The 115,343-nt window shown below is 35.3% G+C and carries 111 protein-coding genes and 3 riboswitches (2 of these 114 cut by a window edge); of the genes, 73 read left to right on the forward strand and 38 right to left on the reverse strand.

The genetic code is table 11. From position 1 onward, the window contains the following. The 3 genes in view from SM124_RS01775 to SM124_RS01785 are tightly spaced (at most 22 nt apart) and all read right to left on the reverse strand, a layout consistent with a single transcriptional unit that may run on beyond the window. Positions 1–946: the 5' portion of a DUF4179 domain-containing protein gene (locus tag SM124_RS01775; protein WP_322444768.1), read on the reverse strand. It extends 212 nt beyond the left edge of the window; 946 of the gene's 1,158 nt are visible here — the first part of the coding sequence; its start codon is at positions 944–946; its stop codon lies off the left edge, out of view. Then, a complete protein-coding gene (locus tag SM124_RS01780; protein WP_322444769.1) occupies positions 940–1,518 on the reverse strand; it encodes an RNA polymerase sigma factor in 579 nt (192 codons plus the stop codon). The genes SM124_RS01775 and SM124_RS01780 overlap by 7 nt, the downstream gene beginning before the upstream one ends. A gap of 22 nt (positions 1,519–1,540) precedes the next feature. Beyond that, the gene (locus SM124_RS01785; protein WP_322444770.1) at positions 1,541–2,455 is read right to left on the reverse strand and encodes a D-alanyl-D-alanine carboxypeptidase family protein; all 915 of its coding nucleotides are present in this window, start codon (positions 2,453–2,455) and stop codon (positions 1,541–1,543) included. Positions 2,456–2,680: 225 nt separating this feature from the next. On the opposite strand from SM124_RS01785, the gene SM124_RS01790 reads away from it, so the two are divergent. Beyond that, positions 2,681–3,292 (forward strand): YitT family protein, encoded by a 612-nt coding sequence (locus tag SM124_RS01790; protein ID WP_322444771.1) that lies wholly within the window; start codon positions 2,681–2,683, stop codon positions 3,290–3,292. 26 nt (positions 3,293–3,318) lie between these two features. Here SM124_RS01790 and SM124_RS01795 read toward each other — a convergent pair whose 3' ends face one another. The 3 genes from SM124_RS01795 to SM124_RS01805 form a co-directional block, all read right to left on the reverse strand. Continuing rightward, positions 3,319–4,536, reverse strand: coding sequence for an MFS transporter (locus SM124_RS01795; RefSeq protein WP_322445037.1), 1,218 nt, complete (start codon positions 4,534–4,536; stop codon positions 3,319–3,321). Between the two features lie 48 nt (positions 4,537–4,584). Next, positions 4,585–5,085, reverse strand: coding sequence for a DUF3231 family protein (locus tag SM124_RS01800; RefSeq protein WP_322445038.1), 501 nt, complete (start codon positions 5,083–5,085; stop codon positions 4,585–4,587). Positions 5,086–5,223: 138 nt separating this feature from the next. Continuing rightward, a complete protein-coding gene (locus SM124_RS01805) occupies positions 5,224–5,499 on the reverse strand; it encodes a YqhV family protein (protein ID WP_322444772.1) in 276 nt (91 codons plus the stop codon). Positions 5,500–5,832: 333 nt separating this feature from the next. Between SM124_RS01805 and SM124_RS01810 the strand changes: the two genes are divergently transcribed. After that, a complete protein-coding gene (locus SM124_RS01810) occupies positions 5,833–6,666 on the forward strand; it encodes a manganese catalase (RefSeq protein WP_322444773.1) in 834 nt (277 codons plus the stop codon). Positions 6,667–6,724: 58 nt separating this feature from the next. Here the strand turns inward: SM124_RS01810 and SM124_RS01815 are convergent, their stop codons facing one another. Next, positions 6,725–6,994, reverse strand: coding sequence for a DUF2619 domain-containing protein (locus SM124_RS01815; protein WP_322444774.1), 270 nt, complete (start codon positions 6,992–6,994; stop codon positions 6,725–6,727). Positions 6,995–7,241: 247 nt separating this feature from the next. Between SM124_RS01815 and SM124_RS01820 the strand changes: the two genes are divergently transcribed. The 10 genes from SM124_RS01820 to SM124_RS01865 all read left to right on the forward strand — a co-directional run bounded on the left by SM124_RS01820 (position 7,242) and on the right by SM124_RS01865 (position 18,415). Continuing rightward, the gene (locus SM124_RS01820) at positions 7,242–8,912 is read left to right on the forward strand and encodes a methyl-accepting chemotaxis protein (RefSeq protein WP_322444775.1); all 1,671 of its coding nucleotides are present in this window, start codon (positions 7,242–7,244) and stop codon (positions 8,910–8,912) included. Between the two features lie 162 nt (positions 8,913–9,074). Then, positions 9,075–9,641 (forward strand): HAD-IA family hydrolase, encoded by a 567-nt coding sequence (locus SM124_RS01825; RefSeq protein ID WP_322444776.1) that lies wholly within the window; start codon positions 9,075–9,077, stop codon positions 9,639–9,641. A gap of 36 nt (positions 9,642–9,677) precedes the next feature. Next, on the forward strand, positions 9,678–10,409 hold the full coding sequence (locus SM124_RS01830) for a polyphosphate kinase 2 family protein (RefSeq protein WP_322444777.1): 732 nt from the start codon (positions 9,678–9,680) through the stop codon (positions 10,407–10,409). A gap of 229 nt (positions 10,410–10,638) precedes the next feature. Next, complete coding sequence (locus SM124_RS01835; protein ID WP_322444778.1) at positions 10,639–11,976, forward strand: spore germination protein; 1,338 nt, start codon at positions 10,639–10,641, stop codon at positions 11,974–11,976. Positions 11,977–11,997: 21 nt separating this feature from the next. After that, positions 11,998–13,098 carry an SLC5/6 family protein gene (locus SM124_RS01840; RefSeq protein WP_322444779.1) on the forward strand — a complete coding sequence of 367 codons (1,101 nt, stop codon included), beginning with the start codon at positions 11,998–12,000 and terminating at the stop codon, positions 13,096–13,098. After that, a complete protein-coding gene (locus tag SM124_RS01845; RefSeq protein WP_322444780.1) occupies positions 13,095–14,195 on the forward strand; it encodes a Ger(x)C family spore germination protein in 1,101 nt (366 codons plus the stop codon). Before SM124_RS01840 ends, SM124_RS01845 begins: the two co-directional genes overlap by 4 nt. Positions 14,196–14,252: 57 nt before the next feature. Beyond that, positions 14,253–16,115 carry an electron transport protein gene (locus SM124_RS01850; protein WP_322444781.1) on the forward strand — a complete coding sequence of 621 codons (1,863 nt, stop codon included), beginning with the start codon at positions 14,253–14,255 and terminating at the stop codon, positions 16,113–16,115. Positions 16,116–16,132: 17 nt separating this feature from the next. Then, positions 16,133–17,275 (forward strand): zinc-dependent alcohol dehydrogenase, encoded by a 1,143-nt coding sequence (locus SM124_RS01855; RefSeq protein ID WP_322444782.1) that lies wholly within the window; start codon positions 16,133–16,135, stop codon positions 17,273–17,275. 135 nt (positions 17,276–17,410) lie between these two features. Then, a complete protein-coding gene (gene tgl, locus SM124_RS01860) occupies positions 17,411–18,133 on the forward strand; it encodes a spore coat transglutaminase TGL (protein ID WP_322444783.1) in 723 nt (240 codons plus the stop codon). A 102-nt stretch (positions 18,134–18,235) separates the two neighbouring features. Further along, a complete protein-coding gene (locus SM124_RS01865) occupies positions 18,236–18,415 on the forward strand; it encodes a hypothetical protein (protein WP_322444784.1) in 180 nt (59 codons plus the stop codon). A gap of 66 nt (positions 18,416–18,481) precedes the next feature. Here the strand turns inward: SM124_RS01865 and SM124_RS01870 are convergent, their stop codons facing one another. Beyond that, positions 18,482–18,784 carry a hypothetical protein gene (locus SM124_RS01870; RefSeq protein WP_322444785.1) on the reverse strand — a complete coding sequence of 101 codons (303 nt, stop codon included), beginning with the start codon at positions 18,782–18,784 and terminating at the stop codon, positions 18,482–18,484. Between the two features lie 408 nt (positions 18,785–19,192). Here SM124_RS01870 and SM124_RS01875 point away from each other — a divergent pair, with 408 nt between their 5' ends. The 4 genes from SM124_RS01875 to abc-f all read left to right on the forward strand — a co-directional run bounded on the left by SM124_RS01875 (position 19,193) and on the right by abc-f (position 22,436). Continuing rightward, positions 19,193–19,570, forward strand: a complete 378-nt coding sequence (locus SM124_RS01875) for a hypothetical protein (protein ID WP_322444786.1) — start codon at positions 19,193–19,195, stop codon at positions 19,568–19,570. A 421-nt stretch (positions 19,571–19,991) separates the two neighbouring features. Beyond that, a complete protein-coding gene (locus SM124_RS01880) occupies positions 19,992–20,105 on the forward strand; it encodes a YjcZ family sporulation protein (RefSeq protein WP_322444787.1) in 114 nt (37 codons plus the stop codon). A 41-nt stretch (positions 20,106–20,146) separates the two neighbouring features. Next, positions 20,147–20,281 carry a YjcZ family sporulation protein gene (locus tag SM124_RS01885; RefSeq protein WP_322444788.1) on the forward strand — a complete coding sequence of 45 codons (135 nt, stop codon included), beginning with the start codon at positions 20,147–20,149 and terminating at the stop codon, positions 20,279–20,281. A 424-nt stretch (positions 20,282–20,705) separates the two neighbouring features. Further along, positions 20,706–22,436 (forward strand): ribosomal protection-like ABC-F family protein, encoded by a 1,731-nt coding sequence (gene abc-f / locus SM124_RS01890; RefSeq protein WP_322444789.1) that lies wholly within the window; start codon positions 20,706–20,708, stop codon positions 22,434–22,436. A gap of 171 nt (positions 22,437–22,607) precedes the next feature. Here the strand turns inward: abc-f and SM124_RS01895 are convergent, their stop codons facing one another. The 6 genes from SM124_RS01895 to SM124_RS01920 form a co-directional block, all read right to left on the reverse strand. After that, positions 22,608–23,618 (reverse strand): DUF3231 family protein, encoded by a 1,011-nt coding sequence (locus tag SM124_RS01895; protein ID WP_322444790.1) that lies wholly within the window; start codon positions 23,616–23,618, stop codon positions 22,608–22,610. Positions 23,619–23,761: 143 nt separating this feature from the next. Continuing rightward, the gene (locus tag SM124_RS01900; protein ID WP_322444791.1) at positions 23,762–24,529 is read right to left on the reverse strand and encodes a TatD family hydrolase; all 768 of its coding nucleotides are present in this window, start codon (positions 24,527–24,529) and stop codon (positions 23,762–23,764) included. Continuing rightward, positions 24,513–25,274, reverse strand: coding sequence for an ABC transporter ATP-binding protein (locus SM124_RS01905; protein ID WP_322444792.1), 762 nt, complete (start codon positions 25,272–25,274; stop codon positions 24,513–24,515). Before SM124_RS01905 ends, SM124_RS01900 begins: the two co-directional genes overlap by 17 nt. Further along, a complete protein-coding gene (locus tag SM124_RS01910; protein ID WP_322444793.1) occupies positions 25,271–26,041 on the reverse strand; it encodes an ABC transporter permease in 771 nt (256 codons plus the stop codon). Before SM124_RS01910 ends, SM124_RS01905 begins: the two co-directional genes overlap by 4 nt. Next, a complete protein-coding gene (locus tag SM124_RS01915; protein ID WP_322444794.1) occupies positions 26,041–26,331 on the reverse strand; it encodes an MTH1187 family thiamine-binding protein in 291 nt (96 codons plus the stop codon). The genes SM124_RS01910 and SM124_RS01915 overlap by 1 nt, the downstream gene beginning before the upstream one ends. 12 nt (positions 26,332–26,343) lie before the next feature. Then, a complete protein-coding gene (locus SM124_RS01920) occupies positions 26,344–27,348 on the reverse strand; it encodes an ABC transporter substrate-binding protein (RefSeq protein WP_322444795.1) in 1,005 nt (334 codons plus the stop codon). Between the two features lie 121 nt (positions 27,349–27,469). After that, positions 27,470–27,579, reverse strand: a riboswitch (TPP riboswitch). Between the two features lie 251 nt (positions 27,580–27,830). Between SM124_RS01920 and SM124_RS01925 the strand changes: the two genes are divergently transcribed. Further along, complete coding sequence (locus tag SM124_RS01925) at positions 27,831–28,454, forward strand: TetR/AcrR family transcriptional regulator (protein WP_322444796.1); 624 nt, start codon at positions 27,831–27,833, stop codon at positions 28,452–28,454. Between the two features lie 60 nt (positions 28,455–28,514). Continuing rightward, on the forward strand, positions 28,515–29,231 hold the full coding sequence (locus SM124_RS01930; RefSeq protein ID WP_322444797.1) for an NAD-dependent protein deacylase: 717 nt from the start codon (positions 28,515–28,517) through the stop codon (positions 29,229–29,231). 88 nt (positions 29,232–29,319) lie between these two features. Here SM124_RS01930 and SM124_RS01935 read toward each other — a convergent pair whose 3' ends face one another. Together SM124_RS01935 and SM124_RS01940 are read right to left on the reverse strand one after the other, a co-directional pair. Continuing rightward, positions 29,320–30,537: a NupC/NupG family nucleoside CNT transporter gene (locus SM124_RS01935; RefSeq protein WP_322444798.1), complete on the reverse strand. Its 1,218-nt coding sequence runs from the start codon at positions 30,535–30,537 to the stop codon at positions 29,320–29,322. Positions 30,538–30,664: 127 nt separating this feature from the next. Beyond that, positions 30,665–31,537: a metal-dependent hydrolase gene (locus tag SM124_RS01940; protein ID WP_322444799.1), complete on the reverse strand. Its 873-nt coding sequence runs from the start codon at positions 31,535–31,537 to the stop codon at positions 30,665–30,667. A gap of 285 nt (positions 31,538–31,822) precedes the next feature. Here SM124_RS01940 and SM124_RS01945 point away from each other — a divergent pair, with 285 nt between their 5' ends. From SM124_RS01945 to SM124_RS01990, 10 genes are all read left to right on the forward strand, one after another. Next, positions 31,823–33,406: a peptide chain release factor 3 gene (locus SM124_RS01945; protein WP_322444800.1), complete on the forward strand. Its 1,584-nt coding sequence runs from the start codon at positions 31,823–31,825 to the stop codon at positions 33,404–33,406. Positions 33,407–33,554: 148 nt separating this feature from the next. After that, positions 33,555–34,577 carry an EAL domain-containing protein gene (locus SM124_RS01950; RefSeq protein WP_322444801.1) on the forward strand — a complete coding sequence of 341 codons (1,023 nt, stop codon included), beginning with the start codon at positions 33,555–33,557 and terminating at the stop codon, positions 34,575–34,577. A 1-nt stretch (position 34,578) separates the two neighbouring features. After that, positions 34,579–35,055, forward strand: coding sequence for a GNAT family N-acetyltransferase (locus tag SM124_RS01955; RefSeq protein ID WP_322444802.1), 477 nt, complete (start codon positions 34,579–34,581; stop codon positions 35,053–35,055). Between the two features lie 171 nt (positions 35,056–35,226). Further along, positions 35,227–36,618: a Na+/H+ antiporter NhaC gene (gene nhaC, locus SM124_RS01960; RefSeq protein WP_322444803.1), complete on the forward strand. Its 1,392-nt coding sequence runs from the start codon at positions 35,227–35,229 to the stop codon at positions 36,616–36,618. Positions 36,619–36,879: 261 nt separating this feature from the next. Further along, on the forward strand, positions 36,880–40,170 hold the full coding sequence (locus SM124_RS01965; protein WP_322444804.1) for an efflux RND transporter permease subunit: 3,291 nt from the start codon (positions 36,880–36,882) through the stop codon (positions 40,168–40,170). A gap of 276 nt (positions 40,171–40,446) precedes the next feature. Continuing rightward, positions 40,447–40,923: a hypothetical protein gene (locus SM124_RS01970; protein ID WP_322444805.1), complete on the forward strand. Its 477-nt coding sequence runs from the start codon at positions 40,447–40,449 to the stop codon at positions 40,921–40,923. 125 nt (positions 40,924–41,048) lie between these two features. Beyond that, entirely contained in the window at positions 41,049–41,825 is a 777-nt protein-coding gene (locus SM124_RS01975; protein ID WP_322444806.1) for a TerC family protein, read from the forward strand. Between the two features lie 246 nt (positions 41,826–42,071). Further along, entirely contained in the window at positions 42,072–43,373 is a 1,302-nt protein-coding gene (locus tag SM124_RS01980) for a DUF5667 domain-containing protein (RefSeq protein WP_322444807.1), read from the forward strand. 86 nt (positions 43,374–43,459) lie between these two features. Continuing rightward, on the forward strand, positions 43,460–44,206 hold the full coding sequence (gene sigI / locus SM124_RS01985; RefSeq protein WP_322444808.1) for an RNA polymerase sigma factor SigI: 747 nt from the start codon (positions 43,460–43,462) through the stop codon (positions 44,204–44,206). Further along, positions 44,203–45,420 (forward strand): anti-sigma factor domain-containing protein, encoded by a 1,218-nt coding sequence (locus tag SM124_RS01990; RefSeq protein ID WP_322444809.1) that lies wholly within the window; start codon positions 44,203–44,205, stop codon positions 45,418–45,420. The genes sigI and SM124_RS01990 overlap by 4 nt, the downstream gene beginning before the upstream one ends. Before the next feature lie 31 nt (positions 45,421–45,451). Here SM124_RS01990 and SM124_RS01995 read toward each other — a convergent pair whose 3' ends face one another. The 4 genes from SM124_RS01995 to SM124_RS02010 all read right to left on the reverse strand — a co-directional run bounded on the left by SM124_RS01995 (position 45,452) and on the right by SM124_RS02010 (position 49,786). Then, a complete protein-coding gene (locus SM124_RS01995; RefSeq protein WP_322444810.1) occupies positions 45,452–45,649 on the reverse strand; it encodes an alpha/beta-type small acid-soluble spore protein in 198 nt (65 codons plus the stop codon). Positions 45,650–45,798: 149 nt separating this feature from the next. Next, the gene (locus tag SM124_RS02000; RefSeq protein ID WP_322444811.1) at positions 45,799–47,139 is read right to left on the reverse strand and encodes a (Fe-S)-binding protein; all 1,341 of its coding nucleotides are present in this window, start codon (positions 47,137–47,139) and stop codon (positions 45,799–45,801) included. Next, positions 47,136–48,548 carry a glycolate oxidase subunit GlcD gene (gene glcD / locus SM124_RS02005; RefSeq protein WP_322444812.1) on the reverse strand — a complete coding sequence of 471 codons (1,413 nt, stop codon included), beginning with the start codon at positions 48,546–48,548 and terminating at the stop codon, positions 47,136–47,138. The genes SM124_RS02000 and glcD overlap by 4 nt, the downstream gene beginning before the upstream one ends. 128 nt (positions 48,549–48,676) lie before the next feature. Continuing rightward, positions 48,677–49,786, reverse strand: coding sequence for a CdaR family transcriptional regulator (locus SM124_RS02010; protein WP_322444813.1), 1,110 nt, complete (start codon positions 49,784–49,786; stop codon positions 48,677–48,679). 126 nt (positions 49,787–49,912) lie between these two features. Between SM124_RS02010 and SM124_RS02015 the strand changes: the two genes are divergently transcribed. After that, positions 49,913–51,268, forward strand: coding sequence for a TrkH family potassium uptake protein (locus SM124_RS02015; RefSeq protein WP_322444814.1), 1,356 nt, complete (start codon positions 49,913–49,915; stop codon positions 51,266–51,268). Positions 51,269–51,302: 34 nt separating this feature from the next. On the opposite strand, the gene SM124_RS02020 is transcribed toward SM124_RS02015, so the two are convergent. Then, positions 51,303–51,653 carry a DUF3905 domain-containing protein gene (locus SM124_RS02020; RefSeq protein WP_322444815.1) on the reverse strand — a complete coding sequence of 117 codons (351 nt, stop codon included), beginning with the start codon at positions 51,651–51,653 and terminating at the stop codon, positions 51,303–51,305. Between the two features lie 149 nt (positions 51,654–51,802). Between SM124_RS02020 and ykzP the strand changes: the two genes are divergently transcribed. Next, positions 51,803–51,964, forward strand: a complete 162-nt coding sequence (ykzP, locus tag SM124_RS02025; RefSeq protein WP_322444816.1) for a protein YkzP — start codon at positions 51,803–51,805, stop codon at positions 51,962–51,964. Beyond that, complete coding sequence (locus SM124_RS02030) at positions 51,964–52,101, forward strand: hypothetical protein (RefSeq protein ID WP_322444817.1); 138 nt, start codon at positions 51,964–51,966, stop codon at positions 52,099–52,101. The genes ykzP and SM124_RS02030 overlap by 1 nt, the downstream gene beginning before the upstream one ends. Positions 52,102–52,132: 31 nt before the next feature. Here the strand turns inward: SM124_RS02030 and SM124_RS02035 are convergent, their stop codons facing one another. Both SM124_RS02035 and SM124_RS02040 read right to left on the reverse strand, forming a co-directional pair. Continuing rightward, on the reverse strand, positions 52,133–53,890 hold the full coding sequence (locus SM124_RS02035; protein ID WP_322444818.1) for a B12-binding domain-containing radical SAM protein: 1,758 nt from the start codon (positions 53,888–53,890) through the stop codon (positions 52,133–52,135). 196 nt (positions 53,891–54,086) lie between these two features. Next, complete coding sequence (locus tag SM124_RS02040; protein WP_322444819.1) at positions 54,087–55,910, reverse strand: L-lactate permease; 1,824 nt, start codon at positions 55,908–55,910, stop codon at positions 54,087–54,089. A 433-nt stretch (positions 55,911–56,343) separates the two neighbouring features. Between SM124_RS02040 and SM124_RS02045 the strand changes: the two genes are divergently transcribed. The 4 genes from SM124_RS02045 (at position 56,344) to SM124_RS02060 (ending at position 60,216) form a co-directional block, all read left to right on the forward strand. Further along, positions 56,344–57,072, forward strand: coding sequence for a FadR/GntR family transcriptional regulator (locus SM124_RS02045; RefSeq protein WP_322444820.1), 729 nt, complete (start codon positions 56,344–56,346; stop codon positions 57,070–57,072). 255 nt (positions 57,073–57,327) lie between these two features. Next, the gene (gene lutA, locus SM124_RS02050; protein WP_322444821.1) at positions 57,328–58,044 is read left to right on the forward strand and encodes a lactate utilization iron-sulfur protein LutA; all 717 of its coding nucleotides are present in this window, start codon (positions 57,328–57,330) and stop codon (positions 58,042–58,044) included. A gap of 28 nt (positions 58,045–58,072) precedes the next feature. Beyond that, positions 58,073–59,500, forward strand: a complete 1,428-nt coding sequence (locus SM124_RS02055) for a LutB/LldF family L-lactate oxidation iron-sulfur protein (protein ID WP_322444822.1) — start codon at positions 58,073–58,075, stop codon at positions 59,498–59,500. Next, on the forward strand, positions 59,500–60,216 hold the full coding sequence (locus SM124_RS02060) for a LutC/YkgG family protein (RefSeq protein WP_322444823.1): 717 nt from the start codon (positions 59,500–59,502) through the stop codon (positions 60,214–60,216). The genes SM124_RS02055 and SM124_RS02060 overlap by 1 nt, the downstream gene beginning before the upstream one ends. Positions 60,217–60,333: 117 nt before the next feature. Here SM124_RS02060 and SM124_RS02065 read toward each other — a convergent pair whose 3' ends face one another. Beyond that, the gene (locus tag SM124_RS02065) at positions 60,334–61,371 is read right to left on the reverse strand and encodes an acyltransferase family protein (protein ID WP_322444824.1); all 1,038 of its coding nucleotides are present in this window, start codon (positions 61,369–61,371) and stop codon (positions 60,334–60,336) included. Positions 61,372–61,682: 311 nt separating this feature from the next. On the opposite strand from SM124_RS02065, the gene SM124_RS02070 reads away from it, so the two are divergent. The 6 genes from SM124_RS02070 to SM124_RS02095 all read left to right on the forward strand — a co-directional run bounded on the left by SM124_RS02070 (position 61,683) and on the right by SM124_RS02095 (position 70,650). Beyond that, a complete protein-coding gene (locus SM124_RS02070) occupies positions 61,683–62,696 on the forward strand; it encodes a 2-oxoacid:acceptor oxidoreductase family protein (protein ID WP_322444825.1) in 1,014 nt (337 codons plus the stop codon). Further along, positions 62,696–64,990, forward strand: a complete 2,295-nt coding sequence (locus SM124_RS02075) for a thiamine pyrophosphate-dependent enzyme (protein WP_322444826.1) — start codon at positions 62,696–62,698, stop codon at positions 64,988–64,990. Before SM124_RS02070 ends, SM124_RS02075 begins: the two co-directional genes overlap by 1 nt. A gap of 318 nt (positions 64,991–65,308) precedes the next feature. Beyond that, positions 65,309–67,129, forward strand: a complete 1,821-nt coding sequence (locus tag SM124_RS02080) for a methyl-accepting chemotaxis protein (protein WP_322444827.1) — start codon at positions 65,309–65,311, stop codon at positions 67,127–67,129. A 434-nt stretch (positions 67,130–67,563) separates the two neighbouring features. Continuing rightward, complete coding sequence (locus tag SM124_RS02085) at positions 67,564–69,363, forward strand: PAS domain S-box protein (protein ID WP_407691368.1); 1,800 nt, start codon at positions 67,564–67,566, stop codon at positions 69,361–69,363. Between the two features lie 37 nt (positions 69,364–69,400). Next, positions 69,401–69,895, forward strand: coding sequence for a methylated-DNA--[protein]-cysteine S-methyltransferase (locus tag SM124_RS02090; protein WP_322444829.1), 495 nt, complete (start codon positions 69,401–69,403; stop codon positions 69,893–69,895). Between the two features lie 173 nt (positions 69,896–70,068). After that, complete coding sequence (locus SM124_RS02095) at positions 70,069–70,650, forward strand: DUF2087 domain-containing protein (protein WP_322444830.1); 582 nt, start codon at positions 70,069–70,071, stop codon at positions 70,648–70,650. 61 nt (positions 70,651–70,711) lie between these two features. Here SM124_RS02095 and mtnK read toward each other — a convergent pair whose 3' ends face one another. Continuing rightward, positions 70,712–71,890: an S-methyl-5-thioribose kinase gene (mtnK, locus tag SM124_RS02100; protein ID WP_322444831.1), complete on the reverse strand. Its 1,179-nt coding sequence runs from the start codon at positions 71,888–71,890 to the stop codon at positions 70,712–70,714. Between the two features lie 85 nt (positions 71,891–71,975). Next, positions 71,976–72,131, reverse strand: a riboswitch (SAM riboswitch). Positions 72,132–72,223: 92 nt separating this feature from the next. Continuing rightward, a complete protein-coding gene (locus SM124_RS02105) occupies positions 72,224–73,006 on the reverse strand; it encodes a carbon-nitrogen family hydrolase (protein ID WP_322444832.1) in 783 nt (260 codons plus the stop codon). Between the two features lie 184 nt (positions 73,007–73,190). On the opposite strand from SM124_RS02105, the gene SM124_RS02110 reads away from it, so the two are divergent. From SM124_RS02110 to mtnD, 5 genes are all read left to right on the forward strand, one after another. Then, positions 73,191–74,363, forward strand: a complete 1,173-nt coding sequence (locus SM124_RS02110; RefSeq protein ID WP_322444833.1) for a pyridoxal phosphate-dependent aminotransferase — start codon at positions 73,191–73,193, stop codon at positions 74,361–74,363. A gap of 87 nt (positions 74,364–74,450) precedes the next feature. Continuing rightward, a riboswitch (SAM riboswitch) is annotated at positions 74,451–74,566 on the forward strand. A gap of 169 nt (positions 74,567–74,735) precedes the next feature. Then, the gene (gene mtnW, locus SM124_RS02115) at positions 74,736–75,959 is read left to right on the forward strand and encodes a 2,3-diketo-5-methylthiopentyl-1-phosphate enolase (protein WP_322444834.1); all 1,224 of its coding nucleotides are present in this window, start codon (positions 74,736–74,738) and stop codon (positions 75,957–75,959) included. Continuing rightward, a complete protein-coding gene (locus SM124_RS02120; RefSeq protein ID WP_322444835.1) occupies positions 75,959–76,621 on the forward strand; it encodes a 2-hydroxy-3-keto-5-methylthiopentenyl-1-phosphate phosphatase in 663 nt (220 codons plus the stop codon). The genes mtnW and SM124_RS02120 overlap by 1 nt, the downstream gene beginning before the upstream one ends. Continuing rightward, on the forward strand, positions 76,618–77,253 hold the full coding sequence (locus tag SM124_RS02125) for a methylthioribulose 1-phosphate dehydratase (RefSeq protein WP_322444836.1): 636 nt from the start codon (positions 76,618–76,620) through the stop codon (positions 77,251–77,253). The genes SM124_RS02120 and SM124_RS02125 overlap by 4 nt, the downstream gene beginning before the upstream one ends. Before the next feature lie 17 nt (positions 77,254–77,270). Then, on the forward strand, positions 77,271–77,804 hold the full coding sequence (gene mtnD / locus SM124_RS02130) for an acireductone dioxygenase (RefSeq protein ID WP_322444837.1): 534 nt from the start codon (positions 77,271–77,273) through the stop codon (positions 77,802–77,804). A gap of 154 nt (positions 77,805–77,958) precedes the next feature. Here mtnD and SM124_RS02135 read toward each other — a convergent pair whose 3' ends face one another. Continuing rightward, positions 77,959–78,873: a DMT family transporter gene (locus SM124_RS02135; RefSeq protein WP_322444838.1), complete on the reverse strand. Its 915-nt coding sequence runs from the start codon at positions 78,871–78,873 to the stop codon at positions 77,959–77,961. A 307-nt stretch (positions 78,874–79,180) separates the two neighbouring features. Here SM124_RS02135 and SM124_RS02140 point away from each other — a divergent pair, with 307 nt between their 5' ends. Together SM124_RS02140 and SM124_RS02145 are read left to right on the forward strand one after the other, a co-directional pair. Then, positions 79,181–79,429: a Spo0E family sporulation regulatory protein-aspartic acid phosphatase gene (locus SM124_RS02140; protein WP_322444839.1), complete on the forward strand. Its 249-nt coding sequence runs from the start codon at positions 79,181–79,183 to the stop codon at positions 79,427–79,429. A 140-nt stretch (positions 79,430–79,569) separates the two neighbouring features. Next, positions 79,570–80,121: a PilZ domain-containing protein gene (locus SM124_RS02145; RefSeq protein ID WP_322444840.1), complete on the forward strand. Its 552-nt coding sequence runs from the start codon at positions 79,570–79,572 to the stop codon at positions 80,119–80,121. 61 nt (positions 80,122–80,182) lie between these two features. On the opposite strand, the gene SM124_RS02150 is transcribed toward SM124_RS02145, so the two are convergent. Together SM124_RS02150 and SM124_RS02155 are read right to left on the reverse strand one after the other, a co-directional pair. Then, positions 80,183–81,094 carry a YitT family protein gene (locus SM124_RS02150; protein ID WP_322444841.1) on the reverse strand — a complete coding sequence of 304 codons (912 nt, stop codon included), beginning with the start codon at positions 81,092–81,094 and terminating at the stop codon, positions 80,183–80,185. Between the two features lie 180 nt (positions 81,095–81,274). Beyond that, a complete protein-coding gene (locus tag SM124_RS02155; protein ID WP_322444842.1) occupies positions 81,275–82,015 on the reverse strand; it encodes a ZIP family metal transporter in 741 nt (246 codons plus the stop codon). 625 nt (positions 82,016–82,640) lie between these two features. Here SM124_RS02155 and SM124_RS02160 point away from each other — a divergent pair. From SM124_RS02160 to SM124_RS02175, 4 genes are all read left to right on the forward strand, one after another. Further along, entirely contained in the window at positions 82,641–83,459 is an 819-nt protein-coding gene (locus SM124_RS02160; protein WP_322444843.1) for an electron transfer flavoprotein subunit beta/FixA family protein, read from the forward strand. Positions 83,460–83,530: 71 nt separating this feature from the next. Next, positions 83,531–84,556 (forward strand): electron transfer flavoprotein subunit alpha/FixB family protein, encoded by a 1,026-nt coding sequence (locus tag SM124_RS02165; protein ID WP_322444844.1) that lies wholly within the window; start codon positions 83,531–83,533, stop codon positions 84,554–84,556. Beyond that, positions 84,549–85,844: an FAD-dependent oxidoreductase gene (locus SM124_RS02170; protein WP_322444845.1), complete on the forward strand. Its 1,296-nt coding sequence runs from the start codon at positions 84,549–84,551 to the stop codon at positions 85,842–85,844. The genes SM124_RS02165 and SM124_RS02170 overlap by 8 nt, the downstream gene beginning before the upstream one ends. Beyond that, entirely contained in the window at positions 85,844–86,128 is a 285-nt protein-coding gene (locus SM124_RS02175; RefSeq protein WP_322444846.1) for a ferredoxin family protein, read from the forward strand. Before SM124_RS02170 ends, SM124_RS02175 begins: the two co-directional genes overlap by 1 nt. A 217-nt stretch (positions 86,129–86,345) precedes the next feature. On the opposite strand, the gene SM124_RS02180 is transcribed toward SM124_RS02175, so the two are convergent. Further along, the gene (locus tag SM124_RS02180) at positions 86,346–86,666 is read right to left on the reverse strand and encodes a hypothetical protein (protein ID WP_322444847.1); all 321 of its coding nucleotides are present in this window, start codon (positions 86,664–86,666) and stop codon (positions 86,346–86,348) included. A 243-nt stretch (positions 86,667–86,909) separates the two neighbouring features. Here SM124_RS02180 and SM124_RS02185 point away from each other — a divergent pair, with 243 nt between their 5' ends. Beyond that, positions 86,910–87,437 (forward strand): hemerythrin domain-containing protein, encoded by a 528-nt coding sequence (locus tag SM124_RS02185; RefSeq protein WP_322444848.1) that lies wholly within the window; start codon positions 86,910–86,912, stop codon positions 87,435–87,437. A gap of 54 nt (positions 87,438–87,491) precedes the next feature. On the opposite strand, the gene SM124_RS02190 is transcribed toward SM124_RS02185, so the two are convergent. Beyond that, entirely contained in the window at positions 87,492–88,730 is a 1,239-nt protein-coding gene (locus SM124_RS02190; RefSeq protein WP_322444849.1) for an MFS transporter, read from the reverse strand. A 166-nt stretch (positions 88,731–88,896) separates the two neighbouring features. Here SM124_RS02190 and SM124_RS02195 point away from each other — a divergent pair, with 166 nt between their 5' ends. Beyond that, positions 88,897–89,895 carry a phosphotransferase enzyme family protein gene (locus tag SM124_RS02195; RefSeq protein ID WP_322444850.1) on the forward strand — a complete coding sequence of 333 codons (999 nt, stop codon included), beginning with the start codon at positions 88,897–88,899 and terminating at the stop codon, positions 89,893–89,895. 33 nt (positions 89,896–89,928) lie between these two features. Here the strand turns inward: SM124_RS02195 and SM124_RS02200 are convergent, their stop codons facing one another. Then, positions 89,929–91,434, reverse strand: coding sequence for an ATP-binding protein (locus SM124_RS02200; protein WP_322444851.1), 1,506 nt, complete (start codon positions 91,432–91,434; stop codon positions 89,929–89,931). Between the two features lie 273 nt (positions 91,435–91,707). Between SM124_RS02200 and SM124_RS02205 the strand changes: the two genes are divergently transcribed. Then, the gene (locus tag SM124_RS02205) at positions 91,708–92,148 is read left to right on the forward strand and encodes a MarR family winged helix-turn-helix transcriptional regulator (RefSeq protein WP_322444852.1); all 441 of its coding nucleotides are present in this window, start codon (positions 91,708–91,710) and stop codon (positions 92,146–92,148) included. Positions 92,149–92,330: 182 nt separating this feature from the next. Next, positions 92,331–94,025, forward strand: a complete 1,695-nt coding sequence (locus SM124_RS02210; RefSeq protein WP_322444853.1) for a M3 family oligoendopeptidase — start codon at positions 92,331–92,333, stop codon at positions 94,023–94,025. A 259-nt stretch (positions 94,026–94,284) separates the two neighbouring features. On the opposite strand, the gene SM124_RS02215 is transcribed toward SM124_RS02210, so the two are convergent. Beyond that, the gene (locus tag SM124_RS02215; protein ID WP_322445039.1) at positions 94,285–95,853 is read right to left on the reverse strand and encodes an ATP-binding protein; all 1,569 of its coding nucleotides are present in this window, start codon (positions 95,851–95,853) and stop codon (positions 94,285–94,287) included. A gap of 208 nt (positions 95,854–96,061) precedes the next feature. On the opposite strand from SM124_RS02215, the gene speD reads away from it, so the two are divergent. Continuing rightward, positions 96,062–96,868 (forward strand): adenosylmethionine decarboxylase, encoded by an 807-nt coding sequence (speD, locus tag SM124_RS02220; protein ID WP_322444854.1) that lies wholly within the window; start codon positions 96,062–96,064, stop codon positions 96,866–96,868. A 51-nt stretch (positions 96,869–96,919) separates the two neighbouring features. On the opposite strand, the gene SM124_RS02225 is transcribed toward speD, so the two are convergent. Then, positions 96,920–99,052 (reverse strand): ATP-dependent Clp protease ATP-binding subunit, encoded by a 2,133-nt coding sequence (locus tag SM124_RS02225; protein WP_322444855.1) that lies wholly within the window; start codon positions 99,050–99,052, stop codon positions 96,920–96,922. A gap of 217 nt (positions 99,053–99,269) precedes the next feature. Here SM124_RS02225 and SM124_RS02230 point away from each other — a divergent pair, with 217 nt between their 5' ends. Next, positions 99,270–100,325 carry a YkvI family membrane protein gene (locus SM124_RS02230; RefSeq protein ID WP_322444856.1) on the forward strand — a complete coding sequence of 352 codons (1,056 nt, stop codon included), beginning with the start codon at positions 99,270–99,272 and terminating at the stop codon, positions 100,323–100,325. Positions 100,326–100,369: 44 nt separating this feature from the next. On the opposite strand, the gene SM124_RS02235 is transcribed toward SM124_RS02230, so the two are convergent. After that, positions 100,370–100,981 (reverse strand): CPBP family intramembrane glutamic endopeptidase, encoded by a 612-nt coding sequence (locus SM124_RS02235; RefSeq protein ID WP_322444857.1) that lies wholly within the window; start codon positions 100,979–100,981, stop codon positions 100,370–100,372. A gap of 204 nt (positions 100,982–101,185) precedes the next feature. Between SM124_RS02235 and SM124_RS02240 the strand changes: the two genes are divergently transcribed. After that, positions 101,186–101,296, forward strand: coding sequence for a DUF6254 family protein (locus SM124_RS02240; RefSeq protein WP_322444858.1), 111 nt, complete (start codon positions 101,186–101,188; stop codon positions 101,294–101,296). A gap of 79 nt (positions 101,297–101,375) precedes the next feature. Here SM124_RS02240 and SM124_RS02245 read toward each other — a convergent pair whose 3' ends face one another. Further along, positions 101,376–101,564 carry a YkvS family protein gene (locus tag SM124_RS02245; protein WP_322444859.1) on the reverse strand — a complete coding sequence of 63 codons (189 nt, stop codon included), beginning with the start codon at positions 101,562–101,564 and terminating at the stop codon, positions 101,376–101,378. Between the two features lie 213 nt (positions 101,565–101,777). On the opposite strand from SM124_RS02245, the gene SM124_RS02250 reads away from it, so the two are divergent. The 5 genes from SM124_RS02250 (at position 101,778) to SM124_RS02270 (ending at position 105,955) form a co-directional block, all read left to right on the forward strand. Continuing rightward, the gene (locus tag SM124_RS02250; RefSeq protein WP_322444860.1) at positions 101,778–102,329 is read left to right on the forward strand and encodes a cache domain-containing protein; all 552 of its coding nucleotides are present in this window, start codon (positions 101,778–101,780) and stop codon (positions 102,327–102,329) included. Then, positions 102,308–103,507, forward strand: coding sequence for a methyl-accepting chemotaxis protein (locus SM124_RS02255; protein ID WP_322444861.1), 1,200 nt, complete (start codon positions 102,308–102,310; stop codon positions 103,505–103,507). The genes SM124_RS02250 and SM124_RS02255 overlap by 22 nt, the downstream gene beginning before the upstream one ends. A 143-nt stretch (positions 103,508–103,650) precedes the next feature. Next, positions 103,651–103,845 carry a protein YkzS gene (ykzS, locus tag SM124_RS02260; RefSeq protein ID WP_322444862.1) on the forward strand — a complete coding sequence of 65 codons (195 nt, stop codon included), beginning with the start codon at positions 103,651–103,653 and terminating at the stop codon, positions 103,843–103,845. A gap of 99 nt (positions 103,846–103,944) precedes the next feature. Then, the gene (locus SM124_RS02265; protein ID WP_322444863.1) at positions 103,945–104,688 is read left to right on the forward strand and encodes an SDR family NAD(P)-dependent oxidoreductase; all 744 of its coding nucleotides are present in this window, start codon (positions 103,945–103,947) and stop codon (positions 104,686–104,688) included. A 274-nt stretch (positions 104,689–104,962) separates the two neighbouring features. Beyond that, positions 104,963–105,955, forward strand: coding sequence for a LysM peptidoglycan-binding domain-containing protein (locus tag SM124_RS02270; RefSeq protein WP_322444864.1), 993 nt, complete (start codon positions 104,963–104,965; stop codon positions 105,953–105,955). Positions 105,956–106,023: 68 nt separating this feature from the next. Here the strand turns inward: SM124_RS02270 and SM124_RS02275 are convergent, their stop codons facing one another. Continuing rightward, positions 106,024–106,401 carry a PilZ domain-containing protein gene (locus SM124_RS02275; RefSeq protein WP_322444865.1) on the reverse strand — a complete coding sequence of 126 codons (378 nt, stop codon included), beginning with the start codon at positions 106,399–106,401 and terminating at the stop codon, positions 106,024–106,026. Positions 106,402–106,836: 435 nt separating this feature from the next. Here SM124_RS02275 and SM124_RS02280 point away from each other — a divergent pair, with 435 nt between their 5' ends. The 9 genes from SM124_RS02280 (at position 106,837) to SM124_RS02320 (ending at position 115,189) form a co-directional block, all read left to right on the forward strand. Further along, positions 106,837–107,781, forward strand: a complete 945-nt coding sequence (locus tag SM124_RS02280) for an AAA family ATPase (protein ID WP_322444866.1) — start codon at positions 106,837–106,839, stop codon at positions 107,779–107,781. A 1-nt stretch (position 107,782) separates the two neighbouring features. Beyond that, a complete protein-coding gene (locus SM124_RS02285; RefSeq protein ID WP_322444867.1) occupies positions 107,783–108,976 on the forward strand; it encodes a DUF58 domain-containing protein in 1,194 nt (397 codons plus the stop codon). Further along, entirely contained in the window at positions 108,977–110,221 is a 1,245-nt protein-coding gene (locus SM124_RS02290) for a hypothetical protein (protein ID WP_322444868.1), read from the forward strand. A gap of 118 nt (positions 110,222–110,339) precedes the next feature. Next, on the forward strand, positions 110,340–110,615 hold the full coding sequence (locus SM124_RS02295) for a hypothetical protein (RefSeq protein WP_322444869.1): 276 nt from the start codon (positions 110,340–110,342) through the stop codon (positions 110,613–110,615). Between the two features lie 272 nt (positions 110,616–110,887). Next, positions 110,888–111,154, forward strand: coding sequence for a phosphocarrier protein HPr (locus SM124_RS02300; RefSeq protein ID WP_322444870.1), 267 nt, complete (start codon positions 110,888–110,890; stop codon positions 111,152–111,154). Further along, positions 111,154–112,866 carry a phosphoenolpyruvate--protein phosphotransferase gene (gene ptsP / locus SM124_RS02305; protein WP_322444871.1) on the forward strand — a complete coding sequence of 571 codons (1,713 nt, stop codon included), beginning with the start codon at positions 111,154–111,156 and terminating at the stop codon, positions 112,864–112,866. The genes SM124_RS02300 and ptsP overlap by 1 nt, the downstream gene beginning before the upstream one ends. Before the next feature lie 258 nt (positions 112,867–113,124). After that, complete coding sequence (locus SM124_RS02310) at positions 113,125–113,838, forward strand: ABC transporter ATP-binding protein (protein ID WP_322444872.1); 714 nt, start codon at positions 113,125–113,127, stop codon at positions 113,836–113,838. Then, complete coding sequence (locus SM124_RS02315; protein WP_322444873.1) at positions 113,832–114,587, forward strand: ABC transporter permease; 756 nt, start codon at positions 113,832–113,834, stop codon at positions 114,585–114,587. Before SM124_RS02310 ends, SM124_RS02315 begins: the two co-directional genes overlap by 7 nt. Positions 114,588–114,658: 71 nt before the next feature. Next, a complete protein-coding gene (locus SM124_RS02320) occupies positions 114,659–115,189 on the forward strand; it encodes a PadR family transcriptional regulator (RefSeq protein WP_322444874.1) in 531 nt (176 codons plus the stop codon). Between the two features lie 35 nt (positions 115,190–115,224). Here SM124_RS02320 and SM124_RS02325 read toward each other — a convergent pair whose 3' ends face one another. Beyond that, on the reverse strand, positions 115,225–115,343 hold the 3' end of the coding sequence (locus SM124_RS02325) for a GNAT family N-acetyltransferase (protein WP_322444875.1). The gene runs 553 nt beyond the window's last position; 119 of the gene's 672 nt are visible here — the last part of the coding sequence; its start codon lies beyond the right edge, outside the window — the gene reads right to left on this strand; its stop codon occupies positions 115,225–115,227.

Genomic DNA, 115,343 nt, shown 5'->3' on the forward strand with positions numbered 1-115,343 from the left:
AGATTCCTTTTCCTTCATCGAGTTTTGACAACAAGTCAATTTTCATGGATGTCATAGTAGGATACACTTTCACATAATCTACTGAAAGATCAAGGTTCTTTCCACCTGCTTCAATCGAGAACTTTTTCCCAGCATGAGTTTTTGGTTCTTTTGCTACAATTGTGTTATCTAGCTTAACACCTAAGTTCCAATTTCCATCAAAGTTAATGTATTCACGATTTGGTTTTTCCGTACGGTTGGTTGCTTCGTACAGATTTTTTATGGATATTCTCAATTCCTCAGGAGTGTAGTTTGTCTCACCATTGTTAACGAATTCCATAAAACCGTAGAAGTCTTTTTGGTCTTCTGTTTTAGTAGGTGTTTGTATATAACGTGGTAGGAAGTGTGCCCCGTTCGTTTCCTCTCCATATTCTGTTAAAGAATCTTTTTTCTGCTTAACAATTAATCTTCCTTTTTCATCTGTCACCTTCAACTCTTCAAACCATAAATCTTGTAGATCTTCTATGTTTCCGGATTTCTCCTTATCTAGTGCTACATGATAGACAATGAAAACGCGCTTTTTATCAGCAATTACTTCATCAACAGTGAAAGAAACCCCGTTGTTTTCTGTAGTTACCCCACCAGCAAAGCCACTGTGTTTACTAGCTTCTGTTAACCCATTATCATCTTGATAAGGACTTATACTCCAAATCACTCCTAGACTCTCCATGATTTTACCAAAGGCAGGTGTCATAGAAACATTCCATGCTAACAATAATCCTGCCGCAGTTGCACCAATAGTTGTGAACGTTTTTTTCCATTTGAATTTCTTTTTTATCGGACTAGAAAGTTCTTTCTCAACCAAACTTGGTACATTTTCAGCAAATCTAATTAATGATTCTGGAACTTCTATTGAATCGAGATTCGTTTTGATTTCATTTTTTAATTGTTCATCATTTTTTACCATGCGGAATCACCGACTTTCTTAAATTCGTTTTGAAAAGGAATGACCTTGCCTAAACTTACTCGCGCCCTAAATAATCTAGTTTTAATGGTGGAAGTAGGAACGTTAATCAATTGTGAGATTTCTTTTAAGCTTAAATCTTGATAGTAATAGAGAATAGTAACAATTCTTAACTCATCGGGTAAGGCCATAATCATTTGTAAAAGTAAATTGTTTCTTTCTTTTTTTAACAAATGTTCTTCTGGTTCTGTGGTAGCACCATTTAACTCTAATTGACTTTGGTCTAGACTAGTTTCCGTTGTTGTTATTTTTCCTGTTTTTCTAATGGTATCTAGTGATCTACTAGACACTAGTGTAAGAAACCAACCAGAAAAGGAGCGTATGTCTTTCTTTTCCATAATCCCTATGTAGGCTTCTATTAAAGCGTTTTGTACGGTATCTTCAGCTAGTTCTTTTGATCTTAAAAAGGAGAGGGATATCGCGTATGCTTTTTGTAAATAAGGCTTAACGAGTTCTCCGAATGCAGACTTCTCTCCATGTTGACACCGAAGAATCAATGCTTCATCTATGTTCATTTTCAACATCCTGTTCAATTGTTTAATTTAAGACATTAAATCCATAATCCAGTAATTTTCTAGTTTCAATAAATCTTTCATCTCTAGATGAGGTTTTCATCACAACCGTGATCAGTCTTTCTCCATTCTTAACGGCTGTACTAGCAAAAGAGTATCCACCATCTTCTGTTGACCCTGTTTTTAAGCCATCCATACCTGGATATTCGTATTTTTGCCCCGTTAACATCCAATTCCAATTTTCCATTTCAATTGAATGGTTTGTACCGGCTTGAAAAATCAGCCTAGGTATTTGAGTTACTTCTAGAATCTCAGGATAATCTTTCACTAAATGTAAAGCTAGTAGCCCTGTGGACTTGGCAGACATCACATTTTCGTCATCTTTGTCTGTTCCCTTAGGATGCATTCCTTTGAGATCTCGATTGTTTAGCCCTGTGCAGTTAATAAATTTATAGGTTTCTAACTCTAGTTCATTAGCTTTTTTATTCATATGATTGATAAATTCTTCTTCTGTACCTGTTAGTTTTTCAGCTAATGCAATGGTTGCTCCATTAGCTGAATAAATCAACATGGCTTCAAACAACTCTCTAACGGTGTAAGGATTTCCTTTTTTTAATGGAACGTTTGATAAGCTTAAATCTTGCGATATCATCTCAGCATAGGAGCTTATTGGGACAAGGTCGTTCCAATCTAATTGTTGATCTTTTATCGCTTCTAGAATTAAATAGGAACTCATCATTTTTGTCATGCTTGATGGAGATAGTGCTTGATCTGCATTTTTTTCATAGATCAACTCACCATTGTCGGCGTTCAGAACAACTGCAGCTTCTCCATTGATGTGTAATTGAGTTTTTAGGTTAACAACGGAAAGTAGCTTATCTGAAACATTATTCATGCCTAGTAAAACAAGAATGGTTGCTGCAACAAAAATCTTTTTCATATCATCTCACCACTTAGTCACTCTTTCTCGCATTCATCCCGGGATATAAATGTGGAAAGGCTTGGAAAAGTTTGTTTCGTAAATATGACGAAGGAAAAGAGAGAGAGGTTCTCATTTTTTAGAAAAAATTTAATTAGTTCAAGAAAGCATGTACAAAAAACACATAAAGGAACTCGGACAAGAATAAAAATAGGAGAGACTAGCTTTCGAGTTGGGATGGATGATATGTATAATTTTTTTAGGAAAAATGGTTTCGTCATAGCAGGTGGAGCAATTCAAGGATTTGGAATGGGGTTATTCCTCTTTCCGCATGCCATCCCTTCCGGAGGTGCAGGGGGATTAGCCGTATTATTAAACTACTTTCTTCATTTAGATATGGGTTTTTCGTTATGGATTGTTAATTTTTCTATGCTCGTATTAGCAATAAAATTTTTAGGAAATCGGTGTGCCATTTGGACAATGGTCGCTATATCGGTAACATCGCTTTCTATTTATTTTTTTCAAAATACGATTTCGAAACCGCTGGGGAATGTTTGGGTTGATCTCGTGATAGGATCCCTATTTCTTGGGACTGGTGTTGGGTTGCTTTTAAGAGAAGGGGTATCTAATGGAGGGGTTGGTGTAATTGCATTAATTATTTCAACGGAAAGAAATATCCTTCCCGGGAGACCTTTATTTTGGATCAACGTTAGTATTTTCTTTATTACAGCATTAATTATCAGCTGGGATATCATTATTCAGGCGCTTATTAGCCAATGGATATCTACAAAAGTGGTGGACTATGTGTGTGGAATTCGTTTTCACCAAGTATATACATTAGGATGGAGGAAGAAATAAAGAATACTTCCTCCATTTTTTATTTTTTAAACGTAGTTATAACGGAAGCCATTCGTGTTATCTTTATGACCATCTTTTCCTTTTACATGAATAAGAGCTAGACAGAGGAGCCCCACTGTAAGTGTCAGACCCGCAATAGTAAAGAACATCCCAGGTCTAGACCATTCCATTAAACGTGTGAAGACGGGTGGACCGACAGCAACTCCTAAGAATCGAACAGATCCATATAGGGAAGTGACAAACCCTCTTCGCTCTTTTCCAACAGAACCAGTTATCAGACTGTTAATACAAGGTAAAACGAGACCTGTACCAACGCTACTGATGGATAGAACAAGAAGGAACATGACTATGCCTTTAAAGAGGACAAGCAATGAATAGGAAAGAGTCATTAGTAAAAAGCCTAATACAATTAACCTTTTCATCACCACTAGGTTTTTCCCGATTTTGCTACCAGTAATATAAGAAGTGGTTACCATGACGAGAAGGGGTACCGCTAAAATTAAACCTTTAATGATTCCGTCAATTTTATACGTTTTCTCAAGAACGTCAGAAAGATAAAATAAGATACCGAATAATGTAAATAGACAGGTTGCTCCGGCTAAGTATGTGGTAAATAACCAGCGTCCTTCATATTTAAAAACACTTAGCAGACCCCTAACATATTTTCCAAATGGAGGGGGAGCTTGGCGATTTCGTTTTTCTTTAATGAAAATCCAAGTAAGAAGAATTGAAATCGTACAAATCGCAGGGAAGGCGAAAAAGACAGCATACCAGGCGATCAAACCAAACAATGATCCTAGGATTGGTGAGAGTACCTTTCCTAATCCATTTGAGGCCTCCACTATCCCGAGTACCCTACTTTGTTCCCCACCCTTAAATAAATCTCCTGTAAGAGCCATAGCAATCGGAGCTGTACCTGCAGCACCAATACCTTGAAGGGTTCTCCCCACTAAAATCCATATGTATGGGTTGTCTATCCCCGCAGCACTTAACCCAGCGAGTAACCCTCCTAATCCATATAAAACTAGAGCCGGTAGGATGATGATTTTTCTGGAAAATCGATCGGATAAATACCCGAGTATTGGGATAAAAATGGCTGCTGAAATCGAAAAGACTGTAATTGTCATACTCACTTGTAATTGAGATAACTTCAATGCTGACTTCATCTGTGGCAAGATGGGGATAAGCATTGAATTTCCTAATGTCATAATTAAAGGAATTGACCCAATGGCTGTGATTAGCATGTTTTTATTCTTTGAGGCCAATTAATTACACATCCTTCTGAATAGCTCTTATTTAAGATTTAATGGTGGTAGTACTAGCCAGCCTTTTTCTTTGCTGATTTTTAATAGCTTCTCTTCATATTCCGCCTTTTGTACATGAAATTCTCCGTACATTTGAGCAATATCTTCACGAGTCGCAATACTGCTTATATAACTGCATGCAATTTTTCCTGCTAAAAGTTCCTTTTGTACAAGCAAGGCTATTTCCGGATCATTAAAGCGTGCTCCTGCAGGGATATCCTCCACTTGAACATCAGGTCGTGCAGGAGGCGCTGGAGGTAATCGGATACCATTTGTTTTTAAGATGGCTTCTGATTGCTGCTCTTCTTGTTTAATACAGTTTTCAAGTAGATCCTCTAGTAACACTTTTAAATCATGGTCACCAGTATGGTTAATCAAAACTTGTAAAGTTACTAGATAGGCTTTCGTTGCATGTAAATGAGTCCAAAGGTTAAATACTTCCCCAGAATGTAATGGTTGATCTTGCGGTTTACCACTGAAAATTCCCATCATATTTCCTCCCTAAACTAAACAGACATAACAAGGAATATTGTTTGTAATTCATTTGCTTTTTATGATTATAATTAAATTTTTACTGTCTCTAAACCTGAAAAAAGCTACCTCAAGATTAAAGGTAGCTTTTGCCGTTTATTGACTTTTGACTCCATATAAAATGAAACCGACACCGCATAAAATCCAAAACATTTTCATAAAAGATACTTTTTCAGCAATGCCGAAGAGTCCAATCGTTGTTGTGGCAATAAGGACAAGGGGCCCAATTAAGGCGAGAGAACTGTTAATAAGAAGGGCTTTTTCGACTTCGTTATACTTTAATATAAAGACTGCCGCCAGAATCTCCAAGCTTCCAGACATTAATCGTAGAAACGCCATCCCTAAGATAGCCTTTTCAAATAGACCGAACATAGTTACCTCCATAATGAAAGATTGCTGTACTAATATATGCTGTATATGTATAGAGAAGGACAAGTTTTTATTTAAATTTCCGTATAAGGCTGGATTCGCAAATAAAAATGAATTTTTACAAAATAAATTCTAATATCGCAAAAAAAGTGTCATTTTCGCAAAAAAAATTAGAATATCGCAAAATAAATTAGATTATCGCAAAATTAATCTAGCAGTCGCATAAATCCCAAAAGTTGCCAAACAATTTTTTACTAATTATAGTTACAACGGGACATACAACATCTAATACTATTTGAATATATTGTAACTGTTCATAATAGTGGAGGTGTGCTGATGTTTTATCATATAAAAGAACTTCAATATGAATCTAAGCCAAGTAAGCCTGACCCGGTGTATGCAAAGAAACTACAAGAAATTTTGGGTGGGCAGTTTGGAGAAATAAGTGTTGCCATGCAATACTTATTCCAAGGTTTTAATAGTCGGGCGGATGCTAAATATCGTGACCTTTTATTAGATGTTGGAACGGAAGAGCTGGCTCACATTGAAATGTTAGCAACCTTAATTGCTAGGTTATTGGACAATGCTCCTGTAAAACAGCAAGAGGCGGCTTATAAAAGCAATCCTGCTTTAGCGGCAGTGATGGGTGGAATGAACCCGCAGCATGCCATTGTTTCGGGACTTGGAGCTCAAGCAGCGGATAGTGTTGGATACCCGTGGACTTCAAGATACATTATCTCAAGTGGAAACTTACTAGCTGACTTTAGAGCAAATTTAAATGCAGAATCTCAAGGTCGACTTCAAGCTGTACGTTTATATGAGATTTCTGATGATCCAGGTGTTAAAGATACTTTATCTTTCTTAATTGCACGTGATACAGCTCACCAAAATCAGTGGATAGCAGCAATCGCCGAATTAGAGGCAAGAGAGAAAGATATAGTTGTTCCGACAACATTCCCGAGAGAGCTTCAAAAGCAAGCGGTAGCATATGATTTGTACAATTTATCTCGTGGGGAAGAAAGTAGCCAGGGAAGATGGGCTAAAGGTCCAAGTATGGATGGTCGAGCAAACTTCAGATATGTTTCAAACCCAGTCCCATATGGTCCGAAACCGTTCTTGGTACCTGCCCCTGTTTATATCCACAACACGATGCCTCCAATGTTCAAATAAATACAAAAGCATATATAAAGATTACGGGCTATATAGAGTCCGTAATTTTTTTGGCCATTCACTTAATTCCAAATAAAATACACCCAACTCCAAAAAATATCCAAATTAATTTTTTCCCTCTGACTTGATCTGCTATCCCATAAACGCCAATTGAAATAATGGCAATGAATAGAAGTGACTCAATAAAAGCAAGAGAACTATTTATAATTAGAGCTTTTTCAATCGCATTAAATTTAACAATGAGATAGGCTGCAAAAATTTCAATACACCCGGATATAAAGCATAAGATAGCCATTCCTAAAATGGTTTTTTTAACACCTTCAAACATATGAACCTCCTTAACTCCTACCTTCCTAATCTATGCATACAAGCTTTAAGAAAGGACAACTTATAAAAATACTTTAGCGTGATGTAGAATTTCTGAAGATTTTTATGTTTTTTTGGTAGATATGATTAAAAAGTCATAATTCTATCAAATTTGAGGTCAGTTATTAGGTAAATCTACCTTGTTTAAAGTGGTAAACTAAACATATGAAATGAACATCATATGTTTACAGTGGGGACGGGGATATGAAATGAAAAAAATCAATAATCTATCTGTAAAAGTAAAACTTTTAGTGACCATCTTAATTGTAACTTTGTTGCCATTAATGGTTGCAGGTTATCTTTCTTACGAGTCTTCCTACAAAGGAGTCTATGAGGTTACGAAGCAAGATTTAGATTATATTGTACGAGTAGAAACTAGATTAATTGGAACTTTTTCTGAAGATGGAAATATTACAGTAGAAGAAGAAACAGGAATAAATGAGGCACTAGCTGATTTAAAGAAAAGTTTTTATGAAGATAATGGAATGTCCGGCTATGGATACATATTAGATGAAACTGGTACGATTCTTTTTCATCCGGATGAGTCAGTCATTGGGTCTAACATAGGAGACCAAGAGTTTGCTAAGAAAATTATCAGTGAACAAAAGGGCTATACGGAGTACGAATGGAAGGGAGAAATGAAGGTAGCGGCTTATGAAAAACTTCCGAATGGATGGTCGTTTGCTGTTTCTAGTTATTTAGAAGATATGATGCTACCAGTTGAAAAAATTAAGCAGCAAATTTTTATCATAAGTGTGATTGGTTCATTAGTTGCCTTACTGACAGGCTGGTTTATTATTTCGCAAATTACTAAACCCATTAAGTCAGTAGTAGCTGCAATGGAAAAAGCTGAACAAGGGGACTTGACCGTTCAAGTACCTATTTATTCAGAAGATGAAATTGGTCAAATTTCCGTCATGTTTAATAAAATGATGGAAAAATTGAAAGGGATATTAGTAACGATTCACGAAGCTTCGGAACAAGTGGCTGCATCTTCGGAAGAATTAACGGCAAGTGCTGATGAAAATAGTAGAGCATCGGAACAGATTTCATTGGCTGCTGAAGAAATTTCACGAGGTTCTCAAGATCAAGTTGACCGTGTTGGAGAAGTTGTTGCATCCATTCATCAAATCTCTTATTCTGTTAATCAAACAGCGGTTAATGTCGTTAAGGTCAATGATGATTCTAAAATAGCAGATCAATTTGCAAAAGAGGGAGTAGTCAAACTCTCTAAAGTAGTAGATGAAATGAATGATATTACAAAAAAGGTAAGTCAAACGGAAAATGTCATTCGGGAGCTAGGAAAGCAGTCTGAATCAATTATGGGAATCATTACAGTCATACGCGAATTAAGCGAACAAACGAATCTTTTAGCTTTAAATGCTGCCATCGAAGCAGCTAGAGCAGGAGAGCAAGGGAAAAGCTTTGCAGTAGTTGCAGGGGAAGTAAGAAAACTAGCAGAGCAATCTGGAAAATCAGCCAATGAAATCGCCGAGTTAATTTTAAAGATAAATGATGAGATTAAGCAGGCAACAAGGATGATGGGAGAAAGTTCATCTGCTGTTAGTGAAGGGGAGTCAGTTGTTCAAGAAGCGGCACAATCATTTAGAAAAATTGAAAATGCTGTTAATGATGTTTATGTAGAGATGGAGACGTTAGCATCCGCTATCCAAAATGTGAAGGAGAGTACCACTGTCATTGTGGAGCATTCAGATGCCATCTCTAAATTAGCTGAGGTAGCTGCTGGTGATACGGAAGAAGTTGCAGCGGCTGCAGAACAGCAAAATGCATCGATGCAAGAAATCAACTCAGCTTCGCATGTTTTATCACAAATGGCTGAATACCTTCAAGCACAAGTTAATCATTTTAAAGTCAAGTAATATCGAGAAGAGGTAAACATCGTTTATCTCTTCTTTAACATATAAAAACCTAATTGAACTACAAATTTCTTATTAAATTATGAAAAAATTCTATTAAAGTTGGGGAATTTAGTGGTATGTATGTAACGTCAAAAATAAAATAGAACATTAGAGGTGCTAAAAATGAATATTCTATGGGACTTTGATGGAACTCTTTTTAATACATATCCAGCATATACAAAGTTATTTCAGGAAGCTGTTCCAAATGCCACTCAAGAGGAAGTATTCAAACAACTAAAAGTTTCTTTTTCACATACGTTTAAATATTTTGAGCTTGGTGAAGAAATGCAAAATCAAATTAGAAAGAAAGCTAGAGAACTAAAGCCAAAAGAATTGTTTCCGTTTCCAGCTGTGGAAGAAGTATTAAAACAGGCAGACTTGAACGTCATTATGACACATAAAGAAAGAGAAGATGTCTGGAACATACTAAAGTTTCATAAGCTGGACCACTACTTTATTGACATGGTCGCGGGGGATGATGGCTACCCGAGGAAACCAGACCCGGCATCCTATAAGTACTTACATGAAAAACATCATATTGATTTGGCCATAGGGGATAGAGAACTAGATATCCTTCCGGCAAAACAGCTAGGAATAAAAACATGCTTATTTCAGAATAGAACGTCTGGAGCTGATTACTATTTAGATGATTATCATGATTTTGGGAGTGTTGTCAGGCTTCATGATTAACATGAAGCCAACTTTATTTTAAGGGGGACTAACTTTATGTTAGAGCAAGTGGATTTAGATTTAAAAATGGAAAATAAAAAAGAATATAAGCAATTACTAAAGGAAAGCCAATTAAAACTACTAACCTTACAAAGAACGTTAGTAGATAACCAAATCGGCTGCATTATTGTAACAGAAGGCTGGGATGCTGCCGGTAAAGGTGGGGCCATCAAAAGAATGACGGAGAAACTTGACCCTAGAGGACTAGAAGTACATGCGATTGCTGCTCCGACAGCAGATGAAAAAAGATATCCATATTTACACCGCTTTTGGACCAGGATTCCGAAATACGGAAAAATAGGGATCTTTGATCGATCTTGGTACGGTCGTGTATTAGTGGAACGAGTTGAAAAGTTTGCAAAAGAAGAAGAGTGGAAGAGAGCATATGATGAAATCATTCATTTCGAGAAATTACTGAATGATGAAAACTATATCATTATTAAATTCTGGTTCCATATATCCAAAGATGAACAGCTAGAGCGTTTTAAAGAAAGAGAGGACAATCCTTTAAAAAGATGGAAAATTACAGAGGAGGATTGGCGTAACAGAGAGAAGTGGGACGATTATCTAGTGGCAGTAGAGGAAATGCTTGAAAGGACAAATACTCCATATGCACCATGGGTAGTTGTTGAAGGGGAAGATAAGAAGTTTGCTAGATTAAAAAGCATACAAACTCTAGTTAAACAAATAGAAAAACACTTAGAAGTCAAGGGAATTCAAATAAAATAAACCTGCTTTTTGTTTTTCATTAGTCATAAAAAATTCGTAACCACTATTATATTAGGCATCTGTTCTGATGGTAAACCATGGATCAGATGTCTTTTTAGTTTATAAATTATCTTGTTAATAGAGGTATCTAATTTAAAAACATACTGACATTTGTTGATTTTAGGAATGATTTCATCATTTTGGCAAATAATAAGTCGCATATTTACAATTTTTTATTGGGAGAGAAATCATGCAACTGATGAATGAACAGATTAAAAAATACTTTAAGAGCAAACTTGAGGACTCTCTTGATGTAAAGTATCAGGAATTGTACTTTTTAGGACAAAATGTTGAATTAATTTACATAAATAGTATTTGCGATACTGATAAGATTCAAGAACTGGTCGTCAAACCATTTTTTGAAATTCAAGATATTAGAAAATTTGAGACGTATTTAAAATCACTTCAATCCTATCAAGAATTTGAGGATATGGAAAAAGCTTTAAAAGAAGTGTTAAGGGGAGGTTTAGTCCTCTTAACGTGCAAATCTGTTCATATCCTGTCATTAAAGAATTATGTGAGTGAAGGGGTAAAGAAAGCGGAAGTAGAGACAACGATTCAAGGTCCGCAAATGGCTTTATCAGATGATTTACAACAAAACATAAATATGATTCGTCATCGCTATCATCAACCCTCTTTAATTGTTGAAAAAGAGGAAGTAGGGTCAGTTTCAGCATTAGAATTAATGATTGTTTATGATAAGAAAAAAGTAGATGAGAGCATTTTAAAAAATATAAAAGATAAGATTAACGAAATTAAAAGCAGTAAAGAAATGGTTCAATCAGCAGGTGAATTTCAAAGGCTGTTAACTCCACAAGAAAGAACCCTCTTTCCGGTACATATGATTACCGAACGTGTAGATCGTGTAGCCTTAAATATTTCCCAAGGAAAAGTGGTGCTTATGATAGAAGGGGCACCATTTTCACTCGTACTTCCTGCTGTTTTTTATGATTTTATGAGTTCAATGGAGGATTTGTATCAACCATTTTGGGTGGGTAAGTTCCTTGTGTCATTAAGGTACCTAGGGTTGTTTATTAGCTTAACATTACCAGGTGCATATGTAGCAATAACAGCCTATAATCCTGAGATTTTCAAAGTACAGTTAGCCCTAGGGGTAGCCGGAAGCCGGGCATCTGTTCCGTATCCTGCATTCTTAGAGGTTATTTTTATGTTAGTGATGATGGAATTACTAACAGAGGCTTCCATTCGTCTACCGAAGTCGATTGGATCGACCGCGACAACAGTTGGAGGGTTAATTCTTGGTCAAGCCGCTACAGAGGCTGGGTTAGTATCAAATATTATGATTATTATTGTTTCAGCTGTAGCCATTTCAAATTTCATTATACCAATAAATGAAATGAGTTTTGCCATGAGGGTGGTCAAGTATATCATTCTTGTTGTTTCAACACTGGGTGGCACAATTGGTTTAATTGTGAGTCTGTTTGCACTCATTGCATATTTAGTATCTTTAGATAGTTTTGGTCAACCGTATTTACGTTTATTTATGAATGAGGCAAAAGGAAAATAATCGGGGGGGGGGGGGGAAGGCATGTTTAAGAGTAGATATTATTACTATTTAATTTTTTTAAATATGCTTGCCAATATTGTTGTGTTTGTTCCCCGAATCCTGCTGGATGACCGAAGAAATGGTGCACTAAGTGCGATGTTGATTGCCATCCCTCTAGGTTTGATGATTTCTTATTTCTTCACTAAGTTTATGTCAAAATTTCCAGGTAAGGGATTACCAGAGGTGCTAAAGGAAGTGGGTTTTCCTAAATTTTTAACGGTTCCTCTAATTGGCTTAACGGCTCTTCTATGGTTCTCTGCTGGCATATTGGCACTTTTGGCATTTACCGATATTACAAAAAGATTTATTAATCCAGATATTGGTGTCCTCTATATCGCTTTACTTTTTCTATTATTAGTTGTTTGGGCTTCCAAGCTACCAACTGAGAAGGTTTTGTATCTACTAGAGATCGTCCTAATCGTCAACGTTCCAGTGATTGCGTTTCTCTTTTTAAAAGCAATCATGAATGATGCTCTTAGTTGGCCAGATATGACTGAAGCAAGTACTTATATAATGAATATTCCTTCATTTGATTCACTTGCAGCAACTACCTATATTTTCACAGGCTATATTAATATTGTTATCTTCAATCGTGTTTTCAATGAAAAAATAAATATGCGCCCATTTATCTTTGTGATCTTTATTGGAATTGGCGTTGTTTTAACAACCTTTTTTATACCTATCGGATACTTTGGATTTGATGGAGTAGGTGAGTTTAACTTTCCGTGGATTACAGCAACTGACGCCATTCGGATTGAGTTTGGCTTTGTTGAACGCGTATTCTTTGTCTTTTTATTACTCTACATTGGTGTTGCTCTAATCAATGTCATTGTACATTGGCATGTTGGCCTAGAGTTAATCTTAAGCATTTTACCTGAACAGAAAAAAAAGAAAAAATTTAAGTGGTTAACTAAAGACTTGATTGTTTTGCTTATCATTGCGTCAATTTATATGTTTATTCAATTTTATATGGATGAAACAACGGTCTTCAAACTTGGTGAGTGGTGGCTAAGATTGAGGATGCCTAATGAGTATATATTAGTTCTTGCCATCATTCTGTATGTCTGGAGGAAAAGAAGATGAAAAAAGAAAGATTCTTATTCTTATCTTTGATCTGCTGTCTTTTTCTTAGCGGTTGTGGCTATAAGGATATAGATAATCGCTACTTTGTCGTTGGACTAGGGATTGATATACCAGAAAATGAAGAAATGAAATATAAAGTAACCTTAAAGTTGGCCATTCCAAGTGCACAAATTAAAGCGGGTGAAAATGAGTTTGTCTTAGAAAGAGAGGAAGCAGAATCATTAGCAGAAGCAGTTCGTTTGATTAAGTCTAGAGTAAACAAGGAACTAGATTTTGGACATGCCAAATCCATATTGCTTGGAGACGGAATTGTTAAACAGTATGTGAAGGATGAACTAGAATGGTTGATGAGAAGAAGGGATATTCAAAAAATCGCTTGGATTATGAACGCCTCTCCATCAGCGGATGAAATTTTAAAGCTAAAGCCGAAATCGGAAAGAATTCCTGGAAATACATTGTTCTTAATGTTTGGTGAAAATGGTACAGAAACAGCTTATATACACCCTAAATTTTTATTCGAATTTTACAGAGAAATGAAGAATGAAGGTGTAAGTGCAGTGCTACCTACTGTAGTAAAGGATAAAGATGATGAATTAATGGCTGTAAAGGGAGCCGTTATTTTTGACAATGAGAAAGAGAGTTTACGTTTAAGTAAGGAAGAAGCGATGCTATATAATGCCTTATGTAAAGGAGAGGATAAATCAGCTTTTAGAATTAAAGCGGATGACTATTTCTTTGTCATATCTACTGACACGATAAAAGGTACTTACAAAATCAATAATGGTAATAAAAAAAGTCCTTATGTTGACTTTAAAGTTAATATTATTGGCACTTTAGAAGAATCAGATAAAAATCTATCAAATGAGCATTTTGAGAGATATAACCGTCTTGCAGAAAAACAATTTGAAGACGAAGTAAAGAAACTTTTGGAAAAGTTTAGAGAGAATGGAGTAGATCCATTCGGGTTTGGCATGAAATACAGGGCTAATCATTTTAATAACGATACAGAACTTAAGGAGTGGGAGGAGTTATATCCAAAAATAGAGTTTAAAGTGAAAGCGGATGTAAAGATAAAAGGTACAGGAGTAATAGAATAATGTATATTGTCTTACGATTGAAAAACACTATTAAAGAATAATTTTAGGGGTGTTTTCATGCGTAGATATATTTTGATCGGTTTAATAGCTGGCCTCGTCATAGTAGCCGGAGCTTGGTTTTTAGTACAGAAAGGCAAACTAGAATATGCGTTTGTGCCTTCAAATAAACAAACGGTAAACCATGAGCAAAATTCATCACAAATAAAAATAATGTCCTCTAAGGAAGAAACGGGCTCAGACCAACAAATTGAGCTTGGAAAGAAATTATTTTTTCAGGAAACTTTCGGTAATGAAGTGTTTTTTACTGATGTTCTTGGAATGTTTGATGGCCCTTTCACTTTAGGTAATGTTGCAAAGGCTATTATTAAGCTAAGGGGTGAAGGAACAAATAATTTACAGGTAGAGGCAGCTAAAGAGTTTCATCTAGGTGATATCCAGATAAAAAAAGGTGAATTGATTGATACGGGCTTGGATGTTGCTAAAGGTTCAGTTACACCACTCGGAGTCAAGGTGGTTTTTGATGAAGGGAGACTAAAAGCTGGGATTAGTTGTGCCGTTTGTCACGCTACGGTTGACAACAAAGGACGTGTAATTGAAGGGGTTCCGAATAATGATCTAAATATCGGTCTTAGCTTAGCGATGGGAACGAATACAGCAGCCTATTTTTCACATACAGAAATGAAAAATATTAAGGATTATGTGAAAGTTGTTAATCGTACAGTTGAAACTTCTGACGGTAAAAAAGAAGCCCTACCTGATCCAGATACTTTCGAGCAATTCGTAGACTCTGAGGTGCTGAAATGGCCCCTTGGGTCAAACGATACAACCATTGATTTCAAAAATAACCCTGTGCAAATTCCAGATAGTATGACATTAGGTGACCAGCCTTATGGATGGAGTGGACAAGGGCAAGTTGGACCATTTAAAGGGTTAAGTGCTGCCATTAATAATGCGCATGCACAAAATATGGACGCTTTGTCAGCTACCGAAATTAGTGGTCCGGTGTTGAAAATTGATAAAGAAGTATATTTAGGTACGGCTTTACAAAATGCTGCCAATCCAAAATACCGTTACGATTATAGAAGTAAGGAGAAACCTACCGAGTTTTTTGCAAAAGTGGATCCAACACCAGGAGTAGCAGGAGTGAATCAATTAATACCTGCTTCCACTTTCCCAAGAGCCTCTTTTACAACAACAGTAGGTTTATTCTCAAGCTCGCCTGGATACGATACATGGGAGCAGCTTAATGCTATGTCTGCGTATATGAATTCATTACAGCCTATCCATACTGGTTTAGACAATAATAAAGATAAGTATGAGGAAGGTAGAAAAACCTTTATCAATGCTGGATGTATTTCATGCCACGGAGGAACCTACTTATCGAGTAATAAGGTAATTAAAAGCGAAGAGTTAGGAACAGAGCCATTTCGTGGGAAAGCTTTAAAAGGGCATACTAAGTTCTTTGCTGAGCCTAGCAAATATGCAGATCATACGCCTGTTCCATTACCAGAAAATCCGAAAATTGAACAGATTAAGTTAACGGACAAGGAACGTGAACAGTTGAATATCGCTTGGGCAATGGGAGAATCTAATGGTGGCTATAAAACAATAAGTTTATTCAATCTCTATTGGAGCGCCCCTTACTTACATGATGGGGGAGTTGCTGTCGGTCCTAACATGGAATTAGGGTTAACCAATACTCTAATGAAAGGGAAAAAAGCTGACCCCTATAATAGCTTAAAGGCAATGCTTGACTCTAAATTGAGAAGGAAAGTCATTGATTCTAACTCTAAATCCAGTAAATTGCGTACTGCACATATTACTGGGGAAGGTCATACTTTCTGGGTAGATGAAAGTACTGGATTTACGAAAGAACAGCAAGATGCATTGATTCATTATCTATTAACCGTAACAGATTAATAAGGAGAGAAAACAAGGTGAAAGCTGTTACCTATCAAGGACTATTTAATGTCAAAGTAAAAGAGGTTCATGATCCAAAAATTGAAAAAGGTGATGACTTAATTGTCCGTGTAACAGCTTCCTCCATTTGCGGCTCAGACCTTCACTTGTACCATGGAATGATACCAAGTCTAGAAAAGGACTATGTGATTGGACATGAAGCGGTAGGCATTGTTGAAGAAACTGGACAGAAGGTGGAGAAGTTCAAAAAGGGAGACAAAGTGGTAATCCCTTTCAATATTGCTTGTGGACAATGTTTTTTCTGTGAAAACGATTTGGAAAGTCAATGCGATGTAGCTAACCAAGAGGACCAGGCTGAAATTGGTGCATTCTATGGATGTTCCCGAATCTATGGAGATTACTGGGGAAGCCAAGCTGAGCTTGTTCGAGTTCCATTTGCTAATTTTTCCCCTTTTTATATACCAGAAGAATGTGAAATTACTGATGATCAATTAGTCTTATTGACAGATGCCCTTCCTACTGCTTATTGGGGGGTCGAAAATTCAGGAATGAAACCTGGGGACACGGTGATTGTTTTAGGAAGTGGCCCTATTGGACTTCTTACTCAAAAAATTGCCTGGTTAAAAGGAGCAGAACGGGTAATTGCAGTAGATCATATTCCTTATCGGCTACAACATGCCAAGAAAACGAACAAAGTAGAGGCATATAACTTCGATGAAATTGATGAACTCCCAAGCTTACTAAAAGAGATGACTAAGGGTGGGGCAGATGTTGTGATTGATTGTGTTGGTGTTAGTGGAAAAATGAAACCAATAGAATTAATAGAAACGGCGATGCATTTGCAAGGTGGTGCTTTAGGTGCCATTAACACAGCAACTCAGGCTGTCCGAAAAGGGGGAACAGTACAGTTAGTAGGTGTGTATGGTTTACGGTATAATTCATTCCCTTTAGGAGATTTTTTTACAAGGAATGTTACATTAAAAATGGGAATGGCCCCAGTCATACATAAAATAGGTTATTTATATCAACTTCTACAAAATCAAACATTAGATGTTAGTGATTTAATTACTCATTATATGCCTCTAAATGATGGTGAGGAGGCATATAAAATATTTAATAAACGTAAGGACGAGTGTTTAAAAATTATTTTAAAGCCTTAAATGTAATCATTCACTAGGCTAATGTAAAGGAAATGAAGTTTAGGGCTTGTCAAAAAACTAGTTTTCAGTAAATACTAAGACGCCTTCAAAGTTTGTAGCATAGCATGTAGTAAACATGAAAGAGGAGTGCTACAAATGATTAGAGTCATGGGCAGGTATTTGGAAGGCGTCCCTTTCAATTTGTCAGTTAAAGAAGAAGAAATTTTAAATCATTTACAAAATAGCTCATTCATATATGATTATTCCTCATTAAGAGATCTAAGATTTGAATTACATCTTAGATCTAAAATTATCGAAGCAGCTATTCAGCTAGGGAGAAGTGGAGCTGAATTTACTGTTTTTAAATACTCTAGATTTAATCCATTATATTGGACTAAAACAAGTCGAGGATATGTATTAAAGCCCAATGTTCTTCCTTCAGTAGCTATCAATGATGTGTTTATAAATGGTCAAGAGTATGCTTTTGAATGTTCCACAGCGATAGTATTAATCTACTATTATGCTGTTTTAAAATCTATTAACGAGGTGTACTTTAATCAATTATTTCAAAGTTTGCTAGTCTGGGATTGGAGCTATGATGAAGACTTGGGTATTATCACCAAGGTAGGAACAGACTTTATCCCAGGAGATGTGATGTATTTTTATAATCCAGATTATGAAAATCCTGTTTGGATTGGTGAGAATGTTGTGTTTTTAGGAAACGGTTTATATTTCGGACATGGTGTAGGCAGCAAAACAGCAGAAGGAATGATAGAGGCACTGAATACTTTAAGAAAAAGTAATGCCACTCGTTCTGCTCACTTAATTCCCCAACACAGTAGATTGAATTTTCAATATTTATCTCAGTTTGCTAGGTGAGAAAAAATAATATTTTCCTATTCTAGTTATTTACCCAAGAACATTAAACTGTTTTAGCATATCTTTTATTGGGTGGAAAAATAAAAAGAGGAGGATTATAGAATGAATACAGCCTATCAATATGTACCGCAACAAATGTATCGGCATGATGATTCAAGATTTTGGGGATTTGGTTTTCGTCCATGGGGATTTAGACCATGGGGCTTCGGCTTCGGGTATCCATTCGGCTTTGGCTTGGGATTTGGAGCACCGTTTTTCCCATTCTTCCCGTTCTTTATCTAAAATAAATTACTAATTGAATATGTTAAGTAGCCCTGTCGTAGATGACAGGGCTATTATCATTCATAGTTACTTCCAATTCTTATACTGAACAGTTCCACCAGTTAAATCAATTTTATTTCGTTCCCCTTCATAGTACATTTTCCCGTTTTCCTCTACAATTAAGTTTTCGTACGTATAGACTTGCTTTCCACTTGGTAGGTCTATCACTACTTTTCTTCCGAGTTCTTTTTTAGGAGCCTCAATTTGGATGGTCTTAATAGAATAAATGTATATGGAAATTACACCGATGCAAAGAAGGGTTGTAAAAATAAGAATCCCTTTGAAGAAGCTAGGTGTTTTCTTTTCTATATGTCTATCTGATCGATTCATCTTTTCCCCCTGATACTCAAAACATTCTTTTCTAGCATTCAGATACATGCTTTTTATACTTATTCACGTCACTACTGGAATATTTCTGTTTTTTTTAGATAAATTCACTCACTAAGTCAAAATATGCTAAAGAAAATTATTTGTTGATAAAAATGTGCATTTATTCATAGTTGTTCGTCAGTAAAAGGAACAGTGTGATTGATTAGTTGGAAACTGTTTCATAATACATCAAACAGAATACCTATAAATAGAGAAGGAATTTCCATAAGGAAAGAGGGGGAATCTACAACTCTAGTTCATTTGCCCAATGTTATTACTAGAAGTGACATGGTATGGTTATTGTCGAAACATGTAAAAAATGATTAATCTGTAGTAATGGTTTAGTTATATAAAGTGAGGGAATACATAGTGAATTTTTTCAGCGAAAGATTACATATATTAAAATTAAATCACCAACTTAAGAAGCTTGCTTTATCTAGATCCGATTTGAAGGAGCAATTAAGGAACAATTCATTAGTGATACAGTTGCCGCCTAAAAAAGTCAGAGAACTTTCAAGTCAGATTGAAAAGGAAGATTTATTAAGACAAATTGAACAATTGGATGGGTTTGAAACATTAAAACTTTGTCTTTTGGAAAATTGTAAGCCAGTTTATAAAGAGCAACTGACACCTTTTGGAGTTGCTAGGCGGATTGAAATTCCTTTAGAAGACAGAACAAAATATGAAATTAATTTTTCTAAAATGAAACAATTAAATAAAAACCATTGGCAATTGGCGCAATCATGAGACTATTCTTTAGGGATGGTCTTTTTTTGTGTCTGTATACTAATACATAGTTGTTTTTTGTTATATTTTGCCCGTTCCTTTCCGCTCCAGGCACTTGCTTTCCACGGGGAGGAAGTCGAGCCTCCTCGCCGTTCCGTCTGCGGGGTCTCGACCTTTCCTCTATTTCCCGTAGGAGTCAAGTGCCTTCCGCTACAATCCACTCAGAGACTTCTAATGTTGGTTAAAGCAACAATCCTTTCGAAATGAGCTATTTTTTCATTTAAAGAGCACAAAGAGCCCATTTTTTATTAATCAAATACTTTCAAACCAATGTTTAGCTTATATATTTTAAGGTGTTCCTAAAAAATGTACATTTGCCCAATAGCACATTTTAGGCAAAGTGAATAGGATATATTGACTTAAAATTAAGGAGGTTTTTAATATGTCAGCAGGTGCTGGATATGGATATGGCGGAGGTTTCGCTTTACTAGTTGTGTTGTTCATTCTTTTAATTATCATTGGTGCTTCTTGGGGCTGGGGTGGCTACGGCTACTAATTTAGCCTAACTTTTAAACAGTACTCGGAAGGAGGGATTTTATGTACGGATATGGTGGCTATGGCTACGGTTGTGGATATCCTGTAGGAGGCGTTGGTTTTGGCGGCGGCTTTGCCTTAATCGTAGTACTGTTTATTCTACTAATCATCGTTGGTGCAACGGTATTTAAATGGTAATTGCCTAGGATCGGGAAGCAGGGGTAACCTTGCTTCTTGTTTTTATGATGATTTATTAAAAGATATTGACAATAGATAGGAAGTTAAATATAATCATGATGAAATTATTGGTAAAGGAATGATAAAAGGGAATGAAGTTCTAATCTTATTTTTTTGAAAACGTATTTAAATTAATTTTTAATTTGAATAAAAACGTTTTTTCCGAAAATAGGATTAGTATGCCCTTTTTTATATATGTGTGGAGCAAAGTATAATGGTTCTCTCCTTTAATAAGGGAGTGTTTTTAATCATATACGTGTCTTTTTATGCTCTTTCCCTTATTTTATTTGGTATACCGTCCTCTTCGGAAGAAAAACGAAGAGGACTTTTTGTGTTATATTCCTAAAAAATCCTCTTCGTACAAATCAATCGAGGAGTGTTTAGTATGACATTCATCCGCGTAAAAGGAATAAACAAAAGTTTCGCTGAAAAACAAATTTTAAATGATATCTCTTTTGACATAAAGGCTAATGATCGAATTGGTTTAGTTGGTTACAATGGTTGTGGTAAAACGACACTTGCCAATATTTTATTTGGAAAAATAAAACAAGATACTGGTACGATTGAAATGGTTCATGGTTCCATCCGAATGGGATATTTATTACAATCCATTGATTATACGGTGAATGATTTTCAACAAGTGTTTTCGAGTGTAGAAGATCCTGACCTCCTGACCCATTCCAGTCAATTAGGTTTAGGAAAAATTTATGAATGGGAAGACGAGAGGCTAAATCATTTAAGCGGTGGGGAAAAATTAAAGCTTTCATTGGCAAAAGTCTGGTCATCCAAACCGGATATGCTAATCTTAGATGAACCGACAAACCACCTAGATTTCAAGGGTTTACAATGGTTAGTGGAACAAATAAAAGCATTTATTGGACCGATTCTTATTATTTCTCATGATCGTTCATTTTTAGATCAATCCGTCAATCAAATATTTGAAATAGAAGAAGGAAAGCTCCAAGCATTTAGTGGGAATTATTCAGCCTATAGGGAAGAAAAGAAGAGGCAAAGAGCAATTCTAGAGCACCAGTATACAGTCCAGCAGCGTTATAAAGAGCGAATTGAGGGGCAAATGGTCCAATTAAGACAGTGGTCTGATAAAGCTCATCGTGAATCAACAAATCAAGGGTCTCCATCTGAAAAAAGACAAATGGGCTTTAAAGAATATCATCGGAAAAAAGCTAAAAAAATGGATGTTCAAATTCGTTCGAAAATGAAAAGGTTAGAAATGGAGCTTGATAAAAACAAAATTGACAAGCCAAAAGAGGAAGTGAAAGTCCGCTTCCAATTTGATGCATCTGGAAAAAGGGGAAAAAGGTTAATTGAAGCGATTCATCTTTCGAAAAGTTTTAATGAACGGACCATTTTCTCTGATTGTAATTTTTATATAAAGCATGGGGAACGTATGGGGATCATAGGTGATAATGGAGCGGGAAAAACCACTTGGATTAAGATGTTACTTGGTCAAGAGAGTGTTACTGAAGGTGACCTTTGGAAAAGTGAATCACTAAAAATAGCTTATTTAAGCCAGGATGTACACGATCTAATAGATGACTTAACAGTAATAGAGGCTTTGAACTTAACATTGAGGGAGGATATTTTTCGAGCTAGAACAATATTAGCTAATTTAGGTTTAAGCGAGAAAAAAATTGCCCAAAAAATAAAACAGTTAAGTCTAGGAGAAAGAATCCGTGTTAAATTAACAGACATATTAATGAAAGAGTACGATGTATTAATATTGGATGAGCCGACAAACCATCTAGACCTTCCTAGTAGGGAACAGTTAGAAGATACATTGTCTGAATTTACAGGTACTATCTTAGTTGTCTCTCATGATGCTTATTTTCTCGAGAGGCTATGTGACAGGTTATTAGTTTTTAAAGATGAGAAAATCATCCGAGTGGAAACGGGTTTAAAAGAGTATAACCAAAATAAATATCAAATAAAGGATAAAACTAAAGAATCGGCTGATGAAAAGCTCATGATTATTAATAACCGTATAACCGCTATCCTAGGAGAATTAAGTTTACTAACTCCAGGAGATGAAAAGTATCATCAATTAGATCTGGAGTTTAAAGAACTTATCGATCAAAAAAAGTTATTGTTAAATTAGAAAATCGAGAGAGGATTGAATGGATTAGCCAATAACTTCTGCAAGTAGAAAGTGAAGTGAAAAATTCTATTTGGAAGTCTCGAAGAAGCTATGAAATATCTAAAGAAGCGACCATAATTTTGATGGTCGCTTTTTCAGTGGCAAAAAGCTCCGCGAGAATGGAGCGATTAGTCACCTTTCTTCAGACAATTTTTCGCGATCTGGAACTTGAGGAGGTTGCTCCATCCAACCTCGGTTGATTAGAATATTAGAGCCATCCTCGGAGAACAACATTATTTGATTTGATATTTGAACATAACTTGTAACTAAATCTCTTCGGAGGGCCATAGATATTGAATATCCTACTTTACCCAACCCTATGGCATTCAATGCACTTGTAGTAAATAGCATCAATTGTTCTGAAAAAGGGGGCTCGGTGGACTTCGTTACTTTTGAATCCCATTTCATTCCGTTTGGAATTAACTCATCCTCGAGTACAACTTGAACAGTATGTACTATATCTGTGCTTAGCTTTCTCCCTCTTATCAAGTAATCTTTTATTTCCTTATCCTTAGTTACTTGGATAAAACCAGTAAGGAGTTCTTTTCCTAATTGATTAGAAATAGCCTGATCAAAAAGGTTAGTAGCTTCAATTGCTAATAGTGGTCTTCTTTTACCTAACCAGCCTACTAAAAAATTTTGCTTATCAACAAAATCTCGCTCTTCAGGGTAAGGAATGTAAGGAGGGCGAATAAAAATCCCTTTTCCTTTCATAACTTCAATTATTTCTATAAGTAAAGAACTGGTGTCTTGATAAAAGGAGCGAAAGAGCTCTGTAATATCATTTCTAGCCGACAAATTTAAAGCTTGAACATGGGAAACAAGAGCAAAACGACAAGCATTATATATGAAATCACTATAAAATATATCTGTGTACAATTTAGGTGCATCTAAATTGACATGTTCCTTGACGGGATAACCTTTTGGAAGCGGAATTTTCTCTTTTTCTAGGATTTTCCCAACTTTTTCAACATGGTCAATTGCAATATCAAGTGTTTTCTTTACGATTGTCTCAATATCTAAGTCCTCGGTATGTTTAGAAAAGTGGGTTAATAGACAAATGATGGCTGTATCATTTAAGTATGTACTCCATAGATTAGCGATTTCCGCTGAAGTTAGTTTTGGATGATGATGTAGCTCCATATCATTCAAATCCTCTCATTAATTTTCCTTGTTATATTATTTGTAAAGCTTTGTTAAATATTCAAATCATTGCATGTACTCTTGGAGTCTGTTTATTAGAAAAAAAGAGGCTTGGATTTAACCAGCCTCTTACTTACCCAAAATTATAAACAGAAGAACCTCCTGACATTATCTCTAACAATGGTCACTATTTGTTGTTCTGACATATTAAGCAATTCAGAGATTTGTCTGATAGAAGATTGAATCATCACGGGATGTGTCATTTTACCATGAAATGGTCCCTCGAAAGGCCAAGGCCCGTCTGTTTCGACCATTAGCTGGTCTATTGGATACATTTCTACTAGTTCCTGTATTTCTTTTTCATAACATACATCTGGAGTTACAGAAATAAAGTAGCCGTTATCAGCCATACGGCGAATGGTGCTTGAATCTCCTTTAAACCAATGAAAATGAGCTTTGCTAACAGAATGCTTTTCTAAAAGGTCACATACAATAGACGCATCTTTATATACAGCATGTAGAATAATGGGTTTATCCAGCTCTTTTGCTAGAAGAACAAACCTTTCTAACAATTCTACATATCCTTCTAGTTTTAGTTCAGGGTGTTCTTTTCTTAAGTAGTAAGGTAGGCCGACTTCTCCAATTGCTATCATGCGATGCTGATTCTGTCTAATCCATTGAAACAACTCCTCCGTTGAGGCTTCGTCGGGGAGAGACTGCTCCGGATGGTATCCAAATGCTACTTTTATCTTATTAGTTTTGCTTGCTATAAGCAGATTTTTTTTACAAGAATGTAGATGAAAGGATACAGTAATAAGTGCTTCTATAGAATCCAACGAACTTAAAAGCTGTTCAAGCTGTTCTTCCTGATATAAATCTAAATGGATATGAGAATCAATCATTTTTACCATTCGAGTCACTTCCTAATCCCTTAAGTACAAGATGGATGTCTCTTTTCCACTTGAAAAAATCTTCCTCTAGTAATAGGCTTTCTTCTCTAGGTCTTGTGAATGGAACAATCACTTCCTTGACCACGCTTGCAGGTTTATCAGAGAGTATGAGAATACGGTCCGACAAATATAGGGCCTCTTCAATGTTGTGAGTAACAAAGAGAACTGTTTTTCGGTAATCATCCAAAATGGATAGAAGCCAGTTTTGCATTTCATGGCGAGTAAGTTCGTCTAAAGCTGAAAAAGGCTCATCTAAACAGATGATTGAACCAGGGCTAAGTAAGGCTCTAATAAAAGCAGCTCTTTGCTTCATTCCACCAGATAACTCATCTGGATAGGCAGAGAGATAATCTCCTAATCCGGCTTTATTTAACATGTGGATGGCTTTCTCTTTGTCTGTTTTTCCATGTAGTTCTTGTCCAAGTAATACATTTTGTAGAATCGTTCTCCAAGGAAACAGAGAAGGAGTTTGTGGCATATAGCTAATAAATCCTCGTTTCCCATTGATTGTTTCTCCATTTAATAGGATGGAACCGGAGTCTGGGGCTAGGATCCCGCCAACTAGGTTGAAAAATGTACTTTTACCACTACCAGACGGCCCTAAAATAGAGACAAATTCTCCTTCTTTTATTGCTAAGTTTAAATTTTCAATGACTACTTGATGATCGAATTTTTTACTTAAGTTATGGACCGTTAATACATTCATTTTTTCGTATCTACTCCTTTCACTCGGTAGCGGACTAGATATCTTTCTATTGAAACAATAAGGAAAAAGAATAATAAACTAAGAATCATAATAGCAAAAATGGCTACAAAAACTCGGTCCGTCCGAAAAGAGGAGGAAGCAAGCGTCATATAGACACCAATTCCTAATTTTGCACCAAGCCATTCAGAAATAACGGCTCCCATTACACTATATGTAGCAGATATTTTTAAACCTGAAAAAATGGAAGGTAAAGAATAAGGCCATTCTAGTTTCCAAAAAAGTTGGCTTTTTGTAGCACCTGCCATGTTCATGTAGTGTTTTAACTCTGGAGCTGTTTGCCTAAAACCATCTAGTGCAGCTACAGTGATGGGGAAGAAACAAACCAAAGTGATCACAATGATTTTAGGTAGCAGTCCAAATCCAAACCAAATAACGAGAAGTGGTGCCAACACAATAATGGGTACATTTTGAGTTAGAATAAGTAAAGGATAGATTGATTCCCTAACAGTCGGCAGTAGGTGCAATAGGATAGCTGTCGCTAGTCCAATCACTGATCCAATAATAAACCCCAATAGAGCTAATTGTATGGTTGAAACTAGATGGGGCATGAACGGTTCCCAGCCTGAATATCCTTCCATCATGATATTGGATGGTGGGGGAAGTAACCATTTAGGAATATCGGCGAATTTTACAGTAATCTCCCAGATAATGAACAAAAGGAGGAGAACCATTAATGGTCTCCATCCCTTCTTAAAAAATTCCTTCATTACTTATACTTCTCCGTCAATTGATCCATTGTAATACCTTCAGGTTGATAGAGTACCTTAACTTGAGAGATTACGTTGCTACTTCCAAGTTCAATCATTTTTTCATTCATTTTCGAGATAATATTAAATAATTCCTGAAGATCTCCTTCCATGGTCGTCTCTAAAGGATGTACTTCATACTTTACGCCGGATGCTTCTATCACTGAAATTGCAGCATCTACATATGGAATGACACTTTCACCATTTTTTGTTTTGGGTATGATTTGAATACTCACTAATGCATTTGCCATGACTAGCCCTCCTTATTCAGGTAAAAATTCATTTGTAAAGGCTTTTTCCGCATCTAGCTCGCCTTCAAGTAGTTTGTTTTCTAACATCCAATTGGCGTAGTTTTCCCAGACCTCAAGCTTCTGTTCACCCCATCTAGGTGCATCATCTTGATATTTAGATGCTAACCATTCTTGGCTTTTTTTCACTAAGTCTGCATCTAAATCAGGTGCTGCGGCTAATAAGATATCTGCTGCTTCAGCAGGTTGGTCCATTGTATATTGGTAGCCTTTAGCTGCAGCCTTCATAAAAGCTTTTACTGTCTCTGGATTGTCTGAAATCATTTTTTCATTCGTAGCGAGTACCGGTGTATAGTAATCCAATTTCTCGGAGTAGTCGGTTAAATAAACCATATTGATTTCCTCTCCACGAAGCTCTGCTTCTACTCCCGTCCAACCGTAATAAATCCAAGCAAAATCAATGTCTCTTTTTACGGCAGTAAAGAAATCAGTGTCTCCCATATTAACGAAATCTACTTTTTCAACATTCCCATCCTCTTGTTGCATGAGAGATGCAATTACTGACTTTTCAACGGGAGATCCCCATCCACCATAGGATTTACCTTCAAAATCTTTCGGCGATTTAATATTTTTATCTACAGGTGAAGCAAAACCAGATGTATTATGTTGAATGATTGCGGCAATGGATACTAAGGGAACGTCTTGCACACGCGCTAATGTAATACTTTCTTGGTAGCTAACACCAAATTCAGCTTTTCCAGAAGCAACTAACTGGTCAGCACCTGCTTCCCCTGGCATAATTATTTCAACGTCTAAACCTTCTTCTTCAAAATATCCTTTTTCTTTTGCAACATATAAACCAGTGTGATTTGTATTTGGAGTCCAATCGAGAACAACAGATACTTTTTCTAATGATTTTTTCTCTTCTTTTTGTCCTTCAGAAGTTTCTCCATTTTGATTCCCTGCACATCCAGTTATCAAAAACAAAGAACATAAAGCAACTAACCATCCTTTTTTCATTTTGTACCGAGCCTCCTATGTATGTGAAAAATTTCTTAGGTAAGGGCTAAAGCAGCCTAGGAAAACAAAAAGCGCCCAAGGAAAAGACCTTTGGGCGCATACCGTAAACAATAGACATGTACTGTTTTTAGAATATGTTCCCTACGCTGGTATAAGCCAGATCAGGTTCAAAGGGTCAGCAACTAAAGGATGCAATCTCAACCGGCAACACCAGTTCCCCTACTATTCTTACCTATTTGAATAAGTTTCAATGTGAAGAAATTGAAATTTATTCTTATATTGTTAATTCCTCACTCATTATAACAGATTATTTTTAATTGACTACTAAAAGTATGTTTTTACTTGTAAAAGAAGTTTATTGTAATAAATCAAAATTTTCAGTACAATTTAAACTGACTAGTCGTTTCTAATAAAGGTTGTGACTGTTTAATAACTATGATTTAATAAAAAAATAATTTGTACAAAGTTACGGAGGAGAACACATGCCCCCTATTGTTTCTGAAGAGTATAAGCGACAGAAGAAAAAAGAAATTTTAAATAGTGCGCTTGCTTGTTTTGCAAAAAAGGGGTTTCAAGCCGCAACTATTGATGATATTGTTGCCCATTCAAGTATTAGCAAGGGTGCTATTTATAACTATTTTAAGAGTAAAGAAGAAATCTATTTAGAATTAATGAATGAACAAACGAATGAAACAAATGAGCTTTTAACAGAAAAAATAAACTCTTTTCAGACAGCAACTGAAAGACTTTTATATTTATTTGACTTATACATATCTATTGATCCCTTCGATCCAGATAGGAAAGAAACGATTGTGGTACATTATGAATTTCGTCTTCACTCCTCTAGAGATGAAAATTTACGGTTACTTTTACAAGAGAGAGGAAACAGGTTTTTTATTGATTTCGTAACAAAGATTGTAGAACAAGGTGTGAAAACAGGAGAATTCAAGAAGGATATCAATCCGATTATGGTTGCAAACCTATTCTGGACGATCATTGATGGTGCTACTGTCCAAGCTGTGCTATATAAGGAATACCCATACCAAAATATATTGGAGTGCATGAAAGGTATGGTTATGGATACCTTATTGGAGACAAAGTCTTAATATGAACGAACCTCTTGTTTCTAGCAAGAGGTTCATTTTAATAGAAAGAAGGTATTTTTAGTGTTATTAAAATGGTTAAAGGAATCTCATCATACGGTTTTATTAACAGGTGCTGGGATGTCTACAGAAAGTGGTTTACCCGATTTCAGATCTTCTCAATCTGGAATGTGGAAGCAAAAGGATCCAAGTAAATTTGCTAGCACGAAAGCTTTAAATGAAAATGTAAATGAGTTTATTGAGTTTTATCGTCATCGAGTGATTGGCTTAAATGAATGTAAGCCGCATATTGGTCATAAAATTCTAGCCCAATGGGAAGAGAAAGCTATAATCCAAAGTATTATTACTCAAAACGTAGATGGATTCCATCAACAAGCTGGTAGCAAAAAAGTGGCTGAATTACATGGAACGTTGCAAAAGGTTCACTGTCAGAACTGTGGAAAGTCGTATTCGAGTGAAGAATATTTAAGGGAACAATTTGCATGCGAATGTGGGGGAGTTTTACGACCATCTGTTGTTTTATTTGGAGAAATGCTTCCTGAAGAGGCCCTCGATTTTGCCGTTACAGAATCAGAAAAAGCAGATTTGTTTATCGTTTTGGGTTCTTCACTAAGTGTCACACCTGCTAATCAATTTCCTTTAGTAGCTAAGCAAATGGGGGCAAAGCTTGTCATCATTAACATGGAGCCAACAGAACTCGATGCGTATGCTGATGAAGTCATTCACAATAGAAAAATTAGGGAATTACTAGTGGAATTAAATAATCAGCTTGGTTTGTGAGAGTGTATAAAGAAAAAACGCTTGAAGTATAACTGGGAATGTTTTTTCAAGCGTTTTTTGTTGTATCACAATGAGGAGAATTTACGGGCTAAAACAACATTCCAGCAATTGCACCACTCAGTAAGGAAGCGAGGGCACCAGCAATGACAGCTCTAATTCCTAAACGGGCAATGTCTGCTCTTCGACTAGGTGCTAAGTTACCTAATCCTCCTAATAAAATGGCCATAGATGAGATGTTGGCAAATCCACATAAAGCAAAGCTTACAATCGCCACGGTTTTTGGAGATAAATTCGGGATTTCTGGAGCGAAAGCTGAGTAAGCCACAAATTCATTTAAAATGAGCTTTTGGCCAATAAAGTTTCCAGCGATGATAGCTTCATCCCAAGGAACACCGATAGCAAATGCGATAGGTGAGAAAAGATAGCCTAAAATCATCTCCAAGGAAATTCCTGAAAAGCCAAACAAGCTGCCCAACCACCCTAGTAGTCCATTGATTAGTGCAACTAAAGCGATAAAAGCTAAAAGCATGGCACCAATATTTAAAGCTAATTGTAGTCCAACACTAGCCCCTCTTGCAGCTGCATCAATTACGTTTGTTGAATCTTTATCCATCTCCATTTCAAACTCTTTTGGTTCCTCTGATTGATCCGTTTCAGGAACAATCATTTTTGCCATAATTAACCCTGCAGGAGCAGCCATAAAACTAGCTGCTAGCAAATATTCCAGGGGCACCCCTAATAGTGAATATCCTACTAATACAGAACCTGCTACTGATGCAAGCCCACCGGTCATAACGGCAAATAACTCAGATTTCGTCATATTATTTATGTATGGTCGAATGACAAGAGGAGCTTCTGTTTGTCCAACAAAGATATTAGCGGCAGCTGACATCGTTTCTGCTTTCCTAGTTCCAAGAAACCATGAAAGTGCTCCACCTATAATTTTTATGACCACTTGCATAATTCGTAAATAATAAAGAACGGATATTAAAGCAGAAAAGAAGATTACAACAGGAAGCACTTGAAAAGCAAAGACAAATCCTACACCAGACCCTTCTGCATACAAACCGCCAAATAGGAAGTTGATCCCTTGATTCGCGTAATTAATTATATCGTTAATGACCATAGTAAAACGATTAAGCCCTTTTTGACCTGGCTCCCATTTTAAAACAAGGAAGGCAAAAGCAAACTGAATAGCAAGCCCACCTAAAATAGTCCTTAGTTTTATGGAGCGTTTATTTTCGCATAGTAAAAAGGCTAATGCGAGGACAGTTATTACTCCTAAAATACCCCAGATAATATTCATAACCTACACCTCAAATACAAAAAATGATTTCCTGTAGGTAGGTTGTCCAAAATTACTATTAATAACTCGCGTATAAAAAATAAGGAGCTATTATAAGGCTGTTTCGCAAATGTGGTTATTAGGTTTACTACTTCTGAGTTTTTTCAATATACTCAAACAAGAATGACTGTCCATTTCGATAAAAGCGCGGATCATATATCCCAAGTTTGTTATCATCATCAACAATGACTACAAATGGAGACCATTGATAAAGGGTCTTAGCTTCTGGTTTTTCTTTAAATAACGTTTCTAAATCAGCCTCTTCACTTGAAGATAGTGAATACTGCTCTGTTTTCTTTTGAAACAAATTATCTTTAAAAATTTTAACAGTATCGTTATCCTTTGTAATAACCGAATAATTCCACGGTATAAAATCCGCTGAAAGGGCGACTTGTTCATAGTCATCCTCATATTGCTGGTACAGAATATAACCTTGCGTAGATTGAATCAAAATATGTAACATAATGAATGCCCAAGCGGCTCTAAAATAAATAGGCGATCGTGTGTTGTTTTTTCTAGATAGAATAAATGCTGCAATTATGATGACCCAAAACACAAAGTCAATGATTGGAATGGTGCCAAAGGTAACTCTGATGTTTGAGAAAGGTTCTAAATAACCGGTTCCCCACGCATTAAATAAATCACTAGTATTATGAATGACAACAGCAATCCATCCTAATAATAGCAAACGTAAATCAGTTACTTTCCAGAATAATTTACTAATAAAATAAAACAGGAACGCCCAAATAGGAGTTGAAAATATAGAGTGGGTGATCCCGCGGTGCCACATTTGATATAGGCCTTCATTGTCCCAAAATCTAGAGATGACATCGATATCAGGTATTTGACTTGCCCCAACTGCGGTCACCAGAAAAGCAGTTTTTGTCCGCTTATCCATGTCTCTTTTATCAACAGCCCCGTACAAGGCTAGACCAAAAAGCGTGTGAGTAATAGAATCCATCCTGACACCTCTTCTTTATGCATGCTATTTTTCCCATTCATTATAAGCGTTTTTAATTCCATTGAAAAAGGATAAGGCTCTTTTTGGGGTGATATAGAATAAAATGAAGGGATGAGGTAAATCAAACGTTGCAAACTCCTCAAAATCAAGATAAGATTGAAGTTATGAGATTTTTTATGCATGATTGTTTTCACATTACAGTTGTGTTAGGTAAATATAACGATCATTAGGTCTTTATTTTATAAAAGCAAGACAGCCTAAGCTGAAAAAGAGAGGAAATATTACATGGCTAAACAATTTAAGGATGATGTATTAACTCGCCGTACATTTGCGATTATCTCCCACCCTGATGCTGGTAAAACAACATTAACGGAAAAGCTTTTACTATTTGGTGGAGCTATTCGTGATGCGGGTACCGTTAAAGGGAAAAAGACAGGAAAATTTGCTACAAGTGACTGGATGGAAATTGAAAAACAAAGGGGAATTTCCGTTACATCCAGTGTGATGCAGTTTGAATATAACGGTTGCCGAGTGAACATTTTGGATACACCAGGTCACCAAGACTTTAGTGAAGACACATACCGTACATTAACAGCTGTAGATAGTGCAGTCATGATTATTGACTCCGCAAAAGGGATTGAGGAGCAAACATTAAAGCTATTTAAAGTTTGTCGTATGAGAGGTATTCCAATCTTCACATTTATCAATAAATTAGACCGAGAAGGTAGAGCCCCACTTGAACTTTTGGCCGAGCTTGAAGAAGTAATGGGCATTGAATCATATCCAATGAACTGGCCAATCGGAATGGGGAAAGAGTTCTTAGGAATTTATGACCGTTTTTACAAGCGTATCGAACAATTCCGTGTAGATGATGAACACCGTTATGTTCCATTAAATGAAAATGGGGAAATAGATGGGGAGCATAATCTGAAGAATTCAGGTTTGTATGACCAAACTTTAGAAGAAATTATGCTTTTAAACGAAGCAGGAAATGAGTTTTCAAAAGAAAGAATTGCAAACGGCGAGCTAACACCGGTTTTCTTTGGAAGTGCTTTAGCTAATTTCGGTGTGCAAACATTCCTAGAAACGTATCTGCAATTCGCTCCATCACCACAAGCTAGAAACTCTTCAGAAGGTGAAATTGATCCACTATCAGAAGATTTCTCAGGATTTATCTTTAAAATTCAAGCAAACATGAATCCAGCTCACCGTGACCGAATTGCTTTCTTACGTGTTTGTTCTGGTAAATTTGAAAGAGGGATGACGGTCAATATTCCTCGATTAGGTAAGACGATAAAATTATCTCAGTCAACACAGTTTATGGCTGATGACCGCAGTACGGTTGAAGAAGCGGTTAGTGGGGATATTATTGGACTATATGATCCAGGAACTTATCAAATTGGAGATACGTTAACCGTTGGAAAAAATAATTTCCAATACGAGAGACTCCCTCAATTTACACCGGAATTATTTGTAAGAGTAACAGCGAAAAACGTGTTAAAACAAAAACATTTTCATAAGGGTATTCAGCAGCTTGTACAAGAAGGTGCCATTCAGCTCTTCAAAACAGTTAAAACGGATGAGTATCTACTAGGAGCTGTAGGTCAACTGCAGTTTGAAGTATTCGAGCACCGGATGAAAAACGAGTACAATACAGAAGTACTAATGGAGAGACTAGGTTCTAAGATTACTCGTTGGATAGAAAACGACGAAGAAATTAATGAAAATCTATCTAACTCCCGTAGCTTGCTTGTTAAAGACCGCTATGATAAAAAAGCATTCTTATTTGAAAATGACTTTGCTTTAAGATGGTTCCAAGAGAAAAATCCAGATGTAGAACTTTTTAACCCTATGGACCAATATCAATAAAGAAAAGAAGCTCACTTGAAGGGAAAATCCTTTAATGTGGGCTTCTTTCTTGTTATAAGAGAAAAGAACTAAAAATGTACACTCCTAATTTCCTAACTCTAAATACTTTTGTTAAAATAAAGACAACAAAACTAAAGGGGCGGCAATCATGTTGAATCATAAATGTGTTGAATGCGGTGTATCCTTCTATATGGGTCATCAGGGCTATCTATTTGTTAAAACACTGAGTCCACTTCCTCACCCTCTTGAAAAACACAATGGGCAATGGTATTACCTTCCATATGAAAGTTTAGAAGAGTTAGAGAAGTCGTTGCTCCAATTACAGCAAGAGTTAGGGGATTTATTTGAGCATATTAAAGGTGGATTAAGTACAACCGAAGAGAGGCCATATATTACATTCCCTCTTAATCTATTACTCATGAGAATCGTTCAGCGTGATGTGGTAAACGTGATACAAAATGGAGAGTTAATGAGCTTTATCCAACCGATTATAAGCTTGCAAAAGAATGATGAACTGTACGGGTATGAATCGCTTCTTCGAACAGGGGGAAATCATTCTATTACACCAGGTCAGCTTTTTTCAACAGCGGAGAAAACAGGAATGCTTTCGTTATTAGATCAAAGAGCTAGAGAAGTCGCTATTCAAGCAAGAAAAAACTTTATTCAACCTGGTGTAAAGAGTTTTATTAATTTCTTACCATCCACCATTTACAACCCGGATTTTTGCTTACAGCACACTTTCCATTTAGTCACTCAATATAATATTGACCCGGCAGACCTTGTATTTGAAGTAGTTGAAACGGAGAAAATTGAAGATATAAATCATTTAAAAAATATACTTTATACATATAAACGAGAAGGAATGAAGGTGGCATTAGATGATGTTGGAGCTGGTTTTTCGACATTAGAAACACTTAAAATGCTTCAACCAGATTATGTGAAAATTGATCGCCATTATGTTGACCATTGTGATCAAATTTCTGAAAAGCAATCATTTTTAGCCCAAGTGATGGGGATAGCTAAAGACCTTGGTATTATCGTCTTAGCCGAAGGTATTGAGCGAAAAGAAGAGTTGGAATATTGTAGGGAAATAGGGATTGATTTAGCACAAGGCTATTACATTGGAAAGCCAGCGCTTCCTTCTAACATTTTTATATATGGGGGGAAATAGAGTGCAATATACTAAGGTAGAACAAGTAGAGAAAAGTAAATTACTTCATTTTTTTACCGAACATTGGGGAAGTCCAAAGATGGTTATTTCAAGTGGAGTATACGAGTGTGATTCATTACCAGGATATGTATGTCTCTCGGATAAGCAAGAAGTTATTGGACTAGTAACCTTTGTCGATCGGGGGAACGAAAGAGAAATCATCTCCTTAGACTCTATCCTTGAAAACAAAGGGATTGGCTCCAATTTAATGGAATTAGCTGAAACCGATGCTAAGCAAGCCAACATGGATAAAATAACGTTAATCACATCAAATGATAATATAAATGCGATAAAGTTTTACCAAAAAAGAGGTTATCGTATCGTCCAAGTTTTATGTGATGCCATTGATGAAGCAAGAAAGATAAAGCCGTCCATACCTCTTATTGGATATCACGGTATTCCGATTAAAGATGAATTAGTGCTAGAGAAAATGATATAGGCATAAAGATGAAGGACATGTTCAAATGAACATGTCCTATTTTTCTTGACATTAAGTAAAAAGAGTTTTATAGTTTACTAAGTCACTTTAACGCTAAAAAGCGTTTAAGTACATAAGCAAAAAACGTATACTAAATGTTTTGATTTTCTTGAATACTACGGAGGGTTTTACATGCAACTAGATCACGCAGTTTTGAAATTAAAACCTCTAGAAGCTTTAATACTATCTTTATTTATTTTAGGTAGTATAAGTCTATCTATTATTTATTTTGAGGTTGTACCACATATTCCGATTATCATCTCCATTTTTACTTTACTCTTTTATGGGGTCATAAGAAAGGTTTTGATTAAAGATTTAGAATCAGGTATGGTGGAGGGGGCTAAATCAGGCATTGGTGCCATTATATTATTCTTTTTTATTGGAATGCTTATCAGTAGCTGGATGGCGAGCGGTACGATTCCTACTTTTATCTATTTAGCCTTAGAGGTAGTTAATGGAAAGTTATTCTATGCTATCGTATTTACCGTAACGGCCATCGTTGGAGTTAGTATAGGGAGTGCCTTCACTACTTCAGCAACATTAGGTGTAGCCTTTATGAGTGTGAGTGGAGCGCTAGACCTGTCCCTGTCGATAACGGCAGGAGCAATCATATCTGGTGCCTTCTTTGGTGATAAAATGTCGCCTTTATCAGATACTACGAACCTCGCATCCTCCATACTAAAAGTGGATCTATTTGATCATATAAAAAATATGACTTGGACAACCGTGCCAGCTTTTATCTTTTCATTTATTTTATTTGCACTTCTTTCGCCCCAAAATAAATCAAGTAACTTTGAGAATATATCTATATTAAAAAATGCTCTACTATCTTTAGATCTCGTTCATTGGTATTCGCTTATTCCTTTTGTCCTTCTTGCCTATCTCGCTTTAAAGAAAGTATCAGCTATCTTTACATTAACAGCTGGTATATTATCAGGGATCTTCATTAGTTTTTTTGTACAGAAGGACATAAGTTTGAAATGGATGATGGAAGTGTTATATTCAGGGTTTAAATCAAATACCGGTATGGAAGAAATTGATTCTCTCTTATCGCGAGGGGGAATGGAGAGTATGATGTTCTCTATTTCTTTAGTTCTTCTGTCACTATCAATGGGTGGTTTGTTATTTAAGCTTGGAATTCTTCCTGCTTTACTAGAAGGCATAAAGGATGCCATTCAACGAGTGCCTTTATTAATTAGCTCGACAGCCGCTACAGCCATTGGTTTGAACTTCTTGGTAGGTGAACAATATTTATCCATTCTACTAACAGGGAATGCTTTTAAGCAGGCATATGAAAAAACAGGTTTACATTTGAAAAATCTATCAAGAGTGTTAGAAGATGCAGGAACAGTTATTAATCCTCTAGTTCCATGGAGTGTAAGTGGGGTATTCTTAACAGGGGTTTTAGGCGTTTCAACCATTGATTACTTGCCATTTACGTTTTTTTGTCTCCTTTCACCTATATTAACGATCCTTTTTGGTTTAACAGGTTTCTCTATTGTAAAAACTAGTCATAGAAACTAAGGCAGTCAAATTTTGACTGCCTTTAATTTAGGTCGATTGTATTACTGTTTAGTTGTACGGGCTAAATATATTGCTAATTAAGTTTGCGTAAAGATACTTAATGTAATAAATGGAATTCACAAGATTGTTTTATTTTTGAGAGTACTCTTACTTGCAACCGTTTTTTTAGTTCTATATAGTAGGGATGTACATGATAAATTCAAATTGATTTGACTGTCTGGTCAGTCATTAATTGATAGGTGAAAGGAGAAAATTACATTAATGAAAATAAGTAATTTTTCAATTAAGCGTCCTATTTTTACGCTAGTAACCATGATGCTTGTATTAATTTTAGGGACCGTATCCCTTTTGAATATTCCTCTAAAGTTAATTCCAGATATCAATCCTCCGGTTGGTGTTGTCGTAACCTCTTATCCAGGAGCAAGTCCGAATGAAGTGATGGAAAAGGTAACGAAGCCATTAGAAGCTAATTTAGCAACCTTACCTGGAATTAAAACCTTAACTTCAACCTCACAAGAAAGTGCCAATTTTATATTGATGCAGTTTTCTTGGACTACAAATATTGATGACATTCAAAATGAGATTATTCAACGAATTGATCAAACTGTTTTACCTGATGATGTGGATAAACCTAGATTTTTAAAGTTTGATCTTGCACAGTTTCCAATTATTCAACTTTCCTTAAGTTCACAAGAAGATGCAGATGTACTAAGAGAATTAGCTGACCAACTTAAATTAGAATTAACGAAAGTAGATGGAGTTGCCAGTGTTAACTTATCAGGTACTTCCATTAAGGAAGTTCGTGTAGAGCTTGATCAAGAAAAATTACGAGATTACGGGTTAAGTCAATCCGACGTTGTTGATGTAATCCAATCTAATGATATTTCCTTGCCAGGAGATACGATATTAACTGAAGGTAAAGAACTAACTACTCGTATCATAAGTACAGTTGATTCATTAGACACTTTAAAGAATTTAACTGTAACGGTTAATCCTTTAGATGGAAAGAAAATTAAATTAAAGGATATTAGTAAAGTTAAGCTTGTTAATCAAGATGATCGAACGATTACAAGAACGAACCAACAATCCTCTGTTTTATTAAGTGTCCTTCAGCAATCAGATGCAAATACAGCAGCTGTATCAAAAAACTTTATTAATGAATTAGATAAGTTATTAGAAAAAGAAAAGTATGAAGGAATAGAATCGGATATCATCTTCGACCAAGGTGATTATATCCAGCAAGCAATCGGGAATATCTCTAACTCCTTAATTCTTGGTGGCGCATTAGCGATGATTATTCTTTTCTTATTTTTAAAAAATGTAAAGAGTCCACTCATCATTGGAGTTGCTATTCCTTATTCAGTCATTGTTACATTCGTCCTTATGTACTTTTCAGATTTCACTTTAAATATTATGACATTAGGTGGATTAGCCCTTGGTATAGGGATGTTAGTCGATAATGCTATTGTTGTTATTGAGAATATTTATCGTCATTTATCAATGGGGAAAGATTCGAAGGAAGCCGCAAGAGATGGAGCGAAAGAAGTTGGTGCAGCAATAACCGCTTCTACTCTAACAACTGTAGCTGTATTCTTACCGGTTGTCTTTATAACTGGGATTATTGGTGAGCTATTTACTGAGTTTGCTTTGACGATTTCTTTTAGCTTATTTGCTTCATTATTCGTGGCTTTAACAATTGTTCCGATGTTAGCTAGTCGTTTGTTAAAGGCACCTAAGAAAAATGTAGAGGAAAGAAGGCAAAACTCAGGATTTCTATTAGCACTTGAGAAATCAATCAAATGGTCACTTAGAAACCGAGCTTTTGTCTTAATCATCACATTTGCACTCCTTATCGGAGGGGGATATGGTCTTACAACTGTAGGTACACAATTTTTACCTAATACAGACGAAGGCTTCTTTACAGCCCGCATAAAACTAGAGAACGGAACTGCTCTAACTGAAACAAAGAAGGTAATTGATGCACTTGAAGAAGAATTAAAGGGTAAAGAAGATGTAGAAACATATGTAAGTTTAGTTGGAACGACACAGGAAGGGTCATTCCGAGGTTCTAGAAATGCGAACATTGGTGAACTATATGTCAAAATGAAAGACTTTGACAAGCGAGAACAGTCTACATTTGAATTTGTTGATAGTGTTAAAAAAGATATGGAAAGAATCGCCCAAAAGGTTAATGAATCGGCAGAAATCACTTTTAATTTACAATCTTCTTCAGGTTCGAGTCCGAATACACTGACTTTTAGTGTAAGAGACATCAATGAAAAACGATTAAATAAATCAGTTAATCAAATATACGATGCTTTAAAGGATTTAGACGATGTAACAGAACTAACCACAGACTTAATGGATGAAATTGAAGAAGTGCAAATGACTGTTGACCGCGATAAAGCATTAGAGCAAGGATTAGCTCCGGGGCAAATTGCCATGATTGTTAATGACGTTACTAGAGGTAATCAGGCGACACAAATGATAGATGAAGATACTTCAACTATTTACGGAGTATTTGTTGAGTATGATAAAGAGATTACGAAGAATCTTGATAACTTGAAGGACCTTCTGATTAAAAAGCCTGACGGAAACTATATTACATTAGATCAAGTTGTAGATATTGAAAGAGGAAAAGGACCGGTAAACATACAACGAATTAACCAACAAGATGCTGTTCAGTTTACATTGAAATATAAGGATTCAACTAATATGGGTGCTGTATCAAAGAAAGTAGATAAGGAAATTACAGACCTTGAACTCCCAGATGAAACCGAAATTGTTTTTAGTGGAGACAGAGAGTTACTCGATTCTTCAATGGATGATATGTTATTAGCGTTTGTACTAGCAATTGTCTTTATTTACATTGTAATGGCAGCCCAATTTGAATCTTTTAAGTATCCTTTAGTCATTATGTTTACAGTTCCACTTATGGTTATAGGAGTTGCTATTGCTTTAACCATCACTAGAACGCCAATTAGCTTAACAGCCATCATTGGAATCATTGTGTTAGCGGGTATCGTTGTGAATAACGCGATTGTTATTGTTGATTATATTAATCAGAAGAAAGAAGCGGGAATGAAATCGTATGATGCAATAGTAAGTTCGGTCAAGGATCGTGCTCGTCCCATTTTTATGACAGCTTTAACCACTATTTTAGGCTTAATCCCACTTGCACTTGGGATTGGGGAAGGCACTGAAATAAACCAACCAATGGGAATTACAGTAATTGGGGGTTTAATCAGTAGTACTTTCTTAACATTGTATATCATTCCGATTGTCTACAGCTTCTTCGATAAAGAGACTAGAAGAATGAACAAACTTTATGCAACACCTGATGGGCATCTGATTCCAGCTTATTTGTTGGAAGAAAAAGTAGAGGATAGAAAGGGATCAGAAGAACAGGAACAACAAGAACAACAAGAACAACAAGAACAATTACTACCTTCAGGTGATAACCGCAATTACAGTAGAGAAGATATGACACAAATGCTTGAAGATTTATTACTATTAGTAAAAGATAACAAACAAGGGAAGAACAAAGAGTGATAATCGGAGTGTGTTGCTCTTTTAAATGGAAAGCGATCTAGTTTATAAAGCCGGGAACTCTCAATAAGGTTTCCTGGCTTTTATTTGTGTATGTCGAAATCTGTAGGAAAAATGTTTTGTTATTGATTGATAATTATTGGGAAATAGGAGCATTCTATCTTTATAAAAGTGAACAAAGAATTGTATGTTGTATAACCAAATGCTTCATGAACAAAAAGTATGAGAGTAAAGACCTTTGAAAAATGAGCCTCTTAAAAATGGACCCTGGTGATTCGGATGAAAAAAATGAGTAAATTAGAAGCTGTATTATGGAGTATTGCTTTACCTGGATTTAGTCAATTATTAATGGGACAATTCCTTAAAGGAATATCTTTAGTAACGTTAGAATTCTTGATTAATGTTTTTAGTCGTTTTAATTTAGCCATTATGAATAGCTTCCAGGGAAACATTCAAGAGGCTATAGCGGTACTGGATTTTCAATGGCTAATGTTCTATCCCTGTCTTTACATGTTTGCCATGTGGGATGCCTACCGGAGTGCTATGCCAGAAAATGAAGAATTATCATTTTTACCTTTTGTCTTTGGAGCATACTTTATTACCGTAGGACTAATGTACTCTACACAACTTAAAATTTTTGGGGTTCTATTTGGACCAGTCTTTCTCCCTATGTTATCCATAATCCCTGGATTAATGGTTGGATTTATTATTAGATATATTATATTAAAAGTAAGACGTAGTAATACATATGCATGAAAAACCTCTAAACTATTTAGAGGTTCTTTCTAGTTAAGGCAAAGAATGTCAGAATTTTAATTTCCAACAATTACAGTGCCTACTCTATTTAGATATAGAAATATTAATAAATGGAGGCGAATACAATGGATGCTGCAATGCTTTTAGAATATGGTTGGGTATTAATCGTATTAGTGGGATTAGAAGGAATATTAGCTGCGGATAATGCTGTTGTACTAGCAGTAATGGTTAAACACTTACCACCAGAGGAACAGAAAAGAGCACTCTTCTACGGATTACTAGGAGCTTTTGTGTTCCGCTTTCTATCCTTGTTTTTAATATCATTATTAGCAGATGTATGGCAGGTACAAGCATTAGGGGCACTTTACCTATTGTATATAGCCATACACAATTTATATGGCAAATATAAAGGTAAAAAAGATATTGATGCAAATGAAAATTTGAAAAAAGGGAAAAAACAATCTTCTTTTTGGGTTACGGTATTAAAGGTCGAGCTAGCAGACATTGCGTTTGCGATTGATTCAATGCTAGCAGCGGTTGCTTTGGCCGTAACTTTAACTCCAACAGGATGGTTTACGATTGGTGGAATTGATGGAGGTCAATTCATAGTCATGTTTTTAGGTGGATTAATTGGTTTAATTATCATGCGTTTCGCTGCCACTTGGTTTGTTAAATTGCTGCATACTCGACCAAGTCTCGAAACAGCTGCCTTTTTAATTGTAGGATGGGTTGGTGTGAAACTTGCTGTATTTACGTTAGCTCACCCTGATGTTGGTATACTTGATGAACATTTCCCTGAATCAACACCTTGGAAGTTAACTTTCTGGATTATCTTAGTAGGAATAGCTGCAGGAGGCTATTTCTTCTCAAATAAAGAAGCACAAGCTGCCACTAGAACCTAAAATGCGTAAGGGCCACAGCAATAGCTGCTGGTCTTTTTTGTTGTTTCTATAGTGGTAATTATAACCAAATGTCTTACAAAAAGATTTTGAAAGCCCATGGTTAGCGTCTTTCTTGTAAAAAATTTGTCATAAAATCTAACGAAGAAAAATTCTTTTTTTATTTCACCCCCACAAACCCCCAATAGGGTAGCGTAGTGATTTAATGAAAAAGCGGCCGCTTGAAAAATACATGAGGTGAAATTAAAAATGAAAATGACAAACTTTGACATGAACAAAATCGTAAAAAGCACATTAGCAGTAGTAATTGCAGGAACATTTACTTTCTCATCAACTTTAGCATATGCATCAGAGAATAACAGTGAAAATAATGAAACGGTTGAAGTTAATAACGATGTAACAGCAACGGATAACACAGAAGCAGAAGTAACGGTAACAGCAGATCAAGAAAAAGCAATTGAAGAAGCTGAAGGCAAAATTGAAGAATTAGAAAAATCACCATCATTAGTTCCAGGTAACTTCTTCTATTTTGCAAAAATTGCTTTAGAAAAAATTAAACTAGCATTTACTTTTGATGATGCAAAGGAAGCAGAATTACTTGCTAAATTTGCGGCTGAGCGTATTGCAGAAGCAGAAGTGTTAATCTCAGAAGGCAAAGAGGAAGAAGCTATTGAGGTTATCGAGAAGGCAATTGCTATCATCAACGATACAAAAGTAAAAGAAGATGTGGAAAAAGAAGAAACTGAAGTAGAAGAAGAAACTGAAGTAAAAGAAGATGTAGTAGCTAAAGAGGACGAAGATAAAGAAGAAGAAAAAGAAGCAGAAGTTAAAGTAGAAGATAAAGATCAAGATCAAGAAAAAGTTGAAGTTACTACAGAGGATAAAGAAGTAGAAGTAGAAGAAAAAGAAGAAGTTGTAGCTGAAAAAACAGAAATGGAACTAGAAACATTAATGGCTCAAAATATCATTGCATTGACTGCGGCAATGAATAAAGTGAAAAACCCAGTAGCTAAAGCAGCTTTAAAAAGAAATATCGAAAAAAGTCTTGCACGTCTAGCAAGTAAATTACAACTTGTAGATAAAATTGCATTTGGAAATGATCTAGAAAAAGAAGTTGAAGCTACCACAGAAGTTAAAGATGAAACGAAAACAGATGTTGAAAACACAACAGAAGTAAAAGAAGAAAACAAAGAGACTAGTGTTGTAACTGAAACAAGTACTGATACTGATACAAACAAAGAGACAGACGAAGTTGAAAAAGAAACAACAAAAGAAGCAAAAGCCCAGTTAAAAGCTGAAACTAAGTTAGCTAAAGCAGAAGCAAAAGCTGTAAAGAAAGAAGAAAACAAAGCAAGAGTTGAACAAAAGAAAAAAGAAGTAAAAGAAAAAGTAGAGAAGAAGAAAGCTGAAGTAAAAGCAAAAGTTGAAGCTAAGAAAAATGAAGTTAAAGCTAAGCAGGAACAAAAAAGAGAAGCAGCTAAGCAAAAGAGAGAAGAAAACAAGGGAAAAGGTCATGAAAATAAAAAGCACGGGAATAAAGACAGAGAATAATTAAATTCATTTCTCTTTTTCCAAAAACCTACCCTTAAAAAACATGACAATATAGCGTATGATATATTGTGATGTGGGGTGAGGCTGTGTTAGGTCTATTGTTTATGGCCAAGAAAAAGAAAAAAACGCTTGAAGAACAAGTACACTTGATACAACAGGGAGACGAAAGACTACATAATGAGCTAATCGATTCTTATAAGCCATTTATCGCTAAGACCGTCTCCTCTGTTTGTAAGAGATATATCCATGAAACCGATGATGAGTTTAGTATTGGACTAATTGCTTTTAACGAAGCGATACAAAAATATAGTTCTGATAAAGGAAGTTCACTTATTAGCTTTGCTGAGGTTTTGGTAAAGAGAAGAGTCATCGACTACATTAGAAAACAGTCAAAGCACCAGAACTTAAGCTTCGATATGACAAATGAAGATCCTGAAGAAGAAAGCTCACAATCTTCCATCGAAGCAGAGTTATCAATTGATGAGTATCAGAAAAAGACGGAGGAAGAACGTCGAAGAGAAGAAATCATTCAATTTACAATGGTGCTTCGTCAATTTGATTTAACATTCAAGGAATTAGTAGAACAATCACCAAAGCATGCAGATGCTAGAAAAAATGCAATGGAGATTGCAAATACCATTGTCAATAATCAAGAATTAAAAGAGATTTTACTAGATAAGAAAAGACTTCCAATCAAACAACTAGAGAGTGTAGTAAATGTGAGTAGGAAGACAATAGAGAGAAATAGAAAATATATAATCGCAATGTCATTAATTTTGATAGGTGATTATGTGTACTTAAAGGATTATATTAGAGGGGTGTTGGAAACGTGAGAAAAGGTGTTGTTTTAGAAGTTGATGAACGTTTTTTAACATTATTAACCCCTGAAGGTGAGTTTCTAAAAGCTCGAAAGCAAAACTATCATTATGAAATAGGTCAAGAAATTGATTTCTTTCCATTACCAGTAGAAGAAAAGAGGAAACAATCGTTCTTTTCTATCCTTAACTCATTTAGAGGGAAGTCAATTGTAGCAGCAGCTCTAGCCTTTGTTTTAGTATTTGTATCATTCTTATCTTTTAATAACAATGATGAAGTTTATGCGTATGTCTCTATGGACATTAATCCGAGCCTGGAGCTGGGGGTCAATGAAAAGCTTCAAGTAATTGATTTGATACCATACAATGAGGATGGAAAATCAATCATTACAGAAATAGATAATTGGAAAAAGAAAGACTTGGAAGTGGTCTCTGAAAAAATTCTCCTTCAACTGAAGGAAAAGGGATACCTTCAAAAACATAAAGAAATTGTAATTGGAACAGTTCATACAGGTAAAGTAAAAGAAAAAGCTGAAAAGAAATTAGCTAAAACAGTTGATGATATTAAAGCTGGAGCAAGTAAGGAGCAGGCAGTTGTTAAAACCATTGAAGCCAGTAAAAAAGACAGAGAACAGGCGAAAGAAAATGGTTTGACTGCTGGTAAATTTGTCGAAGCGAAACAAAAGGCCAAAAAGAAACCTAGTATTATTATTCCTACTAAGAAAAAAGAGCCTGAAAAGAAAGTAGAAACAAAAAATACCGCTCCTAACAAACAAAAATCTAAGTCTAATAACAAATCTAAAGAGAAATTAGACAATACAAACAAAAACTTACGCCCTAATGAAAAGAAACAAAATAATAAGAGCGAAAATATAAATAGTCAAAACAATCGTTTTAAGTCAAACAAAGGCAATGTTAATGGTAATTCAAACCTGAACAAAGAAAAAAAGCTCCCACCTGGACTAGAGAAGAAAAAAGTTCAGTTAAAGGAAAAAAAAAATAATCTAGCTAATCGACAAAACGCTACAAATGGTCAAGGCTTTCGCTTACAAAGAGAAACGAAAGCTATTGATCGAATGAAAAATTTTAGACATTCTATAAACAAAAACCAAAAGCAACATGTATATAAAAGCGTACCTCGAAAAAATAACGGAAAACATAATAGGATTCAGCACAACAAGAATGTGAAAAAGCATAAAGTTTGGGATAACAAGAAAAAGTCCGGAAATTAAATCCGGACTTTTTTGCCATTTATATTTAGTTTTATTGGTTGCGTCCAGACAATTGAGCCTGTGCTTGTTGAACAAGTCTTTTAGTAATCTCTCCGCCAACTGAACCGTTTGCACGAGATACTGTGTCTGAACCTAAATTAACGCCAAATTCTTGGGCGATTTCATATTTAACTTGATCTAAATATTGCTCAATACCAGGAACTAATAACTTATTGCTGCTCCTTGCCATATCATTCATCTCCTTATAAAAGGTTACAGAGTATGTCTCTGTATAAGTTATTATTAGAAGTATAGAGATATTTATTAGTGGTAATGTTTTCGTATAGAATTTAATTCTTCCAATAAAAAAGAGCTGAATAAATCAGCTCTTGTAAGATTTTAATTTAAAGTAGGAACCTCATTCACTGCTTCTAACAACAAATCCACAATATGAACAGCTCTAGCTTCTTGACTTAAATTTTCTCTTTCAATTCCTAATTTCATTTGCAATAAGCAGCCTGGATTAGCTGTTACTATCGTATTGGCATGAGTAGCCTTTGCTTGCTCCATTTTATGGTCAAGAATTTGCATCGACATTTCCGACTCAACAATATTATAGATCCCCGCAGACCCGCAACAACGGTCTGCATCTTTCATTTCTCTATATTCAATTCCTTCAATCGCTTTTAGAAGAACACGAGGAGCAGAGGCTGTTTTCATAACGTTTCTTAAGTGACAAGAATCTTGATACGTAACTACTTGGTATGGAAGCTTTAAGGTTTGTTTTTTATGAAATTCAACTTCGTATAAAATTTCAGTGATATCTTTTATTTTATCTTTGAAGGCTTTGGCTCTATCCTTCCAGACTGAATCATCTTTAAGTAAGTGGTCATAATCAACTAAAAACGCACCACAACCACCAGCATTTGTAATAATATAGTCTACATTTAAATCCTCAAAGGCTTGGATATTCTTCTTTGCAAGCTCTTTTGAACCCTCTTTTTCTCCACTATGTCCATGGAGAGCACCACAGCAATTTTGATTTTTTGGAATAACAATTTCACAACCTGCTAATTGCAATAGCTTTAATGTCGCGTTATTAGTATCTAAAAACATGGTATCCATTAAACAACCAGAAAAGAAAGCCACTCGCTTCTTTACAACACCCTTTGCGGCAACAAATTCAGGTCGATTGTTCATTTCTTTTATTGTAGGGACTTTAGGTAACACCTTTTCCATTGTAGCAAGGTTTTCCGGAAACAGCTTCATGAAACCGACTGAACGAACCGCTTTTTGTAGTCCTGAACGTTGGTAAAATCCTAATAAACCAGTCACAGCTTTCATTCTGTTTTGGTGTGGAAATAATCCTTCAAATACCACTTTTCTTACTGCCCGAACAGGTAAAGAATGTTTCTTATTTTGATTAATAATATCACGTGCTTCTTCTAATAAGTGTCCATATTTTACTCCAGAAGGACATACAGGCTCACAAGCACGGCAACCTAAACAAAGATCAAGCGAGCGTTCTACATCTTCATCTGGTTCTATTAAGCCATCAACTACTGCCTTCATTAAGGCAATACGGCCGCGTGGTGAATGGGATTCCTTAAAACCTGAAGTTACATAGGTAGGGCAAGATGGTAAACAAAAACCACATCGCATACAGTTCAAAAGTTCATCTTCATCCATTCGTGCTTTAAATTCCTCTTGTATCACTTGTTGCTCTTTCAATGTTGTCATTTTGTAATCACCACGCGTTTTCTACTATCTTTAGCGAACACCTTGCCAGGATTCATAATGTTGTTAGGATCAAGAGCATTTTTTACAGCTTGCATAGCAGCAATTCCTTCTTTTCCTAATTTTAGCTCTAGATAAGGTGCTTTCATGACACCGACTCCATGTTCCCCTGTGATGGTTCCGCCTAACTCGATTGCTTTCACAAATATTTCTTCAAACGCTTTTTCCACACGTTCCATTTCATCATGATCTCTAGCATCTGTTGGGCAAGTAGGATGTAAATTTCCGTCCCCAGCGTGACCAAATGTACAAATATTTAAATCATATTTCTTAGCAATTTCGTTTATTCCGTTTACCATTTTAGCAATCTCAGAACGAGGAACAGTTGCATCTTCTAAAATAGTAGTAGGTTTTAGTCTCGCAAGTGCTGATAAAGCAGAACGTCTTGCTGTTCTTAAGGCTTCGGCTTCTTCATCAGACGCAGCGACTTTTACGGAAATTGCCTGTTCTTTTTTACAAATCTCTTCCATTTTCAACATATCACGTTCAACAACTTCTGGCGGTCCATCTTGTTCAATGAGAAGGACAGCCTTAACATCTGTAGGTAATCCGATTTGTGCGTGTGCCTCTACTACAACAAGCGTGGGTTGATCTAAAAACTCTAATGTAGTTGGTATAATTTTATTAGCAATAATCTTAGAAACTGATTTAGCTGCAGCTTCAATATCTTGGTAAAGGGCAAGCATGGTCTTTTTCGTTTCTGGCATCGGTATTAATTTAAGAGTTGCTTCAGTAATAATTCCAAGTGTACCTTCTGAGCCAACAAATAAACGGGTAAAATCATAACCGGCTACATCTTTAGCCAGTTTTCCACCTGTACGAATAATATCACCATTAGCCAAAACTACTTCTAATGCCATAACATAGTCTCTAGTGACACCGTACTTTAATCCACGCAAACCACCAGAATTTTCATTGATATTTCCACCAATCGTAGAAATCTTCATGGAGCTTGGATCTGGCGGATAAAACAACCCCTTTGCTTCCACTTGATTTATCATATCTAGAGTTATAACGCCTGGTTGCACAGTGACTGTTAGATTCTCTTCATCAATCTCAATCACTTTGTTCATATGTTTAAATAATAATACGATGCCGCCTTCAGTTGGACAGGTACCGGCACATAAATTTGTTCCGGAGCCTCTAGGAACGATGGGAATAGAATTTTCGTTACAAATCTTAACAATTTTCGCAACTTCTTGTTTATTTCTTGGACTTACAACAGCGTCTGGCATAGACTGAAAATTAGGTGTTGCATCATAAGAATAAACAAGTCTGCCAGCCTTACTATCTTCAAAATTTTCCTCTCCTACAACCTTGATGAATGAATGTTTTACATTTGCATTTAGCATGTAAAATTCCCCCTGTATCACGCTATATAACAACCTTCAATTTTGTTTTCCATAGTTAATATATTAAGTATAAAAAAAAGCGGGATGGCCCGCCATGTATATTAAAACAAAAATAAAGGGGAAGATTGTTAATTTTTTAGATGTTTATCCAAAAAAAGAGTAGAGAGGTACAGTTTAAACAAATCCTCTGTTTTTCTAGGGTTTAGATTTGATAAATCCATGATTTTTTTGAGCCTGTAATGTAGGGTATTAATATGAATATGAAGAGATTCAGCTGTATTTTTCAAAGATAAATCCTCTTCAAAAAATGTCTTTAGTGTTTCAATTAGTTCATGATCCTCTACAAATGTTCCGATTGTCCTTTCGATAAAATCTAATTTTGTTTCCATTTTGATTTCTTCTATAATCATTTCTAAAGTTAATTCTTCATCATAAACAATTTCATTTTCAATTTTACTAGAATTTAGCGCTCTTTCAGCCTGTTGATACGTCTGATTTAAGTGAGTGGGTGGGGTTACGGAGCCGACGCCGATATTTACATTTACTTGTAGATGTTCATTTAGCATTTTTTGAAAACGTGATAGCTTCTCTTTAGTAAATCTGAGACTTTCTTGGTCAGATAATAGATAAATAATCCTATTGTTACCAAGGCGAACGATAAGGTCTTCTTTACTTTTCTCATTCCAGGAAAAAACAGACAACCAAATATCACGATGAGGAAGGAAAGAGTCTTGAGTAAATTCAGCAATGGCGACCCTGCGATTTACATTTAGGTCTACGTTAAGAAGTGTCGCTTTATGAATAAAAGTAGGGTTCCATTCTTTTATTTGTATCCATTCAAATAAAAGAGCTTCATACGCTCTTGATTGCCAGTCAAACTGTTCAGTAAAATAACTTTCACTTACAAGAAGTTCGGTCATTTTTCTAATCACTTCGCCATAGGGAGAAACTTTTTCAGGATTACCGGTTATTCCGATGACACCGATGACTTCTTTATTAAAAAAGACAGGTAGATTAATACCAGCTTTGACCCCCTTTAAGATATGTTCGTCTTCTTCCGTTATAATCAGTTTATCTTTTTGTACAATGGACTTTAAGGCTCCTTCATGAAAGGTATTAATCCGATGAGGATCCGTACTAGCTATAATAATCCCATTTGTATCAACTACAATAATATCTTCACCTAGGAGTTTTCGGACCTCGTTAACTATTTTCTCAGCAAGCTCTCGAATCAACATTAAGAATTCCTCCAGTAAATAATGATGGATTTTAGGAAAACTTTAAATAAATATATCATAACCCTTTTAATAGTGGGGGATATTCTTTATGATAGGGGATAGATAAAGACGTGAAAGGATTCTATCATGTGGACGACATTAAAATTGAAATTAAATAACTTGACACCCGCTCAAGCGATTGTTGGATATTATATGGGTGCTGTCATTATATCAGTATTATTACTCAGAATCCCTGCGGTGCATAAACCAGGTATTGAAATTCCCTTTATTGATACATTATTTACTGCTGTAAGTGCAGTTAGTGTCACCGGACTTACCGTTATTAATATTTCTGAAACCTACTCTGTATTTGGTTATTTCGTTTTATTATTTGTTTTACAATTCGGTGGGATTGGTGTAATGACTGTAGGAACTTTCTTTTGGTTGCTTCTAGGTAGAAAGATTGGTTTAAAAGAAAGACGGTTAATTATGGTAGACCACAATCAAACGAATCTATCTGGTCTGGTAAACCTAATTAAGGATATTTTAAAGATTATCCTCCTAATAGAGCTAATTGGAACCATCGTTTTAGGATTATATTTTTTGAACTATTATCCTAATTGGAAAGACGCCTTTCTACATGGGGTGTTTGCATCGGTTAGTGCAACGACAAATGGTGGATTTGATATAACTGGGGAATCCCTTCTTCCATTTGCAGGAGACTATTTTGTTCAACTAATTAATATTTTATTGATTACCCTTGGAGCAATTGGGTTTCCAGTACTTATCGAGTTAAAGCAATTCTTATTTCCAAAAGAGCGAGAAGGAAATTTTCGTTTTTCTCTATTCACTAAGTTAACAACTGTCACTTTTGCTTCTTTATTAGTCATTGGAACGATATTAATTTTATTACTTGAATTTAGAAATACTTTTCAAGGAGAGTCTTGGCATAAAGCGTTTTTCTATGCGTTTTTCCAATCCGTATCAACTAGGAGTGGTGGGCTAGCAACCATTGATGTTAGTGAATTTGCTGCACCCACTTTATTAATTATGAGCGGATTGATGTTTATTGGTGCCTCCCCAAGCTCAGTGGGTGGGGGAATACGAACAACTACGTTTGCGTTGAATATGCTTTTTATTTACCACTTCGCTAGAGGAAACCGCCATATCAAAGTATTTAAACGTGAAATCCACGAAGACGATATTATGAAATCATTGGCCGTTACGATGCTGGCAGTTGGACTTTGTTTTATTTCAATGGTGACTTTATCTATAACAGAAAGCCATTCATTTTTGGAGTTATTATTTGAAGTGTGCTCTGCTTTCGGTACGACAGGATTGTCAATGGGGATCACAGCAGACCTTTCCTCTGTGGGGAAATGTGTCATTATGTTATTAATGTTTATTGGTAGGATCGGCCTTGTATCGTTCTTATTTATGATCAGAGGCAAAGAGATTAAAGCTAAATATCATTACCCAAAGGAAAGAGTTATCATTGGGTAAACGAAAAAAATCCAGGAATGCATCCTGGATTTTTTTAATCTGTACCTTGGCTTACATCTTTTGTTGGATGCATAAATGGATATCCCTTAGGTCGCTTTTTGCTTTCTAGTAACTCGTTGTTTTCTGTCGTGTTCCAGCCAATATCATTTGTAGGATGAACCCACTCATCACCAGACATAATCGCAGGGTCTGTATCTTCCGACCATTGTTCTAAAGGTGAGTTAGGAGAAGAATATTTACTGTCCCCGATAACGACACCATGAGAGTTAATAAATGGAGGTTCCATTTTAATTCCTGTTCCTTTAAAGTCTGGTGCACTAATTTGATGTGGCATCGTTTCGTCTAAAGTAACTTTGTCTTTTAGTTCTTTTTTCTTTTTGGTCATAAAAGTCACCCTTTATCCTCGTTTCAATTAGTTTTTGTTCGAAAAGGTTTTTTATGAAACATTACTGGTTGAAAAATTAGGAAGTGTATTTATTTGTGGCCTAGTGAAAGATATAAATGTTTCTTATTTTTAAATAGGGGGCGAAACTTATGGCTAAAAGAAAAGCAGAATTTAACGCTGTTGAAAAATATAGTAAAACACCGAAAAAGAATGTTCAAGAATCTGAATTCTCTGCTGAGTTTAGTTCAGGTGAGAATATGATGAAGGGTGCCAATAGAAATTCCAAGCAAGGCAGAAAGGGACGAGCATAATGGGAAAAAGGAATGACAAGAAAGACGCTGCTAATGTAGAGTTTGGAATAGAATTTGGTGATTTAAATGCAGCGAAAAATTATGAAGTTCCTTTTATGAACCAAAACGCTAATAGAAAAAACAATAAAAAGAAATAAATAAAAAGCCGGCTTTTTGGCCGGCTCTTACTTATTTTACTGTTGCTTTTAGCGTGGTACCAAAGATGATGGTTTTTTCATTCGATGGATTAAAGAACGCTAACATACATGAAGGTTCACGCTTAATTACGCCCGTCTCTAAATACACCTTCAGGTGAATCGTCATTTTTTCAAGTACGGTATGTTTATAAAGGTCTTTTTCCGATAATTTTAATCCTTCAAAATCAGCCCCAAGTTGTGAAGGGGTTTCTAAATAAGATTGGTAGATGGCGGACTTTTCTTGTTTTTCAAAATCTAAATCCCACCAAGGCTTTCTTGGCTTATATTTTGAATTCGTTAAATAATCTAACTTCATTAAATCAGCAATTATATCTAGATCATTAATCCCTTTTTCTGCAAGGAATTGATACAAGCGTTTAAATAAATCTTCTAACTGATGACCAATTCTTTCCCAGCCTTTTTCTTCCCAATAGGAACCGAAGTCTTGGAAGAAGTCAAAAGGTGATGGAAAGGCTTTTGTAACTAAATACTCAATAGTATGATCCATACGATGGTCGTTCCAATATTTTTCAAGAACGTCTTCCACTTGTTTAATTCGAATAATATCATCGAAAGACAATGCGTTATTTCCTAGAATTTCATACGGAGAATGATCCATATAAATATACTTATGGTCATTCGCTCGTAATCTTAGACCTGTGCCTCTTAGCATTTTTAGGAATCCAAGCTGCAGTTCTTCTGGTCTAAGTGCGAATACGTCATTAAAAGTCTTCTTAAAGGTATGGTAATCTTCCTCTGGTAAGCCCGCAATTAAATCTAAATGCTGGTCAATCTTCTTACCTTCCTTCACTAAAGTAACTGTACGTGTCAGCTTTTCAAAGTTCTGTTTTCTCATAACAAGCTCATTGGTAGGATCATTGGTTGATTGCACCCCGATTTCAAAACGGAATAATCCAGCAGGGGCTTCTTTATTTAAAAATTCGATAACTTCTGGTCTCATGATGTCTGCAGTAATTTCAAACTGAAACACTGTTCCAGGTAAATGTTCGTCGATTAAGAAACGAAACATTTCAAGTGCATAGCTTCTGCTAATATTGAACGTACGGTCAACGAATTTAATCGTTTTTGCGCCGTTTTTCATTAAATAACGAATATCTTCTTTTACTTTTTCACGGTCAAAGTACCTTACACCTACTTCAATAGAAGAAAGACAGAATTGACAGCTAAATGGACAACCACGGCTTGTCTCAATGTAAGTCACTCGTTTCCCTAAATGGGGAATATCCTCTTCAAAATGAAATGGTGATGGAAGTTCACGTAAATCGAGTTTATTTCGTTGAGGATTAATGACAATTTGATCATCCTTACGATAGGCAATACCATGTACCGCTTTCATCTCATGGTTATTTTCAAGTTCAGTTAATAACTGTTTGAAAGTTTGTTCTCCTTCACCAATGACAATGAAATCAAACTCAGGAACTTTCTCCATCCACTCGTGAACATCGTAGGTTACTTCAGGACCACCAATGACAATCAAAATAGATGGATCGATTTTTTTAATCATTTTTACCACTTTGATGGTTTCTTCAATGTTCCAGATATAACAGCTAAAACCAATGATATTTGGCTTTTTCTTGATTAAATCTGTAACAATATTCATGGTTGGATCTTTAATTGTATATTCTGTAAGCTCAACGTCAAATTCAGGTTGGGCATACGCTTTTAAATAACGAATAGCAATATTCGTATGAATATATTTAGCATTTAATGTGGTTACAACTATTTTCATATATAAACTCCTTCTGTTAGGAATGATAAATTATCTATTAAGTTGCTTAAATTTTTTAAGCAACATCCCATTTTATCACATTTTAGCCAAGTTGGGTGAAGGGAAAACATAGTAAGGTGAATGGAAGGGGAGAAATAGCTTCTATATATAATGAAAAGGGGGAGGTCTACCACTTGTAGTCCTCCCCTAAAAGTTATTAAGCTGATAAATTCTGGCCTTTTAGATTGGCTGGTTTTCCTTTATGAGAAACAAAGTAATAGATGTAGATTAGTACGATTGCTCCGTAAGCGATAAACCAAGCATTAAATCCGTCTGCAATGATAGCCATTCCAAGAGTACCGGCTGCTAAAACATAGTAACTCATTGGAATTAGTGCTTTTCTTATTAGTGCTCCTTCTTTACCAACAAGTCCAACAGTTGCTGAAGCAGCCACTACGTTATGAACACAAATCATGTTTCCAGCTGCACCACCGATGGCTTGAAGGGCAACTACGAACGCGGCACCTGTAGCACCGAGTCCAATACTTTCGGCTGTTCCAAATTGGAATAAAGAAAACATCATATTACTAAATGTATTACTTCCTGCAATGAAGGCTCCTAATGCACCGATAGTTGGCGCAAAGATTGGCCATAGTCCTCCCGCAATATTAGAAACACCTTCAGCTAGAACGAGTGGCATATTTTTACCTGCTAAATGGCTAACTGTTTCTGATACAACTTGTGGATCTAGTGTTGTATTTAAGAATATTTTAATCATTGGTACGGCAAAGATTAAAGCAGTACCCGCACTTACAGCTGTAAAGAATGAATCCTTCCATGCTTTTGTATAATCGGAAATTTTCATTCCATGTAAGAAATATGTGATAAGGGATACTACTAAGAAAATAAATCCTGGTAAATATAACGGTGTTGATTTTGCTCCGATACCTGAACCAAACAAGTTATCAAATTGGATAGTTACACTTGGATGGGTAATAAGAGCTTTTATATCAGGCATAATTCGTGTAATTACAAGAATAACAGCTACTAAAACATAAGGTAACCATGACATAAATAATGAGATTTTTTTGTTTCCTTCATGCGTTTTAGCAGGCTCGTTGTTTGCACGACCAATCCATTCTTCTTCCCATTTATCACGAGTTTCAAAAGTAAATGTTTCTTCCTTTTTAGGAAGGAAAAGGCCAGCTTTTGCGGCTGGTACTACTATTAATAAACCTATTAAAGCACCAACTAAAGAAGGGAATTCTGGTCCTAAAACTAGAGCAATGATGTAATAAGGAAGTGTAAAGGCAATACCCGCAAATAAGGCAAACTTCCATACTTTTAATCCTTCTCTGTAGGAACGATTTTTACCAAAGAATCTTGTTAACATGGCAACCATAATTAAAGGAATCAAAAATCCGACAATTCCGTGGAACATTGCTACATTTGTTGTTATTTGAAGTAAATAATCAGCATATGACGTACTTCCAATCGCATCTAATACGCTTTTTTGATCGGCTAAACCACCATTTACACCAACGAGAATAGGCGTTCCAATTGCTCCAAAAGAAACAGGAGTACTTTGAATAATTAAAGAAACAAGGACAGCAGCCATTGCTGGGAAGCCAATTGCTACTAATAATGGTGCAGCAATAGCGGCAGGTGTACCAAAGCCAGCAGCACCTTCAATGAAAGATCCGAATAACCATGCAATAATGATGGCTTGGATACGTCGGTCTGGTGAAATATCAATAAATCCTTGTCTTATAGTGTTAATGGCACCACTTTCTTTTACTGTATTTAAAAGTAATACGGCTCCAAATACAATAAAAATGATTTCTATAGATTGTACTAGACCATTTACTGCAGCACCTGCAACTACATTTGTTTTTGTTCCCCAAGCAAAAACGGCAGTAATTGCGGTAACAATGAGCGCTACGGGCATGGCGCGGTTAGCCGGCCAGTTTAATATAACTAGAAAAATAAAGATGGCTGCGATAGGTAATAACGCAATTAGTGAAAGTGTTCCAATTCCCATTTGTTCGTCCCCTTAATTAATTTTGTATTTTCTACATCTCCCACTGAATCAGAATATTAATTATTCTGAAAACTGGAAGGATTTAAACACGTTTAAAACTGATTAACCGGTCATACAGTCATCAGATGACTTTATATTAATGTAAGCGTAATCATTTGACAATATATATTTTTCCGTCATTGCTATTTTTTCACTTTTTAACTTGTGTGTGTTGAAAAGTGGACTATACCACTCAGCTGCAAAGGAATACACATTTTTAGACTCATTCTTGTATTCCTGTGATTAAAATGAATCTTTATAGAATAAGTGTAATGGTTTTTCTAATGATATGATTCATGTATACTAAATGTATTCATATTGAATTTAAGTTAAATTAGCTAAGTTTAGAATAATAGTAATGTTTTATTAGTTAGATTACGATGAGGTGCTAAGGTTGGAGTATAAGAGAATAAAACCGAGAAAGATTTATGAGGAAGTTGCAGAAGTACTTCTGGAGTCCATTAAAAGAGGAGAATTAAAACCAGGGGACAAACTTGATTCTGTACAACAGCTAGCAGAAAACTTTCAAGTTGGACGATCAGCTATCCGGGAAGCATTAAGTGCTTTGAGAGCTATGGGGCTTGTTGAAATGAAGCAGGGAGAAGGGACGTATATAAAGGGGTTTGAAGTGGATCAAATATCGTCACCGATCACTACGGCAATTCTTATGGACAAAGGAGATGTAGTTAATCTTTTGGAAGTGAGAAAAATCATTGAAGCAGGTGCTGCAGCCTCGGCAGCTTTAAAAAGAACGGAAGAAAACTTACACGCTATGATGGTTGCACTTGATGAAATGAAGGAAGCAAGAGGAGATGAGGAAATTGGGGAGCAAGCGGATATGAAGTTTCATTTAGCGATTGCGGAAGCATCCCAAAATCCGCTCCTCACTAGCCTATTGAACCACGTTTCTGAGCTGATGATTGAAACGATGAAAGAAACTAGAAGGTTATGGCTGTTCTCTAAACAAACAACAAGTGAAAAACTTCGTGAGGAGCATGTAGCCATTTATAATGCTATTAAAGAAGGGAATGAAGCAAAGGCAAGATCGGCTATGCTTACTCACTTGGAAAATGTTGAAAGTATATTAGAAAAGTATTTCCGAAATGTTACTAAAGAAAAGTAGTATTAAATATAATATGTATCAACAAATGAAAAGTGTCTATTTTAGGGCACTTTTTTACTTTTATCACGATAAAGTTAGCGGAAAAAATAGTGATTGTGAAAAAATTACTTCTAGAATCTAAATAACTATAGTACTATAAACATTATAAAGAATGAATATTCTATTACCACATTTTAGTCATCAGATGACCGGTTGACTTGTTCGTTATTAAATTATAAAGTTAAAAACAGAAGATTATGGGAGAGGGGAATAGAAATGAGGGTAACCCTTTTTGCTACCTGTTTAATTGATATGTTCCAAGGAAATGTGGGGAAGGCAACCGTTGAGCTGCTCGAAAGACTCGGGTGTGAGATTGATTTTCCTGAATCTCAAGTTTGTTGTGGTCAGCCTGCTTATAATAGCGGATATGTGAAAGAATCCAAAGAGGCAATGAAAAGAATGATAGAAACATTTAGTTTAGCTGAATACGTGGTATCTCCGTCAGGTTCTTGTGCGTCGATGTTCAAAGAATACCCGCATATTTTTAAAGGGGACGAAGTTTGGGAACCAAAAGCGAAAGCGCTTGCAAATAAGACATATGAGTTAACAGAGTTTATTGTTGATGTTTTAAAAATCGAGGATGTAGGGGCTAGATTAGAAGGTAGGGCTACATACCATACATCTTGTCATATGACTAGATTATTAGGGGTAAAGGATGCTCCTATGAAGCTATTGAGTCATGTAAAAGGTTTGGAGTTTACAGAGTTACCTGGAAAGCATAATTGTTGTGGTTTTGGAGGGACTTTCTCAGTTAAGATGGCTCAAATCTCAGAGCAAATGGTGGATGAAAAGGTACAGCATGTTGAGGAGACAAAAGCAGATTATTTAATTGGGGCCGATGCAGGCTGCTTAATGAATATTGGTGGTCGTATTGATCGCAAAGGGAAACCTATAAAAGTTCTTCACATAGCTGAGGTTCTAAATAGCCGTTGATTACGTACGGAGGAGAGGGGGAAAAAATATGTCAATGAAAATCAACGCTGGAGATTTTAAAGAGAGAGTAGATAAGGGAATTAATAATGCTTTTATGCGCGGGGCAGTATCATCCGCTCAGGAAAGACTCCGCACTCGCCGATTAGGTGCAGCTGAAGAGCTTGGAAATTGGGAGGATTGGCGTTCTCACGGAGAAGAAATCCGTCAACATGTGTTAGAGAATCTGGATTATTATTTATATCAATTGAGTGAAAATGTAGCAAAGCGCGGAGGGCACGTCTTTTTTGCACAGACAGCTGATGATGCTAATCAGTATGTTCGTAGTGTGATAGAAAAGAAGGAAGCCAAAAAAGTCGTCAAATCAAAGTCGATGGTAACCGAAGAGATTCACTTAAATGCATGTTTAGAAGATGCAGGATGCGAAGTAATTGAAACGGATCTTGGAGAGTACATTTTACAAGTGGATGATCATGACCCACCGTCACATATTGTTGCTCCAGCCCTTCATAAGAATAAAGAACAAATTCGCGATGTGTTTGCAGATAAATTAGATTATAAAAAAACAGAAAAACCTGAAGAACTAGCCTGGCATGCTAGGGAAATGCTTCGTCAAGATTACTTAACAGCTGATGTCGGTATAACTGGGTGTAATTTTGCTGTTGCTGAAACTGGATCCATCAGTCTAGTAACCAACGAAGGAAATGCTGACTTAGTTACGGCTCTGCCAAAAACACAAATTACAGTAATGGGAATGGAACGACTGGTTCCTACTTTTGAAGAGATGGAAGTTCTTGTTAGCCTCTTAACGAGAAGTGCAGTTGGTCAAAAGTTAACGAGCTACATTACTGTATTAACGGGACCGAAAGATGAAGGAGATGTTGATGGGCCTGAAGAATTCCATTTAGTTATTGTTGATAATGGAAGATCGAAAATATTAGGTGGCGAATTTCAATCCGTTCTTCAATGTATTCGCTGTGCTGCTTGTGTAAACGTTTGTCCAGTGTACAGACATGTTGGTGGTCATTCATATGGTTCCATTTACTCTGGCCCTATTGGTGCTGTACTTTCACCACTTCTAGGTGGATATGATGATTATAAGGAATTACCTTATGCATCTACCTTATGCGCAGCTTGTACTGAAGCTTGTCCGGTAAAAATTCCTTTACATGAGCTGCTCCATAAACATCGTCAAGTGATTGTTGAAAAAGAAGGTCGGGCTCCTATCTCAGAAAAGCTTGCTATGAAAGCTTTCGGGTTAGGTGCAGCATCACCGTCATTATATAAATTAGGCTCAAAAATAGCTCCTACGGCAATGAATCCCTTTACAGTAGGAGATAAAATATCAAAAGGACCAGGTCCACTTAAAGCCTGGACTGAAATTCGTGACTTCCCAGCACCAAATAAAGAAAGATTCCGTGACTGGTTTAAAAATAGACCAAAAGGAGGCGACCAATAATGACAGGAACCATTCATAATCGAGATCAATTTTTAGACGTTATTGCGGGTCGTTTAGGTCGGGATCGTAATACGGCCGGAGTGGAAAGGCCAAAATGGAAGTATACACCACAGAATGAAGTTCTTAAAGATGCTACACAAGAAGAGTTAGTTGAAGTATTAAAGGAACAATGCACAAAAATTCACACCACTTTTCTAAAAACCAATCTAAATCAACTTTCTACAACGATTGATACCGTTGTAGGGCAGTTAGGTGGAGGACCCATAGTTACTTGGAAAGACAATCGATTTAAACCATTTGGCCTAACTACACTATTTGATAAGTGGAAAGTTGAAAATGTAGACGTTCATGTTTGGGATAATCAAACAGGGAAAGATAATATCCACTTTGCTGATAAAGCAAACGTTGGGATTACAATTAGTGACATAACTTTAGCAGAGTCAGGTACGGCCGTATTATTTAGTAATAAAGATAGAGGAAGAACAGTCAGCTTTTTACCTTCAACTTCAATTATTTTAATTCCTAAAAGCAGTATCGTTCCTAGAATGACACAAGCGGCTCGAATAATCCGTGAAAATACAAACAAGGGTGAACATTTAGCATCATGTATTAACTTTATAACGGGGCCAAGTAACTCAGCGGACATTGAAATGAACTTAGTCGTTGGAGTTCATGGTCCCGTAAAGGCGACATATATTGTGATTGAAGATATTTAAAAAGCTTCTAACGCCTGCAAAGGAAACCAACGGACAAGTACAAAAAAAGGAGAAGATGGTGCACCAAAAGTTATACTTTTGGGAGACCTCTTCTCCTTTTTGGAATTTGTAATGTAACTAATCATTCAAAGGTTTTCTATTTTTTGTAAAGGATGAAGCTCTATTTAAGACTTGTCTAATTTTTGCCGTACTAAGCTCAATAATTGGTTGAGTTAATAAAGTAACCGGTTTACTAGACAATAATAGGGTCATTAGTAAAGTCCCAATCGCTAGTACTAGGAACATCTCTAAACTATGAAAATACTCTTGAACTTGACTCTCCCTGAAAGTTCGTACAAAGAAACCGTGTAAAAGGTAAACATATAATGTATTCTTTCCAAGGTTTGTAAAAAAGTACTTCTTCCTAGGAATAAGACAATAGAAGCTCATCACCATCATAAAACTTAAGCAATAAAAACCTAGTCTAATGAATGGAGAGGTAATATAAGCTGCTCCAATCTCCTCATAAGGCTTTGAACCTAGTAACCATTCATAATTAATGTTTGGGAATAGGTAAAAACCTACGAAGACAAATGCAAAGATAATGATAGCTGTAAGTCTAAATCTAGCCTCAAATAATTTATAAAAATATTCTTTTTTCATGTAATATCCAAGCAGGAAAAACGGAAAAAAGACAAATGTTCTAGATAAACTTAAATAATTTGAAACCCAATCTAAATAGCCAATTCCAAGACCAATTAACAAGGCAATAGACAAGGAATAAATGGCTTTAAATCTAGCAAATAAGATGAGCATTATATTCCAAAAGAATAAACTAATCAAAAACCATAAAGACCAGTGTGGATCTAATACATCCATCGTAAATGTAGATTTTGAATATAGAATATAATAAAAGACTGAGTAAATAAATTGAAAGATTAAATAAGGAATAATTAGTTTTTTCGCTATTTTTCCAATGTAACCTTTCTTATAAAAACCTTTAGCAAAATACCCTGATACTAGGATAAATGCAGGCATATGAAAGGTGTAAATCGTTTTATATAACGAATAAACAGCCTCTGAATCACCTTTGAAAGATTGAATGAAATGACCAAATACAACGAAAAATATCAAAATAAATTTTCCGTTATCAAAATAATAATCTCTTTCCTTCATAATTCCTCCTATTTAAGAGACCCCCGTTAAAAGCTAATCTACTATACCACATAATGGACAAATCAAAACATGACAAAATATTCCAAAAAATATTAAATACTGTTATAATACAATGTTATTTCTGTTATATAACTAAAAATTACGTCATACTAGGATAAAATAACACTTTTTCTGAAAAATGAGAGCCTGTTATATAAAATTTTTATTCATGTTTGATATTTATCACAGCCAAGTTTGAAAACTTCACCTACAATATCGTTTGGGGAATGTCAAAATCGTATGAGTGATTACTCATGCTGGGAGGTAGAAATATGTCTATTTTGCCTAAAAAAAATAAACTAGGCTTTTTTGAAATTCGATTGGAGTCTATCGGTGGATTAGGTGCAAACTTGGCTGGCAAGATGTTAGCTGAAGCTGGTGTACTCGGACTCGGTTTAAATGGTTCCAATTTTTCATCCTATGGATCGGAAAAGAAAGGATCACCTGTTAAAAGTTTTGTGCGCTTCTGCGATCCTGATGTTGAAATCCGTGCTCATAGTCCAGTAGAAGAACCGCATGTCATTGGAGTGTTTCATGAAGCTTTATATAAAACTGTTGATGTTGTAAGTGGATTAACTCCAGATGGCATCGTATTAGTAAATTCAATGAGAGATTTTGATGATATAAAAAGTGATTTAGACCTTGAATACGGAACGTTAGCTATCGTTGACGCGCTTTCTATTGCTGTAGAAGAGAAAACTAAAGTAAATACTGCGATGTTAGGTGCTTTATATCGTATTTGTGATTTTCTAGATCCAGAAGAAATGAGAAACGTTATACGAAGAACGTTTGAAAAGAAATATCCGTATTTGGTTGAGCCAAATATCCGAACTTTTAACAGAGGTTACGCAGAAGTTAAGTTTAAAACCTATGAAACTCCTGAAAGTGCACACGGAAAAGAATTTACCCGTGAACTTCCTTTGCTAGGATATCTCACACAAGAAATAGGAGGAGTGATTACTTCTCAAGCTAATAGTATTCAAAAAGATTTAAGTGGATCTAGACAAGGTTTTCTTCCTAAATTCGAGCAAGTTCATTGTATTAACTGTGCAGCATGTGACACAGTATGTCCTGATTTTTGCTTTGTTTGGGAAAAAGGTGAGGATAAAAGAGGCAGGGAGCAAATGTTTTTAAAAGGCATTGACTATCAATATTGCAAAGGTTGTTTAAAGTGTGTGGAAGCTTGTCCAACGAGTGCATTAAGTGATCTAAGAGAAACAATTGGTTATGCTGAGGAGAATGGCGTGAAGCACAACTTTCGATTAGTAACAGGAGGGATTTCCTAATGTCTGTACTTGAAGAAAAATTACTTTTACATACAAAGGCTGAACAAGTAACCACATTTGAGTCGGGGAACGAAATGGCTGCAATGGCTGCCGCTCAAATTAATTACCACTTAATGGGTTATTTTCCTATTACACCTTCAACAGAGGTGGCTCAATATTTAGACCAAATGAAATCAAGAGGAGAACATGATATTACACTAATTGCAGCAGACGGAGAGCATGGATCCGCTGGTATCTGCTATGGTGCAGCCGCAACAGGAGCACGTGTCTTTAATGCCACTAGTGCCAATGGTCTTATGTATATGATCGAACAGCTTCCTGTACAGTCAGGAACACGTTTTCCAATGGTCATGAACTTAGTCACAAGGTCCATTAGCGGTCCTTTAGATATTCGTGGTGACCACTCTGATTTATATTTTGCTTTAAACACAGGTTGGGTTATTCTAACGGCTAGAACCCCTCAAGCAGTCTATGATATGAATATTATGGCATTAAAAATTGCGGAACATGCAAAAGTTAGACTTCCGGTAATGGTTGCGTATGATGGATTTTTTACTTCTCATCAAAAAAGAAAAGTAAATTATTTCAAAGACCGAAATGTGGTTCAACAATTTGTTGGGGAATGCCCTACTGATTATAATTTTGCCCGTGATCCGAAAAAACCTGTCACAATTGGTGCTCATATGAACGGGGAAGACTTAATGAATAATCATTATCAGCAATCAGAAGCGATGTATCAAGCTGGAGACATTTTTCAAGAGGTAGCAAAAGAGTATGCTGCCCTCTCTGGTAGAGAGTATCCAGTATTAGATTTGTATGGAATGGAAGCTGCAGAGGTTGCTTTATTCCTACTCAATTCTGCAGCTGAAACAGCGAAGGATGTTGTAGATAGTTTAAGGAAAAAAGGAATTAAAGCAGGTGTCATTAGTCCAAATATCATTCGTCCATTCCCAGCAAAAGAAATTAGAGAATCATTGAAGAACGTAAAGGCATTGCTGATAGGTGAACGTGCTGATTCATATGGCGCAAATGGTCCTAATCTAACCCATGAAGTTAAATCTGCTCTCCAAGAGGACAAGGAAAACGAAACATTAGTATTAAGTAGAGTGTTCGGCCTTGGAGGAAAAGATTTCTATGAGGATGATGCCGAACATTTTTTCCAATTAGCTTTAGATGCGATGGAAGCGGGCAATGTGGAAAAGCCATTTGACTATTATGGACAGATACCTGGTGACACAAATAATATATTAAAACCTGTAATTACTCCACAATATGGAGATGTATATAAATCAGGGTTAATCGAAGTTACGAAAGATGAAGATACAAACAAGTTAAAAGTAAAAATACCTCCTTTAAGAGCACTAACGAGTAAGCCGAAAAGATTAGCATCCGGTCATGGTGCTTGTCCAGGATGCGGAATTTTCTCTGGGTTGGAATTGTTTTTTAAGGGTATAGAAGGAGACGTTGTTGTACTGTTCCAAACGGGGTGTGCGTATGTTGTTACCACAGCCTACCCATACACTTCTCATAAGCAAACGATGATTCATAATCTGTTCCAAAATGGAGCAGCTACCCTTTCAGGTACTTTAGAAGCGTTCCTGGAATTAAAGCGTCGTGGAGAGGTTGATGTTTCTGAAGATACTACCTTTGTCATGATTACAGGTGATGGAGGAATGGATATCGGTATGGGCTCGGCAATTGGAACAGCCCTTCGTAACCACAAATTAATTATGCTTGAATACGATAATGAAGGATATATGAATACAGGTTCACAAATGTCCTATTCCACTCCTATGGGACATATGACAAGTACAACAAATGTTGGGAAATCTCAGCAAGGAAAGGCTTTTCATCATAAAGACACAGCGCAAATTATGGCTTCAACGAATATCCCTTATGTCTTTACTGGTTCCGAAGCATTTCCACAGGACCTAATTAAAAAAGCAGCGAAAGCCCAGTGGTATGCACAAAATGTTGGAACGGTATACGGGAAAATACTAATTACTTGTCCACTAAACTGGAAGTCAGAAGATCGTTATGGGCAAACCATTATGGAGGCTGCTGTGAACTCTTGTTTCTTCCCGTTATATGAAATAGAAGAGGGGATTACTAACGTCACTTATGATCCAGAAGCGAAAAAGAAAAGAATCCCGCTTGCCGATTGGCTGGCTTATATGGGTAAAACGAAGCATCTACTTAAAGAAAACAATCAACATATGTTAGTAGATTTTGAACGTGAAGTGGAAAAGAGATGGCAACGACTAAAGGCTAAACATGAACATCCCTACCTATGATTAAAAGGGCAAAGTGCAATCGTGTACTTTGCCCTTTTCCTATTTATGTAAAAAATTTCATATACTTTTACATAAAAATACATTTGAAATATTGGAAACTATTCCTTCAAAAGTTTGAATATTTCATTTATAATGGATATTAGTTATATAGACTTATGAAATCTATTAAAATAAACTTATTTTTCATTCTTTTGTACAACAAGTGATTCTTAATTTAGGTTCTTTTTACTCATGTCCGTCATGCAGTACATAGTGATCAACAGATTGATAAAAAGTAGAAAAAATTATGGTTAGTTAACAATTAGAGGAGGACTTAGTGTGAAAGGGGTCAAAAAATTATTACCAACTAGAAAGAGAAAAGAAAAGAAAGTGAAAGTAAAAGTAAAAGTAAAAAGAGAAAAAAGGGAATTTGGAAAAATATTAGGGGCCTTTTCGAATATTAGTTTGTGGAAAAACTTAAAGTTAGGCCAAAAGTATGGAGTTGCACTATTTATAACTATTGGTTTGTTTACCGTTTCCACATTGATTACTTTTACTTTGCTAACAATGGCAAATTCTAAAATGGAAACCGTTAGACAATCAGGTGAAAAAGCCGTTCTAATAACGGAAGTATCAGCCATGTTCCACCAAAAAGGGAGTATGATTGGAACGTACATTATAGATGAAAAGCCTCGATATTTAAATCAGTTTGAGGATATCTCTAAAAATTTTGATGGTTTAAAGAAAGAAATTCAACCGATATTAACAACTCCTGAAACAAAGGAATTATTTAGACAAATTGATGAAAACGATAAGAAAGTAACCGATGTGTTCAAAAATACGATTATACCTGAAATGCAAAATGACCATGAATATAAATTCCGTTTAGGTAAGCTTCAGGTAGATAATATTGTTTATGAAACAGTTTTACGAATTGATGAATTAAGAAAAAAACTAAAAGACGAGCAAAATGCAGCTATTCATGCTGCTAAAACTAGTATTTACACAACTCTAGTTGTGTTAGTTGTATCTATTATTGTTTCAGCTTTATTAGGAATTGCAAGTATCCTGTTAATAGGAAGAATCATTTCTAGAAAACTTTCTCAGATTGTTTCTCTTTCAAACGAAATTGCTGCAGGAAATTTGAATGTAGATTCTGTAGAATATAGTGGCAAAGACGAAATTGCCGAATTAAGTGTAGCAACTAATGCTATGAAAGATAGACTTCAAGCAATGATTCAAGAAATATCAGCTGTTTCTATTGATGTTACTGATCGAAGTGGTGAGCTTAACACAGCTGCTAACGAAGTAAAGGCAGCAAGTCAGCAAGTAGCTTCAACCATGCAGGAATTATCAAGTGGGGCAGAGGACCAAGCAGATTCAGCAACTTCTTTAGCACACTTAATGGAAGATTATCTTCACAAAGTAGAAACAGCTACAGAAAGTGGTACAAAAATTCAAGAAGTTTCAACTGAGGTTTTAACATTAACGAAGCAAGGCGATACTTTAATGAATGCCTCACAACATCAAATGGTTAAGATTAATGAAATTATGTTAGGCTCTGTTCAGAAGGTAAAAGGTTTAGATGACCGTACAAAGCAAATTTCATCACTGGTACAAGTTATTCAAGATATAGCTGCTCAAACCAATTTATTAGCATTAAATGCAGCAATTGAAGCAGCTCGTGCAGGAGAACATGGAAGAGGGTTTGCCGTAGTAGCAGATGAAGTACGAAAACTGGCAGAACAAGTTACCCATTCTGTAGCCGACATCACAAATATCGTAAAAGGTATACAAACCGAATCAAAAGAAGTTGTTTCCTCACTAGAGTTGGGTTACGGGCAAGTTGAGCAAGGAACAGAACAAATTAGAGATACAGGCCTAACATTCAATAAAATATACGAAGCAATCAATTTAATGACACGAAATGTAACCGACATTTCGACAAACCTAGAAAAGGTTGCTAATGATTCAGTAAAAATGAATCAGTCTATTGAAAATATAGCTTCGGTATCTGAAGAATCAGCAGCAGGAATCGAACAAGCTAGTGCGTCTGTCCTTCAAACGAACCAATCCATGGAGGACATCTCAAATAACGCAGCATCCTTATCCGAACTAGCAGACCAACTAAACTCAATGATTTCTAAATTTAAACTATAAATATGATTCTATTAAAAGGTCGTTTCTAATAAGAAGCGGCCTTTTGATATAGGCTGTGTAGTGTTTTTTTAAAAATATGTTTAGGGTAATGATCTGAGTTGATTGGAGCGGAGGGCACTTGACTCCTGCAGGGATAGAGGGAATGGGAGACCCCACAGGCGGCACGCCGAGGAGGCTCCCATCCCTCCCTGCGGAAAGCAAGTGCCCGGAGCGGAAATCAACGGGCTAAATTATATGTCTAAAATAACATGCTACTGACTCAAAAATTTTATATCAACTTAATAGAAATTTTAAAACAATCATAAACCTCTACTCTTAATTAATGATATTAAAAAGGAATTCTATCGAATGGTGTAGAAAATACATATTAACGAAATGAGCTTAGGAAAACAAAGTGGGGAGATAAGGTGAAAAAAGAGACACAAGCCAATTCAATGGACACAAATGAAGAAAATATAAATAATTATCAATTTGCTCAAGATGATCCATCTAATTTGATGAATACCATCTTTTCAAATATTACAGAAGGAATTATCATATTTGATTCCAAAGGAAAAATAGTAGATGTGAACCCTTCTATTTGTATTACATTAAACCGTACAAAAGAAGACCTAATTGGACAGACACTTGAGAGCTTAGTTCCAAAAGAAAAACAATTTAAAATAGAAAAGCAATGGGAAATCTTATCTTATAAAAAACATGTTAAGGGACATCTTCCTATAATAAATGGTGAGAGCATCATAGACTTTGACTTTACTACAAGTACTTTAGTAGATCATCAATTATATGTTTCTATATTAAGAGACGTCACAGAAAAACTGCTTTTAGAAAAAAAGGTAAAGAAAAATGCAGAGCTATATGAAGGGCTATTTTTAGAGGCACTTGATGCTATCGTCTTCTGGGATAATGAAACTAGAGTGGTAAATGCAAACGAAGCGGCGTGTAAGCTTTTTGAATGTAGCTTAGATGAATTAATCAATAAAAAACTAAATGACTTTGTTTATAAGAAAAATGCACCTTATTATAGTTTTATAAAAACATTAAAAGATACAGGTTCTGTTAGAGATGAAACTTTATTTTTAATGCCTAATGGCCAGAAAAAATATGTTGAATTTACTTCCAAGCTTTATGCGGTTGATGGGTACCACATGTCAATTTTTCGAAATGTTTCGGAAAGATACCAGATGGAACAGGACTTGCGGGAGAGTGAAAGTAGATTCCGAAGTATCTTTGAAGGAGCACTTGAAGGTTTTGTACTTTGGAATGACCATTTTGAAATTGTAGATATTAATCCAGCTGGGGAAAAAATGATTAATGTTCCTAAGGCACATATTGTTGGACGATCATTAAAAAATATCCTCAGTGATTGTGAATATCCACAAACAGAATTACATGAACAGATAAGATTGTTGGAAACAGATGGGAAGAGTAGTGGTACGATTAATGTCACCCTTAATTCTGGAGAAAATAAACACTTTGAGTTTTCTACAAAATATAATGTAATTTCTAATCTTAGCTTAACAGTTTTTAAAGATATTACTGAGAAACTAGAATTAGAAGAAAGGTTGCATAAGTCTGATACATTGAATGTAATAGGTGAACTCGCTGCAGGTATCGCCCATGAAATTCGGAATCCGATGACAGCGTTAAAAGGATTCATTCAGTTATTAGAGGATTCTGTAACCGATAAGAACGCAATGTATTTTGATGTTATAACAACTGAATTAAATAGGATAGATTCGATTATAAATGAGTTTTTAATCTTAGCAAAACCTCAAGCAATTAAATTTGTTGAACAAGATATAAGGGTTATTCTAACTGAAACGGTTAATCTATTGAATGCACAAGCGATGCTTCATAACATCGTATTTAAATTAGATTATTCCGATGATATACCACCATTATTTTGTGAACCCAATCAACTTAAGAAAGTCTTCATTAATATTATTAAAAATGCAATTGAAGTCATGGATAAGGGTGGGACGATTACGGTAACAGCTACCACTACTTCTGATTCGAGAATCCACATTTCCATTCGGGATGAAGGATTTGGTATACCAGAAGAAAAAATAAAAAAATTAGGTCAGCCCTTCTATACAACAAAAGATAGAGGAACGGGACTTGGTTTAATGGTTACTTATCGAATAATTGAAGAGCACAAAGGACTTATTGAAGTAGAAAGTGAAGTGGGTGTCGGAACCGTTTTTCATATTTATCTGCCTGAGTCTAATTGATAGAAAGTAAAATCTTTACAATGTGGAGGTGAGAAAAATGAAAGTTTTTTCTATCTATCAATCACCTATTGGAGCAATTTATATTATATCGGAAAACGAAAAAGTAGTGTCCATCTCTCTTGGTGAAGAGGATTTTAATAGAAGTTTACAGGCAGAGGAAATCAGGCATGACCAAAATAATGATTTTCTTACTTTAGTAATGGAGCAATTTGAAGAGTATTTCTCAGGACAAAGAAAACAGTTTGATCTTCCCATTGAACAAAAGGGTACCTCATTTCAGCAATCCGTTTGGAATGTACTTAAAAACATCCCTTTTGGTGAAACATTGAGCTATCAAGAGGTCGCTAATCTGATTAACAATCCTAAAGCTGTTCGGGCAATTGGTCAAGCAAATAAAGCAAATCAGCTCCCCATAATCATTCCTTGTCATCGAGTAATAGGAAAGAATCAATCATTGACTGGTTATGCAGGGACTAGAACAGATATTAAAGAAAGGCTCCTAACATTAGAGGGAGCGGGTTTTAAGAAATAATGAACACAAATTTATGGGACCTCCCCTGAATGCGTTATCTACTAATGTAGGTAATAGCATCAGGGGATTTTTTTATTTCCATAATGCTGACAATTTCAGTTGACAATAGGTGTATTAATTTGATATATATCTAATTAGATAATAATCTAATTAAATTTTAAAGAGGTCATGGCATGCAATTAAACAGACTGGTAGCTTTTCATAAAACATTGGGTGATCCAACTAGAATAAGAATTATTAACCTCTTGGCAAAAGGACCGTTACATGGTCAAGCGATTGCAGGCAAATTAGGCTTAACACCACCTACTATTACCCATCATTTAAACAAACTAAGAGAGGTAAGTCTTGTTTACGATCGACGTGATAAGAATACGGTTTATTTTCATTTAAATACATCAGTGTTGAATCAAGCAGCGAAAAGTTTGTTAGATTTAGCTGATACAAAGGGAGAGAATATTAAAATGCAGGAAGTGAATGTAGAGAAACAGAAGGTTATTGAAAATTTCTTTACTAAAGAAGGTAAGCTGAAAAATATTCCAGCACAAAGAAAGAAAAAGCTATTTGTTTTTGAACATATCATTCGTGGATTGAAAATGGGGAAAAAATATGAAGAAAAAGAGCTAAACGAGTATATAAAACAGTTCCATGAAGATTACGCAACTATACGAAGAGAATTCATTATCAATCAATATATGTATCGAGAAAACGGGATATATGAATTAAATCCAGAGGAAATGTGGGCTAAATCTGAGTAGTAGCCTATAAAAGCTTAAATATATTTATATAACGCCCAAATAAATTTGGGCGTTATATAAATTAAAACTCTAGATTTCGTAATAAATCGGTAATGCTTTTATAATCGTTTCTACTTAAGATAAAATGTCTGCCTATTTTTAATGCAGAACGTTTTGCATGAATTCGGTTGTTTAAATCTTCTATACCATCTAAGTCAGCAACGTGTGCAAGGCCAATGGTCCGTCTAATTAGTTCACATCCTGCAAACCCAATGGCGTCTTTTAGATATTTGTCTATTATTATAGATAAATATCCTTCCGTAATGGAGTATGGTTCAACATTCTGTGTATTCCATAATGTAGAAAAATGTTCTACAAATACTCTCCAAAAAGTTTCAATATCATTTAGAATGATGTCTCGTTTTTCTTCAAAGGCAATAGCTTGGAAAAGTAGATTTGCAATGACCTGACCTAAATCAAATCCTGCAGGTCCAAAATAAGCAAACTCTGGATCAATTACCTTCGTTTCTGTTTCTGAAGCAAACACACTACCTGTATGAAGGTCACCGTGTAATAATACTTCAGCCTCAGTCAAGAAACTCTTTTTTAATAATGCCGTTTGTAATCTTAATTGTTGGTCCGACCACAATCCTTTTACATCATTCTCTAACTCAGTTTCAAATTCATTTGTAGGGGAATTAAAAAATGGATCAGTAAAGACGAGGTCTTCTGTAATTTTGCAAAGCTCAGGATTAATAAACTTAGCAACAAGCTCTTTTTTCTTTTGTTGATCCAAACCAAAATCAGAAGTATAAAATAAAGTATTTGCTAGATACTCTCCAAGATGTTCTGCTAGGAGAGGATATCTTTGACCTTGAATGAGCCCTGTTCTTGCAATGGTTAAGTGTGATAAATCCTCCATTACGGTAATGGCAAACTCTTGATCACTATAGAAAACGGTCGGTACATAATCAGGAGCTAAAGTCTTGAAAAATTTTAAAGCCTCTGCTTCAATCGTTGCCCTTTTTAAAGTCAACGGCCAGCTTTCACCAACTACTTTTGCATAAGGCAAAGCCTGTTTAATAATAATACTCTTACTTGTTTGATTGTCGATAACTCGAAAGACAAGATTTAAATTTCCGTCTCCAATTTCCTTACAGGTTAAAACACTTGTTGTCGGAAATATTCGCAGACGAACAGCTAGGGCAATAGCGGAGCTTTCCGTAAGTGGTTCATATTTTTTTTGTTGTAATAAAGTCATATTATTTCCTCCTTAACTGGAGGCTTTTCAACATAAGAAAAGCCTCTTTCTCATTTGAAAGAGGCTTGAAGATTCGTCTTCGCACCTCTTATCTCTCAGAAAGTATCCCTTTCTGCTGGAATTAGCACCGTGCCTTATGGATATGAATATCCGGCGATTTTCTCGCCCCATCTTACAATGGAATTACGGTCGGTTGCTGGGCTTCATCGGGCCAAATCCCTCCACCTGCTCTTGATAAGAGTAAAACTATTAATATTCGGTTAATTACTTGATAAATCATACAGCGAACAAAATATTCTGTCAATCACTTTTGCAAGACATTTTTAAACCGTGCTAATACAGTTCAGGACGTCTATCATCAAAAATAGGAATCATTTTTCTTACTTCTTTTACCTTATTTAAATCAATAGAACCTGTTAAGATTTCCTCGCCTTCACCTGCTTCAGCTATAATTTCACCCCAAGGATCAATAATCATAGAATGACCAGCAAATTGATTGTTCGGGTCGGAGCCAGCTCTGTTACAAGCAATAACATAACATTGATTTTCAATGGCTCTAGCTATTAAAAGAGAGCGCCAATGGTTTAGTCGCGCAAGAGGCCATTCAGCAACAACAAATAGGGCTTCTGCTCCTTCTGTTGTATGAGCTCGTATCCATTCAGGGAAGCGGATATCATAACAAATGACACCACCGTAAATTTGACCATCTAAAGAGAATAGTCCCTTTTCCTGACCAGCAGACAAATATAAATGCTCATCCATTAATTTGAATAAGTGTAGTTTACTATATTGGTGAACCAATTCGCCGTGTTTACTTACAATAAGGAGTGTATTTAAGGTTCCATCTGATGTTTTGTTCGCAACAGATCCACCAACTAAATGTACTTGATGCTTTTGAGCTATGTTCTTTAAGAATGAAATACTTTTCTCAGCTTGTTCATCTGCTATTTCATCTAATCTAGTTAAGTCGTACCCAGTAGTCCATAGTTCAGGAAGGACAATGATATTTGGTTGTTCTAGCATTGCTTTTTCAATTAGAGAGCTAGCTTTCTTGTAATTTTCTTCTTGTAAGCCAAAAGCAATATCCATTTGTATACATGAGACTTTAATAGTCAATATGGTCACCTCATTTTGAGATTTGGTTAGTAGAGAAATGATTTTGTTATAAAAAAACACTTTACAAGTCGTCTAATACGATATATCATTTGTGACTAGTTTTTCAATAAAAATTTTTCTGAATTACTTTAATATTATAAAGTTAAATACAAATACTCTTATTCTAATAAAAGCAGGTGTGTATATGAAAGTTTATCCTCAGTCTAGTTTATTAAAAAGTTTACCAAAGCAATTCTTTGCTAGTCTTGTTGGAAAGGTAAATAAATATATTCAGGATGGTCATGATGTCATTAATTTAGGGCAAGGAAATCCAGATCAGCCTACGCCAGAACATATTGTAAAAAGACTACAGAGCGCTGCAGCTAACCCTATCAATCATAAATATTCACCGTTTCAAGGATTTCAATCGTTAAAAGAAGCAGCTGCTCAATTTTATTTAAGAGAGTACGGTGTGGAAATTGATCCTAATAAAGAAGTGGCTATTTTATTCGGTGGAAAAGCTGGGTTAGTTGAAATTCCACAATGTTTATTAGAACCAGGTGATTCATTACTTGTTCCAGATCCTGGGTATCCAGACTATTGGTCAGGAGTGGCGTTAGCAAAAGCGGAAATGATAACAATGCCATTGAAAGAAGAGAATCAATTTTTGCCTGATTACTCTGAGTTAAGTCAAGAGGATTTAGATAAGGCAAAGCTTATGTTTTTAAATTATCCTAATAATCCAACTGGGGCTGTGGCTACGGAAGCTTTTTTTGAAGAAACGGTCGAGCTTGCAAAAAAACATGATATTTGTGTGGTACACGATTTTGCTTATGGAGCTATTGGTTTTGATGGCCAAAAGCCGATTAGTTTTTTACAAACAAAAGGTGCTAAAGAGATCGGAATTGAAATATATACATTATCAAAGACATACAATATGGCTGGTTGGCGTGTTGGTTTCGCAGTTGGAAATGAAAGTGTCATTGCAGCTATAAATTTACTTCAAGATCATTTATATGTTAGTTTATTTGGTGCAGTACAAGAAGCGGCTGTCGAAGCTTTAACGGCACCACAAGACTGTGTAGAACAATTGAACGACCTTTACGAAAGCCGACGTAATGTTCTTATAGAGGGGCTTCAGTCTATCGGCTGGAATGTGACTGCTCCAAAAGGATCTTTTTTTGCATGGCTAAAGGTACCAGAAGGCAATACATCAGAACAATTTGCTGATTATTTACTAGAAAAAGCGCATATTGCTGTTGCTCCTGGTATCGGCTTTGGAACTTGGGGAGAAGGCTATGTACGAGTAGGGTTACTGACTACGGAAGAAAGAATGCATGAAGCGGTTGCGAGAATAAAATCTTTAAATATTTTTTAATTTTCTCATTGACAAATAGTCAAAAAGCTGACATAATCCTAATTAATTTGATTCGTACAAAACAAATGAATATTTAAATAATTCGTTTTCTTATCAAGAGCAGGCGGAGGGACTAGCCCTATGAAGCCCGGCAACCGACTTATTTTTTTTCGAAAAAATAAGCACGGTGCTAATTCTTGCAGCGAAAAGCTGATAGATGAGGAGATGTTAGTTGTATTTACTAACCTCTTCTGTCTGAAGAGGTTTTTTGTTTTTATGAACTAATCTTATAAATGACTAGGAGAAGGCTGGAATACTAGTAGGATTCTGCAGCTGGACTTCTCTCGATTAAATAAGTAGCACGTTAAAGTAGAAATGAAAGGAAGACCAACCATGAGTGAAATTATCGCCACATACTTAATACACGATTCTAAACACAACCCAGAAAAAAAAGCGGAGGAAATTGCACTAGGATTGACGGTTGGATCGTGGACCCATTTACCAGAGTTAGAACAAAATCAACTTCGAAAACATAAGGGACGTGTCGTTTCAATTGAGGGCCTCCCAGAAGAAACGGGGACAAAGGATACAGTAGCGTTAATAAAAATCGCATACCCAACGGTTAACTTCTCTGCTGATTTACCAGCAATCCTTACAACTGTTTTTGGAAAATTATCATTGGATGGAAAAGTTAAACTACTAGACTTAGAATTTTCAGAAGAGTTAAAAACACATTTCCCAGGACCTAGGTTTGGTATCCAAGGCATACGTGAAAAAGTTGGTGTTTTTGATCGACCATTGTTAATGAGTATTTTTAAAGGGGTTATTGGTCGTGACATTCCTTACCTTGTAAATCAACTTAGAGAACAGGCTCTAGGTGGAGTAGACTTAGTAAAAGACGATGAGATTCTTTTTGAAAATGAGTTAGCGTCATTCGAAAAACGCATTACAGAAGGCAAGAAAGTGTTAGAGCAAGTTTATGAAACAACTGGCCATCGCACGCTGTATGCCGTGAACTTAACTGGAAGAACATTTGAACTGAAAGAAAAAGCGAAACGTGCTTCAGAACTCGGAGCTGACCTGTTATTATTTAATGTCTTTGCCTATGGAATAGATGTTTTACAGGAACTAGTGGAAGACAACGAGATTGCTCTACCGTTTATGGCTCACCCAGCCGTGAGTGGGGCACTTACATCATCAAAATATTATGGAATCTCACATTCATTGTTGCTAGGAAAACTACTTAGATACGCTGGAGCTGACTTATCATTGTTCCCATCACCTTACGGGTCGGTTGCGTTAGAAAAAGAAGCAGCACTTTCAATCGGAGCTGCACTAACTTCTGAAGATCAGTTTAAAACTAGTTTCCCAGTTCCATCTGCGGGTATTCATCCTGGCCTTGTCCCTTTACTCGTTCGTGATTTTGGAGTGGAAAGTGTGATTAATGCAGGTGGGGGAGTTCATGGTCATCCTGACGGTGCTAAAGGTGGAGGAATTGCTTTCAGACAGGCGATTGATGTTGCCTTGCAAGGTAAAAGATTACAAAATCAAGCATCCCAATTACCTGAACTGAAAAAAGCGATTGATTTATGGGGTTGTACTGAGGTGGTTGAATAATGAAAAAGCTAGCAGTGTTCTGTGATTTTGACGGTACGATTACAGAAAAAGACAATATAATTGCAATCATGAAACAATTTGCCCCACCTGAATGGGAGACATTAAAAGACGATATTTTATCCGAACGAATCTCCATAAGAGAGGGAGTCGGAAAAATGTTTGCACTATTACCTAGCAGTATGAAAGAGGAAATCAATACTTTCGCAAATGAACAGGCAAAAATTAGAGCTGGTTTCAAGGAATTTGTTGATTTCCTTAAAGAAGAAGAAATTCCACTATATATCGTCAGTGGAGGAATTGATTTCTTTGTTCATTCCATATTGGAACCTTTTGGACCTTTTGAAGATTTATACTGTAACGGATCTGATTTTACAGGTGAATATATAAAGATTATGTGGCCGAATAGCTGTGACGAAGAATGTACGAATGACTGTGGATGTTGTAAGCCTTCTGTTATTAGAAAACTTGAAGGAGACCAACTATTTAAAATTGTTATTGGTGACTCGATTACAGATGTAGAAGCAGCCAAACAAGCCGATTTTGTATTAGCAAGAGATTTATTACTGACTAAGTGTAATGAACTGGAGTTAAACCATAGTCCATTTACAACCTTTTATGACTGTATAAATGAGATAAAAAAACTGACTGGGGTGAGAGTATGAGTCTACTAGAAAAACGCTGGAATGAACTAGCTGATGTTAAAGACGAATTAGCAGAACGTGATTGGTTCATGGGGACAAGTGGGAATTTGGCTATTAAGGTTAGCGATAATCCACTACAATTCCTTGTAACAGCAAGTGGAAAAGATAAACGTAAACGGACAGATGAGGATTTTCTATTAGTTGATGAGTTTGGTCGTCCTGTAGGCGATACTCATCTTAAACCATCAGCTGAAACATTACTTCATGTTGAGATTTATCGTAGAACAAATGCTGGTTGTAGCCTTCATGTCCACACGATTGACAATAACATTGTATCTGAGATTTATGGAGATCAAGGTGAAGTAAAGTTTAAAGGGCAAGAGTTAATTAAAGCATTTAATAAATGGGATGAAGATGCTGTTTTAAAGATTCCTATTATTCATAACTATGCACATATTCCAACATTAGCTAAAGCATTTTCTGAACATATTTCAGAGGATTCAGGCGCTGTACTGATTAGAAATCATGGAATTACCGTTTGGGGAAAAGATGCATTTGAAGCAAAGAAAGTTCTTGAGGCATCAGAGTTTTTATTCCGTTATCAATTAAGATTACTTGAACATAAACCATATCAACTATTTAAAGTCGTATAAAAAAGGAGAACGGTAAAATGGCACATATCGTATTTCAAAATACAAAAGAAGAAATTAGAGGATTTGAAGAAGTATTAGCTTTCTTAGAAAAAAATGAGGTTATTTATGAAAAATGGGATATTGCAAAACTTCCAACACATTTAGAGGAAAAATTTCTTTTAACAGATGGGGAAAAAGCAGAGATTTTAGAGGTTTTTGCAGGTGAAATTAAGGATATCTCTGAAAGAAGAGGTTACCAAGCACAGGATGTAATCTCCTTATCAGAAAATACACCAAACCTTGACCAGCTTCTAGCAAACTTTCAAAAAGAACATCACCATACGGATGATGAAGTTCGTTTCATCGTAAGTGGTCATGGAGTGTTTATCATCCAAGGCAAAGACGGGGAATTTTTTGAAGTATTTTTAGATCCAGGTGACTTAATTTCTGTTCCAGAATATGTACGTCATTACTTCACATTACAGGAAGATAGAAAAGTGGTAGCCGTTCGTATTTTCGTTACAACTGAAGGTTGGGTACCAATTTACGAAAGTGAAGAAGTGCAAGCTTAATGTATAGGTAGAGGACGTCTTAAACGATGTCCTCTATTTATATATATATAGATTTAGAGAGTTTGTACTCATGCCGAATATATTGGAGCGGATGGCACTTGACTCTTGGAAAAATAAATAGACAGCGACCTATGTAAAGGTCCCTGTCTATTCGTTATTGTGGCAATTTGCTTACCTTTTTTGAATGGAAGGTAAGTTTAGAAAACAACGTATCATTAGTAAATAAAAGGACCCCAACAATTACGATAAAAGCACCAGTCCATTGCGCTGCCCCCATCCGTTCACCTAGGAATACATAGGCTAAGCCAGCAGTAAAGATCGGATTGAAATTAAGGAACATACCTGACATCGTGCTTCCAACTTGTTTGACACCAATATTCCAAAATACCATTCCTAATACCGTAGCTCCAATTCCTGTATATAAAGAGGCAATCCAAAAACTAGAGTCTGCATCAACAATCTTAATGTCTGTCGAAATGAAGGGAAGGATCATGATGACCCCAAATACACCAGACCAAAAAGTAGATAGAAATGGTGAAACAGTATTCATTGCCATTTTTCCAAAAGTCGAATATAAACCCCAGGCAGCAACTGCGATTATCATATAAAAATCACCCATATTAAAATGGAGATTTAATAGTCGACTAAAGTCCCCATGGCTTAGAACAATGATGATTCCAATAAATGAAATGACAATAGCAAAAAGCTTTTGTGGAGAAAGTTTCTCCTTAAAGAAAATAAAACTAAAAATCGCTATTGCAATTGGATTTAAAGTCGATATTAACCCAACATTGTCTGCTGTTGTGTGTTTTAAGGCAAGGAACATAAATAAGTTAAAGATGACGATTCCAGTGGCACCCATACCTATTAAGGGTAGTAGTGCTTTTCTATTAAATTTAAAAGTTTTCTCTTTTATGAATATGATAGGAACGAGGGCAATAATGGCGATAACCCACCGAATTTCAGTAAGGACGAGTGAGCTTGCATGTCCAACCATAAACTTACCGGCAATAAAATTACCTGCCCAAAGAAAACTAGTCAGTAACAGTAATAGATAGTAGAAATACATATTTGACCTCCGTAAAGACGGAATTAGTAGAATGTTACAAAATAAAAGCTAATAGTAAAATCTTACTCCTATATTTTACTTTTGTCATGTAATTTTTTTGATAATGAGTATGGTAAAACATCTCTATTTTTGTCGAAAATAACGAACAGAAAATCTAGTTTTTTGTCGGATTTAATTTCTTTAGAAAAACTTTGTCTAATATTGCGATTCTATTTACTTTTATAGAAATTCTTGTAATAATTTTGCAGTAGTCTTTTTTTTTATTAAGGCGTTAAAGCAACAGGGTAGGGGTTAGGAGGAGTAGTAGGTGTGCCGGAATCATAATGAATTGCTTGAAGAGATCCAAGAAAAGAGAGAGAAGATGATTAATTCAGCACAGAAGAGTGGTTTTACCAGTGAGGATACTATCCGCTATAGTCAGGAACTAGATAAATTGATATTTGAGTATCAATGTACCTTTGGTAAACATAATAGAAGAGCAGAAGAAGTAAGAGAATTAAAATATATTTATAAACATATGATGTTAATTTGGCCAAAAGCACTTGTAAATGTTTAAAATTTCATATGTAATAGAGAAGGAAGGTCATTTATTGATCTTCCTTTATGTTTTTGAATTTTAATATCCATTATATAAATCTAGTTGTACTAATAAACTTTTAAAATCAAGCTTTCTATTCTTTACTCGAGGTATGAATTATGGAGAACATTATCATTATAAACAATGGAAATAAGATTCCTGCCGCAATGTTTAACATTGAGGGTGAGATGATGAATGTCTTGGTTAAACAGCCTGACATGTTTAAAACGGGAGAATCTGTAATCTGTCTAATCGAGAAAGAGAGTATGAAGGCAACCGTCATAAAAAAAAGCCAATACAATTTATACTTATTCATTCCGCTTATTGGTAAGGATACACTTAGTAATAGACGGAAAAGTGTTCGATGCCCTTTGAATCTAGACGGAGAATTATCTAATGCGTCCTCATTAAATAATAAAATTAATGTTTCACTAGTGGACATTAGTTTGCATGGACTTGCTTTAAAGTCGTTACAGGCGCTAGATATAACTACTCTTTATAGAGTTGAATTTATGCTAGAAACAAACATGGTGGAGTGTAAACTTAAAATTAAGAACGAGGTACAACTTGAGAAAGGCTTTCGATATGGATGTATTATTGATTCCATTGAAGAGGATAAGTTATTTTATATACGTAAATTTATTCTTCAAACACAGCTTAGACAAATCTAAAAGGACTAGTATATACTAGCCCTTTTACTTTTTATTTATGAAATTATATAAGATTATTTTTTTAATGAATGGCTCTCTTTTTGAACCTTCCGCCTCTTACTTCAGCAATATCTGCAACGGCTAGAAAGGCATTTGGGTCAATTTCTTCAACGATTAATTTGAATTTTGCTTCTTCTAGACGGGAGATTACGCAAAATATAACTTTTTTATCGTCACCAGTGTATGCGCCTTCACCTTTTAAGTATGTCACTCCACGGCCGAGTCGTGCTAATATCGCATCCCCAATCTCCGAATGCTTGTCACTTATAATCCAGGCAGATTTTGATTGGTCTAATCCTTCAATAACAATGTCAATGGTTTTGAAGGCTATAAAGTAAGCAAGAATGGAATACATAGCTCGATCCCAACCAAAAACAAATCCACCGGTACCAAAAATAAAAATATTAAAAAACATGATAATTTCACCAACCGAGAAAGGGCTTTTCTTGTTTATTAGAATGGCTAATATTTCTGTACCATCTAAAGAGCCACCATATCTTATTACAAGACCGACCCCGAATCCTAATACAATTCCTCCAAAGACAGTGGCTAGCAAAATATCATCTGTAAATGCAGGTACAGGGTGAAAGAATACAGTTGAAATAGAAAGGACGGTAATGGCAAATAATGTGGATATGGCAAAGGTCTTTCCGATTTGTTTGTAGCCTACAAAGAAAAACGGCAAGTTTAAAACGAATAAGAAAAGTCCAAGTTTAATACCAGATAAATGTGAAAGAATAATGGATATCCCAACAATTCCGCCGTCCATAATCTGATTAGGGATAAGAAAAATCTCAATTCCAACAGCCATTAAAATGGCCCCTATTAGCATAAAAATAAATCGACGAAAGACGTTTCCTTTTGATAACTTTTTGTGCTCAATCTTAGATTGAATTTGTGTTGAAATTGTTTCTAGAGCTATCTCTTTTTCCATCCATGCACCTCTCAAAAAAGTTTCTTTATACCTATTATAATAAAAAATATTAGATTGGCGAAGAATTTCAAACCATAATAAGAAAAAAGTAGAAATAAATAATAGATTTTTAAATAATTAAAAAGCACAGCCAGCTTCGTACCGGATGTGCTTTGTGCTATAAAATTAAGATTATATTTATTAAAACATTTCTATTAATAAAACCATAAATAGTAAGCCTATGATAAAAGCATACGTAGAAGTTGTCTCATTACCGTCTCCGTGGCTTTCTGGAATCAATTCTTTATAGATAATAAATAACATGGCACCAGCAGCAAATGCAAGGCCATAAGGCACGAGTACTGCGACATAGGATGTTAAATAGTAACCTAGTAAGGCAGTAACAATCTCGATTGCTCCAGTAAGTGTAGCGACAATAAATGCTTTCCATTTACCAATTTTTTGGTTTACTAGAAATAATGCAACTAAAAATCCTTCAGGTGCATTTTGTAAACCAATAGCAAAAGCGATTAAGTTACCTGTCCCTGTTTCTGTACCAGAGGCATAGCTAACTCCAACTGAAAGTCCTTCAGGTATGTTGTGAAGGGTGATGGCTGCAATAATTAACATAGCTTTTTGGTCAAATTCTATGTCATATTTCTGACTAGTGTGCTCAAGATCAATATGTGGGATGTTCTTTTCTAAAAGAGTTAACGTAAAAACCCCAAGGAATACCCCAATCATTACCGGTACAAATCCACTTATGCTTAAAGCTTCAGGGATTAAACCCATTGTGGAAGCTGCCATCATAATTCCTGCAGTAAAAGCAAGTAATATATCTCTCCAACGGTGTGTTATCGATCGGTGCATAAATAGAATAATTGCTGCACCTAAGCCTGTAGACATGGCGGAGAGAACACTTCCGATGACTACCTCTTTCATAATCGTTCCTCCCATGATTAGATGTTAAACACTATTATAAGTAACAGTGTATTTTCGCACAATTAGGTTTCGTGCTTTTTCAACCTAGATGTATATTGATATATCTAGGTATATGATGCTGCACTTAAAACTGTGATTTTTATCATTGTTAAGAATTAAATTTTATTTATATTATAAGTATTATTTGGATGTATAGATAATACTTTTGAATATACGCGGCAACACTCTAAAGCACCTCTCTATCCTTCATACAACTACTAAGTTTAATCATAATCAAAAATTAATTTCATCAAATATAGTTAATTCCTTTACCTTTAAGTTTGTGCAAGTATGCTAAAAATTTTTAATATAATGCTTGTCATTTATTAAACACATTTAATTTTTATTATTTCTATATCATAGTATGCCTTCTCTTTTATTAAAATTAATAGTTTATATCATGCAAACCAATTGCAGTGTGTGTACTTTCTTTCTAGTGACAATCTTTAAGAAATCTTTTAACTTTATTATCGTCCTCAAATGATGAGAAATTTGTTTGTACTATGCTTTTATCGCAAGTCATATACCGTTATAAAAGCATTAACAAAATAGATTCATATTTTTAGACAAGGAGGTTTTTGTAAACATGCATATCGTCGTTTGTGTTAAGCAAGTGCCAGATACAAAAATCATTAAGATTAATCCTAAAACAAACACTCTCGACCGCAGAAGTGCACCAGCCATATTAAATCCTTATGACGCACATGCAGTACAAGAAGCTGTTAGAATTAAGGGTAATCTTGGTAAGGGGCATATCTCTGTTTTATCAATGGGGCCACCACAAGCTGTAGAAATCATCAAAAAAAGTGTAGAAATTGGTGCTGATGAAGGCTACTTAATATCAGATCGAGCCTTTGCCGGTGCAGACACCTTAGCTACAAGTTATGCACTATCTAAAGCACTGGATAAAATATCTGAAAATCAGTCCATTGATCTGATTATTTGTGGTAAGCATGCCATAGATGGAGACACAGGTCAAGTAGGTCCAGGTATTGCTAGGAGATTGGATATACCTCCAGTAACAAATGTTATAGAAGTATGTGAAGTAAATGAACAGGAAAGAACAGTCCTCATTAAGAGAAAGATTGTAAATGGATATGAGCTTCTCCAAGTGAATATGCCTTGCTTATTAACCGTTGAAAAAGAAATAAATGACATTGAATATTCTCCTATGCCAAATATGATTAAGGCTGCTAGATATAAACCAATTATTTGGTCGGTTAATGATTTAAATGATGTAGATAAAACTCAACTTGGTTTAAAAGGCTCACCAACCATCGTAGGCAAAATGTTCTCACCACCAAAAGCCGAGGGAGGAAAGAGAATAGAGGGTACAACAGATGAACAAATCAGTCGGTTGATGGAAGTTCTTATGGAACAGAAAGAACTTTTTAATGTGAAGTGATACACAATAGTATTTTTATTTGTCTAACTATGCTAAAAGGTTTAAATCTGCTTTGATTGGGGGCTTGCAAGATGGAGGGATACCGCGGGGTTTGGGTATTCATTGAGCAAAACGAAGGGGAAATAGAAGGTGTTTCTCTTGAACTTTTAGGTGCTGGGAGAAAACTAGCTGATAAGCTTGAAGTACCACTTGCTGGTGTCCTATTAGGAGATGGGGTAATACCGTTAAGTTCAAAGGTAATTTCATACGGAGCTGATAAAGTATATGTAATTGACCACCCTGTCCTCAAACACTATCGAACGGAATCATTTATGAGGGGTGTTATCCAGTTAGCTGAAAAATATAAGCCGGAAATCTTTTTATATGGAGCGACTCCTAATGGAAAAGATTTAGCTAGTGCTGTTGCAACGGATTTATGTACGGGTTTAACAGCAGACACGACCATGCTAGACGTCGATGTGGAGAAGAGATTACTAGAAGCTAGTCGACCAGCCTTTGGTGGAAACATTATGGCTACGATTCTATGTAAAAAACATCGTCCCCAAATGGCAACAGTACGTCCAAAAGTAATGAAAGCACTCGAGCCAGATGATCATAAGCAAGGTAGCATTATTGAGGAAACGATATCACTCAAAGAAGAGGATATGCGCACAAAAGTAATTAATATTGTGAAGGATGTAACAAAAACAGCTAGTTTAGCGGAAGCACATGTTATTGTTTGTGGTGGAAAAGGCATGGGAGATGTTCAAAACTTTCAATTAATACATGAATTAGCTGAGACGATTGGTGCTAGTGTAGGTGGAACTAGAGATGTAGTAGAAGCGGGTTGGCTGCCTCATGAATATCAAATCGGTCAGACTGGTGAAACGGTTACACCAAAAGTGTACTTCGCTATCGGTATCTCTGGAGCAATCCAACATGTTGTTGGAATGAAAAACTCTGAACTCATTATTGCTATTAATAAAGACCCTAATGCACCTATATTTGATGTTGCCACATATGGAATTGTAGGCGACGCCTTGGAGATTGTACCAAAGTTAATTAAACAATTTAAAGAGATTCGTAAAGCTGAAGGCGGTGAGATTAGTTATGCCTGAAAAATTTGATGTCATTGTTGTAGGGGCAGGCCCAGCAGGAACCTCTTGTGCATATACTTGTGCAAAGAATGGTTTAAAAGTATTACAGATTGAAAGAGGAGAATATCCTGGAAGTAAGAATGTAATGGGGGGTGTCCTTTATCGAAAACAAATGGAGGAAATCATTCCAGAGTTTTGGAAGGAAGCTCCATTAGAAAGACCAGTTATTGAACAACGGTTTTGGGCGATGGATAAAGAATCGACCATCACTTTTGGTTATAAAGGATTAGAATGGGGAGTTGAACCCTATAATAATTTTACTGTCTTAAGGGCGCCTTTTGATCAATGGTTTGCCAAAAAAGGAGTTAAAGAAGGTGTTCTACTTATTAATGAAACCGTAGTAACTGAGTGTATTGTAGAGAATGGAAAAGTAGTAGGTGTCAGAACAGACCGTCCAGACGGGGATGTATATGCCGATGTTGTCGTTTTAGCCGATGGAGTTAACTCCTTATTAGCAAAGTCTCTTGGCTTTCATAAGGAATTCAGACCAGATGAAGTAGCCTTAACGGTGATGGAAGTTATTAATCTTTCAAAAGATAAAATCAATGACCGCTTTAATCTAGAAGATAATCAAGGCTGTACGATCGAGATTTTTGGAGATTCAACGAAAGGAAATCTTGGAACCGCTTTCATCTATACGAATAAGGAGAGTGTCAATATTGGTGTAGGAACGACGCTTTCTAGTATGATCAAAGCCAAGTTAAAGCCTTATGATTTACTAGATTATTTAAAAACCCATCCGATGGTTAAGCCACTGCTGTCTGGAGGGGAATCTGCAGAATATTTAGCTCATCTTATCCCTGAAGGTGGATACCGTTCTGTACCTAGAGTGGCAGGCAACGGCGTACTGGTTGTAGGAGATGCAGCACAATTAGTAAATGCCATACACAGGGAAGGATCCAACATGGCAATGGCATCAGGTAAAATGGCCGCAGAAGCAGTCATTCGGGCAAAAGAACGAGAAGATTACAGTGAATCTTGCTTAAATCATTACCGTGAAGCACTGTATGAAAGCTTTATTATAAAAGATTTAGAAAAATATAAAGACGCAGCCCACACGTTTGAGCATTACCCGCAATATTTTAAAGATTATATACCGATGATCAATAAAGCAGCAAGCAAGTTCTTTACTGTCGATGGTACTCCCAAAAGAGATAAACAAAAACAGATTATGCGTAGCATAACTGGTGAAAAAGGAACCTTTAAAGTGATACAGGATATGTATCGTGCTTGGAAGGCGGTGAAATAATGTCAACAAAAAACATCGAGGAAAAACAATATTTACTGCGATTTAAATGCGATACTAAATCTCATTTAACCGTTTTAGATCACGATGTTTGTATGACTCAATGTCCTGATAAAATTTGTACGATCTTCTGTCCAGCGGAAGTGTATAAATGGGAAGGTACAAGAATGCAGGTTGGTTACGAAGGCTGCCATGAGTGCGGAAGCTGCCGAATAGGATGCCCCTATCAAAATATTAAGTGGGAATATCCAAAGGGCGGGCATGGGATTGTTTTTAGGTTAGCATAATGAGATAGAAACTTTGCCTACATGAGCACGCCAAAAATTAGTTGGGGTGCTTTTTTATTTATTCGAAATTTAAAGATTAGGTGCATGTCCACTAGTATAGTTTAAACCGTTTGTTTCGTTGTCTTCACTTCATTTGATTAGTCATAAGGAACTATATGTATGGAATTTCACATAGAAGGGGAAAAAGAAATGTGGTGCATGGAAGAAGGGGAATTATTTAGCTTATTCTCTCTTTAAGATTTACAAAAACGAACTCTTGATTACGAATGTTCTGTTCTATCTCTCTAGCAGACTCACATGCTTTATGGAAGCAATCATAGCTTTCAGTTGAATACGGTTCTTCTAGCCACTCAAAACTTCCTTCACTGTCTGCTGGGTACACAACAACCTTCCATATATAATATTCTTTCTGACTGTCTTTCAATCTTCCTGACAAAGCAATTAACCAATGTGTGTAATTTGCATCCACTACGGTCGATAGGTTATCGATAGGAATTAAGGCTGTTTGGTAAAAATCCCGATAATGATGATCAAACATTAAAATCCCTCCTTTTCATTAGTCATAAATAGTAAGGAGCATCTATTACCATTATTATATGTAGAAAAAGCAAAAGTTACCTTTAAATTGTTAAAATTTTTCGAAAAGTTAGACCGCTTATATTTGCTTCTGTACTTAGTTATACATAATGGTTAGATTGTGACTTCAATCACTACAGAGGTTGTTTAATCCAATTATAATAACATTATACAAATTACTTATAGTTGGAAAGGGGATCTCAACATGCAAGGATGTATGAGTTCGATGATTGGTAATCAACCCGTTAAACTTTGTGTAGGTCTACAGCAATTGAAAGAAGAGCACCCTCCGCTTTTAGATATGTTAGAGACGTTATTAAATATTAGTGAAAATGTAGAGACATTTGAAAATTCAGAGAAAGAATTTAATCAATTAATTCAGTCTGTAAACGAATTTATATTGGGGTTAGATCCACATTCTGAACGAGAAGAAGGAGTATTGTTTCCAATGATGGCTGCATATATTGGCAAAGAAATGGGTCCGATTGCAGTTATGGAATATGAACATGACCAAGCTAAGTCGCTAATTGGAGAATTTATTAAACAAACGAAAAAAGATATCAAGTTTACGAGAGAAGAACAAATAAAACTTGCTAGCTTAATTAAACAGGCTAACTACATCTTAGTCGAACACTTTTCTAAGGAAGAGAATGTTCTTTTTCCAATGGCAGAAAGTATGCTAAGTGAAGAGGAAAAGGAAGAACTATTAACGAAAATTAATGTGATTAGATAATGTTATTTAATGGATAAAGAAGAAGCTGCCACATGACAGCTTCTTCTTCTTTATTTATTCTTGACTATACAACTCAGCGATTTTTTTATCAGATGGAAGGGATAAGGTTAATAACCCTAATAGAGGTAAGAATCCGGTTAAAATAATGGTAGTTGATAAACCGATTAAGTCAATTAAATATCCAAGTACAATTGAACCTAAGGCTCCCATTCCGAATGCTAAGCCAACCGTTAAACCTGCCATTGTTCCGATTTTACCTGGTACTAGTTCTTGAGCATAAACAACAGTTACACTGAAGCTTGACATCAAGATAAATCCACTAATCGTTAAGAGTATTAAAGCAAGGGAAGAAGGGACAAATGGAATCAAGATAGATAACGGTGCCGTGCTGATCATGGACAAAAAGATAATATTCTTTTTTCCAAATCGATCAGCCAGTGGGCCGCCAAAAAATGTTCCAAAAGCTCCTGCTACTAGGAAAGCAAAAAGGTAAATCTGTGCTTGAGTGATGGTGAATGAATATTTGTCAATTGCATAAAACGTATAAAAATTAGTAATTCCTGAAATATACCATGATCGAGCAAAAATTAAGAACAAAATAATAAATAGATAAAAACCGATTTGTTTGGATAGTGCCTTTTGATGAGAAGTTGGACTAGATTTTTTTCCTTTAGAAATGGTTTCTATACGTAGTTTATTAGAATACCAATTAGCAATATAGATTAATAGCCCAATAGCAATTGCTGCAACTATCGTGAACCAAGCGGCTCCAATCTGACCTAGAGGTACTAAAATTAAAGCAGTAATTAGTGGAGCTAATGCCTGACCGGAATTTCCCCCCACTTGATAAATGGATTGAGCAAGCCCTCTTCTGGCGCCAGCAGCCATATAGACTACCCTTGAGCCTTCTGGATGAAAGATGGATGACCCTAAACCTATAAGTAAAACAGATAATACAATCAATTCAAAGCTTGGTGCAAGGGATAATCCAATAATACCGAAAAAGGTAAAGGTTAAAGCTAGTGGCAAAGCAAAAGGCATCGGTCTCTTATCAGTTGCCATCCCAATGACAGGCTGCATAACGGATGACACAATATTCAATGAAAATCCAATAATACCGAGTTGTGTGAAAGTTAACCCCATCGACTTTTCTAATATCGGAAACATAGCAGGAATTATAGCTTGAATAGAGTCATTTAATAAATGGCACAAACCAATGATAAATAAAATTTTATAACTAGTTTTTGCTTGAGAATTTTCTATCGGTCTTGACGCAACGGCTGTTCCACTCATGTGTTTATTTCTCCTCAATTTTTCTGGATTCTTTATGGAATTATTCTACTAGAAATTATGGAATTTCAAAACCATTTTATTTCGATTTCCTAAAAAAATGAATGTGATTACTACTTTTTATTTTATTAGGATATAATGGAAAAAAATGAAGGGAGGGTACTTACTCATGGAGAAAACAGTTGACTTAGTATTTACAGATGATATTAAGCTAGAGTTCTTAAAGCGATTCTCACTGGAACCAGAGTTTAAGAAGCTTGGAGACTTTGAGAATTATGTTTACGAAGTTTATAAGGAAGGAACTCCATTTATTTTAAGAGTGACACACAGTTCTCATCGAGATAAAGCAGACCTTCTATCTGAACTGGATTGGATGAATTATTTAAACGATAAAGGTGTAAATGTGCCAAAGTGTTATTTGTCCCCAAATAATGAGTTTGTAGAAACGTTACAAGCAAGTGACGGAACGTATTTTTTCGGAAGCTTATTTTCAAAGGCACAAGGGGAACCTGTAAAAGTAAATGATGATGAAAAATTTAATCCCAAACTTTTCTATGCATGGGGAAAAACAATCGGTAAAATGCACCATGAAACGATTCAATATACTCTTCCGGAAAATGTTAAGAAAAGACCACAATGGGACGATGATGATTTACTAAATGTAGAGGATTATATATCATCAGAGGAGCAAAGCATTATCAAAAATGCTCAGGAATTATTAGTTGAGTTGAAATCATTGCCAAAGACGAAGGAGAATTATGGGTTAATACATACAGATATCCACTCTGGGAACTTTTTCTTTGATGGTCATGAAATTCATGTTTTTGATTTTGATGATTGTAGTTACCAATGGTTTACTTCTGATATTGCGATACCAGTATATTATTCAGTGTTATACCGATATCCAAATGGAAATCAAGAAGAACGTAACCGTTTTGGGAATATGTATCTCGAGTCGTTTATCGAAGGATATGAAACAGAACATAAACTGCCTGATGGATGGAAAGAACAGTTACCGTTATTTATGAGACTTAGGGATGTTGTATTATACGCTGTATTCCATAAAAAGATTGCTCCTGAGGACAGGAATGAAAGAATCTTAGCACTGATGAGTGAAATTAAAATGAGAGTAGAAAATAAAGAAGCCATTATTGATGTGAATGTGTAAATAAAAAAAAGTGAAGGAGCTCCTTCACTTTTTTTACTGTTTTATTAGAGGTAAAGTAATGGTTACCGTTGTTCCTTTTTGTTCTTGGCTTCGGATTGTTATGTCGCCACCAAAGGAATTAATAATCCGTTTACATACGACTAATCCTAATCCAGTTCCACTATCCTTAGAAGTGTAAAAGGGAATAAAGATTTTTTCTAAGTCTTCTTTCTTAATTCCGATTCCTGTATCAATAATGTCAATTTTACATACATCATCTTCCCTTTTTAGAAGAATGTTCAAGTTCCCTCCGTCGGACATTGACTCTAGAGAATTCTTTGTCACGTTTAAAATGACCTGCTTCATTTGATCCCTCGTACATGAAACAATGACAGGATCAATCGGTAGAGTACTGGTCCAATTTACATGATAAAGGTTCGCCTCTGAAGATATTAAAGGGTGGAGGTCTTGTATGACGGTTCTTAAATCACAAGTTTCCATTTTTAAAGCAGTCGGCTTTCCTAATATTAGAAACTCACTAACAATTTGGTTAATCCGCTTAATTTCTTCGTTAATGACTGAAAAATAAAACTGATCATCTTTGTCGTTTCTATATTTTTCACTTAACAGCTGAACTAAACCTTTAATACCAGTCAGTGGGTTTCTTATTTCGTGAGCTGTACTGGCTGCTAGTGTTCCAACTAGTTCTAACTTTTGTGCCTCATTTTGTTTTTTCTCTGCAATCGCTTGTCGTTTTAACATGAGATATTTAATGAAAATGTACGAAATTTGCATAAGAGAAAAAATGGATAGAATAATTAAAACAGATTTTTTTATTATTCCCTCGTGGTCTTGTTTCGGTAAATGGACAACAATATTCCAGGGGAGCCGTGTAATAGGATACGTAACCCAGTTTTCATTTAATTTTATCTCTTCCTCATTTGACAAATTATAACTAATCATTAATTCATTGTACGTATTCGTTAAGACAAGCTCTGTTTCAGGGGTTAAAACCTTCATAATATTTTGGATGTAATCGACCCGAAGTAATGCAACAATAACGTATTCTAGCCGTTTACTTCTATCTAATACAGGACCAGCTAAACCAATTACTTCTTGTCCATTTTGCAATTTTTCTACCTTATTAGAAATAATGACATCCTTTGTTTTAATGACATCCAAAATATACTTATCGTTTGTGAAATCATTTTGATCTAATAATGTATTCGATCCGGTAACGACCATTCCTTGGTCATCTAACAAGAAAAGACCACCATATCGTGGATCTGTAGCTTGAGCTCTTTGTAAGAGGGGCTTCATTTGTTCAGGGTTATTCATTGTGGTTTCCACTGTAAGAGATAGTATTTTTACAGTATTAACCGTTTCAGTAATAAATTGGTCCCAGTGTGTTTCATGTATAGAGGCTTCCCATTTTGCATGTTTCACTCGGTCTTCTAAATCCTGTTTGATTAAATGATTAATAAATAGAAAACTTAAGGTAACAGTGGGTACCCCGACAAATAGTAAATATATAAAAATATTTCTTAAAGTACTTTTCATACTAATGACTCCGAAATTTAGGATTTTGTTTAGATTTGAAAGAGAGGTAACCTTATCATTATACCATTATATTAAGTTTAATTAATGGTTCATTAATAGTAATAAATTCTATTGTTACCAATGCAACAAGCTAATTTTTTTAGGTGTTTTCCCCTCAATGAAGCTTGCTTCACCTAAGTAAATTGACATAGTTTCTTTTCTTTTCTTATAATAGTGGTAAGCTCTTTAAGGTAATTCTAAAAAGAGATAGGAATCTTTAAAGGAATGAATAGCATGGGATCTGAAGATGTAAAACAATCACTTAAATTATTTATTGTCCTATCAAGGGCATACCGAGCTGTAAATGAACATGTGAATAAACTGATCCAAACATATGGTTTAAATCCAACTGAATTTGCTGTATTAGAACTTCTTTATCATAAAGGGGACCAACCACTCCAGCAAATTGGCGGAAAAATTTTATTAGCAAGTGGTAGTATAACCTATGTAGTAGACAAATTAGAACAAAAAGATTATTTAAAACGAACAGCTTGCCCTAATGACCGCAGAGTAACATATGCCAGCATTACGGAAAAAGGGAAGCAGTTTATTGAAGAGATCTTTCCGCAACATGAACAAAGAATTCATGAGTTAGTATCCGAGTTGTCTTTTGAAGAAAGAGAGACAGCCATTGAATTATTGAAAAAGCTTGGGTTATCCGTAGGCAAATATTAAAAGCTCTCTAGTTAGACAGGATTTCATTAAAAAGGCCAGATTGGTCTTTTTTTTATGACCTTATATAGAGAAGTAAATAAGATGTATTTTAGCTTCATACATTTAATAGACTAATTCGTCCATTTTAGGTATAATATAATCGTATTTTCATAATTTTTTGAATAAAAGCAGGAGGGGTAAACATGAGATTTGAAGATTATACATATACACGTCCGAACATGGAAGATATTGAAAAACGTTTTAACGTTGCTTTAGAGAAATTTAAAAGCGCAGCCTCTGTTGAAGATCAAAGCAGTGCTATGAATGAAGTTAATGAGGTACGTAACGAAGTAGACACGATGCTGAATCTAGTTTACATTCGTCATTCTGTTGATACTAATGATGAGTTTTATAAAGCTGAACAAGACTATATTGATGAAATTCAACCTCAATTAGAAGGATTTGTAACAAAATATTATGAGGCATTAGTAGGTTCAACTTATCGTAATGAACTTGAGGCAAAATGGGGGAAACAACTCTTTGATTTAGCGGAAGCTCAATTAAAAGTATTCTCTCCTGAAGTAATGCCACTCTTACAAAAAGAAAATAAACTAACTACTGAGTATACAAAGCTTCTTGCATCTGCAAAAATTATGTTTGAAGGTGAAGAAAGAACACTAGCACAAATGGAACCATTTACTGAATCAACTGACCGCGACATGAGAAAAAGAGCTAGTGAAGCACGCTTTGGTTTCTTAGCAGAAAATGAATCTGAGTTAGACCGTATTTATGATGATTTAGTAAAAGTTAGAACGGAAATTGCTCATAAGTTAGGCTACAATAATTTTGTTGAGTTAGCTTATAACCGTATGTATAGAACCGATTATAATGCAGAGATGGTAGCTAAATTCCGTAATCAAGTAAAAGAGTTTATCGTACCAATTGCAACAAAATTAAAAGAGCGTCAAAGACAAAGAATTGGTGTAGACAAATTAAAATATTACGATGAAGGTTTTAATTTCAGCACTGGAAATGCAACTCCAAAAGGTAGTCCGGAATGGATTATTGATAATGGTCAAGGTATGTATAACGACCTTTCAAAAGAAACAGGAGAATTCTTTACATTCATGAGAGACAACAATCTTATGGATCTAGTTGCGAAGAAAGGTAAAGCGGGTGGAGGCTATTGTACTTATATCCAGAATTACAAAGCTCCATTCATCTTCTCAAACTTTAACGGTACATCAGGAGACATTGATGTGTTAACACATGAAGCAGGGCATGCTTTCCAAGTATACTCAAGCAGACATTTTGAAATCCCTGAGTACAACTGGCCAACTTATGAGGCTTGTGAAATTCACTCTATGAGTATGGAATTCTTCACATGGCCATGGATGGAATTATTCTTTAAGGAAGATACAGAGAAGTATAAGTTTGCTCATTTAAGTGGAGCGTTATTATTCCTTCCATACGGTGTTACAGTAGATGAGTATCAACACTGGGTATATGAAAACCCTACTGCAACTCCAGCAGAGCGTAAACAAGCTTGGAGAGAAATTGAAAAGAAATATATGCCTCATAAAGACTATGATGGAAATGAGTATTTAGAAAATGGTGGATTCTGGCAACGTCAAGGCCATATTTACAGCACACCTTTCTATTATATCGATTACACTCTTGCTCAAATTTGTGCTTTCCAATTTTGGAAACGTTCAAGAGAAAACCATGAGGCAGCATGGGAAGATTATATCAAGCTTTGTAATCTAGGCGGAAGCATGCCATTTACTCAATTAGTGAAAGAAGCTAATTTAATTTCACCATTTGAAGATGGCTGCGTTGAGTCTGTAGTAGGCGAAATTGAAAGCTGGTTAAACTCAGTTAACGACACTGAGCTATAAGGATAAATAAAAAGCGAAGCTAAGCGGCTTCGCTTTTTATTATTAAAAGTTTAAGAAAGTATTAGCTTTTTGAAGTTAGACAACTGTCCAGCTCCAGCGCCTAGCCCTTCGAGTCAAATAACCTTCCATCCTAAAAGTCAAAAACCAGACTTTTAGGATGGAAGAACATTTGCTTGTCAGGGCTGACCAAGGCGCTTGCGCTTTTCTTACCTCACTAGGTGAACCTATTAGAAGAAACAGTTGAAGGAATGTCGACTGTTTAGTCACTGTATACAGGTAAGGTAATTTCAACACAAGTACCTCTAGGATGATTACTGCTAATCTTTACCGAACCTTTATGTTGTTCAATAATTCTTTCCGTTATCATTAATCCTAATCCTGTACCATTTTCTTTTGTTGTGAAGAAAGGAGTGCCAATCTTTTTTAATACTTCAGAAGGAATTCCTATGCCATTATCTTTAATGACAATTAATACTTCATTTTTATTTAGATTTATACAATCAAACTGTATGGTTCCTCCAGTAGGCATGGCTTCAAACGCGTTTTTAAGCAAATTAATAAAAACTTGCTTCATTTGGTTTGCTTCACACAAGACTACATCATGTGTAGCCTTACAATTTTTTATTATAGAAACACCTTTGAAGTTAGCCTCCGATTCAAAAAGTAAAATCACTTCATTTATTACTTCAGTTATACTATGAGCTTTTGGGTTAAGGACATGAGGTTTCGATAGTATGAGAAATTCACTAATAATTAAATTCATTCTGTGGATTTCTGAGTTAATAATTGAAAAGTATTGGCTAAAAGCGCTATCTTTCTCGCTAATCATTTTAATGAAACCCGATATCACAGTTAAAGGATTTCTGATCTCATGTGCGACCCCTGCAGCAATTTCACCTGAAATTTTGAGCTTCTCAGAGTTTCGGATATATTCTTCCATTAATCGCTTTTCTGTTGAATCTCTGGCGATCAAAGAGACAGCAAATACCTGTTTATCACCATTGTAAACAGGTGAAATGGTTGCATCTAATATATAATTTTTCTCATTTAAATATATGGGAATATCAGCCCCAGATTTACCAAAACCTTTTTTTGCATTCTCTAAATAGTCCATAAGTGGATTGTTGTGGTCCCTTATGTAACTTGTTATATGAATCCCAGGTTTAAATGTTTTTACATTAAAAAGTTCAATAAAGGCATCATTGACTTCTATGACTTTCAAATTTAAATCCATTACGGCTATTGAATCTTTTGTATTTTGGAAGAATGCTTCCACTAGTGATTTAGTGGATTGTAAATCAATCTTTGCTTTTTTCTCATTAGCATAAGCTTTTTCCCAAAGCTGGTTTGCATATTTGATCATAAAAAATAATGATATACCAATCAGCAATGCTAGGAGAACAAAGTAGGGGAGTTCTTCTGCTCCACTTTGTTGAAATATTAGTTCTCCATTTGTTATAGAAAAATAAATTAAAGAAAAAACGGCTAGAGTCAAAGCTAGGAAAAGGGATAAATAACTTTGATAAAAGGCAAAAGCAATGATTCCTAAAAGAAAGAAAGCATAATTGCTTAAATATGGATAAGTAATATTTAAATAAAAAATATATCCAAAATACAAAAAGTTATAGGAAACCATTACAACATAAGCATTAATTCTCATTTTATATAGAGCAGTACATATTAGGCAGATTAATAAACCATATGGAGGCCATAGCATTTCAGTACTCTCGTCTACAATATAATAAAATACTGAATCTATGAGATAAAATACCCATAATAAAACCATTAACAATCGATTTCGATTTTGGATTAAATACATTTTATCCATCAATTTCCATTTCCTTCCTGTTATCTCACTAATATCATATCATATCTTTCTTTAATTAGTAGAAAAATCGCGAAAATAGTCGAATGGAGTGGGAAGTCCATTAAGACCACTATAGATGAGATTCCTTCGATTTTTCTTTAAGAAAGTGGGCAATATATAAATATTTAAATGATTAAATAAGAGTTGTTCGGCGAGGAGGACCTTTTGAATGAAACTTACACCGGAACAAGTAATTGAGTTACATGGTTTTAATAATTTAACAAAGACGTTAAGCTTTAATATGTATGATATTTGTTATACAAAGACAAGGGAAGAAAGAGAAGCTTATATTGAGTATATTGATGAGCAATACAATGCGGACCGTTTAACAAAAATTTTGGGGAATGTTTCTGATATTATCGGAGCACATGTATTAAATATTGCTAAACAAGATTATGTACCACAAGGAGCTAGTGTAACCATACTAGTTTCTGAAGGACCAGTGGTAGAAGTTCCAACAGAATCCTATGAAGAATCACCAGGTCCGCTGCCTGGTAATGTTGTCCTTCAACTAGATAAGAGTCATATTACGGTTCATACTTATCCTGAATACCACCCTTATGAAGGGATATCGACATTTAGAGCGGATATTGATGTGTCTACATGTGGTGAAATATCACCTTTAAAGGCCCTAAATTATTTAATTCATTCCTTTGATACAGACATCATGACAATTGATTACCGTGTCAGAGGTTTCACTAGAGATAAAGATGGTCGAAAACTATTTATTGATCATAATATTAATTCGATTCAAAACTTTATCCCTGAAGAAGTGAAAGAACAATACGATATGATTGATGTAAATGTCTATCCTGATAATATTTTTCATACTAAATGTCGTTTACGGGAGTTTGATTTAAACAACTATCTATTTGGGTACACAAAAGATAAGTTAGAGGTTGAAGAACAAAAGGAAATTGCTGAAAAATTACAGATGGAAATGGATGAGATTTTTTACGGGAAGAATATTAATTAGCCAAAAAAGCTCTACACATTCCTAATGAATGTGTAGAGCTTTTGAATGCTATTATTTAATGACAATCTTTCCATCCTCGAGTGTGGCGGTTAAAGATAGAGTTTCAGGTTGTTCAAGAATAAAGTCAGTAATTTTATCCTCAAGCTGCTCTTGAATAACTCTTCTTAGTGGACGGGCTCCAAAGGAAGGGATGTATCCTAACTCAGATAGTTTATCTATTACATCCTGAGTCACCGTTAACTTGATATCTTGTTCTCTTAGCATCACATTTAGTTCATCTAACATAAGGTTAACAATTTGAACTAATTGGTTTCTCTCAAGAGCTTTAAATTCAATGATACTATCAAATCGGTTTAGAAACTCTGGTTTAAAGAACCCTCCTAAAGATTTTAAAATAGAAGATTCTTCTTCTGTTGCGGTTTGATTAAAACCTACTCTGTTCTCTTTATGACCAACCCCAGCGTTAGATGTCATAATAATGACTGTATCTTTGAAGTTCACTGTTCTACCTTGGCTATCCGTTAGGCGACCATCTTCAAGGATTTGAAGGAACATATGCTGAACATCAGGATGGGCTTTCTCAATCTCATCAAGTAAAATGATACTGTATGGATTTCTTCGGACTTTTTCAGTAAGTTGCCCCGCTTCCTCGTGTCCAACATACCCAGGAGGGGAACCAATAATTTTAGAAATGCTGTGTTTCTCCATATATTCACTCATATCTAAACGAATCATAGAATCTTTAGTTCCAAATAATTCTTCTGCAAGTGTCTTAGAAAGTTCAGTTTTCCCTACACCTGTCGGACCGACAAATAAGAAAGAACCGATTGGGCGATTTTTAGATTTCAAACCTGCTCGGCTTCTTCTAATCGCCTTTGTTACTTTTTGGACTGCTTCTTCCTGTCCGATTACTTTATGGGCTAGATTCTCATAAAGGTTTTTCATTCTTACTTGTTCATCTTCTTGGAGTTTCCCGACTGGAATACGAGTTTTCTTTTCAATAATCTCCTCAATATGCACAACTTCAACAATAGGACGAGAAGTCATATCTTTTTTGTTAAGAGATTCTTCTAAATGCTTTTCCTCTTTACGAAGTTCTGCCGCTCTTTCATAATTTTCTACTTTTAAGGCTATTTCTTTTTCTTGAGCAATTTCTTTAAGTCTTTGTTCGATTTGTTCTAGTGAAGTATAATCTGTCTTTAAGTTTAGTTTAGATCCAGCTTCATCCATTAAATCAATGGCTTTATCTGGTAGAAATCGATCTTGTATATAGCGGCTAGATAATTTAACACATGCTTCAAGGGCTTCGATTGAATAGGTTACTTCATGAAAGTCTTCATATTTTGCTTTAAGACCTTTTAAAATATGAATTGCTTCGTCAACTGTTGGCTCCTCAACATGAACGGGCTGAAAACGTCTTTCAAGTGCAGCGTCCTTTTCAATGTTTCTGTATTCCTTTAAAGTTGTGGCACCTACGAGTTGAAGCTCCCCACGTGCCAATGCAGGTTTTAAAATGTTTCCTGCATCCATAGAACCTTCTGCTGAACCTGCACCTACTAACAAGTGAATTTCATCAATAAATAGAATAATATTTTTTCTTTGCTGTAACTCTAGTATGAGTTGTTTCATTCTTTCCTCAAATTGACCACGAATCCCTGTATTAGCAACTAATGAAGCTACGTCTAGCAAGATTACTGGCTTATTTAACAGTTTTTTAGGAACTTGGCCATCTGATATTTTTAGAGCTAAGCCTTCAGCAATTGCAGTTTTTCCGACTCCAGGTTCACCAATTAGAACGGGATTATTCTTATTTCTTCTATTTAATATTTCAATGACACGGTTTACTTCCTCCTCACGACCAATTACGGGATCAATTAAACCAGCAATAGCCATTTGAGTTAGGTTTCTACCAAACTGATCAATAAATCCACCGTTTCCACCGGCAGTAGGTGAAGGGTGTTTCTCATCATTTTTAGGTTGTTTTGAGTAATTATTAAGAAATTCATCTATTGGAAACTGATTAAAGTTCTGGAATCCTGACATGCCTGGCCCAAAGGCTGAGCTTATTTTTTGTTTCTCAGCATGATAGCAATCTCGACAAAGGTGTAATTCTGTTTCCTTACCATTAACATTCATTTTTAAAAGAATATTTGATTGATGTTGCTGACATTTGTTACATAGCATTTTGGCATGCCTCCTTAAAAATGTATTATAAATTCGACTTTGACTTTCTTTGACTTTTACAACGTTATTATACTTTGACCTTTTTTGACTTTCAAGTATTTTGTCTCGAAATCTCTTCCTCATTTTAGTGATTAATTGCGTTAAATAATATTTTCCTTCAAAAGCTCGTCATTGTTTGTCCATCTCTTCATATATTTAAAAGGAGGGGGGAGATTTTGTGAAAACAAACTGGGCTGCAGCCTTCCAAATAGCAGCTGTATACGTTGGAACAGTTGTAGGAGCTGGTTTTGCAACTGGTAAAGAGATCGTGGAATTTTTTTCACGATTTGGATTTATCGGATTGGTTGGTATATTAATGGCTGGTTACATACTCATTTTTTTAGGATCAAAATTAATGAGAATAGCCGCACATATTGATGCAAAATCCTATCAAGAATTTAATGAATATTTATACGGCAAATTTTTTGGTACTTTTATAAATATATTGACCTTATTTATGCTTTTAGGAGTTTGTGCTGTCATGTTATCCGGTGCAGGCGCTATTTTTCAAGAACAACTAGGTCTTTCCAAAAATTTTGGGGTGTTATTAACAATTGCCTTGTCGGTTGTTGTTATGTTTGTTGGAATTAAAGGACTATTTGCTGTTAATACATTTGTTGTACCGATGATGATTGCATTTAGTTTTATGTTAATGGTGATATCCGTACAAATGCCAGATTTTTTGGGCCAAGTATTATTTATTCCATATGTAGAGGATGGATGGAAATCAGTAATAGCTCCGTTTTCCTATACAGCACTTAATCTTGGTCTAGCACAAGCGGTTCTAGTCCCTGTTGCTTCAGAGATTAAAGATGATCAAACAGTTAAATGGGGGGGCATTCTCGGAGGAATTGCTTTAACAACCATTTTGATTTCAAGCCATGTTACATTAGTGATGTTACCAAGTGTTGAACTTTATGAAATTCCTATGGCGGTTATTATGAAAAATCTTGCTTCTGGCCTCTATTGGATCTTTATATTTATCATATACGGAGAAGTGTTTACATCTGTTATAGGAAATGTGTTTGGGCTAGAGAGACAAATAAAAAATTATATCTCGATTCCAACAATGATAACGGTCTCTTTTATCTTTCTGATTACTTACATCGTTAGCTTTATTGATTATGGGACACTTTTATCCTATTTATATCCTGTCTTTGGATACGTTAGTATGGCATTTTTAATTCTATTATGGATGAAGCCAATTGATCTTAAGAGTGAGTTTAAAAAGTGATTGGTATAGAAAAAAGACTCGAGGCTTCGAGTCTTTTTTCAATATTAATAAAGTGGAAAAATAACTAGCAAGAATAAGTCAAAAATTAAATGAGAAACAATTACTAAAGGGATACTGCGTTTCCAAGCGTATAACCAGCCCCAAAACAGCCCAGCAAATAATGCCGCAAAAACAAGCATATAAGAACCAGAATAAAGGTGGGCTAAAGAATACATAACTGCCGAAATTATGATGCTTGGCCAAACATTTACATGCTTAAACAAACGCTTTTGTATAAAGCCTCTCCAAAAAATTTCTTCACCAGGAATAATAATTAATAATAAAACGATATAGTGCCAGATCGCTGTTGGTGATAGTCGATTGTATAGCTTAGAGATTTGTGTGCTAAAAGGTAGGTTTAAAATATCAATGAGAAAATTACCTGCCCAAAACAGACCGAAAAGGATAAGACCTGAAATTACCCCGATTGACAAATAAGTATTAGTGGAAACTTCATCATCTACACTTTCATTCAATATGGTATAGGTAATTAAAAATAACATGGAAGCGGTGAAAATATACCAAAAGACGTTTTTGTCGCTAAAAGTTAAATAAAGCAAAAAATGTGCAAAAATAAAACCGATTACTAATTTAATATCAGTAAGGAATTTCATCATAAAATAAACTCCTTTCATAAGAAACCAATCTATATTGTAACAAAAAAAGCATGTTAGTGGTAATGAGAAAGATAAATATCTACAAAAGAAGGGCAATTGGTCTAAAAAAAAAGACAATATATAGGGTAAATGTATGGTTATATATGCTAACAAAATAAAAATGTACTTATTAGCAAAATATAAAATAGGAAGGGAGGTTTGGAAATGACTAAATCAAAGAAAGAAAAGGAAAGAGCGTGGACGGTCAGAAAACAAGACCAGCATCCTCATGGAAAAGTTAAATCTTTCAAAGAATTAGCTAATGAAAAAGAATAATGTCAATATTAAGAAAATAAAAAGCAGCCTTGTGGCTGCTTTTAACGTAAGTCTCTATTCTAATTAGACATTTTTTAGACTATATTGCAGATTCTTTAATAACTTTATAGTTTTTGTGATTGACGACCGTACGCTGTTCAAGCTCCAGGTCACGGTAATTATCCATATAAGTTAAGTCTACAATAACTGAATTCTCATTTACTTTTTCTACAATTCCTTGTAGTCCATCTTTAAATTCTATAACATTTCCCACATCAGCTTTCTTCAAGGTAGCCCCTCCTTTAGTTCGAAATGCAAAATATATTATTAACATTTTGCACTACTTTCTGGTATTCGTAAAGAATTTTCACATAATTTCTTCAAAAAAAATGGAAATTAATTATTTTAAGAGAAAACTAGATTTAATTTTAAAATAAATAATCTGAATATTGCAAAAAGAAATATAGTCATTTAGAATGATATTATAGATGGAGGTGCTCGCATGAAGTTCAATATTCGAACTAAACTTATTACTATATGCTTAATTTTATTAGTTATACCCGGGTTGATTATAGGTCTAATAGGGTATGTTATTTCAAAAAATGAATTGAACAATTTAGCTGAAACAAGTTTAAAAAATAGTGTAAACCTTTCACTTAAAACAATTGAACTCGTAAATCAGAAAGTGGAAAGCGGATCATTAACTCTTGAACAGGCACAAGAGGAAGTAAAAAAAGAATTATTGGGTGAAATGATTGATGGAAAACGCCCTATTACAAAGGAGATTGATCTTGGACCAAATGGCTACTTATACGCAATAGATGATAAAGGAAATTTATTGATGCATCCAGTCCTTGAAGGAGATAATTTATACGAAGCAAAAACAAAAGATGGTTTTTATTTTCTTCAAGACGTCATAAAAAAGAGTGCACAAGGGGGATTTACCTATTATGAATGGGCTCTTCCTAATAATCCAGATAAAACGCTTCAAAAATTGTTTATTCAAAAAAAGATCCTCATTGGGGATGGATTGTGGCCTCTGGTTCATACATGATGGACTATAATAGTGGAGCGAATAAAATTGTAAGCGTTTTAGCTCTAACATTAGGAATTTCAGTTATTATTGGCGTATTCATTATTATCCTTTTCTCCAAACATATTGCCTTACCTATTAAAAAAATTGCAAATCACGTTAAAGAGGTAGCGGATGGTAATCTAGTACTTGATGAGCTTAAAGTAAAGAATAAGGATGAGGTAGGAGAATTAGCCAATGGATTTGAGCAAATGATTGTACAATTGAAGGCTTTACTACATGAGGTATCTGATTCGGCTGAGCAGGTGGCAGGTTCTAGTCAGGAACTAAGTGCTAGCAGTGAACATAATGCTCGAGCAACAGAGGAAATTAATGGTTCCATTCAAGAGGTTGCAACTGGAGTAGAAGTACAATCAACCAAGATGAAACAAATGATTGAACAGACGATAAATATTTCGAATTCTACCGATCAAATACATTTAAATACAAAGAGTATGCATCACTCAGCAGAGAAAACAAATGAAATTGCAAAAAAAGGGAAAGATTATGCACAAACAGGAATCCAACAAATGATTGAGGCTGCCAACCATGTAGAAACAATGGAAAAGACAGCATTAAAGCTTAACGAAAAGTCGGTTGAAATTGAAAGTATGTTATCTCAAATTTCTGCTGTTGCGGATCAAACGAATCTATTAGCATTAAATGCAGCGATAGAAGCAGCTCGTGCGGGTGAGCATGGTAGAGGATTTGCCATCGTGGCGGAAGAAGTTCGAAAACTTGCAGAACAATCAGGAAAAGTAGCTAGCGGCATTGGAGTACTAATGAATGATATTAGACAAGAGACTGAGGATGCTGTTATGACTATGAAGACAGGTAAGCAGTCAGTGTTGAAATGTCAAGAGACAGTAGATCAAACAGGACAAGCTTTCCACGACATTTATCAATCATCTAATGGAGTGTATAACAAAACATTAGAAGTATCGAAATCAATTGAAGAAGTTCATCATATTATCGAGCTTTTAGTAGCTAATTCTAAGGAAATTTCTAACATCATTGAAGAAGAGATTCGTTTCACTAATCAAGTGGCTGCGGCAACAGAAGAACAGACAGCTTCGATGGAACAAATAACAGCTTCAGCCATCAGTCTTGCAAAGCTTTCAGAACATCTCCAAATTCATGTGCAAAAATTTAAATTATAACCGTACGGCTAGTAGAATATACTTGTTAGGAAACAGCCAAAATAAATGAATAAAATGGTATATACAAATCATCATTTATTTCCGTGGAAATTTCGACAAAGTTCTAGTATTCTTAAACCATAATAAAATCATGGGTGGAGATTATGAACGAACAATTAATAAATGAGTCCTTAGATCAGCTGAGAAGAGGAGAAATTTCCGAGCTATTTGTTAAAAAAGAAGATTTTTTATCTTTTAGAAAAGTAATTGTTAAAAGAGAAGATTTCAAACAATTTAGGGGAATAGCCCAACATGGTGGAAATGTCGTCTACCAATATTTAGATGTTCCGAGAAGTTAATCATAACGTTAATTTTAGACAAATTAACATTGAACGAGAGCCTGACAAATTTATCAGGTTCTTTTTTAGGCTGTTTTTACTTTTACAGGAGGTTTGTAAATGAGTTCATTTAAAGATAAATCCATTATTGTAACAGGTGGAGCGAATGGTATTGGACAGGGAATTTGTGAATTCTTTGCAGAGAGAGAAGCTAAAGTGATTATTGCAGATATTGATGATCAAAGAGGAATCCAATTGCAAAAAGATATTGTTAGTAAAGGCAACAGTGCTATTTATATCCATTGTGATGTTAGTAGAGAAGATGATGTAAAGAAATTAGTTGCACAAACGATTGAGCAATATCACGCCATCGATGTTTTGATTAATAATGCTGGAGTATCAAAGTTTATACCTTTATTTGAAATGTCTTTAAAAGAATGGGATGAAGTAATAAATACAAATTTGAGAAGTGTTTTTCTCTGCTCAAGGGAAGCTGCACAAGTTATGAAAACAGGCAGTTCAATCGTTAATATTGCATCTACGAGAGCGTTTATGTCAGAAGAAAATACAGAAGCTTATTCGGCATCAAAAGGTGGAATCATTTCCATTACACATGCATTAGCAAGAACACTTGGACCAAAAGGTATTAGAGTGAACAGTATAAGTCCGGGTTGGATAGAAACGAATAACTATGATGAATTAAGAGACATCGATCATTCACAGCATTTAACAAATAGGGTTGGAAAACCAGAAGATGTGGCAAGATGCTGTTTATTTCTATGTAATAGTGATAATGATTTTATAACGGGTGAAAACATTGTCTTGGACGGTGGTATGGTGAGAAAGATGATTTACGAAGACTAGATTACCTCCTTCTAAGTAAGAAGATATTGCAGATTAAAACAACAAGAGTAAAGACCAAACATGATAGAATTTGAGACATGTGAACCCCCTATAACCAATTGTTATTCTTATGTTACGGGATAACTATATAAGTAATATAAATAGAGGGTAAAATTTGTGTTAATTTATCTTAAATCCTAACGCTTACAAAATTTGTAAAGCATACTTTCATTGTTGATTTACAAACTATAAATGTTTGTATGGTTTGTGAAATCACAACGAAAGGATACAAAAAATGAAAAAAATCTCTGTGCTTATACTTAGCTTTATTCTACTCGTAATAATGAATATTTCTCCTTCTAAAGCATCTGGTTATAATCACAGCAATCTATATGATGTGAAACCTGGTGATACTCTTTGGAAGATTGCATCAAAGTACCATACCTCTATAGAAGATCTTAAAGTTACTAACGGCTTGCAATCAGACTTATTATTAACTGGTCAGAAATTGTGGGTTCCAACTACGTATGTTGTTGTATCAGGAGACACCTTATGGAAGATTTCAAATGCTTATAATTCTTCCGTTCAGCTAATTAAGGCTGCAAATGGGCTAAAATCTGATTATATTTATATCGGGCAAAGATTAAAGATTCCCCAAAGAAAGCTCAATATGCAGGGGCAATATGTCCTAATGACTAGAGAGGAATTCAAGGATTGGTTGTTTCATCATAAATTTAATCGAGACATTAGATTAATTCAACAGCATCACACTTGGCAGCCAGCGTACAATGACTTTAAGGGAACTAATTATTTTACGATGTTAAAAGGGATGGAGAATTTCCACGTTCAAGAAATGAAGTGGAAGAACATTGCTCAAAACTTAACCACGTTCCCTGATGGTAAAATTGCGGTTTCAAGGCCGTTTAACATGGAGCCAGAGGGTTCTATAGGTCCGAAGGCTAATGCAGGGGCAATAATGATTGAGAATATCGGGAATTTTGATATCGGGCATGATGTAATGACTAAAGAACAAAAAGAAACAATAGTTTATATGACTGCTCTACTTAGTTTGAAATTTGGTTTAACACCTTCTATAGATACTATCACGTATCACCATTGGTGGGATTTGAATACTAAGGAGAGAGTTTTAGACAACAGCAAGGGCTATTCGGTAAAGACATGTCCAGGGACTGGGTTTTTTGGTGGAAACTCGACCACTGCAGCAAAGACATATTTTTATCCACAAGTAAAACGCAAGATGCAAGAGATTACAGCTTCTTTACAATAGTTTAAAATCGAAAAGGATAGATGAGGCAGGTGGTTGCCTCATCTATCCTTTATGTGTTTTCAGAAATATTACTTGTTTTTTTCCTGTAAGTATATTTTTTTTGTAAATTCTTTTAATCCCTCTATAACCTCTTTCTTTGTTTCTGTATCATCCAATCCGGTGAATCCATACACAAAAGAGGATCCTTCGATTTTTTTCCATTTCGGCTCACCCAAAATACGTATAAGCTTATCATTCAGTAGAAATGTAATTTCAATTAAAAATCTTTTTTTATCTATAGGGAGGTTTAATTTTGTTTTAAACCTTAAACCATTAGGACTTAAATCAAGAATATCAGCGGTTCCTGCTTTTGATTCTTCCGATATGTTGTTTATTCTAAGGATTTTAAAAGCTCCATGGAGAGGTTGATTAAATTGAAAACGAAAAGGCTCTTCTCTCTTATACAACATAGCACTCACCTTAACAATTTTATTGTTATACCAAATATAGTTTATTAGGTATTTAGTATCAGAATACTGTTAATTATTTCATTTTACAATAGTTATTCTTATATTAATTTGATTATAATTAAAATTGTCATTTTTTCTTCAAATAATATTTATTTTCACTACTTCCTAATGAACATTTGATAATATTGCCCGTTCCTTTCCGCTCCAGGCACTTGCTTTCCGCGGGGAGGAAGTCGAGCCTCCTCGACGTGCCGTCTGTGGGGTCTCGACCTTTCCTCTACTTCCCGCAGGAGTCAAGTGCCTTCCGCTACAATCCACTCAGTTTTTCATATGTTGTAAAAGAAACAATCTTTACGAAAAGAACCTATTATTTAGATTTTTAATTGAAATTTCAGTACAATTGAGAAAAAGACTTTTTTAACGGGGGACCATATGGATATTTTAGAAAAACTAGAAATGTTGAAAACTGAAATGAGTAAAGTGATGGTGGGAAAAGACAAGGAAGTAGAGCTTCTGACGATTGCATTACTATTTAATGGGCACATTTTAATGGAGAGTGTTCCGGGTACTGGTAAAACAATGTTAGCAAAAACATATGCTCAAATGATTAATGGCAGTTTTTCTAGAATACAGTTTACTCCCGATGTACTTCCAAGTGATGTAACGGGAATTCAATTTTTTAATCCAAAACAACAAGATTTCGAATTCAGAACAGGTCCGATACTAGCAAATGTCGTTTTGGCAGATGAGGTTAACCGTGCAACACCTCGTACACAGTCAAGTTTGTTAGAAGTGATGGAGGAACGTCAAGTTACGATAGATGGTCATACGATTAAGCTTGAAGAGCCTTTTATGGTGCTTGCCACACAGAATCCTGTTGAGTCACAACAAGGGACATTTCCATTACCCATTGCTCAAATGGATCGCTTCTTATTTAAATTAGCTATGTCTTATCCAACCTTTGCAGAAGAAAAGAACATGCTAAGAATCCATCGCCTTGAAGAACAAAAACATAATCTTGTAACGATTTTAAGCCAAACGGATATCTTCCATTTGAAAGAAGCAGCTTTGAAGGTTGTTTTGTCTGATGAAATGGAAACGTATTTATTAGAAATAGTTAGAAAGACAAGGGAACACGAGGACATTGAACTAGGAGTAAGTCCGAGGGGTGCACTAGCTTTAATGAGGGCATCACAGGGAAAAGCGTTACTTGAGGGAAGAAATTTCGTTGTTCCAAATGATATTAAAGAGATGATGGTTCCTGTTATTAGTCATCGTATATTCTTATCGACAGAAGCTTCTCTTACAAAAACGGTAGAAAAAGTGATTGAAAATGTTGTTTCTTCTGTCTCCGTTCCTGTAGAAGCAGGGGTCTAATATGGAATGGAGTAAGTACACAGTAGAGGATAAACCTTTTGCATTAACCTCCTTAGTTGCTTTTTTACTTTTACTAGGAGGTCTGTATAGTGATTCATACATCGTATTTTTTATTGGAGTGCTATACTTTGTCGCTTTTTTTGTGAACAATTATTACCTGAAACATGTCGGTGAGGAATTAAAACTTGTTAATAAAAAGGTGAGGAGCCGTCATTTTATTGGAGAAGCAGGTGAGTGGGAAATAGTCCTAACCAATATGGGGTTACCTATTATGAAAGGGGAGCTACAAATTGTATTTGATGATTGTGTTTCTCCTATCAATGAAAAACAATCCAATCACCTATCCAACTATACGATTAAAATGCCATTTTCCATAAATAAAGGCCAAAGTAAAATCATTACCATTCCCTATCAAGCAGTGAAACGTGGAGTTTCTAAGATTACCAATATAGAGCTTAAAATTCCGCATTTTTTTGGATTCGGAGATACGGTGTTAGAGTACAAACAACTATTTAAAAATGAAGCATTAGTCTACCCTAGTGTGATGCCAGTCCATAATTTAAAGCATTTCTTATCTGAAAAATCAGGGGAATCAATCGTGAATCATTCACTATTTGAAGATATGTTGGCTCCTTCTGGTACAAGAGATTATCTCTATTCTGATAGCTTTAACCGCATACATTGGAAGGCAAGTGCGAGAAAGCAGACACTACAAACAAAAGTGTTTGAAACTGCGGCTGAAAGGGGATGGCATTTGTCCATTAATATTGCCGAGCGTTATGCTATTAATAATCAGCTGGAATTTATGATGAGCAGTGCTGCAGAATTGGCTTATTATTCATATAAAAACAACATTCCATTCTCAATCAGCATTAATATGAGAGTATTCGGTAACACTCCTTTTTGTTATATCCCAGTTGGTACAGGGAAAGAACATCTTCAAAGAATTTTAGAGACACTGTCTCTAGTGAATCATCACAGCATTCTTTATCCTTATGATAAAATGGTGTCTTTTTACGAACGGCATTTATTTGTACAACCATACTTCATACAAAGTGGACTAGTGAATGAGACAGCAACTGATATGATTAAGTCTTTAAACAGAAAAGGAGTAAATCTTTTAAGGTTAGATTTGGATGAAAAACAGGCTGCTATCAAAAGGTACCATATAGATGATAAGAGGGGAGTGAGCTAGATGTATTATCAAACTCTTTATTATCTAGGTAGGGAAATTCTCTTTGGCGGCTTTCTTTTTATCTTTTTCTATATTTTAAATAAGGAACAGGCCCCTTTATTAACCTATTTTTTCTTAACGATCTTGTCTGTTTCATTATTTGTATTTCTACTTTCAAAGTATGGAAACAAAGGGAAGAGTTTGTTTTTGATTGTAATTGTCCCTATTCTCTCTGGAGGAGCATGGATATCTTCCATACCCATTCCTATTTTATTTCTATTGTCCGTGCTTATTTTTATGCGAACCATTAGCCATTTCAATACGAACCATATCCATAATGAAGGAAATTGGGTTTTAAGTTCTTTTATTGTTGGAACGATTGTGTACTTAATCTCCTTAAACAGTGAAAGTTCAGACAGTAACTATGTACTTTTCTTGTTGATTATACAGCTTCTTTATTGCCTGGCAGGCGGATTTATCATTCGTTATCTTTCTATGACTACAAATGTAGAAGAGAAAAGCAGTTATGCTCGACCTTTCCTTACCGTTATGGGTGCCATTATCTTCTGTGGCATGTTGCTTACTTCAAGTTTAAGTTTAATTAAGTTTCTATTATTTAGTTCTTTAAAAGGGTTGGCATGGATAGTCGGTTTATTAGCTTTTCCGTTGTTTAACTGGGCAGAAAAATTTGAAGCAGAAAAAGCTCAAGATAACTTGCCTAAGATAGAGGAAAAGAATGAAGAATTAGAACAGTTAATAAGAGAATCACAGGCAACAGAATCAATGTTTGATCCATTTCTTTTCCTGGCTATTGGAGTTGGGATTGCTTTCGTCCTTTTTTCAATCTATATTTTTAAAAAGAAAAAAGTAAATTTAGAGAAAAATGTAGATGAAAAAAATAAACCTTTCTCCATAGTAGACTCTAAGTCAGACAAGGAATATTTGAGAACAAGCTTACGAAAAAACGTAGTTCCATCAAGCTTAATCAGGAAAGAAATTTACGAACTAGAAAAGTACGCAAACCAATTACAGGTTGGCAGAAGGGACTATGAGTCATTATTAGATTGGCTAGAAAGACTGGATGTAAAAAATTATAAATTTATCAACCAAGTTTACGAACAAACTAGATATGGCAAATTACTAACTGACGTAAAAATCGAAGAACGCTTTCACAATGAAATAAAACAAACAAAACTTCAATTAAAAGAACTTCATAAAGAAATGATTGAATCAGGGGAAATTAAGAGAAAGAGATTTAGTTGGTAAAGTGTAGAGTAGAATGTTTTCTGCTCTTTTTTTATTTAATGATGTTTTAAAGTCTTTCAATATATTACCCACATATAATTAACTGAAGGATGTTATATGACCGAAAGGGGAGAGGGAAGTGAGTCCAGAAATTGAAAAAGCGTTAAGGGTAAAATGTATAGCTAATGATATTTTAGAATTATTAATGGAGGATCAAACCAACTTCTCAGAAATGGATCTACGAAATATAGTAGAACTATTGGCACGGTCTGTAAATGATTTAACAAATATTTACACGGGGTTAGATGAAGATCATGGAACAACATTAAAAGCGACCATTGCAAAAATGAGAATCGGATATAATACACTTAATTATGGAAAGATGAAACAGAGACTGGAAAATGAAAGCGTTTAACTAAAAAAAGTGTGAAAAATCCTTTAAAATTAAGGGTTTTTCATTGTTTATAAGAAAGTAAAATGCTATTCTTTTTTTGATGTCAGTTGTCTGATGACTTGATACAGTGATTGAAATAACTAGCTAGTCTTACATACATGTTTCAATATAAAAATGGAAAAAATAATGAAGTAAGATTGGACTTTGGTTAATGAACTTAAGTAAGTTATTTGACTGGGCATATTTTATTCCATTAAGACCTAATTTCTATTTAGAAGGAGTTTGATTTAATCATGGCAGAAAAACAATTTAAAGTAATCGCTGAAACAGGTATTCACGCTCGCCCTGCAACATTACTAGTTCAAGCAGCTAGTAAGTTCGATGCAGACATTCACTTAGAACACAAAGGTAAAAGAGTGAATTTAAAATCTATCATGGGTGTTATGTCTTTAGGTGTTGGTCAAGGAGCTGAAATCGTAATTTCGGCAGAAGGATCTGATGAGGCAGAGGCATTAGCTGCTCTAGAAGATACATTAAGAAAAGAAGGTTTAGCTGAGTAATGAGTTTTTTACATGGTATTGCGGCTTCAAGTGGTATTGCAATTGCGAAAGCCTATCGCTTAATTGAACCAAACCTTGCATTTGAAAAAAGAAGCATTGATGACGCTTCGGAAGAGATTGCTCGTTTTCAAACGGCTTTATCTAAATCAAAGTCCGAACTTGAGGCAATTAGAGATAAAGCAAGAGTAGATCTTGGTGAAGATAAAGCGGCCATTTTTGAAGCACATCTATTAGTTTTAAGTGACCCAGAATTAATTACACCTATAGAAGATAGAATTAAAACTGATAAAGTAAATGCTGAACTTGCTTTAAAAGAAACAGCAGATATGTTCATTTCAATGTTTGAGTCAATGGATAATGAATATATGAAAGAAAGAGCTGCCGATATTCGTGACGTAACGAAACGTGTCCTTTCGCATTTGCTTGGAGTACATATAGTAAACCCAAGCATGATTTCGGAAGAAGTGATTATCGTTGCTGAAGACTTAACGCCTTCTGATACGGCTCAGTTAAACAGACAATTTGTAAAAGGATTTACAACGGATATCGGAGGAAGAACGTCTCATTCAGCCATCATGGCTCGCTCAATGGAAATACCAGCAGTAGTGGGAACAAAAACGGCTACTGAAGATATTAACAATGGCGATTTAATTATTGTAGATGGTCTGAATGGACAAGTTCATATAAATCCAACACCAGAAGTAGTGGAGAAGTATAGAGCAGAAAATGCTGCTTTTGAAGCACAAAAAGCTGAGTGGGCAAAGCTTGTTCATGAAAAGACCCATTCTGCTGATGGTCACCATGTAGAACTAGCAGCAAATATTGGAACACCTAAAGATTTAGAAGGTGTTATTAATAATGGTGGTGAAGGTGTAGGACTTTATCGTACAGAGTTCCTATACATGGGTAGAGATCAACTTCCAACTGAGGAAGAACAATTTGAATCATATAAAGCAGTCCTTGAAGGCATGAACGGAAAGCCGGTGGTTGTTCGAACTCTTGATATTGGTGGAGATAAAGAGCTTCCATACTTAAATTTACCGAAAGAAATGAATCCATTTTTAGGATTCCGTGCGATTCGTTTATGTCTGGAAGAACAAGACATGTTCCGTACCCAGTTACGTGCCCTTCTTCGTGCAAGTTCTTATGGTAATCTAAAAATTATGTTCCCAATGATTGCAACGTTAGATGAGTTCCGTCAAGGTAAAGCAATCTTGGAGGAAGAAAAACAAAAACTGATTTCTGAAGGGATTACTGTTACTGATATCGAAATCGGTATCATGGTTGAAATTCCGTCAACTGCTGTTTTAGCTGATCAGTTTGCGAAAGAAGTTGACTTCTTTAGTATCGGGACAAATGACTTAATTCAGTATACGATGGCTGCAGATCGCATGAATGAACGAGTTTCTTATTTATACCAACCATATAATCCGGCCATTCTACGTTTAGTTAAAATGGTTATTGACGCCGCTCATAAAGAAGGTAAATGGGCAGGAATGTGTGGAGAAATGGCTGGAGATGAGTTAGCTATCCCGCTCTTACTTGGATTAGGCTTGGATGAGTTTTCAATGAGTGCAACATCCATTTTAAAAGCTCGATCATTAATCCGTGATTTAAATAAGTCTGATATGGAACAATTAGCTAATAAAGCATTACAAATGAGCAATATGGAAGAAGTCGTTACTTTAGTAAAATCAGTTACTACAAAATAACGATCAAAGGTTTTATTCTGTTCATAAGGGGTAAAGAAGAGTAAGCACTTAAGTTTTGACTTGTAAGTAAGCTTATCATTCTCATTTTCCCCCTCTTTTTGAATCCACTATTTATTAGTGGGTTTTTTTTGTGTTGAAATCTGTCGAAAATATTTATTGTAAAATATGTTTACTTTGTTATAAATATCCACTATTATTTAGTTAAAGTTAAATACTCAACGTTGAGTAAAGAGAGTTGAGTAGAATAGGAGGATAATTATGTTCTTAATAAAAGCAAGGAACTTAAAGAAAAACTACGGAGTTAGAGAAATAGTCAAAGGAATTAATTTTAGCATTACTCAAGGTGAAGTTTTGGCTGTAATCGGACCTAATGGCTCTGGGAAGTCAACAACCCTTGAAATGTTAGTTGGGTTAAGAAAGAAAGATGGAGGGGAAGTGAATTATTGGATTCAGAACTATAAAGAGCAAATTGGTATGCAGCTTCAATCTGTACCCTTTTTCCCTGGCCTAACCGCTTTAGAAAATATTAGGCTATTTGCAGCTTTTTATAAAATATACCTTCATAAGCAAATAGCAGAAGAACTCCTCCAAAAGTGTGGGTTATTAGAGTCGAGTAATACCGAGGCAACAAGACTTTCAGGTGGTCAACAAAAACGCTTAGCCATAGCAACAGCGATGGTTCACAATCCGAAGCTCATCTTTTTAGATGAACCAACAGCAGCATTAGATCCGCTATCTCGACAAGAAATACATCAACTAATATTAAGACTGTATGAGGAAGGGAAAACAGTTGTCCTGACATCACACGATATGGATGAAGTAAAGAAATTAGCAACTAGAATTCTTATGATTAGTAACGGAGAAATCATTGCTGAGGGAAGCCCTGAACAATTGTGTAATGAAAATCAAGTCCATAATTTAGATGAATTATATTTAAAACTCATTTCTAGAAAGGCGATGGTATCATGTTAAACGTTATCTTTAAATCCATGTTGATTACATCAATAAGGGATAAAATCACCCTATTTTATTCCTTAATGTTTCCTTTAATTTTGATGTTAGGTTTAGGCTTATACTTTGATAGCCCTGATATGAAGTTGAATATTGTTTCAGGTGTTACAGCTATAAGTACCATTTTTTGGGGAATGCAAGGAATTGCTTTTCAAGTACACTTTCAACGAAATAAGGGTGTGTATAAATTATTAAAATTAACACCGATGCCAACCATTTCTTTTATTTGTGTAATGACAGCAGCCCGAACAGTGATTGGCTTAGTTTTAAATATGATAGTCTGGATAATTGGAATGGTATTTCTAAAGTTTGATTTAACCTTAACCAATATCTTAATTACCTCATTACTTATTGCAGTTGGCTTACTTTCTTTTACAGCAATCGGATTTTTTATTGCTAACCTAGCTAATAATGAAGGACAAATAAATATGTTTTCAAACCTTTTACAACTCCCAATGATTTTTATGAGTGAGGCATTTTATAAGTTAAATTCTGCACCAAATTGGGTTGTTGCTACAGGAAAGTTACTTCCTTTTGAACACTATGTAAAGGCTCTAAAAGGAGCTATTAATGGCATGGACGATGCGCTATTGTTAGGATTTCTAATTCCACTTCTATATATGGTGATTGCAATCTTACTTTCGGTACTGACATTTAGGTGGGAAGCAAATGGAACAACCATTAAAAGTCGAAAGAAACTGTCAGCATAGTGATTTACTGGATGAATACTATTTGTTACAATAGTATTCAACATTGAATACTTTATGTTGAGGAGAATACAATGACTAGACTAATGGTATTAGGACTATTAAGAACAAAAGCAATGTCAGGATATGAAATTCAGCAATTATTACAAATTAGCGAAACAGATCGTTGGGCAGGAATTCTACCCGGTTCTATTTATCATGCTTTAAAAAAAATGGAGAAGGAACAATTAGTTGAAATTGAAAAAGTAGAACAGACAGGGAACCGATCAAAAGCAATTTATAAGATTACTGATATCGGAGAAGAAGAATTTCAAAAACTATTACGAGAGTCATTAGAAACACCATCGGTTATGTTACCAACTTCTCTTTATACTGGATTAAGTTTTATAGATAATCTTGAAAAGGATAAAGTATTGCTAGCCCTTCAATCACAAAAAGAACTACTTGAGAAGGAACTTTGTAGCCACAAGGAAGGGATGGAAGTTAAAAGAAAATATATGACGATTGATGGAATTACTGAATTAACCTTCGAGAATATTTTTAAGCAGTATGAAATTCAAATTGACTTCATTCAATCGTTAATTCACTTGTATTCACAAAAATAAACGGGTTTTTGCCCGTTTTTTTTGTTTTAGAGCTTTTAATTCCTAGCTAAAAAAGGATTTTTCCACTCCATTAATAGACCATAATTTAATGATTCTTCATCTTCGAGGTAATCTTTTATTGGTTTGATAGGAGTCCTTCCACAACGTAGTAAGA

Source organism: Robertmurraya mangrovi (genome assembly GCF_034427655.1).
In the GTDB taxonomy this organism is placed as follows: Bacteria; Bacillota; Bacilli; order Bacillales; family Cytobacillaceae; genus Robertmurraya_A; species Robertmurraya_A mangrovi.

Bases quoted from the DNA above. Each gene is read 5' to 3' on its own strand.
- SM124_RS02040 (WP_322444819.1), bottom strand. From the start codon at position 55,910: ATGGGAATTGGAACACTTTCACTAATTGCGTTATTACCTATCGCAGCC.
- SM124_RS01865 (WP_322444784.1), top strand. From the start codon at position 18,236: ATGAATACAGCCTATCAATATGTACCGCAACAAATGTATCGGCATGAT.
- SM124_RS02145 (WP_322444840.1), top strand. From the start codon at position 79,570: ATGGAGAACATTATCATTATAAACAATGGAAATAAGATTCCTGCCGCA.
- SM124_RS01830 (WP_322444777.1), top strand. From the start codon at position 9,678: ATGTTAGAGCAAGTGGATTTAGATTTAAAAATGGAAAATAAAAAAGAA.
- SM124_RS01825 (WP_322444776.1), top strand. From the start codon at position 9,075: ATGAATATTCTATGGGACTTTGATGGAACTCTTTTTAATACATATCCA.
- SM124_RS01850 (WP_322444781.1), top strand. From the start codon at position 14,253: ATGCGTAGATATATTTTGATCGGTTTAATAGCTGGCCTCGTCATAGTA.
- SM124_RS01910 (WP_322444793.1), bottom strand. From the start codon at position 26,041: ATGAAGGAATTTTTTAAGAAGGGATGGAGACCATTAATGGTTCTCCTC.
- SM124_RS02310 (WP_322444872.1), top strand. From the start codon at position 113,125: ATGTTCTTAATAAAAGCAAGGAACTTAAAGAAAAACTACGGAGTTAGA.
- SM124_RS02270 (WP_322444864.1), top strand. From the start codon at position 104,963: ATGAAAAAAATCTCTGTGCTTATACTTAGCTTTATTCTACTCGTAATA.
- mtnW (WP_322444834.1), top strand. From the start codon at position 74,736: ATGAGTGAAATTATCGCCACATACTTAATACACGATTCTAAACACAAC.
- SM124_RS02280 (WP_322444866.1), top strand. From the start codon at position 106,837: ATGGATATTTTAGAAAAACTAGAAATGTTGAAAACTGAAATGAGTAAA.
- SM124_RS02015 (WP_322444814.1), top strand. From the start codon at position 49,913: ATGTGGACGACATTAAAATTGAAATTAAATAACTTGACACCCGCTCAA.
- SM124_RS01945 (WP_322444800.1), top strand. From the start codon at position 31,823: ATGGCTAAACAATTTAAGGATGATGTATTAACTCGCCGTACATTTGCG.
- SM124_RS01995 (WP_322444810.1), bottom strand. From the start codon at position 45,649: ATGGCAAGGAGCAGCAATAAGTTATTAGTTCCTGGTATTGAGCAATAT.
- SM124_RS02265 (WP_322444863.1), top strand. From the start codon at position 103,945: ATGAGTTCATTTAAAGATAAATCCATTATTGTAACAGGTGGAGCGAAT.
- SM124_RS02250 (WP_322444860.1), top strand. From the start codon at position 101,778: ATGAAGTTCAATATTCGAACTAAACTTATTACTATATGCTTAATTTTA.
- mtnD (WP_322444837.1), top strand. From the start codon at position 77,271: ATGGCACATATCGTATTTCAAAATACAAAAGAAGAAATTAGAGGATTT.
- SM124_RS02125 (WP_322444836.1), top strand. From the start codon at position 76,618: ATGAGTCTACTAGAAAAACGCTGGAATGAACTAGCTGATGTTAAAGAC.
- SM124_RS02290 (WP_322444868.1), top strand. From the start codon at position 108,977: ATGTATTATCAAACTCTTTATTATCTAGGTAGGGAAATTCTCTTTGGC.
- SM124_RS01925 (WP_322444796.1), top strand. From the start codon at position 27,831: ATGCCCCCTATTGTTTCTGAAGAGTATAAGCGACAGAAGAAAAAAGAA.
- SM124_RS02120 (WP_322444835.1), top strand. From the start codon at position 75,959: ATGAAAAAGCTAGCAGTGTTCTGTGATTTTGACGGTACGATTACAGAA.
- tgl (WP_322444783.1), top strand. From the start codon at position 17,411: ATGATTAGAGTCATGGGCAGGTATTTGGAAGGCGTCCCTTTCAATTTG.
- SM124_RS01970 (WP_322444805.1), top strand. From the start codon at position 40,447: ATGAAAAAAATGAGTAAATTAGAAGCTGTATTATGGAGTATTGCTTTA.
- SM124_RS01870 (WP_322444785.1), bottom strand. From the start codon at position 18,784: ATGAATCGATCAGATAGACATATAGAAAAGAAAACACCTAGCTTCTTC.
- SM124_RS01895 (WP_322444790.1), bottom strand. From the start codon at position 23,618: ATGGAGCTACATCATCATCCAAAACTAACTTCAGCGGAAATCGCTAAT.
- SM124_RS02155 (WP_322444842.1), bottom strand. From the start codon at position 82,015: ATGAAAGAGGTAGTCATCGGAAGTGTTCTCTCCGCCATGTCTACAGGC.
- SM124_RS01820 (WP_322444775.1), top strand. From the start codon at position 7,242: ATGAAAAAAATCAATAATCTATCTGTAAAAGTAAAACTTTTAGTGACC.
- SM124_RS02160 (WP_322444843.1), top strand. From the start codon at position 82,641: ATGCATATCGTCGTTTGTGTTAAGCAAGTGCCAGATACAAAAATCATT.
- SM124_RS01810 (WP_322444773.1), top strand. From the start codon at position 5,833: ATGTTTTATCATATAAAAGAACTTCAATATGAATCTAAGCCAAGTAAG.
- SM124_RS02085 (WP_407691368.1), top strand. From the start codon at position 67,564: ATGGACACAAATGAAGAAAATATAAATAATTATCAATTTGCTCAAGAT.
- nhaC (WP_322444803.1), top strand. From the start codon at position 35,227: ATGCAACTAGATCACGCAGTTTTGAAATTAAAACCTCTAGAAGCTTTA.
- speD (WP_322444854.1), top strand. From the start codon at position 96,062: ATGAAACTTACACCGGAACAAGTAATTGAGTTACATGGTTTTAATAAT.
- SM124_RS02030 (WP_322444817.1), top strand. From the start codon at position 51,964: ATGGGAAAAAGGAATGACAAGAAAGACGCTGCTAATGTAGAGTTTGGA.
- SM124_RS02090 (WP_322444829.1), top strand. From the start codon at position 69,401: ATGAAAGTTTTTTCTATCTATCAATCACCTATTGGAGCAATTTATATT.
- SM124_RS01785 (WP_322444770.1), bottom strand. From the start codon at position 2,455: ATGAAAAAGATTTTTGTTGCAGCAACCATTCTTGTTTTACTAGGCATG.
- SM124_RS02000 (WP_322444811.1), bottom strand. From the start codon at position 47,139: ATGACAACATTGAAAGAGCAACAAGTGATACAAGAGGAATTTAAAGCA.
- SM124_RS01885 (WP_322444788.1), top strand. From the start codon at position 20,147: ATGTACGGATATGGTGGCTATGGCTACGGTTGTGGATATCCTGTAGGA.
- lutA (WP_322444821.1), top strand. From the start codon at position 57,328: ATGAGGGTAACCCTTTTTGCTACCTGTTTAATTGATATGTTCCAAGGA.
- SM124_RS01835 (WP_322444778.1), top strand. From the start codon at position 10,639: ATGCAACTGATGAATGAACAGATTAAAAAATACTTTAAGAGCAAACTT.
- SM124_RS01790 (WP_322444771.1), top strand. From the start codon at position 2,681: ATGTATAATTTTTTTAGGAAAAATGGTTTCGTCATAGCAGGTGGAGCA.
- SM124_RS02020 (WP_322444815.1), bottom strand. From the start codon at position 51,653: ATGACCAAAAAGAAAAAAGAACTAAAAGACAAAGTTACTTTAGACGAA.
- SM124_RS01805 (WP_322444772.1), bottom strand. From the start codon at position 5,499: ATGTTCGGTCTATTTGAAAAGGCTATCTTAGGGATGGCGTTTCTACGA.
- SM124_RS01880 (WP_322444787.1), top strand. From the start codon at position 19,992: ATGTCAGCAGGTGCTGGATATGGATATGGCGGAGGTTTCGCTTTACTA.
- SM124_RS02180 (WP_322444847.1), bottom strand. From the start codon at position 86,666: ATGTTTGATCATCATTATCGGGATTTTTACCAAACAGCCTTAATTCCT.
- SM124_RS01935 (WP_322444798.1), bottom strand. From the start codon at position 30,537: ATGAATATTATCTGGGGTATTTTAGGAGTAATAACTGTCCTCGCATTA.
- SM124_RS02170 (WP_322444845.1), top strand. From the start codon at position 84,549: ATGCCTGAAAAATTTGATGTCATTGTTGTAGGGGCAGGCCCAGCAGGA.
- SM124_RS02065 (WP_322444824.1), bottom strand. From the start codon at position 61,371: ATGAAGGAAAGAGATTATTATTTTGATAACGGAAAATTTATTTTGATA.
- SM124_RS01980 (WP_322444807.1), top strand. From the start codon at position 42,072: ATGAAAATGACAAACTTTGACATGAACAAAATCGTAAAAAGCACATTA.
- SM124_RS01965 (WP_322444804.1), top strand. From the start codon at position 36,880: ATGAAAATAAGTAATTTTTCAATTAAGCGTCCTATTTTTACGCTAGTA.
- SM124_RS02055 (WP_322444822.1), top strand. From the start codon at position 58,073: ATGTCAATGAAAATCAACGCTGGAGATTTTAAAGAGAGAGTAGATAAG.
- SM124_RS02135 (WP_322444838.1), bottom strand. From the start codon at position 78,873: ATGTATTTCTACTATCTATTACTGTTACTGACTAGTTTTCTTTGGGCA.
- SM124_RS02205 (WP_322444852.1), top strand. From the start codon at position 91,708: ATGGGATCTGAAGATGTAAAACAATCACTTAAATTATTTATTGTCCTA.
- SM124_RS01780 (WP_322444769.1), bottom strand. From the start codon at position 1,518: ATGAACATAGATGAAGCATTGATTCTTCGGTGTCAACATGGAGAGAAG.
- SM124_RS02195 (WP_322444850.1), top strand. From the start codon at position 88,897: ATGGAGAAAACAGTTGACTTAGTATTTACAGATGATATTAAGCTAGAG.
- SM124_RS02010 (WP_322444813.1), bottom strand. From the start codon at position 49,786: ATGTTGATTCGAGAGCTTGCTGAGAAAATAGTTAACGAGGTCCGAAAA.
- SM124_RS02185 (WP_322444848.1), top strand. From the start codon at position 86,910: ATGCAAGGATGTATGAGTTCGATGATTGGTAATCAACCCGTTAAACTT.
- SM124_RS02300 (WP_322444870.1), top strand. From the start codon at position 110,888: ATGGCAGAAAAACAATTTAAAGTAATCGCTGAAACAGGTATTCACGCT.
- SM124_RS01845 (WP_322444780.1), top strand. From the start codon at position 13,095: ATGAAAAAAGAAAGATTCTTATTCTTATCTTTGATCTGCTGTCTTTTT.
- SM124_RS02200 (WP_322444851.1), bottom strand. From the start codon at position 91,434: ATGAAAAGTACTTTAAGAAATATTTTTATATATTTACTATTTGTCGGG.
- SM124_RS02225 (WP_322444855.1), bottom strand. From the start codon at position 99,052: ATGCTATGTAACAAATGTCAGCAACATCAATCAAATATTCTTTTAAAA.
- SM124_RS01840 (WP_322444779.1), top strand. From the start codon at position 11,998: ATGTTTAAGAGTAGATATTATTACTATTTAATTTTTTTAAATATGCTT.
- ptsP (WP_322444871.1), top strand. From the start codon at position 111,154: ATGAGTTTTTTACATGGTATTGCGGCTTCAAGTGGTATTGCAATTGCG.
- ykzS (WP_322444862.1), top strand. From the start codon at position 103,651: ATGAACGAACAATTAATAAATGAGTCCTTAGATCAGCTGAGAAGAGGA.
- SM124_RS02320 (WP_322444874.1), top strand. From the start codon at position 114,659: ATGACTAGACTAATGGTATTAGGACTATTAAGAACAAAAGCAATGTCA.
- SM124_RS02095 (WP_322444830.1), top strand. From the start codon at position 70,069: ATGCAATTAAACAGACTGGTAGCTTTTCATAAAACATTGGGTGATCCA.
- SM124_RS02150 (WP_322444841.1), bottom strand. From the start codon at position 81,094: ATGGAAAAAGAGATAGCTCTAGAAACAATTTCAACACAAATTCAATCT.
- SM124_RS02285 (WP_322444867.1), top strand. From the start codon at position 107,783: ATGGAATGGAGTAAGTACACAGTAGAGGATAAACCTTTTGCATTAACC.
- SM124_RS02070 (WP_322444825.1), top strand. From the start codon at position 61,683: ATGTCTATTTTGCCTAAAAAAAATAAACTAGGCTTTTTTGAAATTCGA.
- SM124_RS02235 (WP_322444857.1), bottom strand. From the start codon at position 100,981: ATGATGAAATTCCTTACTGATATTAAATTAGTAATCGGTTTTATTTTT.
- abc-f (WP_322444789.1), top strand. From the start codon at position 20,706: ATGACATTCATCCGCGTAAAAGGAATAAACAAAAGTTTCGCTGAAAAA.
- SM124_RS01920 (WP_322444795.1), bottom strand. From the start codon at position 27,348: ATGAAAAAAGGATGGTTAGTTGCTTTATGTTCTTTGTTTTTGATAACT.
- SM124_RS01975 (WP_322444806.1), top strand. From the start codon at position 41,049: ATGGATGCTGCAATGCTTTTAGAATATGGTTGGGTATTAATCGTATTA.
- SM124_RS02035 (WP_322444818.1), bottom strand. From the start codon at position 53,890: ATGAAAATAGTTGTAACCACATTAAATGCTAAATATATTCATACGAAT.
- ykzP (WP_322444816.1), top strand. From the start codon at position 51,803: ATGGCTAAAAGAAAAGCAGAATTTAACGCTGTTGAAAAATATAGTAAA.
- SM124_RS02110 (WP_322444833.1), top strand. From the start codon at position 73,191: ATGAAAGTTTATCCTCAGTCTAGTTTATTAAAAAGTTTACCAAAGCAA.
- SM124_RS01950 (WP_322444801.1), top strand. From the start codon at position 33,555: ATGTTGAATCATAAATGTGTTGAATGCGGTGTATCCTTCTATATGGGT.
- glcD (WP_322444812.1), bottom strand. From the start codon at position 48,548: ATGCTAAATGCAAATGTAAAACATTCATTCATCAAGGTTGTAGGAGAG.
- SM124_RS01915 (WP_322444794.1), bottom strand. From the start codon at position 26,331: ATGGCAAATGCATTAGTGAGTATTCAAATCATACCCAAAACAAAAAAT.
- SM124_RS01800 (WP_322445038.1), bottom strand. From the start codon at position 5,085: ATGGGAATTTTCAGTGGTAAACCGCAAGATCAACCATTACATTCTGGG.
- SM124_RS01815 (WP_322444774.1), bottom strand. From the start codon at position 6,994: ATGTTTGAAGGTGTTAAAAAAACCATTTTAGGAATGGCTATCTTATGC.
- SM124_RS02315 (WP_322444873.1), top strand. From the start codon at position 113,832: ATGTTAAACGTTATCTTTAAATCCATGTTGATTACATCAATAAGGGAT.
- SM124_RS02240 (WP_322444858.1), top strand. From the start codon at position 101,186: ATGACTAAATCAAAGAAAGAAAAGGAAAGAGCGTGGACGGTCAGAAAA.
- SM124_RS01900 (WP_322444791.1), bottom strand. From the start codon at position 24,529: ATGGTAAAAATGATTGATTCTCATATCCATTTAGATTTATATCAGGAA.
- mtnK (WP_322444831.1), bottom strand. From the start codon at position 71,890: ATGACTTTATTACAACAAAAAAAATATGAACCACTTACGGAAAGCTCC.
- SM124_RS02190 (WP_322444849.1), bottom strand. From the start codon at position 88,730: ATGAGTGGAACAGCCGTTGCGTCAAGACCGATAGAAAATTCTCAAGCA.
- SM124_RS02165 (WP_322444844.1), top strand. From the start codon at position 83,531: ATGGAGGGATACCGCGGGGTTTGGGTATTCATTGAGCAAAACGAAGGG.
- SM124_RS01940 (WP_322444799.1), bottom strand. From the start codon at position 31,537: ATGGATTCTATTACTCACACGCTTTTTGGTCTAGCCTTGTACGGGGCT.
- SM124_RS01795 (WP_322445037.1), bottom strand. From the start codon at position 4,536: ATGCTAATCACAGCCATTGGGTCAATTCCTTTAATTATGACATTAGGA.
- SM124_RS02215 (WP_322445039.1), bottom strand. From the start codon at position 95,853: ATGGATAAAATGTATTTAATCCAAAATCGAAATCGATTGTTAATGGTT.
- SM124_RS02210 (WP_322444853.1), top strand. From the start codon at position 92,331: ATGAGATTTGAAGATTATACATATACACGTCCGAACATGGAAGATATT.
- SM124_RS02060 (WP_322444823.1), top strand. From the start codon at position 59,500: ATGACAGGAACCATTCATAATCGAGATCAATTTTTAGACGTTATTGCG.
- SM124_RS01905 (WP_322444792.1), bottom strand. From the start codon at position 25,274: ATGAATGTATTAACGGTCCATAACTTAAGTAAAAAATTCGATCATCAA.
- SM124_RS02075 (WP_322444826.1), top strand. From the start codon at position 62,696: ATGTCTGTACTTGAAGAAAAATTACTTTTACATACAAAGGCTGAACAA.
- SM124_RS02175 (WP_322444846.1), top strand. From the start codon at position 85,844: ATGTCAACAAAAAACATCGAGGAAAAACAATATTTACTGCGATTTAAA.